The 115343-nt window shown below is 44.8% G+C and carries 101 protein-coding genes (1 of these 101 running past the window's edge); 64 read left to right on the top strand and 37 right to left on the bottom strand.

What is annotated here, in order from left to right; translation table 11 throughout:
- The 6 genes from ACHUFM_RS10710 to ACHUFM_RS10685 all read left to right on the top strand — a co-directional run.
- Positions 1 to 204 carry the 3' portion of a DsbE family thiol:disulfide interchange protein gene (locus ACHUFM_RS10710; protein WP_394182205.1) on the top strand. Its footprint begins 303 nt before the window's first position, so 204 of the gene's 507 nt are visible here — the last part of the coding sequence; its start codon lies beyond the left edge, outside the window; its stop codon occupies positions 202 to 204.
- The gene (locus ACHUFM_RS10705) at positions 204 to 605 is read left to right on the top strand and encodes a cytochrome c-type biogenesis protein (RefSeq protein WP_394182203.1); all 402 of its coding nucleotides are present in this window, start codon (positions 204 to 206) and stop codon (positions 603 to 605) included. The genes ACHUFM_RS10710 and ACHUFM_RS10705 overlap by 1 nt, the downstream gene beginning before the upstream one ends.
- Positions 602 to 1780, top strand: a complete 1179-nt coding sequence (locus tag ACHUFM_RS10700; protein WP_394182201.1) for a tetratricopeptide repeat protein — start codon at positions 602 to 604, stop codon at positions 1778 to 1780. The genes ACHUFM_RS10705 and ACHUFM_RS10700 overlap by 4 nt, the downstream gene beginning before the upstream one ends.
- Before the next feature lie 66 nt (positions 1781 to 1846).
- Entirely contained in the window at positions 1847 to 2881 is a 1035-nt protein-coding gene (gene zipA, locus ACHUFM_RS10695; protein ID WP_113874220.1) for a cell division protein ZipA, read from the top strand.
- A gap of 85 nt (positions 2882 to 2966) precedes the next feature.
- Complete coding sequence (gene ligA / locus ACHUFM_RS10690) at positions 2967 to 4988, top strand: NAD-dependent DNA ligase LigA (RefSeq protein ID WP_394182199.1); 2022 nt, start codon at positions 2967 to 2969, stop codon at positions 4986 to 4988.
- The gene (locus tag ACHUFM_RS10685; RefSeq protein ID WP_394182197.1) at positions 4989 to 5225 is read left to right on the top strand and encodes a YheU family protein; all 237 of its coding nucleotides are present in this window, start codon (positions 4989 to 4991) and stop codon (positions 5223 to 5225) included.
- A 36-nt stretch (positions 5226 to 5261) separates the two neighbouring features.
- On the opposite strand, the gene cysE is transcribed toward ACHUFM_RS10685, so the two are convergent.
- A complete protein-coding gene (gene cysE, locus ACHUFM_RS10680; RefSeq protein ID WP_063333765.1) occupies positions 5262 to 6086 on the bottom strand; it encodes a serine O-acetyltransferase in 825 nt (274 codons plus the stop codon).
- 117 nt (positions 6087 to 6203) lie between these two features.
- Between cysE and ACHUFM_RS10675 the strand changes: the two genes are divergently transcribed.
- The gene (locus ACHUFM_RS10675) at positions 6204 to 6533 is read left to right on the top strand and encodes a hypothetical protein (protein WP_063333764.1); all 330 of its coding nucleotides are present in this window, start codon (positions 6204 to 6206) and stop codon (positions 6531 to 6533) included.
- An 86-nt stretch (positions 6534 to 6619) separates the two neighbouring features.
- Here ACHUFM_RS10675 and mnmC read toward each other — a convergent pair whose 3' ends face one another.
- Entirely contained in the window at positions 6620 to 8623 is a 2004-nt protein-coding gene (gene mnmC / locus ACHUFM_RS10670; protein WP_394182195.1) for a bifunctional tRNA (5-methylaminomethyl-2-thiouridine)(34)-methyltransferase MnmC2/FAD-dependent 5-carboxymethylaminomethyl-2-thiouridine(34) oxidoreductase MnmC1, read from the bottom strand.
- On the bottom strand, positions 8613 to 9164 hold the full coding sequence (locus ACHUFM_RS10665; protein WP_394182193.1) for a peptidylprolyl isomerase: 552 nt from the start codon (positions 9162 to 9164) through the stop codon (positions 8613 to 8615). Before ACHUFM_RS10665 ends, mnmC begins: the two co-directional genes overlap by 11 nt.
- A gap of 82 nt (positions 9165 to 9246) precedes the next feature.
- Between ACHUFM_RS10665 and ACHUFM_RS10660 the strand changes: the two genes are divergently transcribed.
- Entirely contained in the window at positions 9247 to 9546 is a 300-nt protein-coding gene (locus tag ACHUFM_RS10660) for an Rdx family protein (protein ID WP_394182191.1), read from the top strand.
- 79 nt (positions 9547 to 9625) lie between these two features.
- Here the strand turns inward: ACHUFM_RS10660 and ACHUFM_RS10655 are convergent, their stop codons facing one another.
- Complete coding sequence (locus ACHUFM_RS10655; RefSeq protein ID WP_394182189.1) at positions 9626 to 9928, bottom strand: YciI family protein; 303 nt, start codon at positions 9926 to 9928, stop codon at positions 9626 to 9628.
- 2 nt (positions 9929 to 9930) lie between these two features.
- On the bottom strand, positions 9931 to 10467 hold the full coding sequence (locus ACHUFM_RS10650) for a septation protein A (protein WP_063333759.1): 537 nt from the start codon (positions 10465 to 10467) through the stop codon (positions 9931 to 9933).
- Positions 10468 to 10532: 65 nt separating this feature from the next.
- On the opposite strand from ACHUFM_RS10650, the gene ACHUFM_RS10645 reads away from it, so the two are divergent.
- From ACHUFM_RS10645 to ACHUFM_RS10620, 6 genes are all read left to right on the top strand, one after another.
- A complete protein-coding gene (locus ACHUFM_RS10645) occupies positions 10533 to 11384 on the top strand; it encodes a PHP domain-containing protein (protein WP_394182187.1) in 852 nt (283 codons plus the stop codon).
- 45 nt (positions 11385 to 11429) lie between these two features.
- Complete coding sequence (locus ACHUFM_RS10640) at positions 11430 to 12050, top strand: L-threonylcarbamoyladenylate synthase (RefSeq protein WP_394182185.1); 621 nt, start codon at positions 11430 to 11432, stop codon at positions 12048 to 12050.
- A gap of 114 nt (positions 12051 to 12164) precedes the next feature.
- Positions 12165 to 13061 carry a 23S rRNA pseudouridine(2605) synthase RluB gene (rluB, locus tag ACHUFM_RS10635; RefSeq protein ID WP_394182183.1) on the top strand — a complete coding sequence of 299 codons (897 nt, stop codon included), beginning with the start codon at positions 12165 to 12167 and terminating at the stop codon, positions 13059 to 13061.
- 42 nt (positions 13062 to 13103) lie between these two features.
- On the top strand, positions 13104 to 13544 hold the full coding sequence (locus ACHUFM_RS10630) for a DUF1499 domain-containing protein (RefSeq protein WP_394182181.1): 441 nt from the start codon (positions 13104 to 13106) through the stop codon (positions 13542 to 13544).
- A 61-nt stretch (positions 13545 to 13605) separates the two neighbouring features.
- Complete coding sequence (locus ACHUFM_RS10625; RefSeq protein ID WP_394182179.1) at positions 13606 to 14325, top strand: response regulator; 720 nt, start codon at positions 13606 to 13608, stop codon at positions 14323 to 14325.
- Between the two features lie 6 nt (positions 14326 to 14331).
- Positions 14332 to 15846 (top strand): ATP-binding protein, encoded by a 1515-nt coding sequence (locus tag ACHUFM_RS10620; protein ID WP_394182177.1) that lies wholly within the window; start codon positions 14332 to 14334, stop codon positions 15844 to 15846.
- Between the two features lie 35 nt (positions 15847 to 15881).
- On the opposite strand, the gene ACHUFM_RS10615 is transcribed toward ACHUFM_RS10620, so the two are convergent.
- Together ACHUFM_RS10615 and argF are read right to left on the bottom strand one after the other, a co-directional pair.
- A complete protein-coding gene (locus tag ACHUFM_RS10615; protein WP_463514365.1) occupies positions 15882 to 16808 on the bottom strand; it encodes a LysR family transcriptional regulator in 927 nt (308 codons plus the stop codon).
- 89 nt (positions 16809 to 16897) lie between these two features.
- Positions 16898 to 17803 carry an ornithine carbamoyltransferase gene (gene argF / locus ACHUFM_RS10610; protein ID WP_394182175.1) on the bottom strand — a complete coding sequence of 302 codons (906 nt, stop codon included), beginning with the start codon at positions 17801 to 17803 and terminating at the stop codon, positions 16898 to 16900.
- Positions 17804 to 18046: 243 nt separating this feature from the next.
- On the opposite strand from argF, the gene grxD reads away from it, so the two are divergent.
- On the top strand, positions 18047 to 18376 hold the full coding sequence (gene grxD, locus ACHUFM_RS10605) for a Grx4 family monothiol glutaredoxin (RefSeq protein ID WP_394182173.1): 330 nt from the start codon (positions 18047 to 18049) through the stop codon (positions 18374 to 18376).
- Between the two features lie 64 nt (positions 18377 to 18440).
- A complete protein-coding gene (locus tag ACHUFM_RS10600) occupies positions 18441 to 19064 on the top strand; it encodes a peroxiredoxin (protein ID WP_394182171.1) in 624 nt (207 codons plus the stop codon).
- 82 nt (positions 19065 to 19146) lie between these two features.
- On the opposite strand, the gene gloA2 is transcribed toward ACHUFM_RS10600, so the two are convergent.
- The 3 genes from gloA2 to ACHUFM_RS10585 are packed head-to-tail and all read right to left on the bottom strand — an operon-like array spanning position 19147 to position 21447.
- Positions 19147 to 19539, bottom strand: coding sequence for an SMU1112c/YaeR family gloxylase I-like metalloprotein (gene gloA2 / locus ACHUFM_RS10595; RefSeq protein ID WP_394182169.1), 393 nt, complete (start codon positions 19537 to 19539; stop codon positions 19147 to 19149).
- Between the two features lie 29 nt (positions 19540 to 19568).
- Complete coding sequence (locus ACHUFM_RS10590; protein ID WP_394182167.1) at positions 19569 to 20525, bottom strand: LysR family transcriptional regulator; 957 nt, start codon at positions 20523 to 20525, stop codon at positions 19569 to 19571.
- A 34-nt stretch (positions 20526 to 20559) separates the two neighbouring features.
- The gene (locus ACHUFM_RS10585) at positions 20560 to 21447 is read right to left on the bottom strand and encodes a LysR substrate-binding domain-containing protein (RefSeq protein ID WP_394182165.1); all 888 of its coding nucleotides are present in this window, start codon (positions 21445 to 21447) and stop codon (positions 20560 to 20562) included.
- Positions 21448 to 21770: 323 nt separating this feature from the next.
- Here ACHUFM_RS10585 and ACHUFM_RS10580 point away from each other — a divergent pair, with 323 nt between their 5' ends.
- The 14 genes from ACHUFM_RS10580 to ACHUFM_RS10515 all read left to right on the top strand — a co-directional run bounded on the left by ACHUFM_RS10580 (position 21771) and on the right by ACHUFM_RS10515 (position 52760).
- Positions 21771 to 23558 (top strand): EAL domain-containing protein, encoded by a 1788-nt coding sequence (locus tag ACHUFM_RS10580; RefSeq protein WP_394182163.1) that lies wholly within the window; start codon positions 21771 to 21773, stop codon positions 23556 to 23558.
- Positions 23559 to 23602: 44 nt separating this feature from the next.
- Positions 23603 to 26296, top strand: coding sequence for a PAS domain-containing hybrid sensor histidine kinase/response regulator (locus tag ACHUFM_RS10575; protein ID WP_394182161.1), 2694 nt, complete (start codon positions 23603 to 23605; stop codon positions 26294 to 26296).
- 118 nt (positions 26297 to 26414) lie between these two features.
- A complete protein-coding gene (locus tag ACHUFM_RS10570; protein WP_394182159.1) occupies positions 26415 to 28178 on the top strand; it encodes an ATP-binding protein in 1764 nt (587 codons plus the stop codon).
- Entirely contained in the window at positions 28175 to 29524 is a 1350-nt protein-coding gene (locus ACHUFM_RS10565) for a cobyrinate a,c-diamide synthase (RefSeq protein ID WP_394182157.1), read from the top strand. The genes ACHUFM_RS10570 and ACHUFM_RS10565 overlap by 4 nt, the downstream gene beginning before the upstream one ends.
- A 1-nt stretch (position 29525) precedes the next feature.
- Positions 29526 to 30656 (top strand): cobalt-precorrin-5B (C(1))-methyltransferase, encoded by a 1131-nt coding sequence (locus tag ACHUFM_RS10560; RefSeq protein ID WP_394182155.1) that lies wholly within the window; start codon positions 29526 to 29528, stop codon positions 30654 to 30656.
- Entirely contained in the window at positions 30653 to 31417 is a 765-nt protein-coding gene (locus ACHUFM_RS10555) for a precorrin-6A/cobalt-precorrin-6A reductase (protein ID WP_394182153.1), read from the top strand. The genes ACHUFM_RS10560 and ACHUFM_RS10555 overlap by 4 nt, the downstream gene beginning before the upstream one ends.
- 57 nt (positions 31418 to 31474) lie before the next feature.
- Entirely contained in the window at positions 31475 to 32143 is a 669-nt protein-coding gene (locus tag ACHUFM_RS10550) for a precorrin-8X methylmutase (RefSeq protein WP_394182151.1), read from the top strand.
- Positions 32143 to 33417, top strand: coding sequence for a precorrin-6y C5,15-methyltransferase (decarboxylating) subunit CbiE (gene cbiE, locus ACHUFM_RS10545; protein ID WP_394182149.1), 1275 nt, complete (start codon positions 32143 to 32145; stop codon positions 33415 to 33417). The genes ACHUFM_RS10550 and cbiE overlap by 1 nt, the downstream gene beginning before the upstream one ends.
- Positions 33418 to 33421: 4 nt before the next feature.
- Positions 33422 to 34192, top strand: coding sequence for a precorrin-2 C(20)-methyltransferase (gene cobI / locus ACHUFM_RS10540; RefSeq protein ID WP_394182147.1), 771 nt, complete (start codon positions 33422 to 33424; stop codon positions 34190 to 34192).
- Entirely contained in the window at positions 34192 to 34953 is a 762-nt protein-coding gene (locus ACHUFM_RS10535; RefSeq protein WP_394182145.1) for a cobalt-precorrin 5A hydrolase, read from the top strand. Before cobI ends, ACHUFM_RS10535 begins: the two co-directional genes overlap by 1 nt.
- A gap of 97 nt (positions 34954 to 35050) precedes the next feature.
- Positions 35051 to 36730, top strand: coding sequence for a ShlB/FhaC/HecB family hemolysin secretion/activation protein (locus ACHUFM_RS10530; protein ID WP_394182143.1), 1680 nt, complete (start codon positions 35051 to 35053; stop codon positions 36728 to 36730).
- Between the two features lie 90 nt (positions 36731 to 36820).
- Positions 36821 to 51814, top strand: a complete 14994-nt coding sequence (locus ACHUFM_RS10525; protein WP_394182141.1) for a two-partner secretion domain-containing protein — start codon at positions 36821 to 36823, stop codon at positions 51812 to 51814.
- Positions 51815 to 51852: 38 nt separating this feature from the next.
- Complete coding sequence (locus ACHUFM_RS10520) at positions 51853 to 52254, top strand: hypothetical protein (RefSeq protein WP_394182139.1); 402 nt, start codon at positions 51853 to 51855, stop codon at positions 52252 to 52254.
- Positions 52255 to 52577: 323 nt separating this feature from the next.
- On the top strand, positions 52578 to 52760 hold the full coding sequence (locus ACHUFM_RS10515) for a hypothetical protein (RefSeq protein WP_394182137.1): 183 nt from the start codon (positions 52578 to 52580) through the stop codon (positions 52758 to 52760).
- Between the two features lie 109 nt (positions 52761 to 52869).
- On the opposite strand, the gene ACHUFM_RS10510 is transcribed toward ACHUFM_RS10515, so the two are convergent.
- The 3 genes from ACHUFM_RS10510 to ACHUFM_RS10500 all read right to left on the bottom strand — a co-directional run bounded on the left by ACHUFM_RS10510 (position 52870) and on the right by ACHUFM_RS10500 (position 55911).
- Complete coding sequence (locus ACHUFM_RS10510; RefSeq protein WP_394182135.1) at positions 52870 to 53850, bottom strand: TauD/TfdA family dioxygenase; 981 nt, start codon at positions 53848 to 53850, stop codon at positions 52870 to 52872.
- A 190-nt stretch (positions 53851 to 54040) separates the two neighbouring features.
- Positions 54041 to 55165 carry a Gfo/Idh/MocA family protein gene (locus ACHUFM_RS10505; protein ID WP_394182133.1) on the bottom strand — a complete coding sequence of 375 codons (1125 nt, stop codon included), beginning with the start codon at positions 55163 to 55165 and terminating at the stop codon, positions 54041 to 54043.
- 29 nt (positions 55166 to 55194) lie between these two features.
- Complete coding sequence (locus tag ACHUFM_RS10500; protein ID WP_394182131.1) at positions 55195 to 55911, bottom strand: GntR family transcriptional regulator; 717 nt, start codon at positions 55909 to 55911, stop codon at positions 55195 to 55197.
- A 322-nt stretch (positions 55912 to 56233) separates the two neighbouring features.
- Here ACHUFM_RS10500 and ACHUFM_RS10495 point away from each other — a divergent pair, with 322 nt between their 5' ends.
- From ACHUFM_RS10495 to ACHUFM_RS10475, 5 genes are all read left to right on the top strand, one after another.
- Positions 56234 to 57136, top strand: coding sequence for an aldo/keto reductase (locus ACHUFM_RS10495; RefSeq protein WP_394182129.1), 903 nt, complete (start codon positions 56234 to 56236; stop codon positions 57134 to 57136).
- A gap of 48 nt (positions 57137 to 57184) precedes the next feature.
- Positions 57185 to 57736 carry a TRAP transporter small permease gene (locus ACHUFM_RS10490; protein WP_113874262.1) on the top strand — a complete coding sequence of 184 codons (552 nt, stop codon included), beginning with the start codon at positions 57185 to 57187 and terminating at the stop codon, positions 57734 to 57736.
- Between the two features lie 56 nt (positions 57737 to 57792).
- Positions 57793 to 59085 (top strand): TRAP transporter large permease, encoded by a 1293-nt coding sequence (locus tag ACHUFM_RS10485; RefSeq protein ID WP_394182126.1) that lies wholly within the window; start codon positions 57793 to 57795, stop codon positions 59083 to 59085.
- A gap of 39 nt (positions 59086 to 59124) precedes the next feature.
- Positions 59125 to 60195, top strand: coding sequence for a TRAP transporter substrate-binding protein (locus ACHUFM_RS10480; protein ID WP_394182125.1), 1071 nt, complete (start codon positions 59125 to 59127; stop codon positions 60193 to 60195).
- Between the two features lie 83 nt (positions 60196 to 60278).
- The gene (locus tag ACHUFM_RS10475) at positions 60279 to 61181 is read left to right on the top strand and encodes a YeiH family protein (RefSeq protein WP_394182123.1); all 903 of its coding nucleotides are present in this window, start codon (positions 60279 to 60281) and stop codon (positions 61179 to 61181) included.
- A 600-nt stretch (positions 61182 to 61781) separates the two neighbouring features.
- On the opposite strand, the gene ACHUFM_RS10470 is transcribed toward ACHUFM_RS10475, so the two are convergent.
- Positions 61782 to 62690: a GlxA family transcriptional regulator gene (locus tag ACHUFM_RS10470; protein WP_394182121.1), complete on the bottom strand. Its 909-nt coding sequence runs from the start codon at positions 62688 to 62690 to the stop codon at positions 61782 to 61784.
- A 103-nt stretch (positions 62691 to 62793) separates the two neighbouring features.
- Here ACHUFM_RS10470 and ACHUFM_RS10465 point away from each other — a divergent pair, with 103 nt between their 5' ends.
- From ACHUFM_RS10465 to ACHUFM_RS10445, 5 genes are all read left to right on the top strand, one after another.
- Positions 62794 to 63327 carry a cysteine hydrolase family protein gene (locus ACHUFM_RS10465; protein ID WP_394182119.1) on the top strand — a complete coding sequence of 178 codons (534 nt, stop codon included), beginning with the start codon at positions 62794 to 62796 and terminating at the stop codon, positions 63325 to 63327.
- Between the two features lie 218 nt (positions 63328 to 63545).
- The gene (locus tag ACHUFM_RS10460) at positions 63546 to 63836 is read left to right on the top strand and encodes a YrhK family protein (RefSeq protein WP_394182117.1); all 291 of its coding nucleotides are present in this window, start codon (positions 63546 to 63548) and stop codon (positions 63834 to 63836) included.
- Positions 63837 to 64373: 537 nt separating this feature from the next.
- A complete protein-coding gene (locus ACHUFM_RS10455; RefSeq protein ID WP_394182115.1) occupies positions 64374 to 65300 on the top strand; it encodes a sugar ABC transporter substrate-binding protein in 927 nt (308 codons plus the stop codon).
- A gap of 94 nt (positions 65301 to 65394) precedes the next feature.
- Entirely contained in the window at positions 65395 to 66501 is a 1107-nt protein-coding gene (locus ACHUFM_RS10450) for an ABC transporter permease (protein WP_394182114.1), read from the top strand.
- 1 nt (position 66502) lies between these two features.
- A complete protein-coding gene (locus ACHUFM_RS10445; protein WP_063332009.1) occupies positions 66503 to 67282 on the top strand; it encodes an ATP-binding cassette domain-containing protein in 780 nt (259 codons plus the stop codon).
- A gap of 87 nt (positions 67283 to 67369) precedes the next feature.
- Here the strand turns inward: ACHUFM_RS10445 and ACHUFM_RS10440 are convergent, their stop codons facing one another.
- The 9 genes from ACHUFM_RS10440 to ACHUFM_RS10400 all read right to left on the bottom strand — a co-directional run bounded on the left by ACHUFM_RS10440 (position 67370) and on the right by ACHUFM_RS10400 (position 75386).
- Positions 67370 to 68530, bottom strand: coding sequence for a GGDEF domain-containing protein (locus ACHUFM_RS10440; RefSeq protein ID WP_394182111.1), 1161 nt, complete (start codon positions 68528 to 68530; stop codon positions 67370 to 67372).
- The gene (locus ACHUFM_RS10435; RefSeq protein WP_394182109.1) at positions 68531 to 69025 is read right to left on the bottom strand and encodes a hypothetical protein; all 495 of its coding nucleotides are present in this window, start codon (positions 69023 to 69025) and stop codon (positions 68531 to 68533) included.
- A gap of 123 nt (positions 69026 to 69148) precedes the next feature.
- Entirely contained in the window at positions 69149 to 69874 is a 726-nt protein-coding gene (locus ACHUFM_RS10430) for a glutamine amidotransferase-related protein (RefSeq protein WP_394182107.1), read from the bottom strand.
- Positions 69875 to 69899: 25 nt separating this feature from the next.
- The gene (locus tag ACHUFM_RS10425; RefSeq protein ID WP_394182105.1) at positions 69900 to 70712 is read right to left on the bottom strand and encodes an ABC transporter permease subunit; all 813 of its coding nucleotides are present in this window, start codon (positions 70710 to 70712) and stop codon (positions 69900 to 69902) included.
- Positions 70712 to 71551, bottom strand: a complete 840-nt coding sequence (locus ACHUFM_RS10420) for an ABC transporter permease subunit (protein ID WP_394182326.1) — start codon at positions 71549 to 71551, stop codon at positions 70712 to 70714. Before ACHUFM_RS10420 ends, ACHUFM_RS10425 begins: the two co-directional genes overlap by 1 nt.
- A gap of 92 nt (positions 71552 to 71643) precedes the next feature.
- Positions 71644 to 72789, bottom strand: a complete 1146-nt coding sequence (locus ACHUFM_RS10415; protein ID WP_394182103.1) for an ABC transporter ATP-binding protein — start codon at positions 72787 to 72789, stop codon at positions 71644 to 71646.
- Positions 72790 to 72860: 71 nt separating this feature from the next.
- Positions 72861 to 73841: a polyamine ABC transporter substrate-binding protein gene (locus ACHUFM_RS10410; protein WP_394182101.1), complete on the bottom strand. Its 981-nt coding sequence runs from the start codon at positions 73839 to 73841 to the stop codon at positions 72861 to 72863.
- A complete protein-coding gene (locus tag ACHUFM_RS10405; protein ID WP_394182099.1) occupies positions 73801 to 73956 on the bottom strand; it encodes a hypothetical protein in 156 nt (51 codons plus the stop codon). Before ACHUFM_RS10405 ends, ACHUFM_RS10410 begins: the two co-directional genes overlap by 41 nt.
- Before the next feature lie 95 nt (positions 73957 to 74051).
- The gene (locus ACHUFM_RS10400; RefSeq protein ID WP_394182097.1) at positions 74052 to 75386 is read right to left on the bottom strand and encodes a glutamine synthetase family protein; all 1335 of its coding nucleotides are present in this window, start codon (positions 75384 to 75386) and stop codon (positions 74052 to 74054) included.
- Between the two features lie 295 nt (positions 75387 to 75681).
- Here ACHUFM_RS10400 and ACHUFM_RS10395 point away from each other — a divergent pair, with 295 nt between their 5' ends.
- Positions 75682 to 76527 (top strand): helix-turn-helix transcriptional regulator, encoded by an 846-nt coding sequence (locus ACHUFM_RS10395; RefSeq protein WP_394182095.1) that lies wholly within the window; start codon positions 75682 to 75684, stop codon positions 76525 to 76527.
- 35 nt (positions 76528 to 76562) lie between these two features.
- Here the strand turns inward: ACHUFM_RS10395 and ACHUFM_RS10390 are convergent, their stop codons facing one another.
- On the bottom strand, positions 76563 to 77846 hold the full coding sequence (locus ACHUFM_RS10390; protein ID WP_394182093.1) for an NAD(P)/FAD-dependent oxidoreductase: 1284 nt from the start codon (positions 77844 to 77846) through the stop codon (positions 76563 to 76565).
- A 71-nt stretch (positions 77847 to 77917) separates the two neighbouring features.
- Positions 77918 to 79405, bottom strand: coding sequence for an aldehyde dehydrogenase (locus ACHUFM_RS10385; protein ID WP_394182091.1), 1488 nt, complete (start codon positions 79403 to 79405; stop codon positions 77918 to 77920).
- Between the two features lie 225 nt (positions 79406 to 79630).
- Here ACHUFM_RS10385 and aguB point away from each other — a divergent pair, with 225 nt between their 5' ends.
- Together aguB and aguA are read left to right on the top strand one after the other, a co-directional pair.
- On the top strand, positions 79631 to 80509 hold the full coding sequence (aguB, locus tag ACHUFM_RS10380) for an N-carbamoylputrescine amidase (RefSeq protein WP_394182089.1): 879 nt from the start codon (positions 79631 to 79633) through the stop codon (positions 80507 to 80509).
- An 8-nt stretch (positions 80510 to 80517) separates the two neighbouring features.
- The gene (gene aguA / locus ACHUFM_RS10375; protein WP_394182087.1) at positions 80518 to 81594 is read left to right on the top strand and encodes an agmatine deiminase; all 1077 of its coding nucleotides are present in this window, start codon (positions 80518 to 80520) and stop codon (positions 81592 to 81594) included.
- Positions 81595 to 81696: 102 nt separating this feature from the next.
- Here the strand turns inward: aguA and ACHUFM_RS10370 are convergent, their stop codons facing one another.
- From ACHUFM_RS10370 to ACHUFM_RS10340, 7 genes are all read right to left on the bottom strand, one after another.
- Positions 81697 to 83106, bottom strand: a complete 1410-nt coding sequence (locus ACHUFM_RS10370; RefSeq protein ID WP_394182085.1) for an alanine/glycine:cation symporter family protein — start codon at positions 83104 to 83106, stop codon at positions 81697 to 81699.
- A gap of 272 nt (positions 83107 to 83378) precedes the next feature.
- Positions 83379 to 84035: an HAD family hydrolase gene (locus ACHUFM_RS10365; protein WP_394182083.1), complete on the bottom strand. Its 657-nt coding sequence runs from the start codon at positions 84033 to 84035 to the stop codon at positions 83379 to 83381.
- 36 nt (positions 84036 to 84071) lie between these two features.
- Complete coding sequence (locus ACHUFM_RS10360; protein WP_394182081.1) at positions 84072 to 84992, bottom strand: EamA family transporter; 921 nt, start codon at positions 84990 to 84992, stop codon at positions 84072 to 84074.
- 11 nt (positions 84993 to 85003) lie between these two features.
- Complete coding sequence (locus tag ACHUFM_RS10355) at positions 85004 to 86740, bottom strand: putative 2-aminoethylphosphonate ABC transporter permease subunit (RefSeq protein WP_394182079.1); 1737 nt, start codon at positions 86738 to 86740, stop codon at positions 85004 to 85006.
- The gene (locus tag ACHUFM_RS10350; protein WP_394182077.1) at positions 86737 to 87813 is read right to left on the bottom strand and encodes a putative 2-aminoethylphosphonate ABC transporter ATP-binding protein; all 1077 of its coding nucleotides are present in this window, start codon (positions 87811 to 87813) and stop codon (positions 86737 to 86739) included. The genes ACHUFM_RS10355 and ACHUFM_RS10350 overlap by 4 nt, the downstream gene beginning before the upstream one ends.
- A 173-nt stretch (positions 87814 to 87986) precedes the next feature.
- A complete protein-coding gene (locus ACHUFM_RS10345; protein WP_394182075.1) occupies positions 87987 to 89015 on the bottom strand; it encodes a putative 2-aminoethylphosphonate ABC transporter substrate-binding protein in 1029 nt (342 codons plus the stop codon).
- A 177-nt stretch (positions 89016 to 89192) separates the two neighbouring features.
- Complete coding sequence (locus tag ACHUFM_RS10340; RefSeq protein WP_394182073.1) at positions 89193 to 89900, bottom strand: UTRA domain-containing protein; 708 nt, start codon at positions 89898 to 89900, stop codon at positions 89193 to 89195.
- 103 nt (positions 89901 to 90003) lie between these two features.
- On the opposite strand from ACHUFM_RS10340, the gene ACHUFM_RS10335 reads away from it, so the two are divergent.
- Positions 90004 to 91098, top strand: a complete 1095-nt coding sequence (locus ACHUFM_RS10335) for an amidohydrolase family protein (RefSeq protein ID WP_394182071.1) — start codon at positions 90004 to 90006, stop codon at positions 91096 to 91098.
- Positions 91099 to 91103: 5 nt separating this feature from the next.
- On the opposite strand, the gene ACHUFM_RS10330 is transcribed toward ACHUFM_RS10335, so the two are convergent.
- On the bottom strand, positions 91104 to 91517 hold the full coding sequence (locus tag ACHUFM_RS10330) for a helix-turn-helix domain-containing protein (protein WP_394182069.1): 414 nt from the start codon (positions 91515 to 91517) through the stop codon (positions 91104 to 91106).
- 162 nt (positions 91518 to 91679) lie between these two features.
- Between ACHUFM_RS10330 and ACHUFM_RS10325 the strand changes: the two genes are divergently transcribed.
- The 3 genes from ACHUFM_RS10325 to ACHUFM_RS10315 all read left to right on the top strand — a co-directional run bounded on the left by ACHUFM_RS10325 (position 91680) and on the right by ACHUFM_RS10315 (position 95118).
- Positions 91680 to 92831: an EAL domain-containing protein gene (locus ACHUFM_RS10325; RefSeq protein ID WP_394182067.1), complete on the top strand. Its 1152-nt coding sequence runs from the start codon at positions 91680 to 91682 to the stop codon at positions 92829 to 92831.
- A gap of 173 nt (positions 92832 to 93004) precedes the next feature.
- A complete protein-coding gene (locus ACHUFM_RS10320; RefSeq protein WP_394182065.1) occupies positions 93005 to 94624 on the top strand; it encodes a methyl-accepting chemotaxis protein in 1620 nt (539 codons plus the stop codon).
- Positions 94625 to 94770: 146 nt separating this feature from the next.
- Positions 94771 to 95118, top strand: a complete 348-nt coding sequence (locus tag ACHUFM_RS10315; RefSeq protein ID WP_394182063.1) for a thioredoxin family protein — start codon at positions 94771 to 94773, stop codon at positions 95116 to 95118.
- 10 nt (positions 95119 to 95128) lie between these two features.
- On the opposite strand, the gene ACHUFM_RS10310 is transcribed toward ACHUFM_RS10315, so the two are convergent.
- Positions 95129 to 95395: a hypothetical protein gene (locus tag ACHUFM_RS10310; protein ID WP_394182061.1), complete on the bottom strand. Its 267-nt coding sequence runs from the start codon at positions 95393 to 95395 to the stop codon at positions 95129 to 95131.
- 99 nt (positions 95396 to 95494) lie between these two features.
- On the opposite strand from ACHUFM_RS10310, the gene ACHUFM_RS10305 reads away from it, so the two are divergent.
- Positions 95495 to 96418 carry an N-acetylmuramoyl-L-alanine amidase-like domain-containing protein gene (locus ACHUFM_RS10305; RefSeq protein WP_394182059.1) on the top strand — a complete coding sequence of 308 codons (924 nt, stop codon included), beginning with the start codon at positions 95495 to 95497 and terminating at the stop codon, positions 96416 to 96418.
- On the opposite strand, the gene ACHUFM_RS10300 is transcribed toward ACHUFM_RS10305, so the two are convergent.
- On the bottom strand, positions 96400 to 96828 hold the full coding sequence (locus tag ACHUFM_RS10300; protein ID WP_394182057.1) for a DUF2721 domain-containing protein: 429 nt from the start codon (positions 96826 to 96828) through the stop codon (positions 96400 to 96402). The genes ACHUFM_RS10305 and ACHUFM_RS10300 overlap by 19 nt on opposite strands.
- Positions 96829 to 96931: 103 nt before the next feature.
- Here ACHUFM_RS10300 and ACHUFM_RS10295 point away from each other — a divergent pair, with 103 nt between their 5' ends.
- The gene (locus ACHUFM_RS10295; RefSeq protein ID WP_394182055.1) at positions 96932 to 97516 is read left to right on the top strand and encodes a glutathione S-transferase N-terminal domain-containing protein; all 585 of its coding nucleotides are present in this window, start codon (positions 96932 to 96934) and stop codon (positions 97514 to 97516) included.
- Positions 97517 to 97554: 38 nt separating this feature from the next.
- Entirely contained in the window at positions 97555 to 97953 is a 399-nt protein-coding gene (locus tag ACHUFM_RS10290; protein WP_394182053.1) for an MmcQ/YjbR family DNA-binding protein, read from the top strand.
- A 79-nt stretch (positions 97954 to 98032) separates the two neighbouring features.
- Here the strand turns inward: ACHUFM_RS10290 and ACHUFM_RS10285 are convergent, their stop codons facing one another.
- Positions 98033 to 99670 (bottom strand): methyl-accepting chemotaxis protein, encoded by a 1638-nt coding sequence (locus tag ACHUFM_RS10285; RefSeq protein WP_394182051.1) that lies wholly within the window; start codon positions 99668 to 99670, stop codon positions 98033 to 98035.
- A 317-nt stretch (positions 99671 to 99987) separates the two neighbouring features.
- On the opposite strand from ACHUFM_RS10285, the gene ACHUFM_RS10280 reads away from it, so the two are divergent.
- The 10 genes from ACHUFM_RS10280 to ACHUFM_RS10235 all read left to right on the top strand — a co-directional run bounded on the left by ACHUFM_RS10280 (position 99988) and on the right by ACHUFM_RS10235 (position 111549).
- Entirely contained in the window at positions 99988 to 101871 is a 1884-nt protein-coding gene (locus ACHUFM_RS10280; RefSeq protein ID WP_394182049.1) for a PhoX family protein, read from the top strand.
- Between the two features lie 291 nt (positions 101872 to 102162).
- Positions 102163 to 104577: a putative bifunctional diguanylate cyclase/phosphodiesterase gene (locus ACHUFM_RS10275; protein WP_394182047.1), complete on the top strand. Its 2415-nt coding sequence runs from the start codon at positions 102163 to 102165 to the stop codon at positions 104575 to 104577.
- Between the two features lie 62 nt (positions 104578 to 104639).
- Entirely contained in the window at positions 104640 to 106193 is a 1554-nt protein-coding gene (locus ACHUFM_RS10270; protein WP_394182045.1) for an FMN-binding glutamate synthase family protein, read from the top strand.
- A 91-nt stretch (positions 106194 to 106284) separates the two neighbouring features.
- Entirely contained in the window at positions 106285 to 106695 is a 411-nt protein-coding gene (locus ACHUFM_RS10265) for a VOC family protein (protein WP_394182043.1), read from the top strand.
- Complete coding sequence (locus ACHUFM_RS10260) at positions 106692 to 107627, top strand: 2-hydroxyacid dehydrogenase (RefSeq protein WP_394182041.1); 936 nt, start codon at positions 106692 to 106694, stop codon at positions 107625 to 107627. Before ACHUFM_RS10265 ends, ACHUFM_RS10260 begins: the two co-directional genes overlap by 4 nt.
- Positions 107628 to 107728: 101 nt before the next feature.
- Positions 107729 to 108079, top strand: a complete 351-nt coding sequence (locus tag ACHUFM_RS10255) for a 5-carboxymethyl-2-hydroxymuconate Delta-isomerase (protein WP_394182039.1) — start codon at positions 107729 to 107731, stop codon at positions 108077 to 108079.
- A 93-nt stretch (positions 108080 to 108172) separates the two neighbouring features.
- Complete coding sequence (locus ACHUFM_RS10250; RefSeq protein ID WP_394182037.1) at positions 108173 to 109063, top strand: phospholipase A; 891 nt, start codon at positions 108173 to 108175, stop codon at positions 109061 to 109063.
- Positions 109064 to 109169: 106 nt separating this feature from the next.
- Positions 109170 to 109736 (top strand): hypothetical protein, encoded by a 567-nt coding sequence (locus ACHUFM_RS10245; RefSeq protein WP_394182035.1) that lies wholly within the window; start codon positions 109170 to 109172, stop codon positions 109734 to 109736.
- Positions 109737 to 109936: 200 nt separating this feature from the next.
- Positions 109937 to 110452 (top strand): phosphatase PAP2 family protein, encoded by a 516-nt coding sequence (locus ACHUFM_RS10240; RefSeq protein ID WP_394182033.1) that lies wholly within the window; start codon positions 109937 to 109939, stop codon positions 110450 to 110452.
- Positions 110449 to 111549, top strand: a complete 1101-nt coding sequence (locus ACHUFM_RS10235) for an MJ1255/VC2487 family glycosyltransferase (protein ID WP_394182031.1) — start codon at positions 110449 to 110451, stop codon at positions 111547 to 111549. The genes ACHUFM_RS10240 and ACHUFM_RS10235 overlap by 4 nt, the downstream gene beginning before the upstream one ends.
- Positions 111550 to 111570: 21 nt before the next feature.
- Here the strand turns inward: ACHUFM_RS10235 and ACHUFM_RS10230 are convergent, their stop codons facing one another.
- Positions 111571 to 112485 carry a dienelactone hydrolase family protein gene (locus ACHUFM_RS10230; protein ID WP_394182029.1) on the bottom strand — a complete coding sequence of 305 codons (915 nt, stop codon included), beginning with the start codon at positions 112483 to 112485 and terminating at the stop codon, positions 111571 to 111573.
- 349 nt (positions 112486 to 112834) lie between these two features.
- Here ACHUFM_RS10230 and folM point away from each other — a divergent pair, with 349 nt between their 5' ends.
- The 4 genes from folM to ACHUFM_RS10210 all read left to right on the top strand — a co-directional run.
- Positions 112835 to 113557: a dihydromonapterin reductase gene (folM, locus tag ACHUFM_RS10225; protein WP_394182027.1), complete on the top strand. Its 723-nt coding sequence runs from the start codon at positions 112835 to 112837 to the stop codon at positions 113555 to 113557.
- 68 nt (positions 113558 to 113625) lie between these two features.
- Positions 113626 to 114309, top strand: coding sequence for a GTP cyclohydrolase I FolE (gene folE, locus ACHUFM_RS10220; RefSeq protein ID WP_113874307.1), 684 nt, complete (start codon positions 113626 to 113628; stop codon positions 114307 to 114309).
- Between the two features lie 430 nt (positions 114310 to 114739).
- Entirely contained in the window at positions 114740 to 114895 is a 156-nt protein-coding gene (locus tag ACHUFM_RS10215) for a hypothetical protein (RefSeq protein ID WP_394182025.1), read from the top strand.
- Positions 114892 to 115343, top strand: a 452-nt coding sequence (locus ACHUFM_RS10210; protein ID WP_394182325.1) for an IS3 family transposase, incomplete at its 3' end; no start/stop codon positions are given. The genes ACHUFM_RS10215 and ACHUFM_RS10210, both read left to right, overlap by 4 nt.

Here is a 115343-nt window from a genome sequence, read left to right as displayed (position 1 = left end):
CAAGCAGCGGCGATGCAATGGTTACGGGACAAAGGCAATCCCTATACTTTGGTGTTGATGGACGAGTTAGGTCAGTTTGGTTTGGATATGGGGGTGACGGGCGCACCAGAAACCTTTGTGATCAATGCAGAAGGGAAAATTGCTTATCGATTACAGGGTGTTTTGAATGCGCAAAGTTGGCAAGTAATCAAGGCGTATTTGTGATGATTAAACAACTCCTGATCTGTTTAGCTTTATTTGGTTTCGTGAATGCTGCGTTTGCGGAAGAGCTAATGACCTTTCGTTCTGAATTGAATCAAGTGCGTTATCAAAGCTTGATTAAAGAGCTACGTTGTCCAAAGTGTCAAAATCAAAACCTTGCTGACTCTAATTCGGGTATTTCTGTGGATTTAAGACATCAAGTGCACAGCATGATTGAAACAGGTAAAACCGATCAAGAAATAGTGGATTACATGGTCGCACGTTATGGCACCTTTGTACTTTACCGACCACAAAATACGCCAGCCACTTTTTTGCTCTGGTATGGTCCCTTTATTCTGCTATCAGGTGGCGTTGTGTTATTTGTGGTCGTACTGACGAAAAACCGTCGTAGGAGCAGCAAATGATGCTTGCGAGCCTCCTTATTATCACCTTATTAATAAGCTGCTTTGGCTACTTTTTTTGGTATTCGGGGCGACAACAAAGATCAGAAAAGTATGCTGATGAGGCGTTTTTCGACATTCGTCGAAATGAAATTGCAGATGAGGCGGAATTAGGTCAGCTTTCCGTGGAAGAGTCACAGCAACTAGCAGCTGACTTAATGGTTGAGCAAAGGGTGAGTCAAACAAAGACACCTTTTGGTTCAGTTGTGCAGAGCCGATTTGCAGAGTGGTGTGTGTTATTGTTTTTCATCTTAACGGTTGTCGGCAGCATCAGTCTTTATCAAGGCTTAGGTTATGCAAAAGACGTTCAATTCCATCAGGCCATGATGTCAGAGACATTGACGCCATCACAAGTTTCGGCATTCTTGCAATATCGCAGCCGTCGTTATGATCGTGCTGAAGATTGGTATTATGAAGCGGTTGATGAAGTAAAAGCTGGTCAGTATTCCAAGGCGGTGTTGGCATTTGAAAAAGCGTTAGACAGATTGCCTGAAGACAGCCAAGATAGGTTAAATTTGTTGGTTGAATACGCTCAGGCAATTTTTTACGCGAACAAAAACCAAAGCTCAGAAGCATTAGAAAAAGCCTTACAACGTATTTTTGCTATTGCGCCGAATCAACCGAATGCGTTGGGTTTGAAAGGCGTAACTGAGTTTGATCAAGCGAATTACCTAGGCGCGGTTTTAGCTTGGCAAGAGGCCATTCGTTATAACCCTAACTCTGCGGAGCGAATGGCTTTATTGACGGCCATTGGTAAAGCCAGACAGCTTGGTAAAATTAGTTATCAAACGTTAGCGCCAATCATTACCGATCAGATTGCGGTGCAATTAACATGGCAAGCTAGAGACAGACAATGGCAGCCAAATGATGTGCTATTAGTGTATGCTCAAGTGCCTGGACAAAAAATGCCTGTGGCCATACAAAGAGTGTTGCCAAAGGACTTGGCAAGTCCAATCCTGTTAACAAACCTAGATGCTTTAATGCCGACGGCAAATTTAGCAGAGGTGGAACAGGTTGATCTTGTTGTAAAATTGGCCAACTTACAGGATGCGGATTTGACCAAAGGTCAAATTATCGGCACAAAACGGGGCGTGGTTACAAATCGTAAAGAGATTTTTACGATCAAGCTGGCCTTATAATTGAATACTGATGCGCTTCGTCTGATAATATATCCAACTTTCACTTAATGTAATTCGGAATGAGTAATGGAATTTAGCTTGCGTGAGTGGCTAATCTTAATTGGTGTCGTCATTATTGTCGTCATCCTAATAGATGGTTTTCGTCGTTACAAAAAAGGCCAAGAGGCAAATTCAACCGGTCAAAACTCATCTCGCTCTTCGGACGAGATCGTTTTGCGTCATCGATCTTCTGTGCAGTTTGATGAGAGCGAACTCGATGAACCTGAACCCCCTCACAAAGATCCTATTTCGAGTGCCTTCGAAACAGCCCGTAAAACCTCCAAAGCGCCTTTGACGGATGTGCCTCATAAAGTGGATTCTGGCCCTGAGTTACAACGTACAGAAGAGCTGCATTTAGACGAATTAGCCTCCCTTGTACCGGAACGAGATTTTGGTGACTCGGCTATTTCCGAACAAAATTATTCGGATGATGGTTTTTATGAACAAGATGAATTAGATCTTGGTTATGCTGACGTCGCTGATACCGATGAACAAAGAACGATTTTTCATACGGAAGACTATGAACGCAGTTATTCTGAAGTAGATATTGATCAAGTAACACCGCAAGGTTCATTGGATGACATGGATGAAGATGAAAGCGAAGATGATGATGCCAACATGGCAGAAATCGAAGAAGTCATCGTGATTAATATTTTCGCCCCTGAAGAGCAAAATTTTGCTGGTATGGAATTACTGCAACTGATTTTAAACTGCGGCATGCGTTACGGTGAAATGGACATATTCCATCGCCATGAGGATGGTTTTGATCGTGGGCGCGTACAATTTAGTATGGCCAACGCCATTGAACCAGGTACCTTTGACTTAGACACCATGGGGGAAAGTGATTGCCCAGGTGTGAGTTTCTTTATGGGCTTACCAGGGCCGAAAAACAGCATGAAGGCATTTGATTTTATGTTGGAAACAGCGCAAACCCTAGTTCGTAATTTAGGTGGGGAGTTGAGAGATGAAAGGCGCTCCCCAATGAGTGATCAAACCATCGCTCACTGCCGACAGCGAATTCGAGACTTTGAGCGCCGTCGACTAATGCGTAACAAGCAATAAACTGAATTCAGACGACAAGGCCCTAACGGGCCTTGATTGTTTTAGACGATATATTTTGAGTGGATTTATGAGTCAAGAGAACACAATGAATCGTGAACAAATGCTGGCTCTAATTGAGCAGTTGAACGATTACAGCTATGCCTATCATGTTAAAGATGCGCCCATGGTGCCAGACGCTGAGTACGATCGCCAATATCGCTTATTGCAAGCTGTGGAAGCAGAACACCCAGATTGGATTCAAACGGATTCGCCCACTCAACGTGTTGGTGAAAAGCCTGATAATGGTTTCGCCAATGTGGCGCATACTGTGCCTATGTTGTCCCTTGATAATGCGTTTGACGATGAGTCACTACAAGACTTTGATCAGCGTGTGACTAAGCTACTCGGTGCTGAACAAGAAATAGTGTATTGCTGCGAGCCTAAATTAGATGGTTTGGCCATTAGTCTACGTTATGAAAATGGTCGCTTAGTGCGGGGCGTTACTCGAGGGGACGGTTTATCCGGTGAGGACATTACCTCCAACATTAAAACCTTATATTCTGTGCCGCTAAAATTAAGAACAGAGACTCCGCCTGCCGTGTTGGAAGTACGTGGTGAAATTTATATGCCAAAAGACGGCTTTGATAAGCTGAACCAGCAAGCGGCGGAACTGGGTGAGAAAACCTTTGTTAATCCACGTAATGCGGCAGCGGGTAGCTTACGACAGTTGGATCCGAAAGTGACAGCATCACGTCCTTTGGTGATGTGTGCATACTCCATTGGTTATGTAGAAGGTTGGCAACAGCCAGGTAGTCATTATGATGGCCTGCTGCAACTGAGTGAGTGGGGCTTTCGTACTAATGATCTGATGGCGCGAGTCAAAGGTGCTCAAGGGTGTATTGAATATTATGACATGCTGAGCGAAAAGCGAGCGGGTTTGTCCTATGACATTGATGGCATAGTCTACAAAGTCGATGACATTAGCTTGCAGAATCAGTTGGGGTTTATTGCGCGTGCACCGCGTTGGGCCATTGCACGTAAATTCCCTGCACAAGAAGAAATGACTCAAGTGCTGGGCATTGATTTTCAAGTCGGCCGAACTGGTGCGATTACTCCAGTAGCCCGTTTAGAGCCAGTTTTTGTTGGTGGTGTAACGGTGTCGAATGCGACCTTGCATAATAAAGATGAAATTGCGCGCTTAGGAGTGCAAGTAAAAGACTATGTGGTGATTCGTCGCGCAGGTGACGTGATTCCGCAAGTGGTGCAAGTTCTGCAAGAGAAACGTCCTGACGATTCGTCTTCTGTGGTATTTCCCTCCGCTTGCCCTGTCTGTGGGTCAGACGTGGAGCAAGTAGAAGGCGAAGCCGTGGTGCGCTGTACCGGTGGGCTGGTATGCGGTGCTCAATTGAAAGAATCTTTAAAGCATTTTGTGTCTCGTAAAGCCATGGACATTGATGGCTTAGGGGATAAGTTGATTGAACAGTTAGTTGATCAAAAACTGGTTAAAACGCCGGTGGATATTTTTCGTTTAACGGATCAGAAAACCGCACTGCTGGCCATGGAACGCATGGGACAGAAATCAGTCGACAATTTATTGACCTCCATTGAAGCGGCTAAACAGACCCAGTTTAATCGCTTTATTTATGCGTTAGGTATTCGTGAAGTGGGCGAGGCGACCGCTCGTGCGCTGACCAACTACTTTACCGAACTAGAGGCTTTGATGAGCGCGGATCAAGAAGCCTTGGTGGAAGTCGAAGACGTTGGTCCGATTGTGGCGCAACATGTTCGAATGTTTTTTGATCAAGAGGTGAATCGCTTAACCATTCAGGGGTTGTTGGAGGCAGGCGTGGTTTGGCAGACCAAACACGCCGAAGATCAAGGCGAGTTGCCTTTAGCGGGTAAAACTTATGTGGTAACGGGATCTTTGAGCCAGTTTAGTCGTGATCAAGTGAAGGATAAATTGCAGGGGCTGGGGGCGAAAGTCAGTGGTTCTGTGTCAGCAAAAACCGATTGCTTAGTCGCTGGCGAAAAAGCCGGCTCAAAATTAACCAAAGCACTATCTTTGGATGTGCCGATCATTGATGAAGCTGGCGTTATTGCTTTGTTTGAAGAACATGGAGTCATCTAAATGGACACACTCATTCCTTATGATTCACTGACCACAGAAACGCTGGAAAACATTCTGGATGATATCGTTTCGAGAGAGGGTACCGATTACGGAAATTATGAGTTATCGGCGCTTCAGAAGCGTGAGCAAGCATTACGCGTATTGCAGACGGGTGAGGCCGTATTGTTATTTGATACGGAAAGCGAAACCATCACCATGGTGTCTAAGTCAGCATTGGACAATAACGACCTCATGTGAGGTCGTTATTGTCTTTAAGGGGAGTTTTGTCAAACTTTAAGAGGTTGTTTTGTCGCAATCTCGCAAGCAATGGTTGATGTTATGATCCATCACCAAGGCAGGTTCTTCCTCAGTGTTTCGACCAACCACTTTTGCTGGAACGCCAGCGACAGTGGTGTGGTGTTCAACGGGTTCTAGTACCACGCTACCAGCGCCCACTTTCGCCCCTTCACCTACTTCAATGTTGCCAAGAATTTTCGCGCCCGCACCGATCAGCACGCCTGAGCGTATTTTAGGGTGACGGTCGCCATGCTCTTTGCCGGTACCACCAAGGGTAACCGATTGCAGGATGGACACGTTGTCCTCAATGACACAGGTTTCACCGACCACTAAGCCTGTGGCGTGATCAAGCATGACACCGCAGCCTATGGTGGCCGCAGGGTGAATGTCGACACTGAATGCCATCGACATTTGACCTTGTAGATATAATGCCAAGCTTCTTCTATTATTTTTCCATAGCCAGTTTGCCACTCGATAGGTCTGCAGTGCGTGGAAGCCTTTGAAAAATAGCAGTGGCGTAGTGAAGCCGTCGCAAGCAGCATCCCGTTCATTAATCGCTAAAATGTCTTGCTCGATGCAGCGGACAATGCCAGAGTGAGTATCGGCCATGGCTTCTTCGAAAACCTCGCGTAACACCATAGCGGGGATAGAAATACTGTCTAACTTGCTGGCGAGCAAAAAACTTAACGCAGAACACAAAGAGTCATGACGTAATATGGTGGTGTTAAAATAACTGGCCAGGATGGGTTCATCTTGGGCTAGCTTTTTAGCTTCAGCCTGTAAAGATTGCCATAAATTGTCAGATGTCACAGCATGACTCATTGATACGCTCAAGGGGTATTCACCTATGTTAATTCAAGTTTAGAATGTAGGTTATAAGGTTAGGGTTAAACATTACAAGGGGCAAGTGTTAGATTGCTCAACAAAGTTGGAGATAATATGACTAAAAAAAATGTTGCTGATGCATTGCACATATTTTATGAACTAAATGCCTGTTTTTCAGATGCCTATTGGGAAACCAACGATATTGATCAAAAAGATCGTTTTTTTGCCATGAAATCCATTTTACAAGATGAATTAGACGAACTGCATAAGCTGAGTTTACAGGATCATGAATATCCTTATGAGCCAATGAACCCGAGTTTGCAACAACTCAGTAAAACGCTGCAAACTTTGTCGCCGAATCTCAATGAAATTGTCATGCGTCCACAGACCGCGACGCGTTTTGCCGATTTGATTCCTAGTGCTTGCGAGCTGTTTGAATCCTAAAGCCAATTGGCCGTCTTTAAAAAGCCTCATCCTTTACTTCCTCCAAGGCTAGCCTTGAGTAAGAAGCAAAGAGAGGCTTTTTAATGTCATTGACTGCGTTTCATTTCACGAATTAAAAAGCGACTAGGGTGCAATATGTGGCTGACCTTTTGTTCTAAAGGTGAAGGTGTCCCCAAAATTAAACTTGCCAAGTAGTGACCACTTAGAGGTGTAGAGACCAAACCTCGGGAGCCGTGGCCGATGTTTAAATACAGTTGACTGGTTTCTTCGGCAATGTTATTGCATTGCCACTTCGCATTTCGACTCAGTTGAGCATAATGTTCCCGATACGCCTGCGGCGATTGAATCGGACCAATGATTGGTGTGTAGTCTGGCACCGCACAACGAAACGAGACCCGTCCTTCGCAGTCTTCTGGGTTAAAGGTTTCGCTGGGTAAGTTCAATAAGCTTTCTAATATTTTTATATTTCGTCGATGCCCTTCAAGACGCACCGTCTGGTCTTGATCATTCAAATCGTATGTTGAGCCAAAATGAACTTGATCGTTCAGTGGTGGCGAAACATAGCCAAATTCACACAACACTTTATCTAGCTTCAGTGGGTTGTCACTGTTGATGGCCTGAAAACAGCTTTGTTGTGCTTTGGACAGTGCGATGTTGGCCACTTGGCCTCGAATGGCGTAAGTCGGTGTGGCTGGAATGGCGGCAATTTTGTCCGTGTCATTCGCAGTGCAAACCACCACATGAGAGAAGACGTCATGATCTTGTCCATTCTTCGCGATCCAGCGCTCACCTAGGTCGAGTTTGGCTTGATCTGTTACGCCAACCAATTCTTCTAAACGGGTATTTAGTTGTACTGTAATATTTGGGTGATCAAGCAGCGTTTGACACAAAGGGTTTGGTGCTACCCAGCCAGATAAGGGCAGATAAAGGCTATCGTCTCTATCTTTAGAGGCTTGTAACACGGATTCTGGGTAACGTTTTCCATTCAGTAATTTTTCAAAGCGCTGCTTTTCTTGATCGTTTTTTGGGATCTGTATTAAACCGCAAGCACCCCAAAAAGCGCTCTTTTGATCGAGCTGTTGGTAGTGCCGTGTAGCGTGTAAAAAAGCACTGAGATAAAAGCGATTCACCGGCGTATCCTGCGAAGCTAATTTGGGATAAAGCATACCTTGAGGGTTACCTGAAGCCCGATTGGCAACTAAGTGATCTTGTTCCCATACGGTTACCTTTACACCTTGTTTTGCTAAGGCATAGGCTGTATTTGCTCCCGCTAAACCTGAACCAACCACTAAGACCTTGGTGATGTGATTTGGTTTGCTGGACCTGACATTAAACCAAGCTTGGCCTTGTGACATGCGTTCTGGCAGTGAGGCGGAATGAGTGAGTCGGCCAATGGCCATTTCTCTTTTATGACCAAAGCCTTTTACTTTATGCACTTCAAATCCCACTTTTTGTAAACCGCGACGAACAAGGCCGGCGGCGGTAAAGGTGGCAAACGTGGTGCCTTGATGACTCAGTCGGTGAATGTGGTGAAAGAGTTTATCACTCCACATTTCCGGGTTTTTACTCGGTGCGAAGCCATCTAGAAACCAGGCGTCCACATTGGCATCAAGGGCGGTGAAACCGTCTTCGGCTTCACCAAACCATAAGGAAAGTTGGATTCGGCCTTGGGCGAGCTGAATACGGTGCAAACCATGGCAAAGTTCAGGATACGCAGCGATGAGCTCATCACTATAGGCCTGTAGTGACGGCCACATTTTGAGTGCGGAGCGCAAGGCATCTTTGCTCATGGGAAACTTTTCAACCGAGATGAAATGCAATTGCCTATCGATCGGCGCGTTTTCGATAAAGCTTTGCCATGCGCATAGAAAATTTAACCCTGTGCCAAAGCCTGTTTCCGCAATCACAAAATGGCCTTGTTGCATGGCAGACCAACGGTCGGGCAAATGATTATGCTTTAAGAATACGTATCGAGTTTCTTCTAAACCGGATTCTCGATCGAAGTAGACATCATCAAATTCACTGGAAATGGGCGCACCGTCGGCGCTCCAATCCAGCTTTGGGGAATCAAGGCGATAACTATTCAACACGTCTGATGCTCTCGATCATAACTGGTGTGCTAGGGACATTTTCATAAGGACCTACTTTACGGGTGTGGCTGGCGGCAATCTCATCAACTACCTCCATACCCGCTAGTACAGAGCCAAAAACGGTGTAGCCTGCGCCACCACGTGCACCATGATTCAGAAAATGGTTGTCCACTTGATTAATAAAGAATTGTGAGGTGGCACTGTTTGGATCTTGTGTTCTGGCCATAGCCAAGGTACCACGATTATTAGCAAGGCCATTGTCGCCTTCATAGGCAACGGCTTTGTGGGTGGATTTGCGCCCCATGTCTTGGGTAAAACCACCACCTTGAATCATAAAGCCGCGCATAACACGATGGAAGATAGTGTCGTTGTAAAAGCCTTCATCTACATAACGCAAAAAGTTGGCCACCGTTTTTGGTGCGGCTTGTTCATTTAAATCTACTCGAATTGTGCCCTGTGACGTTACAATATCTACTTGTGTCGCTTGAGTTTGGGCGCTGAAAGCCAGTAAGGCGAGGGCAGTCAAAATAAGGTGACGCATGAAACGGTTTCCTTTTAGGTTTGGCCTCTAAACATGAGGCGTTTTTCTATGTGGCCATTTATTTACTTGTTGGAGAAAGCAAATGCGAACGGCAGTGGTTGAAATTGAATATTGTACTTTATGTCGCTGGATGTTACGCGCGGCTTGGTTAGCACAAGAGCTGCTGACAACCTTTGATGATGATATCAAAAGTGTGACCTTGTTGCCGAGTCAAGGTGGTATTTTTAAAGTCAGAGTCAACGGGGAAGAAATTTGGTGCCGTAAAGCGGAAGAAGGGTTTCCTGAAGCCAAGGTGCTCAAGCAAAGATTGCGTGATGTGATTGATCCTGAGCGCGATCTTGGTCACTCAGATGTGAAAGACAAAAAGCCTCGAAACTTTTAATATTAGACATAAAAAAAGCGAAGATGAGTCTCTTCGCTTTTACTCAGTATACTGAGATAGTTAACACATCTTCGTGTGATTAGTTCGGGAAAACCTGTTTAAAAGGCTTTACTTCTACCGATTGATAGACACCTGCTGCCACATAAGGGTCCGCTTCGGCCCAAGTTTTTGCCGCTTCTAGGTCGGTAAACTCAGCAATAATGATGCTGCCTGTAAAGCCAGCTTCCCCTGGAGTATCTGACTCTATCGCAGGATTCGGGCCGGCCAATACCAAGCGACCTTCTTTTTGTAAAGCTTCTAAACGCTCAAGATGAGCAGGACGTACCGATTGACGTGCACTTAGACTGTTTGCTGCGTCTTGCCCAACAATAGAATACAGCATAGTTATTCCTTATTCTGTAAGTGTGAAGACAAGTAAATGCCTTGCAGAATGATAAAGACTACCGTCATTCCCAAAAGACCGAAAAGTTTAAAGTCTACCCAGATGTCTTCACTGAAATTGAAGGCCACATAGAGGTTGGTCACACCGGATACAATGAAGAATCCAACCCAAGCGAGGTTTAATGTGCGCCACACTTTAAAAGGTAACTCTAACTTGTCTCCCATCATGCGTTGAATGATGTTTTTGTTGCCAATGAATTGGCTGCCAAAAAACACAATGGCAAACAGTCCATTCACTATGGTGGGTTTCCACTTAATAAAATCGCCATCACCCATCAGTACGGTGGCGCCTCCAAGCAATACAACAAGCGCGAGGGACACAAGGTGCATTTTTTCCACCGTTTTGTGCTTCAGCCAGGTGTAGCCAACTTGCAGAAGAGTTGCTGGAATTAAGACCGCGGTCGCTAAAATGATGTCGCCTGTCATTTTGTAGACAACAAAAAAGATAACAATGGGAAGAAAATCGAATAGTAATTTCATATAAAAACCAATTTATGTATGCTGGCTTATAATAACCATCATTCCTTTTAAAGAACAGTCCGTCTATGCCAGAAGCTGCGAGTTACCGAAAAGTCGATTTACATACCCATTCCACACGTTCCGATGGCAAGCTTTCACCGACGCAATTAATTGACTTGGCGGCTGAGCAAAAAGTGAGCTTGTTTGCGTTAACAGACCACGACACATTGGATGGTTTAAGTGAAGCTCGACAACGAGCGGCCGAACATAATCTAAACTTTATCAATGGTGTGGAATTATCGACCCAGTGGAATGGCATTCCTTTACACATGGTCGCGTTGAATTTCAGTGATGATAACTCGGCGTTGCAGGCGATAGTGAAACAAAATCAAACCATACGCCTAGATAGAGCAAGACGCATTGCCGATTTGTTGGTAAAGCAAGGCTTGCCTGACTTATTTGATGAAGCCATCGCGCTTGCAGGAGAAAGCCAATTAGGGCGGCCTCATTTTGCTCAGCTTTTGGTTGAGAAAGGGCTAGTGAAAGACACCAATAAAGCGTTTGATCGTTATCTAGGTAATAAACGTTTGGGCAAGCTAAGAGATGTTTGGCCAGAGCTGGAGGATGTCTTGGGTGCGTTATCGGAACAGGGGATGGAGCTGATCTTGGCGCATCCGAAACGTTACCCATTAACGGTGACCAAATTACGTCGCTTATTAGGGGATTTTAGTAAGTGGGGTGGGACTGGTATCGAAGTGGCTTCCGGTAATGAACGTCCAGACCATGTTCGTCTATTGGAGTCCTTATCCACAACCTTTGGTTTAAAAGCCTCTGCTGGGAGCGATTATCATGGCCCTTTTGGGCCTTGGATGCAGGTCGGTAAATTTACTCAAATTCATGAGAGTCAGGTGGATTTGGTTTGGCAACATTGGCATTGAGCATGATCAGGGCAGAACAACCTCTTATGTGAGGTGGAGAGAAGTATGAGTCAATTTTTTCAAATACATCCAGAGAATCCACAAATTCGCTTGATAAAACAAGCGGCAGAAGTGATTCGTCAAGGTGGTGTGATTGCGTATCCAACGGATTGTGGCTATTCCTTGGGTTGTCATCTGGGAGATAAATCGGCGTTAGATAGAGTACGTGCCATTCGTCGCTTAGACGACAAACACAACTTCACCCTAGTGTGTCGAGATTTATCTGAAATTTCGACCTACGCTCGTTTTGATAATCGTTTATATCGATTGTTAAAAAGTAATACACCAGGTCCTTACACTTTCATCTTTTCAGCAACCTCCGAAGTGCCAAGGCGTTTATTGCACCCAAAACGCAAGACCATTGGTATTCGTGTACCAAATAATCGCATTGTCTCTGCTTTGTTGGAGGAACTGGGTGAGCCGATCATGAGTTCGTCTTTGATCTTGCCGGGTGAAACCGATCCAATGACGGATCCGTATGACATTCGCGATACCTTAGAACATGCTCTAGATTTAGTAATTGATGGCGGGTTTTGTGGCTTTCAACCAACTACTGTAGTGGCAATGGAGGCCGATAGCATCGAGGTCGTTCGAATTGGGGCTGGTGATCCAGCACCATTTACGTAAATTGTTGTATTTTCAGCTGTTAGCCCCTGTTTGTCTGGCTTATAATACAGGGTATTAAAGATTGAAATTTGTTGATATAGGTTGCTGAGAAGCATTCCCCAAAAGAGGTTCGTAATGGACGAAAAGTTACAGAAAGTATTAGCACGTGCAGGACAAGGTTCTCGACGTGAAATGGAAAACCGTATCCGCGAAGGTCGCGTCATGGTCAATGGCGAAGTGGCAACTTTGGGTGATCGTGTCAGCATCACGGATTCTATTACCATTGATGGTTATGCCATCGTGGCGACGGAAGCGGGTGCCAATCGCCGCGTCATCATTTACAACAAACCTGAAGGTGAAGTCTGTACTCGTAAAGATCCAGAAGGTCGTACAACGGTATTTGAAAAGCTGCCTAAATTACGTGGTGAACGCTGGATTGCGGTTGGTCGCTTAGACATCAATACCTCTGGCCTACTGTTGTTTACAACCGATGGCGAGTTGGCCAATCGTCTGATGCACCCTTCCACAGAAATCGACCGAGAGTACTTGGTACGAGTGATGGGAGAAGTAACGGACGAAAATTTAGACAATCTAAAAAAAGGTGTGAACCTTGAAGATGGTCCGGCAAAATTCACCGACATCGTCGATGGTGGTGGTGAAGGTATTAATCATTGGTTTTATGTTTGTTTGATGGAAGGTCGTAACCGAGAAGTTCGTCGCCTTTGGGAGTCCCAAGGCGTGAAAGTAAACCGTTTGAAGCGCGTTCGTTTTGGACCGGTTTTCTTACCATCAAAAGCCAAGGTTGGTCGTTGGGTTGAGATGGAAAACGATGAGGTGAATGCATTATGCGATCTGGTCGATTTACAGTCTACGGTAACCCAACCTAAGACTCAGCAGCAAAAACTGGACATGAAGCGTAACAAGAATAAGACGACAGCAGGTGGTGCTCGTCGTGCTAAAGGCTTTGATTGGCAATCAAGTGAAAAACCAGAATTTAAGCCGAAGAAGCCTGGTAAAAGATCATTTCGATAAATATGGTTCAAGGTTGGAGATAGAATAAGCATGGTTCGCTGGATGATTGTGTTGATTGTAGTATTGCTCGCAGGCTTTTTTGTTTACGTCAAAATGAACAATCAGATGCCAGAAGGATTAGGCGTTACAAATGGGCAGTTGAAGCTTTGTTTTAGCTCGCCAAATTGTATTTCTACTCAAGCGGATCAGTCCGATGAGGTTCACTTCGCTGAGCCACTGGTGTATTCCGGCAATCGTCAAGATGTGCAGCTACGAATTGAAGCTTATATGCTGCGACAAGGTGCTAAATTAGTTGATCATTCGCTAGGTTATGCGCACTTTGAGGTAGAAAGTGACATTGTTGGCTATATTGATGATATTGAGTTTTATTTACCGAAAAGTGACAGTGTTGTGCATATTCGCTCGGCATCACGTGTTGGTTATTCTGATTTTGGAATTAATCGTGACAGAGTTAGACAAATTCAAAATCTTCTAGTAGATTGAAGTTAAGCTTGTTTATTTATAAGTAATTAAAACTAAAGCAGAAATTGGACGAGGACTGCCCATGAGTGTGAATGAAGACCAAACAATTTTGATTGTTGAGGATGATGAGCGCTTGGCCTCGCTCACCCAAGAGTATTTACAAAAAAACGGTTTTAGTGTGAGCGTTGAACCTGATGGACGCAAGGCCATCAGCCGAATTGTAAATGAACAACCTTCTCTGGTTATTTTGGATTTAATGTTACCAGGAGCAGACGGTTTTACGGTATGTCGTAGCGTTCGCAATGACTACAAGGGCCCAATTTTGATGCTGACTGCCCGCAGTGACGATGTCGATCAGATTCTTGGTCTAGAGATTGGCGCAGATGATTACGTATCCAAGCCAGCGAAGCCGCGAGTCTTGCTAGCTAGAGTTCAATCATTGCTTCGTCGAAGCACACAAGATGTTGATTTGACACTTGATGCAACGAAGGAAGAGCAGAATCTAGTTTTTGGTCCATTGAAAATTGATAACTCTCGCCGAGAAGCTTGGTTGTCGAACGAAGAGGTGGAGCTCACTAGTGCAGAATTTGATCTGCTTTGGCTATTGGCGAGCAGTGCTGGCCGAATTCTTAGTCGTGAAGAAATCTTTGGTGAACTACGTGGGATTGAATACGATGGTCAAGACCGTTCTGTTGATGTTCGTATTTCTCGTATTCGCTCAAAAATTGGTGATGACCCGATTCATCCCCGCCGAATAAAGACCATTCGTAGTAAAGGTTATTTATTCGTAAAAGAAGTATAAGACCTTATGCGTGAAGAAATGTGGCGACTCTATCGGCACCTCATTATAGGCGGTGTTTTGGTCGTAGCAGCTTGTTATGCTGTCATGGAATTCACGCAAATTCGTTACGAGACAACACGCACCGAGCAGCTACTTTCTGTTGATGCAGAGCTCAGTGCGGCATTGTTTCTGTCTGGTGCAAGTCGAGAGTTGCCCAGTTCCCGATTTAACTGGACTGTGCGACCTTCTGAACGCTTTAGTGTTGATGAAATCTCTTCTTTACTCAAAAACAAAAGCTGGCTGAAATTGCCTGATGGCAGTTACCAGGTCGCACTTGGTCCTATTGAAACGCCTCTTCTCATTGGTCGTACGAAAGTAGGGCCATTTATCTTCAGAATTGAGCCTTTGTTGGACCAGTTTATTTTTGCGGATCAGTTCTCTTATCAAGATAAAAAAGCCTTATTCGAAAGTATGTCCAGTGTTTCTATGGTGCCTTTTACGCAGCCAGTGACGGCTGAGCTCACAGGCATTGCAAGGGTTCATGGTATTTACAGTGAATACGGTTTTATCTGGAAGGATGCTGAAGCCCTTGAACCTGTATATTTATCGGCAGCAGATAGGGATTATATTTCTTTAACCTTTACGGTTGTCGCGGTTTCTAGCATTGGTGTGGCCATTATGCTGGTGCTAATTTGGCGTGAATTGTTGACCCTTGATTTCAAACGAAAAACTTTTGAAAGTATTACTCGGCAGATTGCACGTGGTCGCAGTGGTTTACCCAAAGGCATTCCAGATAGCAGTGGTACGCTAAAAGAGTTGGCTTATTCCTTTGACTCTATGTCTTCTCATATTCAACGTTTGTTAAAAGTTCAGCGTGAAATGATTAATGCGATTTCCCATGAATTAAGGACGCCAATTGCTCGCCTTCGCTTTGGTTTAGAAGTAATGAAAGATGAAGTGGATGAAGAGGTTGCAACCACGGTTGAAGCCTTGGAAGGGGATGTAGAAGAACTGAATACATTGGTTGATGAGGTGTTAACCTATGGCAAGTTGGAAGACGGCTCACTGGCACTGAATTTCAATGAAATTTCCATGACGGACCTTATAGAAGGCATTTTGCAGCATAACAATCCATTGTTGAAACACTTGGAAGTGGAAGTCCGGATGGATGAAAATGACCTTGTGGTGGCGGATGAGCATCATTTAAATCGAGCGCTGCAAAACCTAATATTGAATGCAGCTAAATACGCTGCTGCTAAGATTACTATTACTTTTTCTCAAGATTCTGAGCGTTGGCAGGTGGACATTGAAGATGATGGTCCAGGAATTGCTTTCGAAGACAGAGATAAAGTCTTTATTCCATTTCAGCGATTGGACAACAGCCGGACTCGAGCTTCTGGTGGATATGGCCTAGGTTTGGCTATTGTCCAGCGTATTGCGTTTTGGCATGGTGGTGCGGTATTGATTGATGCCAGTGAGTCCGGTGGTGCAAAATTCAGTTTGATTTGGTCACGAAGCCAACATCAGACGACCTTGTCTTAATGCTGATGACGGACCTTCTCTTACTGTTTCGATGTTTACAACTCTGGCGCTAAAATGCCTTTCAAATTCTTAAAACATGTTTTAGAAGCGGTATTAATTAAATCTTCCATGTAGGCGTTTTCTCTTTGATCTTTACGGATCGCCAAATAGAGTTTGCACCAGACGCCTTCTTCGCCCAGTGATTTAGTGATCACGTATTGACGGTTGGTGTATTCAGTTAACGCCCAGTTTGGTAAACAACACACACCTCGTCCGCTGGCGACTAATTGCATCATCATTAGAGTCAATTCACTGTGACGAATTTTTGCCGGCGCAATCCCTGCAGGGTTCAGGAAATGTTTGAAAATGTCTAATCTCTCCGATTCAACGGGATAGCTAATGAGTGTTTCTTTGATAAAGTCTTCCGGTACAAGAAAGTCTTTCTTAGCAAGGGGGTGATGACGAGACAGGGCGACCTGAGATTCGTATTGAAACAATGGAATGTATTCGATATTTGGTAGGTCTTGTGGATCAGAGGTGACAACCAAATCCAAATCCCCACGTGCGAGCGCTGGCAGCGGCATAAAACCAAATGCTGTGGACAAATCAAGTTCCACATCAGGCCAATGTTCGCGAAAGTGATCTATGGTTGGCATCAGCCATTCATAGCAACTGTGACATTCAATCGCGATGTGCAAACGGCCACTTTCACCTTCGGCAAAGCGCTGAATGTCGCGTTGAGCAGAACGGAAAGATATCAATACATCGTCGGCGAGCTGAAGCAAACGCAGACCTGCGCTGGTAAAGCGAACCGGTTTGGTTTTACGGATAAAGAGTGGGCATCCAAGCTTTTCTTCTAGGTCTTTTAATTGATGTGAGAGAGCAGATTGAGTTAAATGAACTCGCTCTGCGGCTTCTACTAAGCTGCCTGTTTCTCTCAGTGCGGTAAGTGTTTTTAAATGCCTAACTTCAATGATGCTCATGGTGGTTCACTATAGATGAGTTTTATTCAATACTTGAAATGTAAAAAAGCTCGTTCGCAACAAACGTACAAACGAGCTTGTCTATTGTCTTAGTGACGGATTAAAAATTCAAGTAATGCTTTTTGGGCATGCAGTCGGTTTTCAGCTTCGTCCCAAACAACTGAGTCTGGGTGATCCAAGACTTCAGCAGACACTTCTTCACCTCTGTGAGCGGGTAAACAATGCATGAAAAGAGCGTCTGAGTTTGCTTTTGACATCAATTCAGCGTTGACCTGAAAACCATCGAAATCTTTTAAGCGTTGTTCTTGCTCATCTTCTTGTCCCATAGAGGCAAACACATCGGTAACGATCAAGTCAGCATCGGTGGCGGCTTGGTGTGCGTCATGAAGAATAGTGACACGATCTTGATGCTCTGCCACCAATTCTGCACTAGGCTCGTAACCTTTAGGGCAAGCGACAACCAGTTGAAAGTCCAATAAAGCGGCAGCATTAATGTAGGAGTTACACATATTATTACCATCGCCGACCCACACGACTTTTTTACCCTCAATCGAGCCTCGATGTTCTTGGTAGGTTTGCATATCGGCCAGTAGTTGGCACGGATGGTAATCATCTGTTAATGCGTTGATCACAGGGACAGAGGAAAATTTTGCAAAGGTTTCCACTGTCTTATGATCGAAAGTACGAATCATGACAGCATCGACCATGCTAGAGATAACACGTGCGCTGTCTTCTACTGGTTCACCACGACCCAATTGGGTATCTCTTGGTGACAAGAATAGGGCATGCCCCCCAAATTGTGCCATACCGGCTTCAAAAGAGACGCGAGTTCGAGTCGATGACTTTTCAAAGATCATCGCCAATACTCGGTTTTTTAAGGGTTGGAATAAAGTGCCTTCACGATGAATTTTCTTAAGCTCAGAAGCCCGTAATAATAATTGTTTTAACTCATCGGAGGATAGATCCTTCAGAGTAAGAAAATGCCTTGGCGACACGTGATGACTCCTTAATTGTCTTTTGAAAAGGGAATCGACCAATTTAATACACTAGACTATGTGAGTAAAGGGGCTTTGATGGGATAATGTGTAACGAAAGCCGGATTATGGGGTTGTAAATTGTCTATTAGACCTCATAAACTGATGCAACTTCAAAGAGCAATCGACAACGACTTTTATCGGCCGCTTCACTTAGTCAAATTTAAGTCCCGATTGGTATAGTAAAAAAGCGAGGTTTTTAGCGTGAGTAACACAATCGAAACAATTAAAGAGCAGATTAACAATAATGATATTTTGTTGTACATGAAGGGGAATCCTCGTGCACCACAGTGTGGTTTTTCCTCTCAAGCGGTTCAAGCCCTGATGTCTTGTGGCGAGCGTTTCGCTTTCGTGAACATTCTAGACAACCCAGACATTCGCGCTGAGTTACCAAAATTCGCAAATTGGCCAACGTTCCCTCAATTATGGGTGAAAGGCGAGTTGGTTGGTGGTTGTGATATTATTGTTGAGATGGCCGGTAATGGCGAGTTACAAGAATTAATCAAAAATGCGGTTGGTGAGTCTGAAGAATAAATATCAATATTCTGAAAATACCAAATAACGATTTAAACTAAGCAAATCAAAGGAGACGCTTAACATGTCTATTTTAGTCGGAAAAAAAGCACCAGATTTTACTGTTCCAGCCGTACTTGCGGATGGCCAGATCGTAGACTCTTTCAACTTAGCTGAAACCATCAAGGGTAAATACGCGATCGTATTTTTCTACCCATTAGATTTCACGTTTGTTTGTCCGTCTGAAATCATTGCTATGTCTCATCGTATGGAAAAATTCCGTGAAATGGGTGTAGAGGTGATTGGTGTGTCTATCGATTCACATTTCACGCACAATGCTTGGCGTAACACACCGGTTGATCAGGGTGGTATTGGTGCTGTTGAGTACACGCTTGCTGCGGATATGGATCACGAAATTGCCAAAGCATACGGTATCGAATCTGAAGGTGGCGACTCTTACTATCCTGCAGGTGTTGCGATGCGTGCGTCTTTTGTTATTGACCAAAAAGGCATTGTACGTTCACAAGTTGTAAACGATGAGCCGATTGGTCGTAACATGGATGAGCTTGTTCGTGTTGTTGATGCGCTTCAATTCTTTGAAGAAAATGGTCAAGTTTGCCCAGCGGGTTGGAATAAAGGCGATAAAGGCATGGAAACATCGCCAGAAGGTGTGGCTTCTTACCTAGCTGAGAGTGCTAACTCTCTATAAGATTTTGCTTCCTATAAAGCAACTAATCTAATAAAAGCGCACATCGTTCAGATGTGCGCTTTTTTATTGTCTAACACTGGGCTTAGATGGCTTCATAGAGTTCAAGCGGTAGCTCGTCTGGGTCGGCAAAAAACGTGAAGCGTTTTCCAGTTAGTTCATCGACTCGAATGGCTTTTGTTGTGATGCCTTGTTGGTATAAGTAATCAATGCTGTCGTCTAGGTTATCTACGGCAAAGGCTAAATGACGTAAACCTTGAGCTTCTGGCCTTGAAGGACGAGCGGGCGGATTGGGAAAAGAGAAGAGTTCGATTTGTGAACTGTCATTAATGGCCAGATCCAGCTTGTAAGACTGGCGACTTTCTCGATAGGTTTCACGAAGGATCTTAAGGCCTAATATTTTGTGATAAAAGTGCTTAGAAACAGCATAATCTGAACAGATGATGGCAACGTGATGAATGTTAGATAATTTAAGCATAGGACACCGTTTACATAATACTTTGCCGTTTATTTGTTACAGGCTTGAGCGTTAAATTCGTTGGCTACGTCAATCACCTGCCGTCTAAACCATATGTGACTCGCATCATGATGTAATAATGGGCTCCAGATCATCTTCAGCTCAATTTTGGGAATGTCGAAGGGGGGTTCTAAAATCACTAAATCTGGATTTTTTTTGTTTACCATGGCGACTTTCTTCGGCAAGGTGGCAATTAAGTCTTGCTCTAGGGCGAGATGCATCGCTGTGTGATAACTACGAGTAAAGACACGAATGCTTCGTTTGCGTTCAATGGCTTGCAGAGCTTCGTCAACCCAGCCCAGTTTCTGTACATCGGTTGGGTCCATCCCCACACCAATACCAAAGCCGGTTTTACTCACCCAGATGTGTTGAGCTTTTAAGTAAGCTTCTAAATCGAATTGGTCTTTAATTGGGTTGTCCGCACTCATCATGCAAACGAAAGTGTCGAGCCAGACGCTTTTTTGGTGGAAAGATTGCGGTAATTCTTCAAAGCGATTGATGGCCATATCGATTTTGCCTGCTTCCACGTCGTGAAAGGTGACGTCGCTTGGTGTCATGATATCGAGCGTAATGCCCGGTGCGTATTCACGTAGACGATTAAGTAGGCGGGGGATCACGGTGGAAGCGGCATAGTCACTTGCCATGATGCGAAAGACGCGAGTACTGGTGCTTTCGTTGAAGTCGGCTTCAGGCTGTAACGCTTCTTCTAGATCAAGTAGAACTTTTCGGACAATCGGTTGCAGTCTTAAGGCTTTTTCAGTTGGTTTCATGCCTTCGCTTGTACGCACTAACAAAGGATCGTTTAATAAATCACGCAAACGCTTTAAGCCATTACTCATGGCGGGTTGTGTAATATTAAGTTTGTTGGCAGACCTAGTTACGTTGCATTCTCGTAATAATACATCGAGGTAAATAAGCAGGTTCAGGTCGATCTTATTAATATTCATAGGAGTTTAATTATTTAATCCGTTGTCATAACTACTAAACATTTGTTAACGCTGGGATGGCACGACAAAGATCAATAAAGCGTTGTGCATTTTGCGTTAGCGCGGTATTCCTTGGAGTAACGATTAATAAATTGCGATTTAATTTTAATGGCGTTTGATACAGTCTGATTAACCCTGCGTTTAATTCTTGAGAGATCGCCATACGAGACAAACAGCCTAAGCCCATCTGATGTATCACCGCTTGCTTAACCGCTTCCATATGTGCCAAAGATAACACCACATTCAAATGTGGAATTTCCGCGCCAGTGGCTTGCTCTAGAATATTCCGGGTGCCGGATCCGGATTCTCGCATTACCCAGTTTGCGGCTTTTAAATCGTCCCATGATAAATTTTCTGACCTGTTTTCTTTGGTAGAGCCAAACACCACGAGCTCGTCTTGTAACCAGACTTGAGTCATTAACTCAGCGTGCTGACAATAACCCTCAATGAAACCGACTTCGGCTTTTCCGGTTAAGAGTTGTTGGATGACGCTTTGTGTATTGCCAATATCGAGATTGAAGCGAATATTAGGGTGTTGCTGTTTAAAGTTAGACATTTGTTTCGGTAATAAATAATTACCGACACTGACACTGGCCGCTAAATGAAGAGAACCGCTTAATTCATCTTCATTCCCCATACTTTCAATTTGTTCTATCTGACTCAATACTGACCTAGCTTGTGGTAACAGGTGTCTCGCCTGAGGGGTGATTTGTAAGCGTTTACCATGACGACGAAATAAGGGACGGCCAAGTAATGCTTCTAGTTCTCTCAAAGCTTGGCTCGCAGCAGGTTGACTAATTGACACCATATCCGCCGCAGCGGTTACTGAGCCAGTGTGGACAACGGCTTCAAAAATTTGTAGCTGTCTCAGTGTGATTCTCATTCGTAAAGGGGCACCTTATGTTTGTTACATTCAGAAAAACGAAAGAAGTGAAAACAATGTGTCGCATCAGCTTCCTTAGCTTTTATTCCATTACATTCTGATGATGTCTAATCATAAACTGAAATCATACTTTGTGCGTACGGATGTTTTATGTAAATGGTGAATTAATTTGCATTTTTTTTGCATAGGTAGGCGATTCAAATTCTATGCGACTCAACTTTCATGTTTCGATTAGTAACTTCTATAGATATTAAATATTGAACGGGAGTAATATCTATATATTCAAATTGACGGTTTTTTAGGCAAAGTAGGTGGCGTCTTTAATGGATGATTCTATTCCGACGGTTTTGATTGTGGATGATGTACCGGAAAATTTACGTATCTTAAAAGACGTAATTTCTTCATTGGATTGTCAGTTGCTGGTGGCTAACTCAGGAGAGCGAGCGCTCGAATTACTGGAGAGGACTCAGCCTTGTCTGGTGCTGTTGGATGTCATGATGGGCGGTATCGATGGTTTTGAAACCTGTCGACGAATCCGAGCTCTACCCAATGGTAAAGATCTTCCTGTCATTTTTGTAACGGCCTTAGCGGACGAAATTAGTCGAGGGTTTGATGCTGGTGGCCATGATTACATTAGCAAGCCCTTTCGAGTGGAAGAAGTACGAGCGCGCGTTTCTCACCAGTTAGAAAAGTTTCAACTCCTCAACGAGCTTAAAGCATTAACCATTAGTCTCGAGGACAAAGTTCGTGAACGTACTGCGGACTTGAACTTAGTGAATCGGAATTTGCGTAAAGAAGTCAATGAGCGTCGTTATATGCAGGACCGCTTAAAGTACTTGGCTCAACATGACTTTGTTACTCAGCTCTATAATCGCGATGCTCTGGATGAGCGAGTGTCGCTATTGATTTCTGCTGTACAATCTAACCAAGCCATCCAAGTGCCGTATTTTATTCTGATTGATGTGAATGAGTTTCGTTTGATTAACGACTCCTGTGGTTGTATTGCCGGTGATGAATTGCTACATCAAATGGCGGCCTTGATCACAGGATTAATTGATCCTAAAAACGATTTTGGAGCCCGTTTGAGTGGCGATAAATTTGTCATTGTGTTGCGTGATGGTGGTGTGTCAGCGGTAGAGTCGTTTTTCCGTGCTTTTAATCAATTGTTGGAAGACTTTGTGTTTATTTGGGACGATCGTCAGTTCCGCATGAGTGTGACTCAGGTTGCTATGCCGATAACTGAAGACATGGTGTCTTTTGAGCAGGTAGTGATGTTGGCAGATGAAGTCTGTTACTCCAGTAAAAAAGCGGGTATTCATTCTCGAATCATTCGCAACGCTCAAGATTTGGCATACGAAGAGCACCGAGGTAATTTAAATTGGGGACTGCGTATTATTGACGGCCTTGAGAAAAATTTATTTGAAGTGCATTTCCAGCAAGTGTGTTCGTTAGTTCAGCAAACGCCTAAGAAAAAAATCGAGATTTTGGTGCGTTTAAGAGACGAAACGAGCGGTAACTTAATTTACCCGAATGATTTTATTCGTGCTGCTGAGCGCTTTGGCATTATCTCTAAGATTGATCGATGGGTTATTCAACATACTATGGCGGAGTTATCTGAACGCACTGAACTGTGGAATGACGTGGATCAAGTCGCGCTTAATGTGTCTGCTTTGTCTGTGCGTCAGGCGGATTTCTCAGATTTTATACTTGAGCAACTAGAAGCACATCAATTAGACGGACGTAAGTTTTGTTTTGAAGTAACGGAAACGGAGGCCTTGAATAACTTCACTGATACTCGTCGCTTTATGTCCAAATTGCACGAGCAAGGCTGTAGCATTGCCTTAGATGATTTTGGTACAGGCTTTTCTTCCTTCGCCTATTTGATGGATCTGCCCTTTGATCTGATCAAAATTGACGGTATGTTCATTAAAGATATGCACATCAATGAAATTCATTTTGGTATGGTTGACTCCATCGTCAAGCTGGCCAAAATGATGAAAAAACCTGTGGTGGCGGAATTTGTTGAAAATCAAGCTATTGTCGATCAACTGACCTCGTTGGGTGTGGAGTGGGGACAGGGTTACCACTTTCATAAACCTGAGAAACTATGACTCGTTGATCTGTCTAAACGTGCCATCTAGGGAGAGAAGAGTTCATGGGATTCGCTGAGTTGTTTTATCTGTTGGCAGCGGCCTTCTTGGCTACCTTGCTAGTGTTTGCCGTTTTTCAACTTATTACTTTACTGCGTTTTAAACATTTACAACGTCGTTATTCGCGAGCTGTTCTTGCGACTAAAGGTGGCGTATGGGAGTGGTTTCCTGCGACCAATCGTTTGTATATGTCTTCCGAGTTCTTCTTGCAATTGGGCTTTGCTGAGAGTCAAACCCCTAAACGGGTGTCTGAGTGGCTAGCTCTTCTATCTGAGGAGGGTAAGAGGGCTTTCACTGATTGGCAAAAACGCATGCTCCAGAATGGTCCAGATAGTCATAAAGTATTTACCCTCAGATTACAGTTGCTGAACCCAATACAGCAGCGATACTGGATTGAAATTCGTGGCCGTGTAGCACGTCGTGATGCTCGTTATGGCGTCAAAAGTATTGCGGGCATTATGGAAGATATTGGTTATTGGGTGGACACAGAGAATGAGCTGATTGCGGCACGTGAGCAAGCACAACAGCGCGAGCTTACTTTATCCACTCTATTGAATAACATGCCGGATGTGGTGTGGTACAAGGACGAAGCTGGTCGCTATTTGAATTGCAATCAGGCTTTTTTTGACTTTCATCGTATGCCAGCGGAGGACGTTCAGGGTAAAACTGATATTCAATTGAACCTTGACGATATTGGTGAAATATACCATCAGCGAGATCAATCGGCCTTAGTGTCAGGGCAGATCGTTCAAGATCAATCTTGGGGGTACTCGGAATCTTTGCGAGAAGACAGACTGTTTGAAATTCACCGTGTGCCGGTGATAGAGCCTTCAATTAACTTTCGCGGTACATTGAGTATTGCTCGAGACATTACAGAGCGTCATGATCTGATCAATCAGCTTAAACTGTTTAAAAGCTTTGCTGACAACTCAGCGCAAGGTTTTGCCATGGGCAGTCTAGAAGGGCAAGTAAGCTATTTTAATAAATACATTCGTGCTCTGCTGGGGGTGGCCGAAGACGTTACCGACAAACAGCTGACCCAATTTCATTACCTGGATTTTTATCCACAATCCATTCACGAATATATTGAGACAACAGTGATTCCTTATGTGAGAGAGCATGGGGTGTGGCAAGGTGAATTACGAGCGAAAAGTTTAGATGGTCGTGTTTTCCCGACTTATGAAATCTATTTCATTCTGAAAGATGAACAGGGCAAATCGATTTTTGTCGGTAACATCATGAGTGATATTACGGAGCAAAAACAAGTCTCACAACAGCTTGAACAAGCAAAAGAAGCTGCGGAACAGGCAAACCAAGCGAAGAGCCATTTTTTAGCGAATATGAGCCATGAGATTCGAACTCCATTAAATGCCATCATCGGATACGCACAATTAATCAGTGAAGAAAATGCTCTTACTGGTGTGTCGCGAAATCGTTTTGTGGCGATTGCCTCCGCGGGCGAACGTTTATTAAACCTCATTAATGATATTTTGGACATTGCTCGAATTGAATCAGGTCGTTTGGTATTACAAGAGCAAAAGATGGACTTGTGTAAAGAGGTCAAGCAAGTTGGTAAGTTATTGCAAGGCCAAGCCGAATCGAAGGGACTGACGTTTCAAGTGATCTGTGATTTACAGGAACGGCAAATGGTGTGGTCTGATCCGATTAAATTTCACCAAATACTGACTAACTTAGTGGGTAATGCAGTGAAATTTACCCAACAAGGCTATGTCCGTGTCTCTGTCGCTATTCAGCATGAACGCATTCATATTTTGATAGAAGATTCTGGCCCTGGTATTGAGCCAGAGTTAATGGAGCACCTGTTTACGCCTTTTGTACAAGGTAAGGCGGGTGAGTTATCCGGTGGTACTGGCCTTGGTTTGACGTTATCTACCACCTTGATAAAGCTAATGGATGGCAAGCTTAGTGTCAAAAGTAACGTTGGAACGGGGACGAAAATAGTCGTTGATTTACCATTGTTATTGGTGGATGACGTCCTTGATGATGAGTTGCCAACGGATGAATTTTTAATGGGAATGAGGCTCAATGAGCCGATTAGGGTATTGGTCGCCGAGGACGATGATTGGTCACGTGACATTTTAGTGTCTTTACTTGAAAAAGCCGGTTGCCAGATCATGGAGGCAAAAGATGGTGAAGAAGCCATTCAGGCTTTTCGATTGCAGCGACCAGATATTGTTATGACAGACATTCGCATGCCAGAAAAGTCGGGAGTGGAGTTGTTGTCTTTAATACAGCAAGAAGTGGGAGCAGAAGCCATCCCTGTGATTGCTGTCACGGCATCGACATTAGAACATGAACAGCGCGCTTTGTTGGAGCAAGGCTTTTGGGAAGTGGTGGCCAAACCTTATCAAATAGAAGACATTTATCGTGCCTTAACCCGTCATTTGAAAGTGCAGTTCGTTTCACAATTTGATAGCCATGATAGGGATTCAAATAAAACCGATACTCATGCCGTGTTGGCCGATCAATCATTCGAGTTAAAGGCGTTGCAAGAGACGGATTGGCAGCCATTATTAGTCGCCGCGCAAAATGGGGATGTAGACGCTGCCGAGACTGCATTTGTGGCATTACAAGGCCAGTTAATCGACGAAGATTATCGCCGTCTTCAGCAAGCGATTAATGCCTTCGATTTTGGTTTAGTGGAGCAACTGGTTAAGCGTTACCAAAGCGACCAGTAAAATGCCTTTAGATGTAGAATTTTCACCCTCGACTGAGTGCTTTGCGTTTGACAGGAATTGACCCTGCGGATAAGGTCAACCAAGGTAACGATCTTGCATTAACCCACCGGACTGTTGAATGAGACCAAATAGTACACCTGACTTTCCTTTTACTGCGATTGCTGGACAAGAGCGACTCAAATTGGCCTTGCTGTTAAATGCGATTAATCCCTTGATTGGTGGCGTTTTAATCAGTGGTCCACGAGGCTCGGCTAAATCGACGTTAGCACGTGGTTTAGCGGGGGTTATGCCTGCCTTTATTAATGAGGGCGATGTACCTTTTGCCACTTTGCCTTTAGGCGCAAGCGAAGACAGATTGTTGGGTGCATTAAACTTAGAGCAAGTGTTACAAGACAAGCAAGTGGCCTTTCAACCAGGTTTGTTAAGCCAAGCCCATGGTGGCGTTTTGTATGTGGATGAAGTGAATTTGCTCGCTGATCATTTAGTGGATCAGTTATTGGATGTGTCGGCCAGTGGTGTCAATCGAGTAGAGCGTGACGGTTTAAGTCACCAGCATGACGCCAAGTTTTTGTTGATTGGCACCATGAATCCCGACGAAGGGGAATTGCGTCCCCAGCTAAAAGACAGATTTGGTTTCATGGTCAATCTTGGTAATCAGTACAATATTGAAGAACGTGTGCAAATTGTGCGTTTGCGTGAGGAATTTGATCAAGATCCGAGCGCATTTTGTGAAGCCTTTAAATACAAACAACGCAACCTAAAGCAGAGTATTTTGCTGGCGCGAGAAAAACTACAGCAAGTTCGTTGTGCGGATGAAATACGCTTCAACATTGCTGAACTTTGTCAGCAGGCCAATATCGATGGGGTTCGAGGTGACATTGTTTGGGTTCGAGCGGCCATGACTCATGCGGCTTGGCGTAATAGACTAAGTGTCACCACCGAAGATGTACAAGCGGTGGCGGAGTTAGTCTTAGCTCATCGTCGTCAGGATGTCAGTGCGCCGATACCTCCGCCTTCACGACGCCCTGAAGCCAGTAAACCACCGCAGACTAATCCCTCATATGGTCAGTCTTCTTCTCAGCAGAACGAAGGGGCAGAACAAGACGAGACATCAGAGCAAACACAAGGCGAATGGGGCAGCATGCCACCACAGGACTTGACGGCGGATAAAGCCATTCACGTACCCTTGCCTTCAACAAAATCATCCCTTCGCAATACAAGTCAGAGCTTGCGCGAGGTAACGCCGGGAAAGTCTAAAGGGTCACATCGTGGCGGCTATCGTCATGATGCGCAGCAAACCTCGCAAAGCGTGGACTGGTTTCGTAGTGTATCTCGTCAGCCTCAACAGTGGCCGCCTGAGAATTTGAGTTTCAAAGCGGCGAAGACTGGGCAGGTTGTACTCCATTTGGTTTTATTGGATACCTCTGCGTCCACCTTGCAAGAGAATACCTTAGCCAAGGCCAAAGCAGTGATTTTAGACATTGTACAGCAGGCCTACTTAGCCCGTGAGGATTTGGCAATCTTGGGTTTTGGGCAAGATGGCGTTAGTGAATTGATGACTAGAGGCCGCGCGCCAAAAGACATTGCCAAATGGTTGGATGAAGTGTCCGCGGGTGGTGGTACGCCATTTCGAGATGCCTTATTACAAGCGCAGAGCTATTTGCGACAACAGCATAAACAGCATTCGGAGTTATACAGTCAAACCTACTTGTTAACCGATGGTCGAACTCAAGCCAATGTCGAGGATTTGGTATTATTAGGGGAGTTGGCGTTGATTGATACCGAAGTGTCTGCGATTAAACGCGGTCGAGGCAGTGATATTGCCCAAGCCTTGAATGCTCAGTATGTTTCTTTAAATTCCTTGTTTGAGACCGAATTATGACAACACCAGTGGCCCATTGCCCGGCTTTATTTTTGACGGCACCGGCGTCAAACCAAGGCAAAACCACCATTACTGCCGCCTTAGCGCGTTATTTTACTCTGCAAGGTAAGTGTGTGCGTGTGTTCAAAACCGGACCAGATTATTTGGATCCGCAAATCTTGGCGCAAGCATCACAACAGCCGGTTGAGCAGCTTGATATCTGGATGGCGGGTGAAGATTATTGCCAAGACAAACTGTATCAAGCCGCTTTAGAAGCGGATTTGATTTTGGTTGAAGGCGCGATGGGCATGTTTGATGGAGAGCCTTCTAGCGCGGATTTGGCTGCGCGTTTTGGCTTGCCCATGGCCATCGTAATGGATGTGAAAGGCATGGCGCAAACCGCCGCAGCATTAGCAACAGGCTTGGCGAATTTCCGACAAGATGTAAGCGTGGCAGGTTTGATCGCCAATCGTTGTGGTAGTGAACGACACGCACAATTAATTCGTGATGCGCTGCCCAGCGATTTGCCTCTATTAGCCAGCTTGAAACGCGATGAAGAAGTGACTTTGCCAGAGCGGCATTTAGGCTTGGTGCAAGCCCATGAAGTTTCGCATGAGCTGGAAGAAAAATTTCAAGCCGCCGTGACATGGCTTGAGTCTTCAGAAGATAATGCCTTGCTGTCTTTACCCAAAGCCGTGGCGTTTTCACCCAGTGGAAATAGCTTATCGACTCATTCGGTAACTCAATCTTTACAAGGCAAAACCATCGCCATTGCCAAAGACGAAGCCTTCAGTTTTATTTACGATGCCAACTTGGTGACGCTAACCTCGTTAGGCGCTAATTATGTGTTCTTTTCGCCTTTGCATGATCAAGACTTACCCGCTGCCGATGCTCTTTGGTTACCAGGCGGATACCCAGAATTGCATGCGCAAGCGTTAGCAAAGAATCAAAGTATGCTGGCGGCGATTCAAGCCTTTTTCCAATTGGGCAAAGGCATTTTGGCGGAATGTGGCGGTATGCTGTATAGCTTAGAAAGTCTGACGGATTTAGAAGAGAACACTTATCCTATGTTGGGGCTTTTAAGCGGCCAAGGTGCCATGCGCGGCAAGCGAGGTTGCCAAGGCATGCAAACCGCTGTGTTGCCACAAGGGGAGGTGCGAGCTCATGCGCACCACAGATCTCGTAGCGCCAATACACCAACGCCTGTGGCTCACGGTCGTCGTCAACGACACCCAGCCCCTGGTGAGGCGATTTACCAAACGCGCGGACTCACGGCGAGCTATTTGCATTTGTTCTTTCCATCCAATCCAGAAGCCATCGCGCACGTTTTCCTTGGCACTTCGGCAAGCATGGACGAGGCTTGCTAAAGTGTGGCCTGAAAGCGGTGAAGACAATGCACCACTGCGCACTGGCCTGACAACAGGCAGTTGTGCCACCGCTTGTTGCGTGGCGGCGGCGCAATACCTATTTGCTCAGCGCCAAGATGAAACGGTCAGCATCTTATTGCCTAAGGGCAAGCCTGTTGATCTGATGATTGAATCTTATCAAGCCATAGCCAATGGCGTTCGCACCAGCACCATCAAAGACGCAGGGGATGACCCTGATGTGACCCATGGCGCAAAAATTTTTGTCGAGCTCAGTTTGTGCGCGGATCCCGGTGTGCATTTTTTCGCGGCAGAGGGCGTTGGCACAGTCACGCGAACCGGTTTGGTATTGGCGGTCGGGGAAGCAGCGATTAATCCGGTACCGCGCCAAATGATGACAGAGCATTTATTAGGCTTTGCTGAGACATACCAGTATCAAGGCGGCTTCAAGGTTGCCGTTGGCATTGAGAATGGTGCCGCCATTGCGCAGAAAACCATGAATCCACGTTTGGGCATTCAGGGAGGTTTGTCCATTTTGGGCACCACAGGCATAGTGCGGCCTTTTTCCTGTGCGGCTTACATTGCGTCTATTCATCAGGGCATCGATGTGGCGCGCGCCAATGGCATTATGCACATAGCGGCCACGACAGGGAATGCCAGCGAAACCGCCATCAAAGAGCATTATGGCTTAGACGATATGGCTTTGTTGGAAATGGGGGATTTTGTTGGCGCCGTGCTAAAACACATTCGCAAAGTAGAAAACTCGCCACAGCCACAATTAACCAAGCTGAGTTTGTGTGGCGGTTTTGGCAAAATTAGTAAGCTGGCGCAACAGCACATGGACCTCAATAGTCGAGTCTCCAGTATTGATTTACCTGCTTTGGCGGCCTTGGCGGCAAGCTTAGGGGCAAGTGATGCCTTACAGGAACGCATGAAAGCTGCGAATACTAGTGTTGAAGCCTTGAGTTTTACTCAGCAAGAAAACCTTCCTTTAGCCGATGCCGTGTGTGCTCAAGCGGTGGACTTTGCACGTCGATATATTCCCCAGCATATTGCATTGGAAGTGTGGGCCATTGATCGAAAAGGTCAGTTTGTGGGTTTTGCTAAGGACGATGCTAAGGATAAGCCTGAATGAAGCGCATTCTGTTATTAGGCGGCACTGCCGACGCACGTCGTTTAGCTGATGCTTTGCATCAATCCGGTATTCAGGTGATTTACAGTTTGGCGGGATTGGTGCGTATTCCTCAAGTGGATTGTGAGTTGCTAGTTGGCGGATTCACTCAGTTTGGAGGCTTGGTGAATTACCTTCAAGACAAAGCACAGCAAGGACTAGCCATTGATGCCATTGTCGATGTGACACACCCTTACGCGCAAACCATGAGCAGCAAAGCCGTCTTGGCGGCGCAGCAAGTTGGCATACCCTGTTGGCGCTTTCATCGTCCGGCGTGGCAACAGGAAACGGGGGATAATTGGCATTTCTATCAAAGCGAAGAGGATTTATTGTCTGCATTAGCTAACTACCAGCGTCCATTGTTAAGTGCCGGACAAATGACACAAGAATGGCTGCAGACCTTAGTGGCTCAACCCCAAATGGACAATATAATCTGGCGTACCGCTGTGCCTGCCAAGTTTTCCTTACCGGACAAAGTGGTGTGGTTAAAAGCCATTGGCCCTTTTGCTTATGAGGACGAACTAGCGTTATTAACAGAGCATAAGATTGATGTGATCGTCAGTAAAAACAGCGGCGGTAAAGCAACCTATGCTAAGCTTGTTGCCGCGTGGAACCTGAATTTGCCTGTGTATTTACAGGCGCGGCCGGAGTTACCGCCCGCAGACAAAGAGTTTGATGACCTAGCAGTCTGCTTACAGGCTTGCCAACAAGCTTGGGCAAATTGATGGCCTTTTGCTTTGCCATTCGTCATAACAATAGATTGGAATAAAGACCCTTATAGTATGCAAAAAACACCACCTTCTTCAGATTACCATTTTCACTACCAGCCAGATCCCAAAGCGATTGAGCAAGACAGCTTTCGTCAGATTCGCGCATTAACGGACTTGTCAGCTTGGAATCTGGATCAACAGCAAGTGGTGATGCGTATTGTGCACAGTTTGGGCTTGCCAGAAGTGGCTGAGCTGGTGCGTTTTAGTGAACACGCCACGCAAGCTGGGCGAGATGCTTTAGCGAAACATGCCGCCATTCTTTGTGATGTGGAAATGGTTAAGCAAGGGGTGACCAAACGCATGATAGAGCAAGAGCCTTTGTGTTTCTTAAATCACCCAAAAACGGCTGAGTTGGCAAAGCAAGACGGCGAGACACGTTCTATGGCGGCTCTGTCCCTTTGGCAAGATCATCTTGCTGGCAGTGTGGTCTTGATTGGTAATGCGCCGACGGCTTTGTTTCGCCTTTTAGAGATGGTTTCTCAAGGCGCACCAAAACCGGCTTTAATCATCGGCATGCCGGTTGGTTTTGTCGGCGCGGCGGAATCCAAAGACGCGTTGTGGCAAGCGCATCGAGATTTGGGAGTCGAATGCATTACTTTACTGGGGCGAATGGGCGGCAGTGCGGTGACCTCGGCCAGTTGTAATGCCTTATTGCGTTGTAATTTAGGTGAGTATTACTGATGCAAATTCATGTCATAGGTTTAGGCGTTAATGAACAGGCGACTTTGGATGCTAAAGCTCAGTCTGTTTTTGCCTCCTTGGGCGAGCAAGATGTGATACTAGGATCTCCAAGGCAACAAGAAACCGTCGCGGAATATGTGACGTCAGGGCAAAGGAAAGTTTTGCCAAAGCTGTCACAGTTGTCTGCTGAGTTTGATCAATGGCAATCGCAAGGCACCAATACGGTCGTTGTATTGGCATCCGGTGATCCGCTGTTTTATGGCATTGGTACTTGGATGGTGAAACACTTCGGTACAGGTAAGGTGATTTTTTATCCCAATGTGTCCAGTGTGCAGGTTGCCTGCCACCGTTTGGAGATATCTCTGCAGCAGGCGCAGGTGGTGAGTGTGCATGGGCGACCATTGCCGTCATTGCGTCGTCATTTGCAGGCCAATAAAACCCTGATTTTGTTGACTGATGGACAGAGCCATCCAGCCGCCATTGCGCAAGAATGCGTACAGGCAGGCTTGGACAAAAGCAGAATCACTGTCTGTGAAGCCTTGGGTTATCCGCACGAAAAAATCACCTCTTTTGCTGCGGATGAACTCAGTCAATCTCCACAAAATTTCGACCCGCTGAATGTGGTGGTGTTGGAAACCTCTGCTCAAACGAGCCTTTATCCAGCTTCGGTTGGCATTGCCGATGCTTTGTTCGTGACCGACAAAGAAGAAGGCAAAGGCATGATCACCAAGCGAGAAGTGCGTTTGATGATTTTGTCTTATCTGCAATTGGCGGTGAAAGATGTGGTTTGGGACATTGGCGCAGGTTGCGGTGGGGTCAGTGTCGAGTTGGCCTATTGGCATCCTGATGCTGATATTTATGCAGTGGAGCATCATGATGTTCGTTGGGCTTGCTTGCAAGCCAATCAGCAAAAATTTGGTGTCATGCAAAACCTGCATCTCGTCCAAGGTCGAGCGCCTGACATCTTGAAGGATTTACCCACGCCCAATAAGGTGTTTATTGGCGGTAGTGATGGGGAGTTAGACGCACTCTTGAATCAAGCTTGGTCATTGTTACCTGAGAATGGCGTGCTGGTGGTGAGTGCGGTGACGGAAGACACCAAATGGCAAGTCAGTGCCTTCGCAAAACAAAGAGAGCAGGCCCAAGACGCACATCAAACCAGCATAGAAATGGCTGTGTCTAAAGCGCAGTCTTTGGCGGGACAAACTCTCTATCGACCAAACTTACCGGTGACTTTATGGCAGTTCATCAAAGTAGATAAGGCTATGAGATAGTTAAATGACAATGAAAGAGAAGGGTGTGACGGATATCGCTAATCAGCAAAGAAAGCAAACTATAGGTCGATTTATTGGTGTCGGTGTTGGGCCAGGGGATCCAGAGCTGATTACTCTGAAAGCCTTACGTTTGATTCAAAACGCCCAGGTAGTGAGTTTTCTGGCGAATGATCAAGGCACATCTCAGGCAAAAAGTATTGCTCGGGAAGCGTTTTCAGCGGTGCAGCATACGCAGCAAGAAATTGCCATCAATATGCCCATGTCCACCGACAGAGAGTTAGCCAATCAAGCTTATGATGATGGTGCTAAGCGCATCACTCAAGCTTTAGAGAAAGGTTTGGATGTGGCGTTCTTGTGCGAGGGTGACCCGCTGTTTTTTGGATCGTTCGCGTATCTATTAGAGCGTATTGCCAGCGAGTTTGAATGTCAGGTGATACCGGGCGTTTCTTCCATTAATGCGGCGGCATCGGCTTTGCGTCATCCGTTAACCGTATTGAAGGAATCCTTTGCTGTGGTCAGTGGTCGTCATTCCGCCAAACAGATTGATACGGCACTGGCGGAGCATGATACTGTGGTGATCATGAAAGCTGGTCGTGCGCGACCCAAAATCCTTACCGCATTGCGCAAAACCCAGCGCCTAGAAGAAGCAAAGTATTTGGAATACATAGGTCGTGATAACGAGAGAATTGTCGAAGACGTGAGTCAGTTGGAAGACAAAGCTGGGCCGTATTTTTCCTTATTCGTTGTTACTAAAACGGAGCGAGGTACCCGCTGATGCGCATTATCGCTTTGACATCGGCTGGTAAAGTATTGGCTGAACGGGTTTTGCAGCACTATCCAGAAGGGCAATTGGACTACAAGCCCAAGCCCTTTGCTGAACAAGTACAAGCCGCTTTCATGGCACAAGAGCCAATGCTTTTCATCTGCGCTACTGGCATTGTGATACGTACTTTAGCACCGGTTTTACAGGATAAATACCAAGATCCACCGGTATTGGTAATGGATGAATTAGGGCAATTTGTGATCCCTCTTTTGTCGGGACACGAAGGTGGCGCGAACGAATGGGCTGCGCAAATCGCACAAAAAATCCAAGCACAACTCGCCATGACCACAGCCAAAGACTACCTTAACCCTGTTTACACTTTGGGTATGGGCTGCGAACGGAACTGCCCTTTGTCTTATTTGGAAGACATCATGTTGGAAACCTTGCAACAAAAAGGACTCACACCCCATGATATTATTTCCCTGAATAGCATAGACATCAAAGCTGATGAAACCCAACTGATCGCCTTGGCACAAAAATACCAGTGGCCTTTCCATACTTATTCTGCGAACGCACTGATGGCAATGGAACCCTTGCTCAGTACCCGCTCAGAATACATTTTCAAAACCGTTGGTGTATACGGCGTGGCCGAATCCGCCGCACTCCTTGCCGCTCAACATGCCTCCAATTCCTCTCCTGAGCTTGTTGTGAACAAGCGAAAAAACACCAAAGCCACTTGTGCACTGGCGCGTGGGTTTGGTGATTCTAAATAATAGAAAATGAATTTAAACAAATTTGGTAATGGGAATTGTTCTCTTTAATAATTTGTGTAAAATAACGTAAATTAAAGTAATTGATATGGATTTTTAGGTGCAAAAACGGATTTTTGTTACTTGGTTATGCGCATTGTATTTGTCATGCCTTTCTAGTTTTTCCCATTCTGCACAAGAAGAATCCATACGTAATCAGACTGATTGGCGCCTTAGAGACAAAGCCACGGAAGAAGCTTTAAACAAAAGCCTTGAAGATTCTGAGCAGCCCATACAATTGCCGCAAGTTGAAAGCACACTTCAACCTATTAAAGAAGAGGTGTGCTTTGTCATTGATCACATTGAGGTTGATGGGTTGTTATCCGATTGGGCTTTGGCGCAAGGAGATCGGTATTTAGGTGAATGTATTGGTTTTCAAACATTACAGGCTTATGTGAATCTGATTAATCAAAAGTTGTTAGCGGATGGTTTTGTTACATCAAGGGCGGTATTGCCAGAGCAGAATATTGCCTCACACACCGTCAGAGTGAAGATTCAAAAAGGTGTTGTTGAGCGAATTGTGTTTCCAGAGAAGTATCGCTTCTTTTGGCGAAACGCTTTGCCCATAGAAGAAGGCAAGGTACTCAATTTACGAGACATGGAGCAAGCGGTTGAGCAGCTGAGTCGTCTTCAGTCACAGGAGGTGGAGTTTAAAATTCAGCCAGGCTCTTACCCTAACGCCAGCATTTTGGTTGCTGAGTTACAGCAAACAAAACCTTGGTCAATCAATACCTCAGTAGACGATAGTGGCAGTGTATCCACAGGTGAATATCCATTGTCGATTAATGCCTCCGTTGATAATTTTATTGGTGCCCAAGATGTGTTTAATGTTTCTTTGTCTGCTGCAAGAGGCAAAGCGATAGGTGAGTCAAACAGTGAATCTTTTTCTTGGACTTTGCCTTGGGGCTATGGATTGTGGGGATATTCAACCAGTCGTTCAGATTATCGTCAAATTACCGAAGGGGATGTGAGAAGCTTTGAGCTAAGTGGTCACAGCCGAGACGATAAGCTGACTTTTGATTATGTGGCGCTGCGCAATAATAAAGTAAAACTAACGCTAAACAGCGAGCTAAAGACAAGAAGCAGACGCAGTTATATTGAGGATGCTGAGATAGAGGCTCAGAGGCGCAATTTATCAGAATTAACGTTAGGTTTGGATTATCGACGTTTTATTGGTCGTAACATCTTTGATATTTCCATCGATGTGCACCAAGGGCTTGCTGGAATAATGGGTGCCGATGAAGTGGACCCTGATAGCGAGGAAGATTCGGCACAGCCAGATTACCGTTTTTATTCGTTATCTGTTTCTTTAAGTAGTCCTTTGAGCTTGTTTGGGCAATCAATGAATTATACAGGGCGCTTATTTGCTCAGTATGCTGATACACCGATTTATTCGTTAGATTGGTTTTCGAATGGTGGCCGTTATACGGTTCGAGGCTTTGATAGTGATGAATCATTAAGTGCTGAGCACGGTTGGCGGTTGAGGAACGATTTAACGCTGCCTATGGAGATATTAGGTTCACCATATTCTCCGTACTTAGGCTTGGATGTTGGACAAGCTTTTGGAGAAGGTGCAGAAGAAGAGACCAGCCGAACCTTGATGGGACTAACTTTCGGTATGAAGGGAAAGATATTGGGAGTGAATTATGATCTTTCGATCTCTGAACCTTTTATTGAATTTGGGCCATATGCCAAGGCTCATGATTATAAAGTGAGTGCAATGTTATCTGCGCAATTCTAGTTGTGCAGACGTAGTTAAGATTGCTTTATTAACAAAATATTAAAGCTTTTTATAGAAATAATAAAAAGCGATAGCTTAGGGAAGAGTTACATGTTGACCTTACTGCGAGTCATCAAATGTTATGTGTCTAGTCGTGTGCAATGGCGTAAAAAGTCATTGAATAATGTGTTGCGCTTACAAGTAAAGCCAATTAAACGATCACAGTCCACCTCCCACTTTTCCCTTTTAGCCCCTTGTCGTCGCCATCAAAAATACATAGCGCAGATTATGTTGTCGGCCTATTTGTCCGCGCCGGGGGTGTTGTTGGCTCAGGGGGCGACGGCGGCGATAAACAGCGCCCATGCGCCTGCGTTTGATACTTCGGCCAGTGGCATTCCAATTGTCAATATTAATGCCCCTTCTGCGAAAGGCGTGTCGCGCAATGAATACGATCAGCTTAATGTCGAAAAGAAAGGTCTGATCTTCAATAACGCCACGGACATTACCAATACCCAATTGGCGGGTTACATTGATGGCAACGCTCGCTTGGGGGGCAAGAGTGCCAGCATCATTTTGAACGAAGTCACGGGCAACAGTCGCAGTGCGTTAAACGGCTATATGGAAATCGCGGGACAATCCGCAGAGATGATCATCGCCAACCAAAACGGCATCACTTGTAATGGCTGTGGTTTTATCAATACCACCCGTGGCACCTTGACCACAGGGCAAGCTTTATTTGATGGCGCGGGCGGCTTGTCTGGGTTTGATGTGTCACAGGGTGACATTGCCATTACTGGGGAAGGTTTAAACGACAGCGCAACCCGTGAATTAGACATCTTGGCGCGCAGCGTTAAACTCAACGCCAAACTCTGGGCCGATCAAGCTACCATCATCACCGGCGACAATCGCATTAACTACCAAGACAAGTCGGTGACGGCGCGATCCAATGACGAGCGGGAAGCATTCGCGTTGGATGTGGCAGCCATTGGTGGCATGTACGCCAATCGCATACGCTTGATTGGCACGGAGCGCGGATTGGGGGTCAACCTCGGCGGGGAAGTCAAAGCCGTTGAAGACATGACTTTGGACACCCAAGGCAATATTGTTCATCGTGCCACCTTAAGCTCTGACGAAATAAAAATTCAAGCCAATGCCTTGGAGAACAGTGGTGAAGTACTGGCCAACCGCATTAACATCAAGACGACAAAAGACATTGTTTCTAGCGGCGCAGACGCCGCCATTCAAGCCACTGAATCCATTCGATTAGAAGCGCAAGCCTTAAAGAATCAAGAAGACGCCAAACTGCTCAGTCAAAATGGCGATGTGACGCTCATCACAGACAGCCTGACCAACCAAGGTACTATTGCTGGTCACACCCTCACCGTTACCACAGACATGCTCAACAACACAGGGGAAAACACCCAGATCTTTGCCGCGGAGCAGTTGACGCTGACCACCACGGAGGATCTACGCAATGATGATCAGGCGTCCATTGCGTCAGACAAGGCGCTCACCATCACAGCGCAAGGACAATTAGACAACCTCACCGGGGCCATTGAGTCCGTAGATTCTCTGAACATCGAAGCCCAACGATTCACGAACACAGGTACAGTTCTAATACAAACCGATCCTTTGTCGATCACGGCCCAACATCTAGATAACCAAGGCATGCTGGCGGGCAAAGGCATTACCATTAACGCCACGGAACTGAGTAACAGCACGGCTAACGGAAAAATCTATTCAACAGACCAACTTGATCTCAACATCGCGGGCGATGTCACTAATACAGATGGCGCTTTGGTTCACGCTGACAGCAGCATGACCTTGGATGCGGAAGGCAACCTCACCAATACGGACTCCACCATCGAAGCCTTGAATCAGGTTGACATTAAGAGTCTGAATCTGACCAGCTCAGGAACGATCCTTGCGCTCAATGAAGCGCTGAACATTGAGACGCACCAAGTTACTAATCAAGGCACGCTGGCGGGCAAAGGCATCACCATCGATGCGACAGGACTGAGCAACAGCACGGCAAGCGGAAAAATCTATTCAACCGACAAGCTTGATCTCAACATTACAGGTGACGTGACGAATGCAGACGGTGCTTTGGTTCACGCCGACAGCAGCATGACCTTAGACGCTGATGGCAACCTCACGAATACTGACAGTACTATCGAAGCCTTGAATCAAGTCGGCATCACCGCGGAAAATGTCACTAGTTCAGGGACGATTTTGGCGCAAGATGGAAGTTTAACAATAGACACCAACCAAGTTACCAATCAAGGTGCTTTGGCAGGTAAAGGCATCACGATTAATGCCACTGAACTAAACAACAGTACGGTTAGCGGTAAAGTCTACTCAACAGATAAACTCGATCTCAATATCACTGGCTATGTGACGAATAAAGACGGTGCGTTACTGCACGCGAACACAGCGCTAACAGTGGATTCAGGTGATGATACCTCCTCGGGTAAATTGACCAATACAGATGCCACGATTGAAGCTTTAAATACTATCGACATCAAAGCAGAGAATGTAACGAGTTCAGGCACCATCTTAGCGCAAAACGGTGCTTTAACCATCCAAACCAACAAGGTGGATAATCAAGGAACTTTGGCGGGTAAAGGTATTACGATTGATGCCACCGAACTGAGTAATAGCACGACAAACGGCCAAATTTATTCAACAGAGCAACTTGACCTCAATATCACTGGTGATGTCACTAATGAATATGGCGCCCTGGTACATGCGGATTTCGATCTAATCTTAGATGCTGATGGCAATCTCACCAACAAAGATTCCACGATTGAAGCTTTAAATACCATCAACATCAATTCAGAGAATGTCTCGAGCTCCGGTACAGTTTTGGCACAAGATGGCGCTTTAACCATTCAGACGAACCAAGTGGATAACCAAGGCACGTTGGCGGGCAAAGGCATTACCATTAACGCCACGGAACTGTCCAACAGTACAGCAAACGGGAAGATTTACTCAACAGACAAACTCGATCTCAACATTACAGGCGATGTCTCGAATAGAGACGGCGCGTTACTGCACGCGAGCACAGCTTTAACTGTGGATTCAGGTGATGATACCTCCTCGGGTAAATTGACCAATACAAATGCCGCGATTGAAGCTTTGAATACTATCGACATCAATGCAGAGAATGTCGCGAGTTCAGGCGCCGTCTTAGCAGAAGGCGGTGCTTTAACCATTCAAACGAACCAACTGGATAACCAAGGAGTTTTGGCGGGTAAAGGCATCACGATTAATGCCACCGAACTAAACAATAGTTCGGTTAACGGTAAAGTCTATTCAACAGATAAGCTTGATTTAAACATCGCTGGAAACGTCAAAAATACAGATGGTGCTTTGGTTCATGCAGATTCCGATCTGACTTTAGATGCTGAGGGCAACCTCACCAACACAAATTCCACGATTGAAGCTTTAAATCAGGTCGACATTAAGAGTCAGAACCTCACCAGCTCAGGGACGATTCTGGCGCAAGACGGCACGTTAATCATTCAAACTAACAAGGTGTACAATCAAGGAAACTTGGCGGGTAAAGGCATCACGATTGATGCCACCGAACTGAACAACAGTTCAGCTAATGCCAAGATTTATTCCACCGATGCGATAGCACTGAATGTGCAAGGTAACATCACTAATGAATATGGTGTTTTGGTTCATGCGGATTCCGATTTGATCTTAGATGCTGAGGGAAATCTCACTAACACAGAATCCATTATTGAAGCTTTAAATCAGGTCGATATTAAAAGTCAGAACCTCACTAGCTCGGGAACGATTCTGGCACAAGACGGCGCTTTAACCATTCAAACCAACAAGGTGGATAATCAAGGAACTTTGGCGGGTAAAGGCATCACGATTGATGCCACCGAACTGAGTAATAGCACGGCGAGTGGTAAAATCTACTCAACAGACAGACTCGATCTCAATATCACCGGTGATGTCACTAATGAAGATGGCGCTTTGGTTCATGCGGATTCAGATCTTACCTTGGATGCTGAGGGCAATCTCACGAACACAGATTCCACGATTGAAGCTTTGAATACTATCGACATCAATGCAGAGAATGTCGCGAGTTCAGGCGGCGTCTTAGCACAAGAAGGTGCCTTAACCATTCAAACCAACAAGGTGGATAACCAAGGAACCTTGGCAGGTAAAGGCATCACGATTGATGCCACCGAACTGAACAACAGCACAACAAGTGGGAAAATCTATTCAAAGGATGCAATCGCGTTGAATGTACAAGGCAACATCACTAATGACGATGGCGCTCTGATACATGCGGATTCCGATCTGACCTTGGATGCTGATGGTAATTTAACTAATACAAGCAGTACCATCGAAGCCTTGAATACTATCGATATTAATACAGCGAATGTCACTAGCTCCGGTACAATATTGGCCCAAGATGGCACCTTAACCATTCAAACCAACAAGGTGGATAACCAAGGTTCCTTGGCTGGTAAAGGCATCACGATTGATGCCACCGAACTGAACAACAGTTCAGCAAACGCCAAGATTTATTCAACGGATGCAATGGCGCTGAATGTACAAGGCAACATCACTAATGAAGATGGTGCTTTAGTGCATGCCGATTCAACTTTAACGTTAGATGCCGAGGGTAACCTCACGAATACTGACAGTACCATCGAAGCGTTCAATGAAATCGACATCACAGCAGAAACTGTCACCAGTTCCGGTACCGTCTTAGCACAAGACGGCACCTTAACCATTCAAACCAACAAGGTGGATAACCAAGGTTCCTTGGCAGGTAAAGGCATCACGATTAAAGCCACCGAACTAAATAACAGTACGGTTAACGGTAAAGTCTATTCAACAGATAAGCTTGATTTAAACATCGCTGGAAACGTCACAAATACAGATAGCGCTTTGGTTCATGCGGATTCTGATCTGACCTTGGATGCTGATGGTAATTTAACTAATACAAGCAGTACCATCGAAGCCTTGAATACTATCGACATTAATACAGCGAATGTCACTAGCTCCGGTACAATATTGGCCCAAGACGGTACCTTAACCATTCAAACCAACAAGGTGGATAACCAAGGAACCTTGGCGGGTAAAGGCATCACGATTGATGCCACCGAACTGAACAACAGCACAACAAGTGGGAAAATCTATTCAAAGGATGCAATCGCGTTGAATGTACAAGGCAACATCACTAATGACGATGGTGCTCTAGTGCATGCGGATACTGATCTGACCTTAGATGCTGAGGGTAGCCTCACCAACACAAATTCCACGATTGAAGCTTTAAATCAGGTCGACATCAAAAGTCAGAACCTCACCAGCTCAGGGACGATTCTGGCACAAGATGGAAGTTTAACAATAGACACTAATCAAGTTACCAACCAAGGAACGTTGGCAGGTAAAGGCATCTCAATTAATGCCACCGAACTAAACAACAGTACGGTTAACGGTAAAGTCTATTCAACAGATAAGCTTGATTTAAACATCGCTGGAAACGTCACAAATACAGATGGCGCTTTGGTTCATGCGGATACAGCTCTGACCTTGGACACTGAGGGTAATCTCACTAACACAGAGTCCACGATTGAAGCTTTAAATACTATCGACATCAATGCAGAGAATGTCACGAGTTCAGGCACCGTCTTAGCACAAGACGGTGCCTTAACCATTCAAACCAACAAGGTGGATAACCAAGGAGTTTTGGCGGGTAAAGGCATCACGATTAATGCCACCGAACTAAACAATAGTTCGGTTAACGGTAAAGTCTATTCAACAGATAAGCTTGATTTAAACATCGCTGGAAACGTCAAAAATACAGATGGTGCTTTGGTTCATGCAGATTCCGATCTGACTTTAGATGCTGAGGCTAAACTCACCAACACAGATTCCACGATTGAAGCTTTAAATCAGGTTGACATCAAAAGTCAGAACCTCACCAACTCGGGAACGATTCTGGCACAAGATGGAAGTTTAACAATAGACACCAACCAAGTTACCAACCAAGGTGCTTTGGCGGGTAAAGGCATCACGATTAATGCCACCGAACTAAACAACAGTTCGGTTAACGGTAAAGTCTACTCAACAGACAAACTCGATCTCAACATTACTGGCGATGTCACGAATAAAGACGGTGCTCTAGTACATGCGGATTCGGATCTTAACTTGGATGCCGAGGGCAACCTCATCAACAAAGATTCAACGATTGAAGCTTTAAATCAAATTGACATTAAGAGTCAGAACCTCACCAGCTCGGGGATGATTCTGGCACAAGATGGAAGTTTAACAATAGATACTAACCAAGTTACCAACCAAGGTACTTTGGCGGGTAAAGGCATCACGATTGATGCCACCGAACTAAACAACAGTACGGTTAACGGTAAAGTCTATTCAACAGATAAGCTTGATTTAAACATCGCTGGAAACGTCAAAAATACAGATGGTGCTTTGGTTCATGCAGATTCCGATCTGACTTTAGATGCTGAGGGCAACCTCACCAACACAAATTCCACGATTGAAGCTTTAAATCAGGTCGACATTAAGAGTCAGAACCTCACCAGCTCAGGGACGATTCTGGCGCAAGACGGCACTTTAACCATTCAAACCAACAAGGTGGATAACCAAGGGACCTTGGCAGGTAAAGGTATTACGATTGATGCCACCGAACTGAGCAACAGTACGGTTAACGGTACTGTCTACTCAACAGACAAACTCGATCTCAACATTACTGGCGATGTCTCGAATAAAGACGGTGCGTTACTGCACGCGAACACAGCGCTAACAGTGGATTCAGGTGATGATACCTCCTCGGGTAAATTGACCAACACAGATTCCACAATTGAAGCTTTAAATACTATCGACATCAATGCAGAGAATGTCACGAGTTCAGGTACCGTCTTAGCACAGGACGGCACCTTAACCATTCAAACCAACAAAGTGGATAACCAAGGTTCCTTGGCAGGTAAAGGCATCACGATTGATGCCACTGAACTAAACAACAGTACAACAAGCGGGAAAATTTATTCAACCGATGCCGTTGCTTTAAACATTGAAGGGGCAATCACCAACCAAAATGGCGCTCTGGTACATGCGGATTCCGATCTAACCTTAGATACTGAGGGTAACCTCACCAACACAGATTCCACGATTGAAGCTTTGAATACTATCGACATTAATGCAGAGAATGTCACGAGTTCAGGCACCGTCTTAGCACAAGACGGCACCTTAACCATTCAAACCAACCAAATTACCAACCAAGGTGCTTTGGCGGGTAAAGGCATTACGATTGATACCACCGGACTAAATAACAGCACTACAAACGGCAAAATCTATTCAACAGACAAACTGGATCTCAACATCAAAGGCGACGTGACGAATACAGACGGCGCTTTGGTTCACGCTGGCGTCGACGTGAACTTGGATGCTAAAGGTAATTTAACAAACAGCGGTACAATTGAAGCCGTTGAATCTGCCACGGTTAAAAGTCAAAACCTTACTAACTCTGGCACGATTTTAGCGCAAAATAACGCTTTATCTATCGACACAATTAAGGTTGATAACCAAGGTGTTCTTGCCGGTAATGGTATTATTATCAATACAGCTTCACTAGATAACAAGACAATGAATGCAAAGGTATTTTCAACCGCTGGCTTGGTGTTGAGCGCAGAAGAAACAGTAGAAAACAGAGAGGGAGCGCTGCTTCATGCCTCCAACGCATTAGAAATTACCTCTGTAGGTAATCTGAGTAATGAGCAATCTACTATCGAATCGGCAGGTAGTATTAACATAAACAGCCAAAATTTTGAAAACTCTGCAAATAGTAACGTATTAGCTCAAAATGGTGAGTTAAGAGTACAAACCAAGACTCTTAATAATCAAGGTTCTTTATCTGGTCATGGGCTGGAAGCTACCGCTTCGTTAATTCTTAATAACACCTCAACCAGCAAAATACTTTCAACAAATGATCTTTTGTTAACATCCCAAGACAGCTTTGCCAACGAAAATGGCGCACACGTTAAAGCCAATAACACACTGACTATTAACACTGATGGTGACATAGTGAATACTGATTCGGTATTAGAATCGGTAAATACTATTAATTTAAACAGCCGAAATTTAACGAATACTGTAATAGGTACGATTTCAGCCCAAAACGGTACGTTATCTATTACCAACACAGAAACCCTAAATAATAAAGGTGGTATCGCTGGGAAGCGAGTTTTTATAAATGCTGCAGATGTAAAAAATTTAGATAGCGATGCACTTGTTTTAGGTCAAGATTATTTAGATATTCGTTCTACAGGCAATATCATCAATCAAAATGGTGCGGTTTTATATAGTTTAGGAGATGGTGTAATTAAAGTATCGGATACCTTGACTAACAGCTCTGCAGTAATAGAAATAAATAGAAATTTATCTATTGAAGCGAATAAAATAATCAATAAAAAGAGAGAGTTTTCTTTTACTAAAAATATCACTTCGAAAAAATATAGTATTTTTAAAAATTTAGATGATGATTTATATGGTAGCTATTTTTCAGACAAAAAAATTATTGAAACTATAGAGTCTCCCTATATTGAATTAGATAGCCCTCAAGCCTACATTTTTTCAGGGAATGATATGATTCTTGAGGGAGCTGTTGATAATTATTACTCCATAGTGAGTGCTGTTGGTGATTTATTTTTTACTGCTGATAAAATAAATAATGTCAGCTACTATGGAAAAGAAATAAAAAAAACTGATGTGAATGAGGTGGTAATTTGTCTTCCTTCTGCTGGTCAGTCATGCGGCTGGAATTATGTTCCTCGTGTTATTAGCGAAACAAATAAGAGTAATACGACTGAAAAAGTTTTATTTGAAGTTCCTGCGATTTTCACCGCCGGCGGTAATATTACCGGAAAGGCTGGATCTGTATCTAACATAGGTAATGTTGATTATGTAGTGACAAGCAAGGTTGATACTAATGTATTAAAAGAAATTGAAGGATCTGCCAATACTAGCGTATCCGGTCAAGCGGTTGTGAATACGGCTACTGGTACTGTAAAAGTAAAAGCTTCTGATGGTGTGCAAGTTGCGGTAACTGAAACTTCTGCCAACACCAGCGTATCTGGTCAAACGGTTGCCAATACCGCTTTGGGCATTGCAAATGTAAAAGCTTCCGATAACGTACAAGTGGCGGTAACAGAAGCCTCCACCAGCACCAGCATATCCGGTCAAACGGTGGCTAATACCGCTTCGGGCATTGCGAATGTAAAAGCTTCCGATAACGTACAAGTGGCGGTAACAGAAACCTCCACCAGCACCAGTGTATCCAGTCAAACGGTGGCCAATACCGCTTCGGGCACCGTAAATGTAAAAGCTTCCGATAACGTACAAGTGGCGGTAACAGAAACCTCCACCAGCACTAGCGTATCCAGTCAAACGGTGGTCAATACCGCTTCGGGCACCGTAAATGTAAAAGCCTCTGGTGTTGACGGCGTACAAGTAGCCGAAAAAGGCAGCGCGACGACTGTTGTCAAAAGTGACACGGAACTAAGCGCAGATTCTAGTACGTCGCCAACCATAAAAGCCGATGCCTCAGCAACAGGTGTCAATGCCATTGATCTAGCCGCAGTCGCTGCTCGCCGTGACGCCATTTTTAATGACCTTAATGTGGACTCTTTTGTACAGAGTGCGTTTTATACCCTTTCCGAAAATCCTGATTCTGATTACCTAATACAAACCAACCCTTTGTTCACAAATTACAAAAATTTTGTCTCATCTGACTACATGCTCAACAAAATGGTCGGTGATGATCAAGGCCGAACCGGGAAAACGGCCTCGCGTCTGGGCGATGGTTTTTTAGAACAAAATCTGGTGCGTGAGCAAATCTTATCCTACACCGGTTTCCAAACTTTGCCCGATCAAGTGGACATAGAATCCGCCTACGCGACCTTGATGGACAATGCCTTAGAGGAATACACAGACTTACAATTAAGCGTGGGCATTGAGCTCACTGATAAACAAGTGGCGCAACTTAAACAACCGATCGTATGGATGGTCTCTGAGACGGTGCAGACGGATTCAGGCCCTCAAGAAGCTTTGGTGCCGAAGGTATACTTTTCCAATACTTCTGATATGACCTTAAGACCAGATGGAGCCTTGATTGCTGCAACTAATATAGACATCCAAGTGGACGGTGATCTTGTTAATTCAGGCGCTATTGTCGCGCGCTCTGATCTATCTCTCAGCGGTGAGAATATTAGTAATAGCGGTAACATGACGGCAGGAAATAACGCCACTCTAAATGCCTCCAGCGATATTGGTAACTCGGGGAGTATACAGGCCAACGGCGTTCTCAATTTGGTGGCGGGTGGCAATATTACCAGTGAAACCCAAAATCAAACCATTAGCACCCAGTCTGGGATCTTTTCCAACACGCAAACCTTGGTGGGGGAAGCGGCGTCATTACAAGGCGGGACTATCAACTTAGTGGCAGGCAATGATATTAGCCTAATTGGCAGTGAGGTGAGTGCTGATGAGGAAATTTTAGCTCAAGCGGGTAATAATATTACCCTTGCTAGCTTGGAGGTAACAAACAGCAGTGATATTGGAGGCTACTACCAATCCAAAAATTCAACAACTCATCATCTAACCAATGCATTATCGGCCGACAAGATTCAATTGAGCGCGGGCAATAATCTTATTAGCCAAGCCTCTTCAATCAGCGCGTCAAATCAGCTAAGTATTAATGCAGCGAATGATGTCACTCTGAGCAGTGTTGAAAACACCACCGAATCCAGTGCTCGTAGAAGAAACGCTTCTTCCGTCACGCATCAGGTGAACAGCCTAGAAGCCAGCAATATTCAACTCGGCGCGGGCAATACCTTTACCAGTGAAGGCGCTCAGTTAACAGCAGACGACGATCTGACCTTATCTGCCAACAACATTGACCTCTTGGCGGTGAAAGACACCAAAGATTCTTATAGCTTTGTGGGTGGTGGTGGCAACTCCACCGAAAAACGCAGCCATAACGAAAGCATCACAGGTACGGACTTGAGCGCGGGCGGCGCCTTAACTCTGGTGAGTCAAAATGACATCTTTTCTAAGGGCTCTAGTTTAAGCAGTGGCGAAGGCATGAGCTTGGCAGCGGGGGGCGATGTGGTCTTGTCCACTGAGACGGCTCACAATTCTTCTTATAAGCAAGTGAAAAAGAAAAAGTCGGGCATGTTCGGCTCCAAACGTTCCACCACTACCACCACCTCTGAAAGCTTGACCAATCAAGGCACGAACCTGACATCGGGCGGTGACCTTAATATTGTAACGGGTGTTGATATTCTCTTGGCAGGCAGTAAAGCCACTGCTGATGGCAACATTAGCTTGCAAGCGGGTGGAGACATTCAACTGCTCAGCGCCGTGGACCAAAGCTCTCAACGCTACCAGAAACAGAAAAAAGGCACTTTTAAGGTCAAAGCCAAAGACCAAGGCTTTATCAACCAAACCGCCGTCACCAGTGACCTTATTGGTGGTGGCAACATCAGCCTAGACAGCGGCAGCAACATCACCCTAGAAGGCGCTACCTTGGCGGCCAATGACACCTTATCCATTGGTACTGACGTGGTCACACAAAACGCCAATGGCCAATACGTCAACGACAAAGGCGAATTAGCGGGTAACGTCATCGTCACCACTCAGGCATTAGAAAGCAGCGAATGGAGTGAATCTTCCTCAAGTTTCCGCGGTGTCTTTAAGGATCTTGTGAAAGGTATTGCTGTTATTGCTTCAACGGCCACTGCTGGTCTTATTCATGGTGAAATCAAGGTGGGTGAGTCGGATGCCACCCGCACCGATACTCTAACGCAACAAACCACTACGTTGGCCGCCAGTGATCTTAACCTCACCGCACAGCAAGACCTAGCCCTGATTGGCGCACAAGTGGCGGTGAGCGACACCGCCAACTTAACGGCGCAAAATGTCACTATCGATGCGGCGCAAGAGCGCACCGTGACCAGTACTTCCCACACCGACCAGACCATTTCGGGAGAGGGCGCCAGCTTCTCTTCTGAAAAAGGGGAATTAACACTAGCAAGTCTTACGGAAACCGACCACACCGAGCGTACCACCAACACCGCCAACACTTGGGCCGGGTCGAGCCTGCAAGCGGGCAACTTGAACATCAATGCCAACCAAAACGTCGCCATTATCGCCAGTGATGTGGCGGTGCAAAACGACGCGAGCATTGAGGGTGAAAATGTCCTGATCGGTGGACGTGAAGACACCTATGACACCACCAATGACACCATCACCAAGACCAAGACCCTCACGGTAGGGGTGAAAAACGCCTATGCGGATACCTATCTTGCGGTACGTGCCTTGGATCAAGCCAAAGACGCGGTGAAAGACGCCGAAAAAGCGTACGAAGAAGCCAAGCAAAAAGTGGCGGACGGTAAGCTGCAACAAAGTGATCTAGACGGTTATGAAATCGCGCTAAACTCGGCTAAAAACACAGAAAAATACGCTGCCATTACGGTGGCGAATGCCGCCGCTGGGGCGGCCATGAATAGTGGGACAGCTGGCTTTACGGCGAGTGCTGGTGTGACGCTACAAACCACTACGACCTCGACGACAAACCGTCAAAGCGCTTGGAATGGCTCTAGTATACAGGTGGGTAACAATGCCAGCTTACAAGGAGAGGACACCTTAACCGTAAAAGGCTCCAATGTGGCAGTGGGTGGCACCTTGTTAGCGGAAGCGGATCAGATAAATGTGCTGGCGGGTGAGAACACCACGCAGCAAAGCACCAAGAGCAACACACAAAGTGCCAGTGTCAGTGCCAGTGTTGGCAAAGTCGATTTTTCCGATTTGGCGTCTTCCGCAGGGGTGAACAACAACACCAGCAGCAGCGAGTCACAATCCACCCAGTACACCCACAGTCAGCTCACAGCAGGAGCCTTAGTTAGTCGCAGTGATCAGCTCAACATTAAAGGCGGCACCTTACATGGGGAGCAAGTGTCCATCGACACTGGAGATCTCAACATTGCGAGTGTGCAAGACAGTTCCAGCAGCAACAGCCGCAGTGACAGTGTTGGCATGAACATTGGTTCAAGTGTCAGCTCTGAGGGCAGCAATCTTGGTCTGAGTTACCAACAATCGACAACCGACTCAGATTACCAAAGTGTGACCCAACAAAGCGGCATTACCTCAGGGGATCAAGGCTATCAAATCCAAGTGGCGAACCACACCAGCCTGACTGGCGCCATCATCACCTCAACCCAAACGGCTGAAGACAAGGGCCTAAACAGCCTAACCACCGCGAGTTTAACGGCCAGTAACCTAGAGAATCACGCCAATTTTAGTGGTTCCAGTGTGGGCGTGGATGCCTCCTATAACACAGCAGAAAATGGCGGTTTTTCCAGATCACAGGGTTATGGGGAAATCGCAGACAACCGCACTCGTACGACCCAAAGTGGTATCAATACCGCGAACCTGACCATCACAGATGCAGAACAGCAGGCCCAAACGGGACAATCGGTTGAACAAGTCCTTGCGGACGTCAGCACGGCGACCACCACGGACACAGTGGCGCATGACAGTGGCACCTTACAAGACCACTTTGATCAGGCCGAAGTGCTTGAGCAAGTCAACACCATGCGTACGGTCACACAAGAAACCAACCAAACCGTGCAGCAGATACGTTTGAGTCTGAATAAAAAAGCCGACGAGTTAAAAAAACAGCTTAAAGCAGAGACGATATCGCAAGAACAATACGACAGTGAAGTCAAAAAACTGACCGCTTATGGCCTAATTGCCAGTTCCATCGGTGCTGGCTTGACTGTCCCGACAGACAGCGTCTCAGGTCAATTGGCTGCGGCCGCGTCGCCTACTGTTGCTTATGGCATAGGTCAATACTTTAAAGGTCAAGCGGCAGCGAATGCAGACGGTGAACTCAGCGGTGGACAAGAAGCCGCTCACGTCTTAGCACACGGTATCCTCGCTGCCGCCGTGGCCGCCGAAGGGGGCAATGACGCTACCACCGCCGGTCTCGCTGCGGCAGGCTCCGAAGCCGCGGCCCCAATGCTTGCCAACTGGTTGTATGGAAGCAGCGATCCAGATGACCTAGACGCGCAGCAAAAACAAACCCTCACCAACATTCTTGGTGCCGCTTCCATGGTCGCCGCCAGCACCGGGTCTGGCGATGCGAGTGACGTAGTCGCAGCAGGGCAACTGGCTGATAACGCGGTGGAGAATAATTATTTGAAAAGTTATGAAGTGCGTATAGTTGAAGATTGTTTAATAGGTTCAGGTTGTACTAGTTCTGAAGAGAAAGAGGACATGGTTAATAGAGCTGAAGCTTTGAGCAAAGCAAGAGATGATGAGCTTAATCAAATATGTCAGGATAATCCGCTGAGTGAGGAGTGCCGAGGTGCGGTAAATGATGCAACCAAATATGTAGCTATGTCCGAAGTTTGGGATATTTTGAAAGATGATGTTACTAGGTCTTCAGTGAATACTTTTGATTATGTGTATAACAGTGATGGATCAAACAAGCGATTTGTAGAATATTTTAATACAATTGATAATAGAGCGGATTTTTTTGGGGCTAGCAATTTGTATGAACAAAATCTTGGCTTGGGAGCGAAATGGTATGGCGGTGCAGAGTTTGTAAGCCGCGCACCGTTGACAGGGTTAGGTGCTGATGGTCATGGTTCGTGGTTTACTTTCGGTGCAGGCGGCATATTAACAGGAACAGAAGTTTATGATTGGCGTGCGGAAGCAGGCGATGCACTGATGAACGCTGGTTTTGATAACTTTAAAAATTTGTATAACCAGACAGTAAGTGATCCAGCTGATTGGGATATTAATCAGCTAAAAAGTGAACAGCAGGCATTGCAGCCAGTACATGAAAAATATTTGGGAGATAAATCTGTATTTTTGAAAATGAGTAGTGCATTTACAGATACATCTATTCCTATTTTGGGGGCTGGTAATAACATTTTCACGGAAGAAAAACAAGGTGTTTCAGGAGGGATTCAGGTTATTAACTATGAGTCACGTGTTAATTATGGCTGCAAGCTAATGGAATATTCAGAATCTCAGGGTTGTAGTCCATGAGGCCCATAATTTATCCTTCGTGGCGAGTGTTTTTCCTTTTGATTCTTTCTCCTTTGGTTGGCGGTGCAGGTATTGTTGTTTTTGTGAGTATGCATAACAACCTTTTGAAAACTGGTACTTTAATAGAGATGCAAACTTTCTTTGTACTTCTTTATATGGTTTCAATTATGGCAGAAATTATTTATTTTATTCCTATGCTAGTTCTTTCCATATTGTGTGTTAATTTAAGATTAGTGGGTAATGTCAAGACCTATCTTTGGACAGCATTTTTCGGTGGAATTATTGCTCATTACTGGTGGATGATTCTATTATCTGGTGATTCATTAATAATTGAAGGTGGCAAATCATTTTTGTCACAGACTTATTTTTTTATCGTAGGTTTTTTATCTACTCTGTTAATGTCATGGTTAGCATTTCCTAAAATTAAAGGAAATGGGTGAAAACTAAAATAAAAAATAGACACACACTTTAAACAGATAATACAGGACAGGCATAACTTAGTTGTTAACGTTTGCGAAGATAATACAGGACAGGCATAACTTAGTTGACCGGCTAAAAAGTATACTGTAATTTTATCCAGTTTATTTCACGTCGGAAAAGGGGGGGCCAAATGCCTAGAGCCCGATATCAACAAATCAGTTTAGACAGCACCCCTTACTGTCACTGCATTTCTCGATGCGTTAGTCGAGCCTTTCTTTGAGGTGAAGATTCCGTTAGCGGTAAGAGCTTTGAACATCGTCGAGGGTGGATTGAGGCGCGTTTATTGTTGCTTGCTGAAGTCCTTGCGATCGATGTGTGCGCTTATGCCATTATGAGCAACCATATTCATGTCGTGCTTCATATTGATGAACAAGAAGCTATGGAGTGGACAACGAAAGAGGTATTAGAGCATTGGCATAAGTTGCATAAAGGCACTTTGTTCACCGGTAATCCCCCCGAAAATTAATATCAGCTCAAATTCAAATTTTCGGAGGGGATTATCCCTTGATAGACCTTTATCTTTGATAAGACCGACGTTCAGATAACTTATTTGCGCTTTACTGAGACAGAATCGCTTATTTAAAAGAGATAGAGGCCAAGATGCGGCGTTCGCCTTCAAACGGTTGGCGAGCATGCAATACCGTATGGTTATTGATCCATAGTACGTCGCCTGACTGCCATTTAAAGTTCACACATAATTCGTCCATGGCTTTAACTAGCTGTGCAAGCGCGTCTGCGTCCATTGGCTCACCATCTGCTGTGGTGACGGCTTTTTCTCCTTGATTGCGGGAATCGTTCCAGCCGGTGAATACCGCCACAATGGAGTTAAAGAAGGTTTTTTGCTGGGTTTCGTCATCAAAGCGAATGCCTGGCAACACGCGTGTTTCTGTGCGCACATCACCGTTTTCTAGCCATTGCCAATCCATACCGGCTTCACGCATTTTTTCTTCCGCTTCCTCGCGAGTGGTTACGTGGAAGGTGTCTTTCCAGGAGCGGCCGATGGCAGACGTATTGTCAGTGATTTCTGGCATCACGCGAACATAGCGCACGCCTTGTTCCTCGACTTTTTTGGCAAAGTCTGGCGCGATCTCAAAAAACTTTTTGCAGATTTCGCCAGAGTGCAGAATAGACGTCGCACCGCCTTTTGCTGCTGAGGTTTCACAGTAAAAGAAAATGTAGCCTGGAGGCGTTGGTACTTGCGCCATTTCGTGGTGAAAAGGAATTGTCTCTGATGCAGGCGACTCGTTGGCAGTCACTATGCGCGATGCGGTAACCTGAGCACGGGGCGCAGCGCCACCTACGTAAGGCATGTTCTGGTAGTTTGTTTGATCGAGCATCTTCTCGAATTCGTTGGAGTTTTCGACTGGAAATCCACGGAATAGTACCGCGCCGTGTTTAATTAATAAGTCATGCAGCTCAGCTTTGTTGTCTTCAACCCAGTTGAAAAACGTCGTTTTATTGCTTTGAACGTCTGCATTGTGAGGCGTTACTAGCAATGGAAAATCCAACCCATTTACTTGTTTTTGTTCTTCTAGTTTGGAAATTACCACACTCATATCTACTCCCGATTTAGGTTATGGTGTTGTCATAGATTCCTATATTGATGTGTATCAATAGTGAATGAATTTAATTCACTCTAATCATATGAGCTTTAAAAGTAAATCAATAGTAAATGAATTTTCTTTATGAAACGCCTTAATAACTCATTACTTATTGATTTACTTGATTTTGTTTTGTGAAATTAATTTACGCGAAAGCGTAACCGGAATCTGTGATGGTGACTGCTTGACCGGTTTGTGCCGAGTGCTGAGCGGCTAAACCTATCACGACAGCTTTCAAACCATCTTCTATCGTGACGTCTACTGGCGCCTTTTCTGTGATGGCTTTGAAGAAGCCTAGGTGTTGGTAGAAAGTAGAGCCATTATGATCGCCTGCATCGAGTAACGTCGGATCTACTGGGATATCTGATTCGATTGGGCCTTTTGGATCACGTGGGCTAAGAACCACTTTCGGAATTGGGGCTGCGCCTAGGGAGTCTGTTGGCCAGAAGCGTCCTGGGCCAGGCACGAAACATTCCAGTTTGGCTTGCGGGCCAATGGCGCAGATTTCTTCTTGATAACGGGAGCCTTCTGCAAACATGTTGAGATCCAAGCAAGCGCGTTGGCCATTTTCAAAGTCCACTAGGACAAAAGCATTGTCGATGATGTCTGGTACTTCTCCGTTATAACGCTCTTCCATATGGTTGCAATCTTGCCCAGTGGAGGCGTAAACGCGTTTTACTTCCCCTTGCATTAATAGGCGCATCAGGTCAAAAAAGTGACAGCATTTTTCGACTAAAGTGCCACCGGTTTGGCGATTAAAACGGTTCCAATCATTCACCTTTTCTAGAAATGGGAAACGGTGCTCACGAATGTTAAGCATTTTTAGGGCGCCAATATCACCCGCTAAAAGCTGTTTACGAAACTGAGCGACCGGAGGCATGTAGCGGTACTCCATTGCAACCCATACAGGAGCAGAGTGCTTGGCTGCGGCATCGCGAATTTTAGCCACTTGGCTAATATCACTGACTACGGGTTTTTCTACCAAGATAGGCAGAGTGGTACGCTCAAATAGCTCAAGTAATTGATCGGCGTGTTGGTAATTGGGGGTGGCAATGACAAGGGCTTCGAGACTGAGGTCAGCGTTAAGCATGTCATCCAGATTGTTGAAAAACTCCGCATCAGGTACGAGCTCTGCGCAGCGTTTTTGCATGTCTTGATTGGGTTCGGTGATCGCGACCACCTGAGCGCCATCGATCAAGGCTAAGTTTCTGAGGTGTTCTTGCCCCATCATGCCACAGCCTAGGATGCCATATCGAACCGACTTGCCCATTTTTTCTAACCTCTTGTTTTTATTAAATGTTAGTGCCACCGAGCAACGTAACGACATTTGGTCGGGTTGTACCACGTAAACGAAAACTCTTCGATAACGCCTTCGTTTGACCAACTTCTACGATGCACCTTTGGCATGGTTGTTTCTGGAGCCAGCTCCAGATTATCCGTCACCCACTTAGGTGCGGGGGCACAATCCACTTCGTCTTCCACTCGGCTGATCCAAAAGGAAAAGTGATCCCGATAGTGAAGATAAAGTGATTCGTGCAAATCTTTGGGTTTGAGACTTGGTGCATGAGCATGTTTAAACCAAATCTGTTCCATAGCGACCAGTTCACGATTGAGATAACGAGCGCGTTTGATACACCAAAGCTTGCCATCTGCTTCGACATTTAACTGGCGTTTTACAAACTCATCCTCATCAACTGTGATAGACAAAATATCAGCCGTTGGCACACCACCACCTGCTAAGGTTTCTAGGTGGAAAAACTGATAAATAGCACGACCGCCAGGCGCGCGTTTAACATAGTTGCCTGAGCCTTGGCGACGCTCTAAAAAACCATCTTCTTCAAGCTTCTTTAATGCCTTACGAAGGGTGCCTATGGCCACGCCTAATTTGGCAGCAAGCTCGGCTTCGATAGGCAGTCGGTCGCCCGGTAACCAATGTCCCGCTGCAATCTCGCGATTCAATAATTCGCTAATTTGGATATAGAGCGGTAACTGTTTAGTGTTATTTTTCTTTTCCACTTTTTCACCTAATCCTGCGCAATGTGTATCCTTATCTTACAAGTCAAACGAGCAAATGTAAGTAGCTAAAATGCTCTAACTGACTGACTTCGCAGAGTATGCGCTCACCAAGCCAAGCAAGGTTCGGAAAGAGGGAAGAAATATTTGAGAAAATTCATTCACTATTGATTTACATCACAAGAATACACTGTTAGTGTAAATATACAACCTCTCGTAATGGCAGCGGCTTTGACTGGCTGAAAAACGAGGAGCACAAAATAAAAACAAAAATTCTGAGCGTCCTATGGCAGCCAGTAGCGCTCAAAATTCGGAGAGAAAAACAATGCGAATGGTTCAAATTGGCAAATCTGACCTTGAGTTTAGCCGTTTAGTGTACGGTGTTTGGCGTTTAGCAGACGCTAGTGATGTGTCCCTCGCCCATGTCAGACAGAAGATTGACCTATGCCTTTCGCAAGGCATTACTACCTTCGACCACGCAGATATCTATGGCGATTACGAATGTGAAAAACTATTCGGTCAAGCCTTAGCCCAAGACCCTAGCTTGCGTTCTAAAATGCAGCTTATTTCAAAATGTGACATTGCCCTGATGTCAGAAAAATTCCCTGATCGCCGAGTGAAGTTCTACGACACCAGTGCTGAATACGTGACAGCCAGTGTTGAACAGAGCCTTAACAATCTTCACACCGACTATCTAGACTTATTATTGATTCACCGTCCTGATCCTCTGATGAATGCCGCCGAAACTGGCGCGGCGTTAGATGCTTTAATTGATAGCGGTAAAGTTCGCGCGGTGGGCGTGTCTAACTTTGACGTTTGGGATTGGCGTTTACTGCAAGCCAATATGCGTCATCCGCTGGTGGTTAACCAAGTGGAATTAAGCCTACTGCAGCGAGATGCTTTTACCAATGGTAGCTTGAGTGCCATGCAGTTAGATCAACTTACGCCTATGGCATGGTCGCCTTTAGGGGGCGGTGCCTTGTTTGCTGATACGCCAGAAACTCGCCGTTTGGCACCTTTGTTTGAACGTTTGGCAAAAGAGCAGGGGGCATCTTCTGATCATGTGGCTCTAGCTTGGTTATTAGCGCATCCAGCTAACATCTTGCCTGTAGTAGGAACCAATAATCCTGAGCGTATCAAAGATCTTTCAAATATCTTAGATATTCAAATTGACCGCGAAACTTGGTTTGAACTTTGGACCGCGGCAGCCGGACATGAAGTCCCTTAAACGATAATAGACGATAATAATAACAATAGGTTTTTGAGGGAGTAACACATGGCCATTCTTAGAATGCTGGTGTCCTGCTTTACCGCCATCAATATGCTGCTCAACCGCATCGGGCGAAACATCGCTTGGGTGTTGGTGACATTGATGATCAGTGTGATTTTGCTGCAAGTCTTCTGTCGTTATGTGCTGGGCAATGCCCTGCCGTGGCCAGAAGAAGCGGCGCGTGCTTTGATGATTTGGATGATGGCCGTGGTGGCTGGGGAAGCTTACCGACGTGGTTCATTCGTTGCTATTGATATGTTCTTAAGCGCGTTACCTGAACGAGCGTCAAGTGTACTGAAATTGATCTTGTTGCTGGTCGCAGGGGCCGTGCTGGTGAAATTAACTTTTTTGGGTATCGATTTCTTTGATCGAGGTTTCCGTTCTCGAGCGGCGTCGATTCATATTTCTCGGGCGTGGATTTACCTCGCAATGCCAGTGTGTTTTTTCACCATGTTGTTGGCAAACATCGAGTTATGTCTGCGGGAAATTGGCTGCTTGCTCGGCCATAAGCATTTTGCCCTGCCCACGGAAGTTCGTGCGGATGCCCCCGCCGAATAGTCAGGTCGCAGTTTGACGGCGCTTATTTAGAACAATAATAACAAGAGACGCACATTATGTTAGCTCTGTTTTTACCTTTATTTTTAATCTTGCTGTTGATCGGTATGCCGGTGTTTTTCGCCATGTTGGCAGCACCCGGTGCCATGCTTTATGTGACGGGCATGGAGCGAGACATTTCTTTGCTATTCAGAAATATTTATAACGGCATTGATTCCTTTCCTTTGATGGCCATTCCATTCTTCATGTTGGCCGGTGAGCTAATGAACCGTGGTGGCATCACCATGAATTTAGTGCAGTTCTCACAAGCGTTTATCGGTCATGTGCGTGGTGGTTTGGCTCATGTAAATGTGCTTTCCAGTATGTTGTTTGCAGGCCTATCAGGTTCAGCTGTGGCGGATACCTCCGCTATTGGCTCCATGATGATTCCTGCCATGGAGAAGAATGGCTACAGCCGTAAGTTCGCTGCTGCGATTACCGCGGCGTCTTCTGTCATTGGCCCCATCATTCCGCCATCTGGCATTATGATTATTTACGCTTATACCATGGAAGTGTCTGTAGCCGCTTTGTTTGCGGCGGGTATCGTGCCGGGCATCATGGTTGGTGGCGGTTTGATGATCATGATCGCGCTGATGGCGAAGAAATATGATTTCCCTGTGGCTGGCCCTAAATCCACTTGGCAGCAGCGCGGCACAGCGACGCGTAATGCTATTTTTCCGCTGTTTGCCCCTGTGATCATCTTGGGAGGCATCATAGGGGGGATTTTTACGCCAACCGAAGCCTCTGCCATTGCAACCGCTTATGCCTTGATCATCAGTGTTTGGGTGATGAAAACCGTTAAATTGAGAGATCTGCCAGACATTTTCATCAAGGGCGCACAAGCTTCGGCGGTGGTGCTCTTGTTGGTTGGCTCCGCCATTGCGTTTAAGACAGTGGTGAGTTTGTCCCACAGTGCTGAAATCTTGGCTGACTGGGTACTGACCATCAGTGAGAATCCATTGATGCTGCTGTTCTTGATTAACTTACTGTTATTTTTGGTGGGTATGTTCTTAGATGCAGGCCCAGCTATTATTATCTTAGGGCCAATCTTAGGACCCATTTTTATCAACTTAGGCATCGACCCAGTACATTTCGCCATCATCATGAGTGTTAACTTGACCGTAGGGCTGGCGACACCGCCCATGGGATTAGTCTTGTTCGTGGCGTCCAGTGTGTCTGGCGAGCGCATCGAAACCATTTCCAAGGCGATCTTGCCCTTCTTAGCTGTGGAGGTCTTAGTGATCTTCTTGGTGACCTTTTTCCCATCTCTATCCATGACCTTACCGCGCATGCTCGGGCTGGTGGCTGGATAGGTGCAAACGCAAAGCAAAACCATTAAAGAGGACTGTTACATGTTCACGAAAACAAAAATAAATAGTGTAATTGCCGCGACGTTAATCAGTGCTGGAGTCATGTTAAGTGGCTTGGCACAAGCAGCGGATTTTAATCTGCGCGCCGTAGCAAACTCCAACGAGAACGATGAAGACTATGATGGCTTAGTGGTCTTTAAGGACTTTGTAGAATCCCATTCAAACGGCAAAATCGCCGTGGATATTTTCATGGGAACCCAGCTTTGTGGCAATGGTGTTGAGTGTCTTGAAGCGGTTGAGTACGGTTCAGTGGACATTTATATTTCCACCTCAGGCGGTGCTTCAGCCATGTATCCATATGTCCAAGTGCTGGATTTGCCTTATGTATTGCGTGATGACCGTGTTGCCGAAGAAGTCTTCACTGGGGATTTCACTCGTCAGCTACGTGAGCAAATCTTAGCAGACTCAGGAGACACGGTTCGCTTGATGACCATAGGTAACACAGGTGGTTGGCGTAACTTTGCTAACACTCAGCGAACGGTAAAAACACCTGAAGACCTAGATGGTCTGAAAATTCGTACCGTAGTGTCTGATCTTCCACAGGAGTTGGTGCGTTCGTTAGGCGCGAGTCCAACGCCGATTCCATGGGGGGACTTGTTTACGTCGTTGCAAACCGGCGTGGTAGAAGGCTCTAAAAACGGCATCACTGACATCATGGGTATGAAGTTTACCGATGCAGGCTTAAAACACGTGACTCTAGACGGCCACGCTTATATGTCAGCTTTGTGGTACATGAACAATGAGGTCTTTATGGATATGCCTGAAGATTTACGTCGCGTAGTGGTCGATGGCTTCTCTGCTTTGCAGCAAGCTACTTTTGCTTCGCCAAAACGTAAGTCTATTGCCGCATACCAAGCCTTCAATGAAGCTGGCGGTGAACTTTACGTGCCTTCTCCAGCAGAGAAACAGCAGTTCGCTAAAGCCGCTGAACCGGTTTACGCTTGGTTCCAAGAAAACATCCAAGACGGTGAAAAGTGGTACAAGCGACTTAACGACGCCGCGAAAGCCGCTGAACAAAAAATCCAAGCGGAATACGACGCGGATTTGAAATAAGCCCAAGGGTGATTCTTATCAAAGGGACGGAACTCTCCGTCCCTTTCCTCTCTTACTGCTGAATGAACGGATATGGGTACGTTATGTTTAACCCAGTGAAAACGCTTGCGCCTAATGTTCCTGGAATCATGCTTGCCATGGTCATGGGGCTGTCTGCTGCCTTCCTAAGTGAGCACTATGGTGCTCCGGTTATGCTGATGGCTTTGCTACTGGGAATGAGTTTTAACTTCATGTCTGATTCGGAAAAAACCGGTCAAGGGCTAGAGTTCAGCGCAACATCATTACTACGCATTGGGGTAGCCTTACTTGGGGCTCGTATCACTATTTGTTCATTAACGGACTTCGGCTGGCCGACCCTCCTACTGACGGCGGCTTTGATTTTAAGCGTGATTATGACTGGTGTGTTGGCAGGTCTACTGCTGAAACTACCGGAAAATATGGGCTTGTTAGCGGGTTGTGCTGTTGCCATTTGCGGTGCTTCTGCTACCGCGGCAGTGGCTGCTGTGTTACCGAAAAATCAAAACACCAACCGCTCTGTGGTGTTTACCATCGTCGGGATTACCGCGATGAGTACCGCGGCCATGATAGAGTATCCCATGTTTGCCAACTGGCTGGGATTAGACGAACGCCAAACCGGCTTCTTCCTTGGTGCCACTATCCATGATGTGGCTCAAGTAGTGGGGGCTGGCTACGGGGTATCTGACTATGCTGGGGACAATGCTACCGTGGTGAAATTGTTTCGTGTGGCCATGTTAGCTCCTATCGTATTTGTTTTAGCGCTTATGTTGGCTCGTAAAAACAAAGGGCAGGGGGCTGCAATGAGGTTCCCTATTCCACCATTTTTACTTGTTTTTATTGCTCTGGTTGTCATGAATACGATGAACTGGCTTCCTGCGCTGATGGTGAATGTTTTGGCGGATTTATCTCGCTGGAGTTTGGAGTTTGGTGTTTGCTATTGCCGCCATTGGCATGCGTACACAGCTTAATAAGCTCAAAGAAGTGGGTATGGCCCCTCTCGTTCTATTGGTAAGTGAGACCATTTTTATGGCCTTTTGTGGTGCGCTTTTAGCCTATTATTTTGTTTAAGTAGGGAGCGCAACAAGGGCACTTTAATGCCTAATCTTTTAAGGCGCTTCTGTATAGTGGAGTCGTCAATCTAGCGTTTGCCGGTAAAGAGTGATTTAGCGCTTTTATAAAAGATTTAAATACGCTTTTCTCTAGAAGACGTTTTACCTTAAGTTAAACTGCGTAATGACTTGAACTTTAGATGGGGGGAGGAAGGCTTTTGGTTTTTGTCTATGCAACTTATCAGTCTGGCATGTCAAGCAGTTAACTTTGCCTGAGATTCAAGCGGTGATTCAAGCAACAGCAGAAGGCTATGCTTTCCCAACTAATTTGGATCAAGATCCTCCTTTAAATGGCTTGTCCTCTGAGACTTTTCAAAACTGATGTTGTACGCGATAACGGCAGATTGGTCAGTAGAAAAGTTTGATAAGAGTGTACGGCTCAAAGCTCAACAGCGCATGGGATGAGTATTATTCTAGTCGAGGTTAGCTAGGGGGGGGGATCCATCGAGATGTGCCGTATCAAAATCTTTTCCGGTATTCGGTGGGTGTTAACCCCATAATTTTCACAAACACTTTACGACAGGCACTGCTGTCTAGGTAGCCGACTTGATAAGCAATGGATTCAAAGGGTTGGCGGGTACTTTCAAGTAGATTGCAAGCCATTTGGATACGGAATCGTTGTAGATATTGGTTTGGAGTGAGTCGAGTTGCTTTGACAAAACGGCGCAGCAAGGTGCGTTCTGTTAAGTTGGTATGTTGTGCTAGGGCTTTTATCGATGCGTCTTCTGAGTAATGGAGAGCAAGCCATTGTTGTGCTTGGATCACCACTTGATCACCATGACTAAAAGAGGGCGAGAATTGTTGATAGAAGCTTTGTTCTCGAGACATGGTGTCGATGACAAGTGTTTTGCCTATTTGTCTGCGAACAAAGGGCGATGAGTATTTGGTAATCAGTTCCAGCCCTAAATCCAACCATGACATGACGCCGCCAGCGCTAATGATGTCGCCATGATCAATTAAGATCTGCTGGACATCTATCGGTTGATTAGGGAATTGTTGGCGGAAAGTGTCTTCAAATGACCAGTGTGTAGTGACGGTGCGATGACCTAGTAAACCGGTTGCGGCCAAGGTGAATGCGCCAACGCAGACTGAGGCCAGAATGCTACCTTGTTGGTGTTGATGAACTAACCAATGGATTAAGTGTTCATCCGTCGGCTCGCTTTGGTCTGCCATACAAGGTGGTAAGATAATGATGTCATAGGCTTTTTCATCTGTCTTTTGGTCTGTGACTAGACTGGGTGAAAACCTTGTATTGAGTTGATGGGCTTCACAAATTCGGTTTGCGAGTAGGAATAATTCTTCTAATCCATACACTGCTGATTTTAGTGCTACTGAGTGTTGGCAAATGCCGATTTGGATGTGTCTCATATTGGGGTTGTCTTTTTTTGCCTCGAAAGTGTCATTTTTGACTCTAAGTGAAAACAGACTATTTTGCCATACTCTTGTCTCTTTTAGACACGACTGGAGACGTATGATGGCGAACACTGCATTATTGGTTATTGATCTACAAAATGATTATTTCCCAGGTGGGAATTACCCTCTATGGCATGCAAATGAGACTCTGAAAAAGGTTCAAAAAGCGATTTCGAACGCGCAACAACAGAAGATGCCAGTCATCTTTATTCAGCATGTGGCCAATGCGGAAAACGGCACAGCGCCTTTTTTTAATAAAGGAACAAAAGGGGTGCAACTTCATTCAGCCTTGAAGGATATCGCGGCTTCATCGCACTTAGTCGTGAAACAATTTGCTGATAGTTTTGAGCAAACGGACTTAGCGTTGGTCTTAGAAGAGTTGACGGTCGATTCCTTATTGATTTGTGGCATGATGACGCAAAATTGTGTCACTCATACTGCCATTTCCAAATCGGCTGAATCCTATGAAGTGGCCGTGATTTCAGAATGTTGCACGACGGTTGATGAGATGATCCATAAGATTGCATTGAACGGTCTGTCTCCCCGAGTGCCTTTATTATCCATTGAAGAAGCGTTTAAACCTAATCAATAGAGTTATCTGATGGATTCAATTGACCAAAAGGTACAGGCCAATGTTTTGGTCGGTTGGATCGGCTTTTTCTGAGAATCTGTTTTGATCTTGATACAATGTTTGTTCATACCACCAGTGTGAAAAGCGCTGGTGGGGTGAACCTAGATTGATGAAGAGGGTTTTGCAGGGATAGCGACCCACCGCAAATTTAAACGATGACACAAGGTATTTAGCAGACTATGTCTAACACGAATTCAATCAATCCACTTGATATTTCATTGGGTCATAAGCACCTTATTGTGCAGCGTCGTTACGAAGCAGTAGGCGCATTGAATGATTTATTGATCGGTATTTGGTTTCTCATTGGCAGCTTTTTCTTTTTAAGCGATGCTTTGGTGGAAGATGGGACTTGGTTGTTTATTTTGGGCAGTGCTCAACTCTTGATTAAGCCGGCCATTAAGCTAACAAGTTTGCTTCACTTAGGTCGAATTCATCCGCAATTACATTCAACTTCACCTTTCAAAAAGTAAAATAATCAAGCATCGAGCGCTCATTGTGCTCGATTGATCTTCCTTCTTTTTTGCTGTCTGGACAAGTTGACCATGTGTGTCTGTAATACGCCTATTTCAGTCTAATAAAACACTTGTTTCAACTATCGAAAATGACACTTTTTTGTGCAAAACTTTGCCAAAATAGCGGTTTAGACAGGGGGGGCTGCCTCTCGTTTCATTTCATATTTCATTATTTTTATCATGGTAATCGGCTGTCTTGAAAAGTTTTTTATTTGACCGTTTGGTCTTTTTTTATTCTTTAAGATATTGATTTAATTAAAAAACATTTAATTTTTTGGTGTGTTAAGCAAAATGCTGAAGTTGTTAATTGGTCAGCTAAATATCTGAAATTTGGATCAATTATTCTATTTTTTTATTTTTTTGCAATTTTTGTTCTATTTTCTATGGCATTTTTTTCTTAGTTGGCTAAACTAGTTATTAACTTTTGGTGTGACTACCAAGGTTAACGGTGAATTCCATTTGCCGTCCAACTTCTATCCTAAGAGGAGCTAGAGAATGAAAAAAATAATAAAAGGTCTATTGGCTACTTCAGCTGGGTTATGTTCCAGTATCGCTTTATCAGCCAGCATTATTGTGGTTTCACATGGACAAGCGAACGATCCGTTCTGGTCTGTGGTGAAAAACGGTGTTGAAATGGCCGCAAAGCACACTGGTGCAGACGTTGATTACCGTGCCCCAGAGACCTTTGATATGGTCGCTATGGCGCAGTTAATTGATGCAGCAGTGAACCAAGAACCAGACGGTTTGGTGGTGTCTATCCCTGATGCTGACGCGTTAGGACCCTCTATTCGTCGTGCAGTAAACGCGGGTATTCCTGTCATTTCCATTAATGCAGGTTCAGATGTTTCCAAATCTCTTGGTGCTTTACTACACATCGGTCAAGAAGAGTACGATGCAGGTAAAGCCGCGGGCGAAAAGCTTAAAGCAATGGGCGGTAAAAAAGGCATTTGTGTTAACCAAGAAGTGGGTAACGTCTCTCTAGACCAACGCTGTGCTGGTTTCACAGAAGGTTTTGGTGGTAATGTGGCCATTCTTCCAACGACTAATGATCCTTCCGAAATCGAGTCTAAAGTTCGTGCTGCATTGGATTCTAATCCAGACGTAGACACTATCATGGCATTGGGTGCTTCCACTGCTGGCGAGCCTACGGTTGCTGCTGTTAAGTCTCTTGGTCTATCTGGTGATGTGAGAGTGGCTTCTTTTGATCTTTCAGCAGACTTCTTAAAAGCCATTGTGGATGGTGATGCAACCTTTGCGATTGACCAGCAACAATTCTTGCAAGGTTATATGGCGGTTGATTTCTTAGCACTTAACGCGGACTACGGCTTAATGCCAGGTGGTAACGTGCCTTCTGGTCCAAACTTGATTACAGCGGATAAAGCCGCACAAGTAATCGACCTATCAGCGAAAGGTATTCGTTAATACTTCTACAAAGATCAGGAAGGCCTGATGGCCTTCCTATTTCACACCCTAATGTATTCCGTTTCAGTTTTACTGAATGCGTTCCGGAGGATTTATGTCACTAGAGAATGACTCGACAGTTGATGAACGATTGAAGGAAGAAAGCCGCGTAGCTCGTCTAATGAAACGACCTGAGCTTGGTGCCGTGGCGGGAGCCTTACTTGTTGCAATCTTTTTTATGTTTACTGCTGATGGCTCTATGTTCACCTTATCTGGGATCATGAACATTCTATCGCCAGCAGCTCAATTAGGTATCTTGGCTATTGCTGCCGCCTTACTGATGATAGGTGGTGAGTTCGACCTTTCTATCGGTTCTATGGTGGCATTTGCAGGTTTGGTTTTCGGTTTTTGTGTGGTCAATTTTGACTTACCGTTGATTTTAGCCATTCCAATTACTTTAGTTTTCTGCGCTGGTGTCGGCGCGGTGAATGGACAAATCGTTCTTCGAACTGGCTTGCCATCTTTTATCGTGACATTGGCCTTTCTATTTATTCTACGTGGTTTGTCGTTGGTCGGCTTAAAAGCAGCGACAGGCGGCTCGACTCAACTTCGTGGTGTGCGTGATGCGGTGGCGGGTGACCCATTAGCGCCTTTCTTTAGTGGCGATGCCTTTCAAGGTTTCTTCCAATGGGCGGCTTCAATGGGTTGGATCGACACGTTCCGCAGTGGTTTGCCAAAAGTACCAGGTATACCTGTAGAGATTATTTGGTTCCTTGTATTAGCTGGTGTGGCAACGTACGTTCTGCTTAAAACCCCTGCTGGTAACTGGATCTTTGCGGCAGGTGGTGACAAAACGGCTGCCTCTAACTCTGGTGTGCCAGTTCGCAAAGTAAAAATTGCTTTGTTTATGTTAACGGCTTCTTGTGCAGCATTGCTGGCTATTACTCAAGTACTGGATGCAGGTAGTACGGATGCTCGTCGTGGCTTTATGAAAGAGTTTGAAGCCATTATTGCCGCGGTAATTGGTGGCTGCTTATTAACAGGTGGTTACGGTTCGGCAATTGGTGCCTTCTTTGGCTCTATTATCTTCGGTATGGTGGTGATTGGTTTGACTTATACCAATATCGACCAAGATTGGTTCCAAGTATTCCTAGGGTCAATGTTGTTGTTGGCGGTTATTTTCAATAACGCTATTCGTAAACGTGTGACAGGGGAGCGCTAATATGTCTGAATCAATTCTTCATATGGATAACATTGAAAAGCACTTTGGTAATGTCATTGCGTTAAATGGTGTTAGTTTTGATGTTAAACCAGGCGAATGCCATTGTTTATTAGGCGATAACGGTGCCGGTAAATCGACCTTTATTAAAACCATGTCAGGTGTTTACCGCCCTAGCCAAGGGCAAATCTACATGGGTGGCAAACCAGTACAATTCGGTAGCCCTCGTGATGCGATGGCAGCGGGTATTGCCTGTGTGTATCAAGATCTAGCGATGATTCCGCTTATGTCGGTCGCACGTAACTTCTTCATGGGACGCGAGCCAACGAAAGGCAAGTTTCTTTGGAAGCGATTTGATACCGAGCATGCTGACGAAATCACCATGACAGAAATGAAAAAAATGGGCATTAATCTGCGCAGTGCAGATCAAGCCGTTGGAACCTTATCTGGTGGTGAGCGTCAAACCGTTGCCATCGCCCGTGCCGTATATTTTGGTGCTAAGGTATTGATCCTCGATGAACCGACTTCTGCACTAGGGGTGCGTCAAACCTCAAATGTGTTGGCGACCATAGACAAAGTGCGTGATCAAGGCGTAGGTGTGGTCTTTATTAGTCACAACGTAAGACATGCCTTGGCTGTGGGGGATCGCTTTACGGTGCTGAATCGAGGCCAGACTTTAGGAACCGCCGCGCGCGGTGAAATCACCTCAGATGAGTTGCAAGATTTGATGGCGGGTGGCCAAGAGCTGGCGCAATTAGAAGGGTCTTTAGGCGGTACAATTTAATATTCTTGTGTTTTTAGAGAAAAAAAGGGCATCTGTTGATGCCCTTTTTGGTGTTTCGGTTTAATCAACTCATTCGTCAAGACGAGTTTAGGGTTCTCTTTGATGGCAGTAAACCTGATTGCGGCCACGCTTTTTAGCCTCATACAAGGCTTGGTCTGCCATTGAATAAATACTGTCAGAGTTTAATTCTTCGAGTGATTCGGCGGAAGCAATGCCAATGGATATAGTGAGGTTGTCGGCGACTTTACTCATCGAGTGTTTGATATTAAGTGCTTCGATAGAGGTGCGAATCTGCTCGGCGATCTCTTGAGTTTTGGTGTGCTTTTGCTCATGGCAAAGACAAGCAAATTCTTCACCACCCACGCGGTAGAATTCAATGTTTGTGTTTGTTTTTTTTAGGGATTTTAGATGTTCAGAAATACGCTGTAGTGCATGGTCTCCAGCAATGTGACCTAGGTGGTCGTTAAACAGTTTGAAGTAGTCAATGTCGAAAATTATCAGTGAAAGAGGGCTCTGTTGCGCTTTGTATTCACTAATATCATGAGCCAGATGAAGGTTGAATTGGCGACGATTGTATAAGCCTGTTAAAGGATCTTCGATAGAGAGTTTATTGAGATCATTTTTTTGTTTGAAAATCAGCATAAGGGCGTAGGAGAGCACCGCTAATAACATAATGAAAACGAGAATTAACGTGTTGATTGCCATGCTTATTTTAGACAGTTTTTTAACGTATCTATCGGTGTGTTCACGGATAAAAGCACTACCATGGCTGTACATAGCAGCACTGAAAACTTTTACTTGTCGTAATTCGAAAAATATCTTTTTGATATGTTCAGAAGAACTAAGATTGCCTGTTATGAGTAATTGAATCAGTGTGTCCAAGTGGTTTTCGAAGGTGTTTAATTCTTTTTGTAGATCCGCTTTATCAAGATCTGACTTGAGTGTTCCCCAAACGACACGAATATTCTCAATACGAGATTTTAGTTGTTCGGCTCGGTTAATTAAATTTTGCTTATCATTTTGAATTTGATATTGCCTAATAAAATTAATTTCTTGATTAATCAAAGCCACTTGTAGATTTGTTTGTTGAAGTTGGTAGCGGATTTCATGAGGCGTAATACCAATGTGTCTGTGTATGTCTTTAATGTCCTGTTGGAAGCGCCATAAACCAATGGTTAAAAACACCAAGGCTATTAGGATCATCGGTATCATAACCACCTTGATGGGATTGGATTTTAGTAATTGCACTTATTTGACCTTTACTATTTGGCGAAGGCTCCAGACCCAAAGATCACCTTCATTCATACCCAGTTTTAGTGTTTCTTCTCGACTTGGCCAAACTAACCAAAATGGACCTTTATCATTAATTTTCAGCGGCTTACCATTTAACGAAATTGCCAGCATGGCGTGATTTAAGCCTGGAGCATCATGCTTCATAATCACGGCGTAGTCGTCATCGGCTTCAAGGTAGACTTGTTCAAAATCGGTCAAACCGGCGTCCTGTAAAATATCCTGCAATTTTGGTCCGATGAAATCCCCAGAAGCTCGCCAGATGGTTGAGAATTCAGCATGGTAAAGGGGGAACTTCAATAAATCTTTGTATTGATATCGTTTGCCCTGAACTTCCAGAATATATTCCTCAGGGAAATCTGGTAAGGGTAATGTAGAGGCGTAAGGAGAAAGCTCTGCACTGAGTGCAATACTACTGAAAACGCACAATAGAGAATAGACAATGGTTTTCATCGCGGTAAATTCTATCCATAAAAAACTATCCTATCTCAGATTAAGTCAATATTGAACCTGAGTCAGTGAAAAAGCTGATAGTATGATCACTAGTGAGCTTTTTCACTGCTTTTAAGCGAGATCTTATGCCGCGGATGAGCCTGTTTTAAGAAAATCCGTTATCCACTGCATTAGAGGCTGGTTTTGAATCTTGTCCTCAGCAATGCTTTGGTGAGCTTTAGCAACCACATCAGGTGTTAGCGTGACACCGTCATAGAGTTTAACCAGTTCTGTTTCATAGGCTTTGGAAAATTCAGGGTGTGCTTGGAATGTCAGTATGCGATCTTTATAAATGAGACCGGCATGTTGACAGAACGCCGAACTGAGAAAGGTATGCATTTTACTCGGCTTTTCAATGACCTGATCTTGGTGAAAGGCACAAATAGCAATGTCTTGTGTGGCGTTTAATCGAGGAATAGCAAAGGATTCGGACAATTGATAATGATGGACACCAACTCCCCAACCGCCGGAATATTTTTCTACTTTACCGCCCAGTGCTCGCGCAATCACCTGATGGCCGAAGCAAATACCGACCAATACCTGACCTTGCTGATCAATATCGCGGATAAAATCGCATAATTTGAGTATCCATTCATCGTCTGCATAAGCATCGGCTTTTGAACCTGTGACCAGCCAAGCGTCACATACTTGATGATGTTCAGGAAACGCATTTAAGCGGACATCAAAAATCTCAAATTCCAGTTCAGGGTTAATGCTACCAATTTGATCGGCAAACATTTGTGCGTATGAAGGGTATTCCGCTTGTAAACTGTCTGGGGTGATACCCGCAGCTAGAATGCCTATTTTCATGTTTTTATACATCCTCAAACATATCTTAAGACGGTGGGTGCAATCGATTCTGTCGACGCATAATAACGATTGCCGCCACCACGGCAAGGCTAACGATTAAAATCATTAAGCTGGCTAAGGCATTAATCTCAGGTGTGACACCCAGTCTCACTTTAGAGAAAATGACCATAGGCAAGGTGCTGTTACCAGGCCCTGAAACAAAGCTGGCGATGACAAGGTCGTCTAATGATAAGGTGAAAGACAACAACCAGCCAGACAAAATCGCAGGCGCAATTAACGGTAAGGTAATCAGAAAAAACAAGCTCGTTGGTTTGGCGCCTAAATCCATGGCCGCTTCTTCTAGGCTTCTGTCCAAAGAGGTTAAGCGTGATTGCACTACCACAGCAACATACGCCATACAAAAGGTGGTGTGGGCGATCACTATGGTGGTTGTGCCACGTCCAGAAGGCCAACCCAAAAGACTTTCCATGGCAACAAAGAGCAGAAGCAAAGACAGTCCGGTAATCACTTCAGGCATAACCAAAGGAGCGGTAATCCAACCCGCAAAGAGGGTTTTACCCCGAAAACGACGGAAACGACTGAGAACAAACCCCGCTAGCGTTCCCAACACGGATGCAAGCGTGGCACTGATCAGGGCGATTTTTAAGCTCACCCAAGCGGCTTTCATTATTTGTTCATTTTGAAATAACGCCACATACCATTGCAGCGACCAACCACCCCAAACGGTGACCAGTTTAGAGGCATTAAAGCTGTAAATGACGAGCGCAATAATGGGTGCGTAAAGAAACAAAAAGCCCAGTCCTGCAGTGACCTTTAAGCTCGTGGATTGCTTTTTCATCAGAGTGCCTCCTTGTTGCCGTTTCGCATAAACATGATTGGGCCAACGAGGACAATTAACATGAAAATAGCGACCGCTGAGGCGAGTGGCCAGTCTCGATTTAAGAAAAATTCGTCCCACAACACGCGACCTATCATCAAGGTTTCCGAGCTGCCTAATAGGGCGGGAATGACGTATTCACCAACCGATGGAATAAACACCAGCAAACAACCTGCAATGATGCCAGGTTTCGCCAAAGGCAAGGTAATCAGACAGAAGGCTTGATAAGGTTTGGCACCTAAGTCTTGTGCTGCTTCAATGAGATTCATATCCATTTTTTCTAAACAGGTATAAAGCGGCAGAATCATAAAAGGCAAATAGGTATAAACAATACCAAGATAGACAGCGAAGTCAGTTTGTAAGATTTGCAATGGCTGATCAATGACGCCTAGCATCATGAGCACATCATTGACTGGACCGTTTTTCTTTAACAAAGCCATCCATGCATAAACACGCAGTAAAAAAGAAGTCCAAAAAGGCAAAATGACCAATGCCAGTAATAGGGTTCGCATGGTTGGGCCACTGCGAGCGATCAGGTAAGCAATGGGAAAACCGACCAGTAAAGCAAACAAGGTTGAGATGGCCGCAATTTTAATCGAGCTTAAATAGGCGTCCAGATAAAACCGTGATTCGAACAGGAACAGATAATTGCCTAAGGTGATCTTTAAGGTCGCATACGCGTTATCCGGATCCCATTCGATGAGAGGGGAATAAGGTGGAACCGCTATGATGGCTTCCGCCAGAGAGATCTTAAACACCACCAAAAAGGGCACGAAAAAGAAAGCCGCTAACCACAACATGGGCAGCAAAATGACCAGCCAACGCCCCAGTGAAAGTGACTGACTTTTATGGCGAATCCTTAATAATAAAGCATTGATGTGGGGATTTTTAATCATGAGGTGAGTACCACGCTGCTGTCAGCATCCCAGTCAAGATAGACGAAATCATCCCAAGTCAGTCGATCACTGGTGTCTCTGATGATATTGGGTTGCGTGATGCGCACTTCCTTGCCCGATTCTAAACGCACCTTATAGACCGATTGACTGCCCATGTAGGCAATGTCAGTAATGGTTCCAGACGCGGAATTTACCTTGCTATCGATTGGCGTTCGATGAAGACGAATTTTTTCCGGACGAATGGCGATGCTGACACTTTGGTTTGGGGCGCAACTGATGCCATGATTCACTTGCAGCAGTGTTTGTGTCTCGTCACATTGAATGGTGACACTGTCGCGTTCGTCTTCGACGACTAGGCCCTCAAACAAATTCACATTGCCGATAAACTGGGCTACAAAGCGATTGCTTGGGTACTCGTAAACCTCTTGTGGCTCTGCTGTTTGGATGATATCGCCTTGGTTCATGACACCAATGCGAGTGGCAAGCGTCATGGCTTCTTCTTGATCATGGGTGACCACCACAAAGGTGATGCCCAATTCTTCTTGAATACGGATCAGCTCAAATTGGGTTTCTTCCCGCAGTTTTTTGTCTAAAGCGCCCAGTGGCTCGTCTAGTAATAGCAGTTTGGGTTCTTTCACTAAGGCTCTCGCTAGTGCCACACGTTGTCGTTGACCACCTGATAACATATGAGGTTTGCGTTTTGCTAAATGCCCCAGTTGCACCATATCCAGCATTTCACGAACACGGCGATGAATTTCATTTTTGCCTAAGCGTTCACGTTGTAAACCAAATGCCACATTCGCTTCGACGCTTAAGTGGGGAAATAGTGCATAGGACTGAAACATCATGTTGACAGGTCGTTGCCATGGCGGAATGGAGGACATGTCGACACCATCGATTAAAATGCGTCCCGTCGACGGCTGTTCAAACCCTGCCAACATTCTGAGTAGGGTACTTTTGCCGGAACCTGAGCCGCCTAATAAACAGAATAATTCGTTTTGATAAACGTCCAGGGACACTTGGTTAACGGCGGTAAAATCACCGAATTGCTTACTGACGTTGTCTATCTGTAAAAATGGGGTGCTGTCGGCTTGTCGCCAGCTGGGTAGTGACGTGCTCTGGTTAGTAGAAATTACGGACATAACTCACCTAATAGCAAAATAAAAACACATTGGGCAAAGCAAGAACTTTGCCCAAAAGAACCTTGTTCGACTTAACGTCCGGTTTTGATATTGGTCCAAGCTCGAGTCAAGGAGCGATCAAAGCGCGCCGTATGAGCCACCTGAACATAGAGTTTTGTTTTTACTTCGTCGGTTGGGTAAATGCCTTTGTTGTTCACTACTTCTGCATCCAATAAGGGGGTTGCAGCAGTATTGGGTACAGCATAGTAAACATAGTTGGAAATGTCGGCTGCCACTTGAGGCGTTAAGATAAAATCGATGAATTTCAACGCCGCTTCTGGGTGTGGTGCATCAGCAGGTATGGCCATTAAGTCAAACCATACTAAGGTGCCTTCTTCTGGGATAGAGAACGCAATATCTACACCTTGGCCAGCTTCTTCTGCTCGACCCTGAGATTGCAAAATATCGCCGTTATAACCGATGGCCACACAAATATCGCCATTAGCAAGATCGGAAATATACTTGCTAGAATGGAAGTACTTGATGTTGTTTCGGGTGGCAGACAGCAACTTAGTAGACGCGTCAAGTTCGCCTTTGTCTTCGGAGTTTGGATCAACGCCGCGATAATTATTAACAACAGACATCATCTCTGCGGGTGAATCCAATACCGCAATACCACAATCAGCCAGCTTACTAGCAAGTGCTGGATTGAATAAGACATCCCAAGAATTAATTTCATCAGTTCCTAGACGCTCAGCAATCATTTTGGTGTTGTAACCTATGCCAATGGTGCCCCAAGCGTAAGGCACGTTGTGCACATTGCCTTTGTCGTGTTTTTCGATTTGTTTCGCTAGGGTTGCATCGATATTGCCTGCGTTAGTCAGTTTGCTTTTGTTGATGCTTTGATAAACGCCTGCTTTGACCTGACGCTCAAAGAAGGAATTGGAGGGCATAACGACATCATATCCCGATCCGCCCGCCATCAATTTGGCCTCTAGTACTTCGTTACTGTCGTACACATCGTAGTTCACCTTAATGCCAGTTTGCTTGGTAAAGGCTTCCTTCCAGCGCACCTGGGGCCATGTAGTCAGACCAGTTGTATATATTGACCACTTGCTCGGCATGGCTAACTGTGCTGAATAGGCCTACGGATCCCACTAGCATTAGGTTAAGGGCGGTTTTTTTCATGATAAAGTCTCCTGTGATGTCAACTAAGTTGACGCGTTCCGGTTGTGATATAGTTCATAACAAAGTGAGTCTCTAGCGGACTTTATTTGTTCGGTTTATAAGTAGGCCTCATATTCCACATTGGAAATGCGGCCGTATATTTTGTTTTGTTCTTGCTCTTTCGCGGCGCTGAAAACGCGCACAAATTCTTCTCCTAAGTAGGCCTGCATAAAGCTACTGTCGCGAAAGGCTTCGGTGGCCAGTTCCCAACGATTGGGCAAATGCTCAAAGCGTTCTGACATGGCGTAAGCATCGCCTTCAATGGGCGCTGGAGGCGACATTTTCTTTTCAATACCATGAAGAGCGGCGCCCAACACAGCGGCTAAAACCAGATAAGGGTTAGCGTCGGCACCCGCAACACGATGCTCAATGCGTCGTGCTAAATGCTCGCTTTCTGGTATACGCACAGCAACAGTACGGTTCTCATAACCCCAGCTCGCAAAAGTAGGGGCATGAGCGCCATTTTGAAAACGTCGATAGGAGTTCAAATGGGGGGCAAACACCAGCATGGAATCGGCCATATGATTGAGTAAGCCCGCAACGGCTTGTTTAAGCAGAGGTGAGCCTTCGTCTGTTTGGTTGTTAAAGGCGTTATTGCCTTGTTGATCAAGCAGACTGAAATGTACATGGAAACCATTGCCACTTTTGTCCGCATAGGGCTTGGCCATAAAAGACGCGCCAAAATCGTGTTGGCGGGCTACGCCTTTTATCAATCGCTTGAACATAATGGCGTGATCCGCTGCTTGAACGGCATCGTCAGTGTGTTTCATGTTGATTTCAAATTGGCCAGGGCCTAGTTCGGAAATAATGGTATCAGCAGGAATTCCTTGGGTTTTGCAGGCTTCACGAACTTCGGCAAAGAAACTCTCTAGGCCATCCATTTCTTCAATGGAATAGCAATCGGTCTTGCTCAAACGCACGCCATTGCCTTCGGTTATAACAGGAGGAGATGGGCAGCGTTTGGCTTCTGATTCACCGTCTAATAAATAAAATTCCAGCTCAGTTGCAACCACAGGGGTGTAACCTAATGCTTTAAAGCGCTCTACGATGCGTGTTAGTACTTGTCTTGGGTCCGGATAGAAAGCCGAACCATCAGGGTTGTACATCATGGCGAGAACTTGATCACGCTCCGATTCTGCCCATGGCACAGGAATAGGTTTATCGTGAACTGGTAAGCAGATGCCATCACTATCACCTGTTTCAAACACCAGACCATTGTCCAGCACATCGTCTCCCCAATGATCAAAGCCAATAACCGATTGAGGCAGTTTAACGCCTTGAGTCATGACGCTTTTTAAGCCACTGGCTGGAATGCGCTTACCACGTAAATTACCATTTAGATCGGTAATAAACAGATCAAATTCATGGTTCCCTTCATACATATCCGACATACAAAATTCTCTTGTGAAATGAGTCTAACCGAGAGAGTCTTTTACTCGCCGAATGTTAGCTTTTATTTTGCCCCGTAAACGGGGTAAATTCTCTCTGTGTTATTCACATTACCTTGAGCAAATAGCATGAGTAACTATCCCCGAGTGGGTATATGCAGGACGATGCTGTCTTGCCCAATATAAAAAGCATAAGTAGTTAAAAATGGTGCGGTAATTGCTTCGCAAATGCAGAGAATAAGTGCACCATAATGAAACGCTGAGATACCACCAAAACAGACCATGAGGTCATTTGATTATGTTAAAAAACGCGTTGCACGGACAATTGGAATTACCAGATTTGATAAAGGATTTATCGAACTTAACCTGCCATTTGCGCGTGCCGAGTTTTATGAGTGCTCTGGAAACCTTTTTACGCAAACTTTGCTATTTTGATACCATAGTCATTGTTACTTATAAGAAAAGTTTGAAGCCTATCTTGTTGCACCCAAGTGACCCTGCGCAACAAACGCCGACCTTAGATTTGTACTTGAATCAGGCGTATTTGCTAGACCCCTTATTTAACGCCATTAGCCAACATATCTCGCCAGGCGTGTATCGATTGGTGGAAATGTCACCGGATTCATTTGAGGAAACCGAATATTATCAAACCTGTTATCGAGACTTTGATTTGGTGGATGAAATTAATTTGCTTGTGGACTTAGACAAAACCACAACCTGTGCGGTGTCTTTGGGGCGAAAACGTGCGGTTGGGTCTATTCGCCGAACGGAGCTCAATAATTTAAAGCTGGTTTTCCCCATAATAGAGGCGTTAATCAGTCAATTTTGGCTTGCTCAAGCCAACGAATACACGACACGTGCCCCCAGTTCCGGCCCATTAAAGCAAGCCTTAAAGACCTTCGGACAAGGTGTGTTAACCGACCGAGAACAAGAGGTTTTAGGGCTATTGCTAAAAGGTCACTCTTCCAAGTCCATTGCCGAGCAATTAGGCATCAGTGCTGGCACCGTTAAGGTGCACAGGAAAAACATACATGCCCGTCTAGACACTTCGACACAATCGGAAATTTTCACTTTATTTCTGAATCATCTGGACGCGTTGGATCGAGGAAAGAGAGAAACACACGAACAAAGTCCGACAGAGTGAGGCTTTGTTCGTTGAGTTTGTCGGTATCGTTGGACTTAGATACCGAGTTTATCGCGTAGATTGTAATAGGCTGCACCTACCGCTGTGTAAGGCACTCTTAACATGCGACCACCGGGGAAAGGGTATTGAGGCATACTGGCAAACACATCAAAGCGGTCGGTATCTCCTTCAATTGCATCGCTTAAAATTTCTCCCATCAAGTGTGAGTTGGTGACACCATGACCAGAATAGCCTTGCGCATAATACAAGTTGTCACCGATTTTACCGACTTGCGGCATGCGCATCATGGTCAACAAGAAGTTACCTGTCCAAGCGTAATCAATGTTGACACCTTTCAAGTAAGGGAAGGTTTTCAGCATTTTGGGCACTATGATGGCCTCGATCTTACCGGGATCACGTGCGCCATAGGTTGTGCCACCGCCGTAAATTAATCGCCCGTCGCCTGAAAGGCGAAAATAGTCTAATAAGTAGTTGCAGTCTTCGACACAACGATCACTAGGCAACAGCTTTTCTTGTACTTCCTTGGGTAAAGGTTCAGTTGCTATCACTTGCGTACCGCATGGCATGGCCTTTTTTTCAATCTCAGGTAATAAGCCGAAAACATAAGCGTTGCCTGCGACAACGATTTGGTCAGCAATCACTTGGCCTTGTGCCGTAATCACTTTGCCTGGTTGTCCTTGTTGTAGTTCGATCACTTGGGAGTCTTCATAAATAATCCCGCCAAGTTGTTCGAAAGCTTGTGCTTGGCCTAATACCAAATTCAATGGCTGAATATGGCCACCTTTGTAGTCTAGTAAGCCACCCACATAGCGTTCTGTGCCAATGTGCTGTTGAATGCTGTCGGCATCTAACAGTTCAAGCTCTTGATGACCATTGGCTTCCCAAAGGGCTTTTTTGGCTTTTAATTCATTGAATTGTTTTTGATTGCAGGCTGCAAAAATGTTGCCTTGCTTCAAATCACAATCAATTTCATATTTTGCAATGCGCTGACGTATTAGCTCGGAGCCTGCAAACGCCATTTTTGCCATTTTTTTGCCAATCTCTTGGCCGTAATGTTGGGTGATGTAGTCAAGGTCGCGGTTAAAGCTGTTAACAATTTGACCACCATTGCGACCAGAGGCACCAAATCCTATGCGACTGCCTTCCAAGACGATAACGCGTTTGCCTTTTTCCGCTAGACTCAACGCCGTGGATATACCGGTAAAACCGGCGCCAACAACGCAGACATCACAGCGTTGTTCACCGTTTAATTGTGGACGTAATGCTTTGTCATTTGCTGACGCAGCATAATAAGAATTGGCGTGAACTGGAGATGACATGGTAACGCTCCTTAAAGTAAGCCTTCTGGCTTGCTTAAATAAATCTAAGAAAGAAAGTGATGACTTGATGATTACAGACGAATCCAAGTGTTTTTAAGTTCGGTGTATTTTTCTAAGGCATGCCAAGATTTATCTCGACCATTACCGGATGCTTTTACACCACCAAATGGCACGGTACTGTCTCCATCTCCCCAAGTGTTGATCCACACCATGCCCGCTTCTAATTGACGACTGACTCGATGAGCACGAGACAAATCTTGTGTCCAAACGGAGGCGCCTAAGCCGTATTTTGAATCGTTGGCTAAGGCAATGGCTTGGGCTTCGCTGTCAAATGTCATGACCGCCAGCACTGGGCCGAATATCTCTTCCTGTACAAAACTCATATCATGATTGGCGTTTGAGAAGATGGTAGGGTGAGCGTAAAAGCCTTGGCCTTTTTGATACTCAGGAACGCCACCCATTTCCAATGTGGCGCCTTGCTGCAAAGCGGATTCAATAAAGCCCGTTACAGTATCCAATTGCGCCTTATCAACCAAAGGGCCCATGGTGGTGTTTGGGTCAAGAGGATCACCAGGGATATAGTGTTTTGCCGCCGCTAATAGGGCTTCCATAAAGTCTTGTTTGATACTTTCCTCTACGTACAAACGTGAGCAAGCAATGCAGACTTCTCCTTGGTTGGAAAAAATAGCGGCTGCAGCCCCTTTTGCGGCGGCGGCGATGTCTTTGCAGTCGGCAAACACCAAACAAGGTGATTTGCCACCGGCCTCAAGCCAAACACGTTTCATATTGGATTGCCCAGCATATTGCATTAATAAACCCGCAACGCGACTGGAGCCGGTGAAGGCCAGAGTGCCTATTTCATGATGCAAAGCCAATGCCTTGCCAGTCGTATGGCCAAAGCCAGGTAAAACATTGAGTACGCCATTGGGTACACCTGCTTGTGTGGCTAATTCCGCAATGCGAAGAGCGCTTAATGGGGATTTCTCTGATGGTTTTAAAATGACGCTGTTTCCTGCCGCCAAGGCTGGGGCAATTTTCCACATGACCATCATGAGTGGGTAGTTCCAAGGCGTAATGATGGCCACTACCCCAACCGGTTCGCGGCTAATTAAGGCAAGATTGTCGGCGTTCGTTGGCGCAATTTCACCGTATAGTTTATCGATACACTCTGCTGACCAACGTAAGCAATCGATTGAATCTGGGACATCAATAGAGACCATTTCGGCAATGGATTTGCCCATATCTAAAGTGTCAATCAAGGCCAATTCATCGGCATGTTCTGTTAGCAAGTCGGCCCATTTTTGTAATATTTGCTTGCGCTTGTTTGGCGCCATTTGAGACCAGCTGCCCGATGAAAAAGCCGCCTTGGCAGCTTGTACAGCAAGGTCTACGTCGGCTTGATCGCAGCTAGCAACCTGCGTCAGCACAGCTTCGTCAGCAGGATTAATGCAAGCAAAGGTTTCTCCCTGCTGAGCAGAGCAGAATTGGCCGTTAATATAGGCTTGGCTGGGCAAGGTAATGGCGGCTTTGAGTGCTTGCCATTCTTGATAGCTTTTCATGTTGGCTTCCTTTATTTCGACATAGGCAAACCTTGCCTGTTGATGATGACGTAACGCTAACCGAGTGAGTCGATAGCTGACCATATCCCCAAGGTGGTATATCGTTTTTTTCAGCAGCCACTAAGATGATTAGCCATGTTTGATAATTGGTTCAGTGCGCAGACCCTTAAACATTTGTGCTGACCTTGATGGCCTCTATAAGGCGTAAGATGGGAGAGGAAAACTATGTCGATGGTAACGGTGGCGGCAACGCAAATGGCGTGTAGCTGGGATCAAGATGCCAATTTAGCTCGTGCTGAAAGTTTGATTCGTCAAGCCGCAGAACAGGGAGCGCAAATTATCCTGATTCAAGAACTGTTTGAAACGCCTTATTTTTGCATTGAAATTCATGAGGGTTATCACGATTTAGCAACTTCTCTTGAGGAAAATGTGGCGTTTAAACGCTTTCAAGATTTGGCTAAAGAGTTGAATGTGGTGTTGCCTTTTAGCTGGTTTGAAAAAGCCGGTCAGGCACGTTTTAATTCCTTAGCCATGATAGATGCGGGTGGGGAGTGTCTTGGTGTGTATCGTAAAACCCATATCCCAGACAGTGATGGTTATTTGGAAAAATATTATTTCAGTCCGGGTGATACTGGCTTTAAAGTTTGGCATACCAGGTTTGGACGCATCGGTGTTGGCATTTGTTGGGATCAATGGTTCCCTGAAACGGCGCGTGCCATGGCGTTGATGGGGGCGGATCTATTGTTCTTTCCAACGGCAATCGGCTCAGAGCCAAGCCAACCAGAATTGGACACACAGCCTCACTGGACCAATGTCATGCGTGGTCATGCTGCCGCCAATCAAACTCCGGTTATTGCGTCTAACCGTATTGGTGTTGAACAGGCTCAGCACAGAGATCTATCGCTGACATTCTTTGGTTCATCTTTTATTTGTGATGAAACAGGAGAGTTAGTGGCGCAAGCGAATCGTGGCGGAGAATGTGTACTACTGCATACATTTGATTTGCACAAAATTCGCCAGCAACGTGAAGCGTGGGGCTTATTTCGAGATCGTCGTCCCGAGCATTATGCCGTGTTAAATACCTTAGACGGCCAATGTAAGTAGGTAGGGCAATGTTAACGACACCACTACAAGATGGCTTTTGGATGCCTGGAGAGCATGCTCCTCAACAAGCTGTCTGGCTAGCTTGGCCAACCAGAGTCGATAATTGGCGACAACAGGCAAAGCCTGCTCAGCGAGCGTTTTTGCATTTCATTCATCAACTACAAAAGGTGGTACAAGTTAACCTTGCGGTGCTGCCTGAGCTGGTTGAGTCAGTGAGAGAGTGTGTGCCAAAAGACGTTGAAGTGCATGCTATTGCTTATAATGATGCTTGGATGCGTGATATTGGTCCGACCATAGTGGTCAATCAAACAGGCGAAAAGCGTGCTGTTAATTGGCAATTTAATGCTTGGGGTGGTGAACGGGATGGTCTGTATGAGGATTGGCAAGCGGATCAATCAGTGGCTTCGAAAGTGGCTAAGCGTGAGCAGGTTCAGCAATACGATGCACCTTTTATCCTTGAGGGTGGGGCAATTCATTGTGATGGCGAAGGGACACTTTACACCACGGAAGAGTGCTTATTGCATCCTAGCCGAAATCCGCACCTGTCAAAGGCGCAAGTGGAAGCAAATCTTCGAGAATATTTGGGCGTTGAGAAAGTCATCTGGTTGCCGAAAGGGTTATACAATGATGAAACCAATGGTCACATAGATAATATTCTGCATGTTGTTCGACCTGGAGAAGTCATGTTGACAGTCTGTGAAGATCCGAGTGATCCCCAGTATGACATCAGCATGATGGCGTTAGATATTTTGAAGGATGAAAAGGATGCGCAAGGTCGTAACATTAAAGTCTACGCCTTACCTATGCCTGGCCCTTTGTATATATCTGAAACGGAAGCGACCGGTTTGGTGTCGTCTGATCGCATGGCACGAGAAGCTGGAGAAAGGCTTGCGGCTTCTTATGCAAACTTTTTAATCTGTAATGACAGTATCTTTTACCCTTTATTGGATGAACAAGAAGACAAGGCCGCAGCGCGAGTTTTTGCTCAAGCCTTTCCCAACCATAAATTAATTGGCATTCCTGCTCGTGATATTTTATTGGGAGGCGGTAACTTGCACTGCATCAGCCAACAAATTCCTCGTTAACCTTCTGTTCGTATTTCGTTGCTAAGTTTCCATAAAAAAACCATGCGAGTGAGTCACTCGCATGGTTTTTGTTATTGTGGATCTTGGGAGAATAATTTGCCGTTATTTTGGCTCAGTCTTTTCATCCCAAACAGACAAATCAATGTCTTTCTGTAGTTCAGGGTAGTCGTCCGAATTAAACACGGGGGTGTGCGTTTTGTTCTGTTGCACATAGTCTTTGGTTAACTTAACGACCAAGCCAGACAACAGCATGATAGCAATTAGGTTAATGGTCGCCATTAAGCCCATCGCAGCGTCGGCCGCATTGAATACCATGGCAACACTTTCGTAAGCGCCCCAAGGGATCATCACCAACGCCAGCACTCGCAAAATAAAGATGCCGGGCTTATTCGCCCATTTTAGGTAAGTAAGTGCGTTTTCAGCGTAGCTGTAATTACCAATGATAGAAGTGAAAGCGAAGAAGAAGATCGCAATCGCGACAAAATAGTGACCGAAACCCCCAATATGGTGAGACATGGCCGATTGTGTCAAAGCAATACCGGATTCGCCATTGCCCATCACGCCTGACAAGATGATCATTAAGGCGGTGGCTGTACAAATCAACAGCGTGTCAATGAAAACACCCAATGACTGCACCATGCCCTGTGATGCGGGGTGATGAGGATTTGGTGTCGCCACGGCGGCAATATTTGGCGCCGACCCCATGCCTGCTTCGTTGGAGAAAAGGCCGCGCTTGATACCGTTCAACATGGCACCAGCAACACCACCTGCAGCCTGCTCAAAGCCAAAAGCACTTTTGAAAATCAAGGCAAAGGCATCAGGGACTTGTTCAATATTGACGGCAATGATGTAGAAGGCAAGCAATAGGTAGACAATGGCCATGAAAGGCACAACGATCTCAGCAAAGCGAGCGATTTTGCGAATACCACCAAAAATGACGATGGCGGCTAACGCCATGATTACTAAGCCAGTGGTCATTTTTGGGACGCCGAATGCGCCTTCAACAGCACCGGCAATCGAGTTAGCTTGCACCGCGTTGAATACTAAGCCGAAGGCAAGAATTAAGGACAAGGAAAAAATCGCACCAGCCCAAGGCGCTTTAAGTCCTTTGCTGATGTAGAAAGCCGGACCGCCGCGAAGCTGGCCGTTTTGATCTCGCACTTTGTAGACTTGAGCAAGCGTACTTTCTGCGTATGCCGTGGCCATACCAATTAATGCAACCACCCACATCCAGAAAATTGCTCCAGCACCACCCAGTGCCAGTGCTACCGCAACACCGGCCATATTACCTGTGCCGACACGAGAGGCCAAACTGGTGCAAAGTGCTTGAAAGGGAGTGATGCCACCTCGATCATGTTGGGGGGCTTTGAAAACGGTTCGAACAAACTCTGGGAATTGGCGTATCTGTATGAAACCAAGACGGATGGTGAAGAAAACGCCAACGGCTAATAAGCCATAGATCAAAATATAGCCCCAAAAGAGGGTATTTAACGAATCAATAATAGTCGCCATGTGGCACTCCCAAATTTATGTTTTTCATTATTAGAGTGGGGGAAAGACTTCAGTAAAGTCTAATAAATCGTGATTCTTTTAGAGTCACTGTTTTGTAAAAGGCAGCAAGACTAGCGTCTTAAAAAAAATAGGCAAGCTAAAAAGGATAAACAATGTTCAAATTTGGTGCATTTTTCTTGCAAAATTTATTTTGTGTTTGATTTTGGTGCGATGTTTTGACTTTGAAAAAGAAAAAGACGCTTAAAAAACAGTGAGATAAGCGCCCTTAAATATTACCTTAAGTTAAGAATCTTCCAATGGCGTTGTAGAGCAATGTTTGTGAGTATTGGGTCCGGATCAACGGCAATGGGGTGACTGACTTTTTCCAATAAAGGAAGATCATTATGGGAATCACTATAGAAATAGCTGTCTGACATGGATTCTCCATGTTGCTCTGCCCAAGCCAAGGCTCGTGTGACTTTTCCTTCACGGAAGGTTGGTGTACCGATGAGCTCACCGGTTATTTTTCCCTTTTGAACGTCGAGGTCGACTCCTAAGGCATGTTTCACCCCTAGATAGCGAGCAATGGGAGCAACCAAATGAATACCAGTGGCTGAAATTATGATGACTTGATCTCCTGCATCATGGTGTTTCTGTAATAACATTCGAGCTTTTGGTAATGCCATCGTGATGATGACATCCTTAATGAAAGCTTGGATTAGTGTTGTGACTTGATCGGGTGTTAGGGAACACAGAGGGGATAAGGTATAGCGCATATAAGTCGCTAGATCCAAGGTACCTGCGTCATACTCTTCCATATAAGCGAGATTTTTCGCAAGAAAATCGTCAGGAGTGGGAAGGTCGTCGTGAGCGGCAATGTATTCAGAAAAGGCTTGCGCGGTATCGCCCGCGACTAACGTGTTATCAAGATCAAAAAATGCGAGTGCCATTCTGGCTCCTTGTAATGTTAAAAGATGCGCTCGGATTTAGCCCAGCGCCACAGCGATTAAACCGACAAATGTCATAAGAACTCCGAGAATTTTTGGGCCCTTTAAAGATTCACCAAAACCAATAACAGCAAATAGAACGCCCAGTGGAATGCTCAATTGTCGAAATGCTACGACGTAACTAACATTATCGACAAACGCCATACTGAGAATGACCAAAGAATAGGTTCCAAGCATCAGGCCACCTGTAAACAAGGCTGCCTGCCATTGATTACGAATCAGTTCAGCACATTCACGACGTTGCTTTTGAGTAATAATCACAAACCAGATCATCCAAATGACAGCAAAGGCACTTTGCAAAGTCACGTAGAGCAAGGCGACGTCACTTGGGCTGGCGATTGGATTTCCTGAGGCATCGGTTAAAGCCCTCATTAATTGCGTTGCTTTGTTGTCAACTAAGGAATAACCCGCCGTTGCAAAGGCCGCAACGAGAGCAAAAAAAGTTGTCCGATTTCGGTAATTAGTCAATTTGAATTCATTAAAGCTGGGTAATGGAATGAACAGACAGCCAAGTACGATCAAGACCATGCCAATAACGGCTTGCAGTGAAACAGCTTGTTGTTGCCCAAGGACAAAAGTGGAAATGCCCACAATGATTAAAGGCGAGGAGCGAGCAATTGGATAGGCAATGGACATATCCCCCGCTTTATAGGCTTCGGCCAATCCCCATAGGTAGATGGATTGGCAAAGCCCTGTCAGTAACAGCAGTATCAATATTTCTTGGTTGAATGCGAGAATGAGTGCCCCATGAAGTATCACAAAAGGGGAAAAAATCACCGCCCCTGCGACCATGGTCAAGAAAAAGAAAGCTAATGTCGGGCTGGTCTTTTTACCAAAAAAGTTCCAGCCCGCATGCATAAAGGTGGATATGAGAACTAATACTATAGCGGTCAGACTCATTTATGCGTTTCCTATTTCTGGCGCCAGGACTGAGTGTGTTTAAGTAACACATTACCTAACAACCAGTGAACTAAGCGTGCCACCATGCAGGTCAACATGATCATTACCGCCATCGCAGCAGCCGGCGCAATATCACCAGCATCATCCATATTTAATACCGCCACAGAGGCTAAGCTGGTGTGGTAAGAATAAAGGAAGACCACTGCTGACACTGTGGTCATGGCGTTGACAAATAAATAGCTGGCAATGTCTAACACCGCAGGCATACACACCGGCAAGGTGACGCGCCAGAAGGTTTTAATTTGCGGTACTTTTAATGAAGCCGATACGGATTCAAACTCAGCATCAATCTGTTTTAGGGCCGTTGTTGCGGTCAGGTGGCACACGGTATAAAAGTGGCTAATAGTACAAACCACCAAGATGGTCATGGTGCCATAGATACCATTAAGTGGATTGTTGGGGGCGTTGAAGAAGAAAATATAAGCCAAACCTAGCACCAGCCCAGGCACGGCTAACGGCAAGATAGCAAATAGGTGAAAGCACCATTTTAGTAATTGGAAACCTTTAAGTTTTGCAACCAAATAGGACTGGAAGAAGATAAAACCTGTACCAATCAGAGCGGTAAAGGTGGCCATTTGAATGGAGTTCCAATAGGAGTCCCAGCCGCCGCCATCCATTAGGTCAAAGTTATAGTTGTTAAAGGATAGGCTTAGATTGTAGGGCCAAAAGGTGACCAGTGACGCATAAACTGCCATCAGTATGATGCCGACAATCACCACAGAAACCAGCACCATAAGAGTGAAAAACGTGCGGTCTAACCAAAGGCGTTTTGGTGCAGTCCAGGGAACGGCTTTCGATGTCAATAAAGCAGACTGTCGACGTTGTAACCAACGATCTGTCATAAAGGTCAGAATGGCAGGCAAGAGTAAGATAACGCTAACCGTCGCGCCCATTTCAAAGTTCTGCTGGCCAATAACCTGTTTGTATATGTCTGTCGCCAAGACATTAAATTGGCCGCCAATGACTTTCGGAACACCGAAATCGGTAATAACCAATGTGAAGACGACAAAGGCAACACTGATAATGCCATATTTTGCGGCTGGCAATGTCACGGTAAAAAAAGTGCGTATTGGGGACGCGCCCAGTACTTCTGCGGATTCATAAAGACGAGCATCGGTATTGGCTAAGGCGGTTAGCATGATCATTAAGGCATGCGGAAAAGTCCAAAAACAGGAACCAATGACAATCCCAATGGGACCATAGATGCTTTCGCCCATGAGTAATTCTTTAATGATGCCTTGGTTACCAAAGAGGTAAACCAAACTGATGGCTGGCAGGAGTGATGGCGCTAATATAGGCAACACAAGAATAGTGCGAAACAGACCTTTAAACGGAATACGTGTGCGACTGATGCCATAAGCGGTCAAAAAGGACAGCGTAGTGACAATGAAGGTCGACAAGAAAGCGATCAGCAATGAGTTATTGATCGCGTTATACAAACTGGGCGTGGCGAAAAAATGGCTGAAATTCGCTAAACCAACGAAGTCGCCGGCTTTATTTTCAATACTTTTGGATAACAGAGTGTAGATTGGCAATACAACGCACACGAAGAGTGCTAAGGTTCCAATCATAAGCACACCACCGAGTGACCATTCATCCAAACTACGCTGGCTTAACCATTTTGCTCCCTTATTCTGAAACGTTTTGATTTGCGTCTGGTCCGCTGTCGTGAGACTGGATTGGCTCATGCTTGACCTCCGAAAATATGCAGACGATCCGCTGGTAGTTGGCAGCGTACGGATTGACCTTGAGCCAGGTTTAAGCCAGACATTTCGTTCATTGAAATGTCGGCAATAATAGGTGTCTCATGATCATCGATTTGCAATAAAGAGCGCACTCGAGAACCAAGGAACTCTAGATGAAGCACTTGAGCATTGAGGCTGTTTTTATCATCCTCATGACCATTAAAACGAATGTCTTCAGGGCGAATCGCCAGTTTCACATTTTCTCCGAATGTGCTTTCGCTACTTGGTTCGCACTGCAATATCAGAGTGCCTGATTTCATTAAACCATCGCCACTGTTTTTGGCTTCAATGAAGTTCATTTCGCCCACGAATTCTGCCACAAATGGGGTATTGGGGCGCGTGTAGACGTCTTGTGGCGTACCAATTTGCTCAATAACGCCTTGATTCATGACGACGATTTTATCGGCCATGGTTAAGGCTTCTTCTTGGTCATGCGTTACCATGATAGTCGTGACACCGAGCTTTTCTTGTAGTTGCTTGATCTCTTGGCGAAGGTGCGCTCTTACACGAGCGTCCAGCGCAGAGAGTGGCTCGTCCAATAACAGCAGCCCTGGAGACGTGGCCAAAGCTCGTGCTAAGGCGACCCTTTGTTGTTGACCTCCAGATAATTGAGCTGGGTACTTGGTTTCACTGCCAGACAGTCCAACGGTGGCTAACAGTTCGCTCACACGAGCCTGTTTATCACGTTGACTAAACTGCTTTGATACCAAGCCGTAAGCAATGTTGTCAGCAACAGATAAATTTGGGAATAGGGCGTATGACTGAAACACAATGCCAAAATCCCTATGTTTGATTGGGGTTTGTGTGATGTTTTGGCCCGCTTGAAAAAGCTCGCCGGACCTCGGTGTGTCCAACCCAGCAATAATGCGTAATAGACTAGTCTTGCCGCAACCTGATGGGCCTAGAAAGCAGACAAATTCGCCTTCTTGAATGTTAAGGGAAACGTCTTTTAAGGCTTGATGTGAGCCAAACATCTGATGAATGTTTTGTAGTTCTAAGTAGGCATGGTTGGACATAGAATCCTCTCCTTGAATAAGAGTCTGTTTTGTCATCATCTCTTAAACTCACAAAGCAAAGTAGAGTAGAGTAAGCGGATATGACAAAACAGGCTAAAAATCGGCTAATGCAGAATACGTCTGTTGAATGAAAAAACACGGGGAATCGGCATGCCTATTCCCCATGTAAGATACTATTTAGGGTCACTTTTGCTATCGTAGCGTTTTTGCCATTCAGCAAGAATTTGGCTGCGATTATTGGCAGACCATTCGAAGTCGTTGTTGATCATTAGTGCTTCTGCGTTGGCCGGGAAGTACTCTACAGGTTTGGCTATGCCTGGCATGGCGACAACCGCATAACCTTCGTTGTACATTTCATTGGCTTTTTGTGATGCTGTCCAGTCAACCAAAGTCTTCGCTGCGGCTAGCTTGTCAGTCCCTTTGATAATGGCGGTCGCTTCCATGTCCCAGCCTAACCCTTCAGTTGGAAAGACAATGTCGAGTGGGGCGCCCATTTTTTTCGATTTAGCAGCTCGAAAGGCGAATGAAATACCAATTGGAATCTCCCCGGCGGCGGCTAACTTACAAGGCTTAGAACCTGAGTGTGTGTAGCGATTAATGTTCTGATGTAAGCCGTCCATGTAAGCCCAGCCTTCTTTTTCGCCAAAAATCTGCAACCAGCTACTGACGTCTAGAAAACCTGTACCGGATGAATTTGGGTTTGGCATGATGATGTGGCCTTGATATACCGGCTTGGTTAAGTCGGCCCAAGAGGTTGGCTTTGGTAAGCCCAGTTTCTTTGCTTCTACCGTGTTGTAGCAGACGGCTGCCATCCAAGCGTCCATGCCAGTCCAAACCGGGTTGTTGCTCATGTCTTTGAATTTTGGTGACAGTTTTTCAGAGCCTGCTGGTTGATAGGTTTGCAGCATGTCTTCGCTTTTAAGCAACATTAAGCTGGTGGCGGCTAAACCCCAAACAACATCAGCTTGAGGGTTGTTTTTTTCTGCCAGTAATTTGGCCGTTACTATGCCAGTTGAATCTCGTACCCAGTTGATTTTGATGTCAGGATGCTCTTCGTTAAAGCGAGCGGCATATTTCTTAAGGTCTTCTGCTTCAATCGCAGTGTAGACAGTAAGTTCTGTTTTTGCGGCGTGAGCGGCCATTGAAACCGTAGTGATGCCTGCTAAAACAGCCAGACGTTTAAGTAGGGTCTTATGTGTCATTTCTCTTCTCCATGCATCAGGTTGGTAAACTGGTATATACCAGATTGTGTAATGCAAAATAGCAGCCAAATATGTCATTGATGTGACAATTCTTTTAATAGGGCGCACGAAAAATGGTGTTATTGACTGCTTTTTAAGGGAATAGAAAAGAAATTTGGTGGCGTTTCGGAAGAAGGGTTAGTCTCGAATGGCAATATTAATGGTGACGGCATCATGACGCCAAAACTCATAGTCGACCTCAAGAACTTGCTTGTGGCTGGTGTAGTTGATGCGCTCAATCTGCAACCCTGGTTGACCAGCGGCAATGCCTAGATCGTTGGCCGCATGGGCTGGAAGGGAAGTCGATTTGAAAGAAAGATCCATGTCCCGATATTCTTGCTGATATTTTCGTTTAAGAATTTGGCTCAATGATTCAGTTAAATCTTCCTCTTCTATACCAGGTAATAAATTTTGATTGATGTACATTTTCTCGATCAGTACAGGGCGCTGGTCAATATAACGACGACGATGCAAATAGAGGACTGGGTTGCCAACAGGCATGTTCATTAACTGTGCAATGTGCTCATTAGCGGGTTCAATTTGTTGCGCCAATTTCTCTGTGCTTGGTGAAAAGCCTTGTTCTGTCACATACAGATTAAAGCTTAAGTGACTGGCGGGGTGGTAGATCACGGCGGCTGGTGAAACAAACCAGCCGCGTCTATTTTGTCGATAGATAAGGCCTTCGGCTTCGAGGTTTTTAAGAGCTTGTCGAATGGTGACTCGTGTTAGCTTAAACTGCTCGCCAATTTCTCTTTCAGATGGCAACTTACTTCCTGAAACCAATTGTTGACTTGCGATTAGGCCACTGAAGTATTGTTGTAAATGATGATAGTGTGGCGTGGACATGGTAAGGTCTTTCCTATTAATAGACGAGCAAAAACACCTTAAAAATAACGTGTTAGATGAGTAAGCGTCAAAGTTTTTGTTTTAATAAAGAGGATCCATTCTAATGTTTTGTCATCCTTTGATGGTCATGATGGTGTTTTGTTCCTTGTTGGTGGGGTGTGCATATGACTCGATAAGCGAACCACGTCCATTAGCGTCTTTTAAGGCGGGGGCGGCGTGTTATGACCGAACGAATGAACCTTATACGGCTGTTGTCGATAGCCATCTTCATTATCGACCATTTGATGGGCGTGCGATACCGTTTCAACAGGTAAATGACTTTCTGCGCCAAACCAGCGTTCGCTTCGCCAATGTGTACGGTATTGGGCAGATGTTACCAGCCAACTCCAGCTGTTCCAATTATTTAAAATGCCCAGGCATCCCTGTTTCTCCGACGACTCGTAATGATTTTGTTAATGCGGCAAATATGTTGGAGCACGCCCCAGATGATTTGCATTTAACCTTATCGATGACCTTTACAGACTTAGCCAATCCGCAATCCACCTTGGCCATTATGGCGCTCTATGAAAAAGAGTACCCAGACATGTTTCGCTGGATGGGAGAGGTTAATCTAGTCAAGCAAGCTCAGTTTCATAATCGCCATAAGCCAGCAACGCCTCAAGATATTCGTCAGTGGGTTGATTTTATGAGTGAGTTGGAAAAGCGAGACTACCCAATCACTATTCATTCTGACTTAGGAAATAACCGTTTCCCAACGTTATATGTTCCACTAATGGAGCAGGTGCTGTCTTTATATCCGAATAATAAAATTATTTGGGCGCACATGGGGATGTCGTATGAATTGACCAACATGAAAGCGGAACAACATATCGCTATCTTGTCTGCGATGTTAGACAAGCATCCTAACCTGATGTTGGATACTTCATGGCGCATTTTGGATGACTATTATTTTAGCCAGTGGGGTAATCAAGAAAAATACGTTTCTTTCTTTAACCGTTACTCTGAGCGCATCTTGCCAGGTTCGGACTTTGTCGCTTTTCGCAATAATCGTTTTGACGTATATCAAGAGGAGCTCAAAGTGACGGGGCGAATTCATCAGTTTTTGAGTGATGAGGCATTTCGTAATATTGCATTAGGGCAAAATTACTTTGACTTATTGAAGTTGGAATATGTCGCGCCAGAAGTGTGCTCTTCTTAATTGCTTTAGATTGGTTTTTCTTGCCATTTATGCAGAGTTTTAAGTTGTTCTAATAATAAAGATTTATTCTTTGGGGAGAGCTCGCTATAAAGTTTTAATATAAGTTGGGCATCTTTGCTAATGATGGAACTGCCAACTCTTTTATTTTTTTTGAACGATGGATCCTCTTTTTCATCGTATTTAACTTGTTCTAAGAAATCTAAAATATTGCCATCAGGCTGTTCACTAGCAGCATAAATAACAGAGGGCGTAGTATTTAGAGCTTTAGCCAATTTCCATAAAACCTTTTGCGAGGGTTGTCTTAGGCCTTTCTCAATGCGAGACACATTGCTGGTGGCCATATCTGCTTCCAGTGCAATTTGTTCTTGTGTCATCTTACGTTGTAAGCGTAAAACTTTGATAACCTGTCCTATCTTCATGACGAGATTATCCTTTTTGACTTGCTAGTACGACAAAACCTATGAGGCAATTTGCTTGACACAATTTGCCTTATAGGCAATATTTGTATGTCATTTTGTCTATATGACAAATAATGATATCTAAATATCATTATCTTAAACATGCAAAGCAAGGACTTGCTCGTGGAATTAGATGCGTGTAACACAAAGCGTGAATGGCGTGAATCTGAACTATTTGATGCCAGTTTACTTGTTCTAGATGCTGAAAATACGCTCGTTTCATGTAATGCTCGTGCTCAGAAACTTTTTCTAACTAATTGTTCTAACAAGACTATCATATTTCCTAAGGATTGCTTTTGGTCACGGGAAAAACAAGGTACTTTTTTTTTAGAAGAGTTTAGAAAGTATTCAGGTACAGCAATTTCCTTATTGTATCGGCCTGAAAAGGCGTCCCCTTTTTTTGTGACAGTTGCGGTAGACCCATTTTTTCTTGAAGGTAAAGAGTACCTTAGTTTGATGTTTCGTCGGCAGGCTGTTGAAAGCGCAAACAATGAACTTTCGACAGATTTTATGGTCAGCGCATTTTGCCAAGATTTGTTTGCTAAAAAATTGTCTGTGGTTTATCAGCCTCAAATTAATGTAACTGATAACTCCCTTTATGGTGTTGAAGCATTAGCAAGGTGGTCTTCTGATGAGTTTGGTGATGTGTCGCCTGATGTGTTTGTTGAGATTGCAGAAAGCTATTCTATTATCTCAGAATTAGATTTTTTAATTTTTAATAAAGCCTGTCTTCAATTTGTTTATTGGCGAGATAATGGACTGTCCATTCCACACATATCGGTTAATTTTTCTGCTATGAGTTTTTGTGATTCTGATATCTCGAATCGTATCAAAAACATGCTAATAAAATTAGACATTCCATTCGATCAGTTGATTATCGAGATAACCGAGCGAACTCCATTTCTTTCTATTGATAATGTTTCAGGCAGAATCGCTGAGCTGTATTTTATGGGAATAAACGTGTCGTTAGATGATTTCGGAACCGAACATTCTAATCTTAAAAGATTATTAAAATTCCCAATATCCCATTTAAAACTGGATCGTTTTTTTGTACATGAATTTCCAAATAAAATGGCCGTTTATTTAAGTCGTATTATTTTTAATATATCGCAAGATCTTGATGCCCTATCAATTGCTGAAGGTGTGGAAACGCAAAGTCAGCTGTCTTTACTAATAGAAGCTGGCTATCAAGTTGTACAAGGCTTTCTCTATTCTCCACCTTTATCCTCTGCTGAGTTTGAGCAGTGGATAAAGATGAGGATCTCCAATTCTTAAGTTTAGGAAGTCACATAAAAGGTTTACTTGAAACAACCTCATTGTGCTTGTCCTGAGTCGGTTTGAGTGCTGGCTCGACGTTTCACTCTCGACGTTTAGTCCCTTCTTGGCGCTATACGTCGGGTTAATATGTCACTTAAGAAGTAACGTTACTATAAATTAAGGGTACGAATATGTTACGAAAGATGAATATTAGGACGCGTCTATTCACCGCTTTCTCCGTGATTTTACTGTTGTTAATCATACTTGGGGGAGGAGGGATGAATGCAATGAAAGACATTCGCTCTAATTCTGAGAAGATTGAGCGCAATATACTTCCAGCTATTTCAAGTCTTGGAGAGATGAATAGTAATTTAATGAGAGTGCGAATTTTTACATTACGTTTGTTAAATGAAAAGAATGAACAACGCCAAAAAACGACCTTAGCAACTTTGGTGTCATTAAAACAGGAAGTAGAAGAATATCAGCGTGCTTATGAATCTCACATTGAAGAGGCAAGTGAGCGTCGGTTATTTGAAGAATTCTTGCAGCATAAAAAAATGTATCTTGATTTACAGGGGCAAGTAACAGATTCGGTGACGCAGCAAGATGACTCTAGAGTGATGGAATTGGTTCCCAAAATGAATGTGGCAGCTGATCAGATGGTGAAAGCACTGCGTGCTATTGTTGAGGAAAATCAACGCATCGCGGATCAGACGAGTGAGGCCTCATCACAGGAATACAATAATAGTTTGGTGGCGACAAGTGTAATCATTGTAGGCACCGCAGTATTTGCGATTTTTATTGCGATTTATCTAGCTAAGAGCATTAATCAACCTCTTCAAGCCGCTATGCATTCTGCTGAACGAATTGCTCAGGGAGATTTAACGCAAACATTAAAAGTTGATGGTAAAGATGAAGTAACTCGTTTGGCCACGGCTTTAGACACGATGCAAAATAACCTTAGAGAAGCCATCATTCATATTGGTGAATCTTCGAGCCAGTTGGCTTCGGCAGCAGAAGAACTTAATTCTGTTACTGAAAGCTCAACAAATGGATTGCAGCAGCAAAGTGATGAAATTCAACAGGCTGCTACCGCTATTACCCAAATGAGCTCAGCGATTGATGAAGTCGCGAAAACGGCTCAAGCCACTTCTCAAGATTCACATGAATCTTCTCGCTTGGCGTCAGAAGGCAAGGGTAAAGTAGATGAGACGACCTCAGTTATTACGGATATGAACCAAGAAATGCAAACCAGTACCAATGTGATTAACCAGTTGGCGAGTCAGGTGTCTTCGATTGGACAGATTCTGGATGTGATACGTGCTGTATCGGAGCAGACTAATTTACTGGCTTTGAATGCGGCAATTGAAGCGGCCCGTGCTGGTGAGGCAGGGCGAGGGTTTGCTGTCGTGGCGGATGAGGTACGTAGTCTTGCTCATAGAACACAAGAATCCACTGAAGAAATCGAAACCATGGTGAAAGACGTTCAGACCTCGGCCAATATGGCCGTCTCTTCAATGGAAAGCACCAGTCAAAAAACCAGCATGGCTAAGCAGGTGGTGGCCGAAGCGGCCCTAGCCTTAGAGCAAATTACTCGCCGTATTGCCGCGATTAGTGACAGTAATCATGTGATTGCTAGTGCTGCAGAAGAACAATCGAATACAGCGAAAGAAGTAGATGGGAATATCACGAATATTAGTGATTTAGCAGCACAAACCGTTGTTGGTGCGAATCAAACGAGCGCCAGTGCGGCAGAGTTGACGCGCTTAGCCGTTGAGCTTAATGATCTCGTGGTGAAATTTAAAGTTTAGATCGTCTCATTTTCTGAATTAAGGTGAGCCTGAAGTGCTCTCATTAAAGTCAGATAATGTGTTAGGAAGCCGCCTTTTTGGGCGGTTTTCTTTTTGAGCTTGCAAAGCCTAGAATGCGGTAAAGTAAATTAAATAAGGTGTCCAATATGTTAGCAATGACGCTTGGCTATAATGAAAATTACTCAGAGAAAGCGCCTGAAAAAGAGGCATTAGATCATCTGGCGGGGTATGTATTGGTTGAATTTGGCGCACCCTGGTGCGTTCATTGTCAGGCGGCTGTGTCTGTTATTGAATGCTTTATGAAAGCTTATCCGACTATGCCTCATGTGAAGGTGTTTGATGGCAAAGGAAAGAGATTGGGACGCCAGTTTGGTGTGAAGCTGTGGCCGAGCTTAATTCTACTAAAAGATGGTCAAGAAATTGGGCGCTGGGTTAGGGTGACAAAGATTGAAAACTTAGATCAAGCCAAAGCTATGCTTGATCACTGTGGTTAAATTCTAATGCTTAAACCATGATGTCAATTAAGCTACCTATGGCTTTGTTTGAACCATCAATGACCTGCGCATTCGATTGAGCATTTCGAGTGGCTTGCCTCGCTTCCATTAAGCTTTCCTCAATAGAACCATGCTGTACATCGAGCTCCTTGGGTTGTACTCGGTCAAAAGTTTGAGTCGCCATTTGTGCGACTTCTTGATTGGCTTGTTCAAGGTTTCTTTGACTTTGTTGTAAGCCTTGTTGGCCATATAAAAAAGGTGGATTTTGTATCTTCATGGGCAAACCTCTCTTTGTACATGGTATTTTAACAACATGATGTTAGGCTGTTAGTGAGGTTTTTGTTCATTTTTGTGATGTATTGCAAACGAGGTGGTGATGAAAAAATATTGGCTAGGCTGCTGTCTCTTAGTGGGTAGTTTATATAATCATGCCAACGGGAGTGATTTCGAGTACATCTATGATCCAGCAATAGAGCGTGTGTTCTATCAGTCAATGACTACTCAAGTAAATTCGATGGATGTGGCAACGCGTGTCGAACGACTAAGTCATCTGTTTATGGGAGCACCTTATGTTGGTGGCAATGCTGGAGAAGGGCAGAGTGGGCAATTCGATAAAGACCCAATGATACGCTTTGATGTGTTTGACTGCACAACTTATGTTGAGACGGTGCTGGCTGGAATACAGTCCGTTTCAGCAGGAAGCTTTAAAGACAATTTAATCAACATTCGTTATCAGCATGGTCAGGTCAATTTTATGCAACGTAACCACTTTCCTAGTTTGGATTGGTTGCCGAATAATCGAAAGATATTACAAGACATCACGGATCGAGTTGCTCCAAAACATTTTCAGAAAGCAAGCACGCAAATTGATCGAGCGGCTTGGTATCGTCATTTAAGTGCTAAAAGCATCGCTTGTAAGCAGGGCTGTGAACCGCTTCTGGAAAAATTGCACGCGACTGGTCAGCATTTGCAAGTGGTCCAAGCTGACATTCCCTATGTACCGTTAACCGCCGTGTTTTTGGGACCAGATAAACAAGTGAATCAAGCTTTACTTGATCGTATTCCGTCGGGCAGTGTGATTAATATGGTACGTCCTGATTGGGCACTTAAGAATTGGATCGGTACTAATTTAAATGTGTCACATCAAGGATTCGTACTAAGACAAGATGGTCGTCTAATTCTTCGTCATGCCAGTGTGACGCATCAAAAAGTAGTGGATGAGGATTTTATCGACTACTTTGCTCAGTATGATGCGTCCTCATCGTTGAAAGGTTTTAATCTTCAGTCGATTCGCTTGTAGGGCTTTTTTACCGATTTTTTGCGCGTTAGGTCTGCGTTAAAGTGTTTTAAATGAAGTTCTAAAGCGTCACAAGAAATGGTAATTTCACGCACGGATAGGTACAAAGAATACATGAGGCAAACTAGGCTAGCAGCGAAAATATAACTGCCTACTTGTTGGTATTCCATATAAATGGCGAGCATGGACATGACGCAGAGAAAAAAGCTGATCACGCCTGCTTCTTGCATTCGTCGAATGAGATAAATGCGTTTTCTTAAATTAACGATTTGTTCTGTGGTGTTATCGTCTTCTTGTTTTGGATCAAAGGTCCGAATGATAGAGGCTAGGGTCACGAAGCGGTTGGTATAAGCCAGCAATAAAAGGGACACGGCGGGAAACAACATAGCGGGAGTCGTTAGGGTGATGATCATGGTCTTCCTTTTGAGGATGTCATTCATTGAAAGTATTAACCGACTCTATTTTAACAGTTTTTCAGGAATAGTGTGATGGAAACCATTGCGCTTGGAGGCAGTGATGAAACTAGTGGTTGGAACCTTATCCACCTGGTCTTTACGGGCTTGGATTTGCAGTCAATTAGCCGGTGCTGAGGTTGAATTGCAGGGGATTGATCTGCAATCCGAAAGTGACAAAGCTGAGTTAAGACAATTGTCGCCAACAGGCTTGGTGCCCGCTCTGCTAATTGGTGACATAGTCGTGCATGACTCTTTGGCTATCGCGGAATATTTTAACGACTTCTCAGATGGGGCTTTGTATCCATTATCAGCGCTTGAGAAGGCGGTGGCGAGAAGTTTATGTGCCGAGCTTCATGCGGGCTTTGTAACCTTGCGTCAACAATGTCCATTTTCACTACAGCCTGTGACACCGTTAACTGAGATATCCAGTGATTTACGTCACGAACTAAACAGAGTCGATGAAATTTTTTGTCAGGTAAAAGGGCCTTTTATGTTCGATAGTCCTGGTGCTGTGGATGCTTTTTACGGCATTTTAGCCTATCGTATTGCCGATTATGATCTGCCCCTGTCAGATAAGGCTAAACACTATCAACAAGCGTTATTAGCTTGGCCATTGTTGCAGCAAGCGATTGCGCTACGTTATTGATGGTTTCTTTGTGTCCCACATTTTGAGGCGAGGTTGGTTTGCAACTAGATCGTGTAAAATCCTATTTATTGTCCAAGCCTGAAGCGGTGGAAGTGTATCCTTTTGATAACCGTACTGCTGTGTTCAAAGTACAGGGAAAAATGTTTGCTCTACTGACTCGCTACCAAGCAAAAGGTTTGCTGAATCTGAAATGTCAGCCGGATCATGCTATTGAGCTGAGGGATGTGTTTGACGAGGTGATACCTGCCTATCATATGAATAAGCGACATTGGAATTCTGTAATGTATGAAGGAAGTTTGCCAGATGGGGAAATTGAGCGTTTGATTGATCACTCCTATGCTCTGGTTGTGAAAGGCATGAAAAAATCTTTAAGAGAAGGGTTGGTGTTGCGACATGGCGAAATGGCCGTCTATGGGAGCGATATCCAAGAGTGCTAAGTGCTCTAAAGAGAGCGTGTTAGATATAAAAAACGCCAACAAGAAGGACATCTTGTTGGCGTGATCGATTTCCTAGAGGCTAAAGTTTGAAGGCCGACATGACCTTCTGTGTTTGTTCTGACGTTTGAGCCAGAGATTCACTCGTTTGGTTGTTCTGCTGGACTTGCAAACTCGCCTGCGCTGATAATTCAACGACTTTTTCATTTAACTCGTTGAGTCTTTGTACAACATCGCTTTGTAGCGTGACACTTTGAAGTACCGAGTTACTGGCGCGATTAATGCCTTCCGCTGAGCTGGCAATGTCCTCGAGATATTGCGCTGTCATACTCATCTCTTGAGTGGTTTTTTGTGATTGCTGATGACTTTCCGTAATTTTGCTTTCCGCTTCTTTTGCACCACTCTGTAGCTTGTTAATCATGGCTTGAATTTCATCTGTGGAGGCTTGAGTTCGGCTGGCTAAGCCGCGAACTTCGTCTGCCACCACAGCGAATCCGCGCCCTTGCTCACCAGCTCGAGCGGCCTCAATCGCCGCATTCAATGCCAGCAGGTTAGTTTGCTCGGCGATTTCACTGATGACATCCAACACAGTACCAATGGTTTGAGATTGTTCTGCCAGTTGAATGACCGTGTTTAACCCTGATTCTAATTCGCTTGATAGTTTATCTAGTGAATCAACCGTTTGTTGTATTGAATCTTGTCCTGTGCGAGTTTTCTCGACGGTTATTTTAGCGGAATCTAATGTCGTTTGCGTGCTTTCAATGACTTCGTTTTTGAAGCTATCGACTTCCGCAATGGCTTGTGTCATTTCAGTGAATTTGCCTTCTCTTTCTTGGCTAATTTCTCTGGTTTTGGCTGAAGCAATTTTCAGCTCTTTGCTTTTAGATTCCACTTCTTGGTTAAGCAACACGGCTTTATTCAAAGTATCGCTAAGTCTTTTTACAAACGTATTGTAGGAGATGGCGATCTTGGTTAATTGGTCGTTTCCAGATTCAGGGAGACGAGCGGTTAAATCACCAGAACCGTGGGAAATGTCTTCCAGAGCTGTTTTAATTTGACGAATTGGCGTGAGGATAGACCTTAGAATGATGACGGAAATAAACAGAGCAAATAGAATAATAACTGCGCTGATGCTGCCCAATTTTATGATTTCTTGTTTGAACTGTTGATCAACATCGTCTAAATAAATACCAGAGCCAATAATCCAACCCCATGGTGCAAACCCTTGCACGTACGAAATTTTTTCAACGGGTTGTTCACTACCAGGTTTCGGCCATAGGTAATCAACAAAACCTGCTTGTTGAGCTTTAACCACCTTAACGAATTCTGAAAACAGTTTTTTTCCGTTAGGATCTTCAAGATTTGCTAAGTTTTTTCCGTCCAAACTCGGTTTAACAGAATGCATGATCATGACTGCGTCATAATCATTGATCCAAAAGTATTCAGCACCGGCATAGCGAATGCCTTTAATGGTGTCCATTGCGTATTTCTGAGCCTGATCTCGGCTCAGTTCGCCTGATTGCTCGAGTGATTGAAAGTGGGTTAAAACACCTGTAGCTGTTTCAACAACGTGTTTCGTTTGCGCGTATTTTTCATTAAGGAGTGAGGTTTTATTCTCACTGAGCGAAAGCGAAATCACTAAAATTAAGCCAATGGAGAAAAAAGTCACCAGACTGATTAACCTGTGCTTAATAGGGATTTTTCTTAAGGTGTTTATCATAGCGGTATCCTCTCGGGAATCTGCGTTATTTTTATTATTATTGTCTATAAGTAGTTTTGCTTCCTGCTTACTAGTTTAATCCTTTTTTTTTAAACAATTCAATAATGCCATTTAACTGTCATTTCTGTGTAACTTTTTGTCTATAGATTAATTGTCAACTTCTCTTAAGCAGGGGAGGTTAGAAACGACAATCTTGGGAAGGCTGCGTTTCTAATATCTCAAACAGCAGGTTAGAGCACCATCTATAAGAAGTGAAAAAAGATGGCGGTTCTGACTTATTTTCGTCAGTAAGAAATCACTATTGATAGGGCAGTATTATGACAATTGAATGCAAACAAGATTTGAGCTTTGATGAACTAGATGAGTTAGTGCGTCCAGCACCGGAGGTGGTGGAATTTGAGAAAGTAGCGAACAAGATGGTATCGCGTCGTGGCTTTCTAAGTGGTGGTGCAGCGGTGGGTGCCAGCGCATTCGTGATGGGGTCAACCTTTGGTGCTGCTCAGGCTATGGCGGCTCATCATCAACCTTCTCGTTTAGCGTTTGATATGGTGAAAGCCACGACTGCTGACACTATTACCCTGCCAAAAGGTTACACTTGGCAAGTGGTAGCTTCTTGGGGGGATCCATTGTGGTCAAAAGGCGTGCCTTTAGATACGAATACTGGCGGTACAGGTGCTTCTCAAGAAATGGCTTTTGGTGATAACAACGATGGTTTAGCCTTCTTTAATCACAATGGCGTGTTTGTATTGGCTGTTAACAACGAATACGTTAATCCAAAAACCTTAAATGCCAACCGCGAAGGCGGTGAAACTATGACGGCAGATGATGTGCGCAAGAACAAAGCTGCACACGGTGTGTCCATTATGGAAGTGGCTAAATACGATGGTAAGTGGAGCATCATTAAAGACTCTAAATTCAACCGTCGCATCACTGCAGATACTGAAATGGAAATCACTGGTCCAGCACGTGGTCACGATTTGATGAAAACCTCAGCAGATCCTCGTGGTGTATTAGCAAAAGGCACCTGGAACAACTGTGGTCAAGGTCAAACACCTTGGGGAACCTATCTGACTTGTGAAGAGAACTTCAACAGTTATTTCGCAGCTTCTGATGACAGCTATCAGCTTCCTGATGAACTTAAGCGTTATGGTGTGAGCACTTCTGAAGGTCGCTACAAGTGGGAAATGGCAGACGATCGTTTTGATCTTGCCAAAGAACCAAATGAGCCAAATCGCTTTGGTTATGTGGTTGAAATTGATCCAATGAATCCAAACTCTCGTCCTAAAAAACGTACCGCTCTGGGTCGTTTCAAACACGAAAATGCCGAAGTCGCGATCGCGGCAAACGGCCATGTTGTTGTTTACCTAGGCGATGATGAGCGTGGTGAATTCCTTTACCGCTTTGTTTCCAAAGGCAAATACCAAGTAGGTGCTGACAACTCAGACTTGCTTGCAGAAGGTACTTTGTACGTTGCTAAATTCCATGACAATAATCGTGGTGAGTGGTTAGCACTAACGCCTGCGACAACAGGTATGACAGAGGCAGAAATTGCCATTCACACTCGTCAGGCAGCATCCAAAGTGGGCGCGACGACGATGGACCGTCCAGAGTGGGTTGCGGCGAATCCAAACAAAGTAGAAGCCTACTGCTGTCTAACCAATAACAAGAACCGTGGCGTGAAACCAAATGCGGGTGGTGATGCGACACCAGCAGAAGGTCCGAACCCACGAGTTAAGAACAACTTTGGTCAGATCGTGCGTTGGGAACCAAGCAACGAAGATCACACAGCAAATGATTTCAAATGGGATTTGTTTGTGATGGCGGGTAACCCAGCAGTCTTTGACGATGCTTATGCGGGTTCTGCGAACGTGAACAAAGACAACATGTTCAACTCGCCGGACGGTTTGAAATTTGACCGTAACGGTTTGTTGTGGATTCAAACCGATGGCAACTACTCGAACGAAGGGGAGTTTGCTGGTCAGGGTAATAACCAAATGTTGGTTGGTGATACAGAGACGGGTGAAATCAAACGTTTCATGGTCGGCCCAACTAAGTGTGAAGTGACTGGTGCGGCTTGGAGCTCTGATTACTCAACTATGTTTGTTAGCATTCAGCACCCAGGTGGTACTTGGCCAACAGGTGGCACACCGCTTTCTAGTGTGATTGCCATCACACGTGAAGATGGTCGTGCTATCGTGTAACCAGTTCGATAAAAGCGAATGCAGGCCAGCATGCGAAAGTATGTTGGCCTTTTTTCATTGTAAAGGCAGATTTGATTTTCTTTTGTTCTGAAGGCTTTAGTTGTGACGCATATCATGATATTCATATCTAGCGATGCATGAATATATAATATTTCATTATAATTTGTCGCAAATTCAAGAAAGGTAAGAGCAGCCTAACAGACATTCAGCTTTGTTCGTACCTTCCTTAACTCAGACCCGCAGTTTCCTAGTGATAAAGCATAAACGGATGATAGCCCAAAGAAGGTATGAATGAGTCTGGTCTTTTCTAAATCGTTGTTTGTAAAGCAAGCGGTCTTAACCCTGTTATTAGCGATTAGCTTGAGCTTGATAAGCAATAGCATTCAATTGCTGGATGGCATCACGCAGCAAAAAAAGATGATTGAAAACGACTTCAATCAATTACTTGGCGTGGTTGAGCAACCCTTGGCAAGCGCCGTGTTTCGTTTGGATTACCCTGTCGCTAAGCAACAGGTCGAGAGCCTGCTGAACTCACCATCTATTGCGAAAGTTGAGGTCAGTGATGAAAATGGCAAGTTGTTTGTTGCTGCCAGTGCACCGCAACGAGTTTTTTCTTCATCACAAGCTTTGGCTGATTGGTTGTTTGGTGATTTTACCTTCTTTCAACGACCTCTGATTTTATTGCAGCCTAGCTTTAATTCAGGTTTGCTCACTGTGGTACCGGAAACGCGTTATTTAATGGACAATTTGCTGTCTACCCATATCCCTCTTTTGTTGTTTAACTTAGTAAAAGATATTCTGCTTGCTTGTCTTGTATCACTGATTTTTTATTTTCTAGTGACGTATCCGTTGGTTCGTCTAACGCGCTCTCTTTCTAAGTTAGGGCGAGTACGAAAACTGCCGCTATTTGGGGCTTTTTATCGTCATCATCAAGCGGATGAACTAGGTCAGTTACACGCAACCTTCAGTCATTTATGGGATAATTTGAATACGGCGTTGAGTGATTTGGAACGCAGTAACAGTCACACAAAGGCCATGATAGAACACGCCGCGGATGGTATTATCTTGTTAGATGATCAACAACAAATCCGCATTGCTAACACGACTGCCAAAAGCATGCTTAAATTGGACAAAAAGGATTTGCCTGATACGTCCTTGGAAGCATTTTATGAAGAATCTGATTGGCCTTATTTTGTCGATTTGGTAAGTGCTCTGCCGCTGAATCATCCCACCACCATAGAAAGTCAATATCATGTTGATGGGCAAACATTGCCTGTCGAAGTGCGCTTGGTTAAGTATCAAGTGCAATCCAATGTGGAAACCCTCATGTTGATGCGTGATGTCAGTGAGCGCAAACAAGCTCAGGATCATATTCATCATTTGGCCTACTATGATCCCGTTACGGACCTACCCAATCGACAATACCTAACGGACAGATTGAATGAAAGGCTGCGGGTCAGTAATCTGGATAGTCACTATTCAGCTGTGGTTTTTATGGACATTGATCGCTTTAAAGTCATTAACGATTCCTTAGGGCACAATGTTGGCGATCAACTTTTGCGTTGTGTATCAAAACAATTGGCTGGGTTAGTGTCTTCTGAGGTTGTTTTTGCTCGTATGGGGGGGGATGAGTTTGCCTTTCTTTTGCAGGCGCTGGGGAAAGATTTGGCGGCAGCCGAGGCGCAAGTGGACGATTTGATTTGCCGTGTCATGTTGGCTTGCCAGCAAGTCAAAACAGCGGGTCATCATGAAGTTCATATTACGGCGAGTTTGGGGGCCAGTGTTTTTCAATCAAGTGAGCAGTGTGCCGAGGTGATCTTAAAGCAAGCGGATACCGCTTTATATCGAGCGAAAGAGTCAGGCCGAAATACGTATGCAATGTATCGTCCTGAAATGCAGGCGGCTTCTGATGCTCGTCTTGAAATGGAGAAAGCCCTGCATCATGCGACCGAAAACAAATTATTTGAACTCTATTATCAGCCACAAAATAATGCTGAAGGAGAGTTAATTGGAGCCGAAGCACTATTAAGATGGCGGGATGCAGATAAAGGCTTTATTTCGCCAGCCGAATTTATTCCTTTAGCAGAAGAGATTGGTCTTATTGTCGACATTGGCACTTGGGTACTGGATGAAGCCCTGTCACAAGTGGCAACTTGGTTAGAGCAGGGTAAATGGCAGACATCATGGCGCATGTCGATTAACGTCAGCCCAATACAGTTTCAGCAAGCGAGCTTTTTGCCAACGTTAAAAGCTCAGTTGGAAAAACATCATGTACCCGCTTCGTGTGTGGATTTAGAAATTACAGAAAATACCTTGTTGAATGATTGGGCCACCAGTTTGACCAAAATGCAGGCGATAAAAGAGTTGGGTGTGTATTTGTCCATAGATGATTTTGGCACTGGATATTCGTCGTTGAAGTATCTTAAATCCTTACCGATCGACAGGTTGAAAATTGATCAATCTTTTGTGCGAGATTTGCTCACAGATCACAGTGATGAAGCCATAGTACATGCGGTGATCGCCATGGCAAAAGCGTTGAAAATAAATGTCTTAGCGGAAGGTGTAGAGACCTTGCCGCATTTTGATCGACTCAAAGAATGCGAGTGTTTCTTTTATCAAGGTTACTATTTTGGTCGTCCTGCTCCTGCAGACCAATTTATTGCTTCTTTTGTTCATGATTCGTCCGACATTGCCCCCAGTTTTTGATTTATGATCATGTAAAGACATTAAGTCAGTCGTTTAAACGTTTTACTGGGTAAGGGTGAAATATGGAATTTTTATGGTCGGTCACGAGTGTGACCATTCATTGGGCGGCATTGTTTTTTGTGGTTCTGTGTTTTGCTTTATTGGTGGCATTAGTCGTTATGTACTGGGTGGACACACATCAAACGGCCCATACTATTCGTCGTAATTACCCTATTGTTGGCCGTTTTCGGTATTTGTTTGAGCATCTTGGTGAATTTTTTCGTCAATACTTTTTTGCTTTAGATCGAGAAGAACGTCCTTTTGATCGTGCTGAGCGTTCTTGGGCGTATCGTGCGGCTAAGAAAGTAGACGCTACCATCGCCTTTGGTTCCACTCGCTCTCTTGATACGCCGGGCGATATTTATTTCCTCAATTGTGCTTTTCCAACCTTGGAAGAAGACGCCGTACAGCCCAAAGAAATCAGTATTGGTGAACATACTACAAAACACCCTTATCGAACTCGTTCTGTGATCAATATCTCAGGTATGAGTTTTGGTGCCTTGTCGAAGCCTGCCGTTCAGGCCTTATCTCAAGGCGCTCGTAAGGCGGGGATTTGGATGAATACGGGGGAAGGCGGTTTGTCACCTTATCATCTTGAAGGTGGTTGTGATTTAGTATTCCAAATCGGTACGGCCAAATACGGTGTTCGTGATGCTCATGGACACCTGAGTGATGACAGATTAAAAGCCATTGCTGATCACAACAATGTACGTATGTTTGAAATCAAGATGAGTCAAGGGGCAAAACCGGGTAAAGGAGGGATGTTACCTGGTGCAAAAGTGACGGAAGAAATTGCTCATACTCGCGGCATTCCTGTTGGTGCAGATTCGATTAGTCCCAACGGACATACAGACATCAAATCCATCGATGATTTGCTGAATATGATTCATCATGTCCGCAAGGTCACGGGTAAGCCTGTGGGCTTTAAAATGGTGGTCGGTGATGTCACATTTTTTGATAAAATGTGTGATTTGATACACAAAAAAGGCCTCGATTATTGTCCGGATTTTATTACGATTGATAGCTCTGATGGTGGCACTGGAGCAGCACCACAATCCTTAATGGATTATGTGGGAATGCAGTTAAGAGAAAGTTTGCCTTTGGTAGTAAACGCCATTACGTCGCATGGTTTACGACCTTACATCAAGGTGATTGCATCGGGTAAATTGATTGTTCCTGGCAAAGCCGCATGGGCATTAAGTGCTGGGGCAGATTTTGTCGTATCTGCCCGTGGTTTCCTGTTTTCACTTGGTTGTATTCAAGCACTTCAATGCAATAAAAATACCTGCCCAACTGGCATTACTACGCACAATCCCGAGTTGCAAAAAGGTTTGGTGGCGACGGAAAAGTCTGAGCGTGTAGCAAATTATGCCCAAGAGTTATTGCACGGCATTGGTTTAATTGCCCATTCTTGTGGGGTAAAAGAACCTAGAGAGCTGAACCGTTCGCACGTAAGAATCATTGAAAATCAAAGTCGTTCCCAGTTGTTTTCAGAGGTAAATCCGTTGCCTGAAGTGAAAACGGAATATCTGAATTTTGTTGCACAAGAAGACCGTGAAGGCACGCCTTTACAGTAGACATTTCTAGACTTGATATTCGCTATCCCTGTTTATTTTTCTAGCTGTACGGTATGTTAGCCGTATTTAATGTCGAGAGGAGGTTACGGAATTGGCACTGTTTCATTACGCATATCATGTTACGTCCTTAGCAGAGACAAGAGATTTTTATACTCGTGTGTTGGGCTGTAAAGAAGGGCGTCATACAGAGACTTGGGTGGATTTTGATTTTTATGGTCATCAACTTTCCTTGCATTTGGGCACTCCTTCTCCCACTAATAATACTGGCAAGGTAGGTGACCATCTGGTGCCCATGCCTCACTTTGGCTTGATTTTAGCTTACGAAGATTGGCGAAATATAGCTGACCGTTTGGAGGGCGCAGGGGTGACATTTGACTTAGCACCGAGTGTTCGTTTTGCCGGCGAAGCGGGTGAGCAGTGGACCTTGTTCTTTAAAGACCCAAGCGGTAACGCCATTGAACTTAAAGGGTTTAAAGACCTGACACAGGTGTATGCGTCATGATTCCTTTGGTGTCGACCTTGACGGTAGCGGAACAGCAGGCTTGGTTAGCCAGTTTGTCAAAACACATGCCAGAGCGTTCTTTTGGGCTGTTTTCTGAATTAAGCCAAACGCAAAAATCCACATGTGAATTTGCTATTGTGGCTAACCCTGATCCGAATGAGCTTACGGACTTACCACATTTAAAGTGGGTGCAAAGTTTATGGGCAGGAGTTGAACGTATGGTTGCGGCGTTTCCTGAGGCTGGCTTTAAAATTGTCCGATTAGTTGACCCTCATTTGGCTGAAACTATGTCTGAGGCTGTATTGGCGTGGACATTGTTTTTGCATCGAGACATGCCATATTATGCTCGCCAGCAAGCGCAAGCGACTTGGCAACCTAGATTGATGGTGCGTGCGGTTGAACGACGTGTTGGCATTCTTGGGTTAGGTGAGTTAGGCAAAGCCAGTGCGTTACGCTTGGTCGAAAACGGTTTTAGTGTATCGGGCTGGAGTCGCCAAGCAAAACAGATCTCCGGCGTAACCTGTTTGCACGGTGAGCAAGGTATGCAGCAATTGCTGGAATCTTCTGACATTTTAGTTTGTTTATTACCCTTAACCGCGGCCACACAATCCTTATTAAATGAACAGACCTTATCCTTATTACCTGCTGGTGCCAGCTTAATTAATTTTGCTCGTGGCGCGATAGTCGATGATTCAGCATTAAAGTTAAAACTTGATCAAGGTCATCTATCGCACGCCGTGTTAGATGTGTTTCAGCAAGAGCCTTTAGCCAGTGATAATGATTATTGGGGAAGGCATAATGTGACCGTGTTGCCACATATTTCAGCACCAACTCATATGACGAGTGCTTGTCAGGTGGTGGCAAAAAATATCAATTATTATCACGAGACAGGTCAAATACCGACAGCGGTCGACATGACTCGTGGTTATTAAGGAAAGTACGAATAAGTCCGCTGTTTTCTGCCTTATTCGTAGTTTTTTTAACGTACGTCTTCATTTTGTTTGCAACCAATAAATCTAAAAAGGAGAAACGCATGCCTCATTGTATTGTCGAATTTAGTCAGAATTTAGCTCAAGAATTACCTCCAATGGATTTATTAGAAGCCGTTCGAGATGCCACCATAGGGTCTAACTTGTTTACTCAGGAAGACATCAAGTTACGGGCCATGCCATACAAAAGCTTTCTGACAGCGGGGCAAGAAGACGCGTTTATTCATGTGACGTTACGGATGTTATCTGGGCGAACAGAAGCGCAAAAACAACATGTTTCGCAATTAGTGTTGGATGCCTTAATACAGTTTTCATTAAAAGATGTTAGCTTTACCGTCGAGGTATGTGACATGGACCGAGAGACGTACAGCAAGAAGGTTGTATTGTCTTCTTGATGAATGAGTATTAAATAGGTTTAAAAAATGAAGCGGTTATTGTGTTGTCTGGCATTATTGCCAAGTATGTTGATGGCTCAGGAGACGGAGTCAATGTCAGTCGAGACCGAGCATGAAAGTGAGTCTTATTTTCAAGCCGAGGAGCCTGAAGTCCCCGAATCTATTAGCCAGCGAGCAAAAGAGGCAAATGGATTGTTTCAACAACGGGAAATTCGTGAGAGTGCCACGGTGAATAATCCGTTTGTGATTACACCTCATCGACCAAATTACTTCTTACCTATTGCCTATACCTCAAATCCAAATGATCGAGCTTTTTTAGGGGACAAAAGCGATTCTGAAAGCCTACAGAGTGTGGAGTTTAAGTTTCAATTAAGCGTGAAATTTCCTGTGGCTTATGGTGTCGTCGGGCGTAATAGTAGTCTTTGGTTCGCTTATACTCAGCAAGCCTATTGGCAAGCTTATAACAGCCATATTTCGGCACCATTTCGAGATACCAATCATGAGCCGGAAGCCTTCATCGTGGTCAAGCCAAAAGAAGCTTGGTTTGGCATTAAGCCCAGTTACATAACCTACGGGCTGAATCATCAATCCAATGGTCAATCAGGCGATTTGTCCCGCTCTTGGAACCGTTTCTATGTGGATTTTTTGTTTGAAACCGAAAATACGGCATTTTCCATTAAACCTTGGTATCGTTTTCCAGAAAGTTCCGATGTAGACGATAACCCTGATATTGAAGATTATTATGGCTATGGTGAATTTAGCATGATCCATGTGATTGACGATTACAGCATCGATGTGATGATTCGCAATAATTTAGACATGTCGGACAATCGTGGTGCCATTCAAGTGGGCTTCAACTTTCCATTATGGGGTAAAACACGTGGTTACATCCAGTATTTCAACGGCTATGGACAATCATTGCTGGACTACAATCATCAAACCCAGTCGCTGGGGATTGGTGTCATGTTAAGTAACTGGCTTTGAGTTTTCCTTATTGTGCGACGATTGACGCTTTATCGTCATGTAATTGTCATGCTTTTGTCATTTTGTGCTTATAAGGTAGGTGTTAATTCAACCTAGGAGTACAACAATGAAATTAATTCCAATCGCAACCGGTTTAATGGCAATCACTCTTCTAACGGCTTGTGGCGGTGAAATGGCGAAAAAAGGTTCTGCTGATACAATGGCAGAAGCATCCGCTATGAATAATAATGATTTGTATGAAGTGCATCACGAAGGTCGTATTTACATTTTTGACGACCGCGATGTGTATGAAGATTTCTTATCTGTTGGTGAGACGTCTTTCCGTAAAGTTCGCATTGGCGCTGGCCCTAAAGGTGAAACCATTGTGTTCGGTCTAACGAACGAAGACAAAAAGAAAATGTCTGGTATCGCTTCGGTTGATATGTATGACGGTTCACTAGTCGCTTCTGAGGACTTCTACGGTGAAATGCGTGCTGAAGGCCGCATTTATGTGTTCGGTTCTTTAGAAGAGATGAACACAGCACGTGTCGTCGGTGAAGTACCATTACGTTACACTGAGATCGGTGCAGGTCCTAAAGGCGAAACCGTTGTATACGCTCTAAACAGCAGCAACAAGAAAGTTCGTCCAGATGCAATGATTGCTAAGTTCCACAAAATAAATGACATGAAGTAATCCCAATACTTTAAAGTCAAGTTATTAAAATACCCCGCTATTTAGCGGGGTATTTTTTTGCTTAATCATTGTGCGCCTTTCTCACTTAAAGCCTCTCATCTGTACCACTGGGCTTGTCATCAAGTTGTCATCGAAACGCCACCTTACTGACATTTTACTGTTCTATTTTAAAGGTAAGATGAAATGAGAGGTGAACACCTATGAACATACTTCAGAATATTCATGCATTTGATGTACAGACTTTCTCTTGGTGTATGGCTCGAAAACATAGGGCAAAGTTGACTAGCATGGGACGAGCTGTTTCCTTTACGGCGGATGGACCATTGTATGCTGCACTGGCAATGATTTTGTGGTTTACCGATTACCACACTCTAGTCATGATCATGGTGCTTGGTTTTATCCTTGAGCGAATTGTATATCTGATTTTAAAGCGTGGTTTTAAACGCAATCGTCCAGCGGATGCCTTGGATAATTTTAATAGTTTCATTATTCCTTCTGATCAATTTTCTTTTCCATCAGGCCATACTTCCGGGGCCTTTTTCATGGCTTACTGCTTAAGTGAGTGGTTCCCCGGTTTGAATATGATGTTGTATTTTTGGGCCATGAATGTGGGCTTGTCGAGAATCTTTTTAGGGGTACATTTCCCAACGGATACTGTGATTGGTGCTTTATTAGGAAGTGCCTGTGCCGCCACGATGATTGGAGTGCTAGCATGAAAATTTTGTATGGTGTTCAAGGCACAGGTAACGGTCACATTACTCGCGCTCGGGCCATGGCTGCAGAAATGAATTCCGCTGGTATTCATGTGGATTTCGTGTTTTCTGGACGCCCAGAAGAAGAGTATTTTGACATGGAAGTGTTTGGTAACTATCGAACCTTTCAAGGGTTAAGCTTTGTTGCTCGTAATGGCAAACTGGATTTATATGCAACCTTTCGTAAAGCGAATTTTTATAAACTATATCGTGATATTCAAACGATAGACACTCGCGGTTATGATCTGGTAATTACGGATTATGAACCGATTGTCGCGTGGGCCGCTAAACGTCAGAATGTGCCTTGTGTTGGCTTTGGTCATCAGTATGCGTTTAAATATGATATTCCACGCTATAAGAAAAACTGCATAGCGCAATGGATCATGTCTAATTTTGCGCCTGCTGCAACCCAGCTTGGTGCCCATTGGCATCACTTTGGTCATGATATTTTACCGCCTTTGATCCATAACCATGATGCCCCTAATAATCCTCAACCGAATCAAGTTTTAGTGTACCTACCGTTTGAGAACAGTGAAGCGGTATTAGATTGGTTAGAAGCCGTTCCAGATTATCATTTTAGACTGCATTGCAAAGACATTGAGCCGGGTGTGTATGGTAATGTTGAGGTGTTTCCCTTCAGCCGAGACCAATTCCAGAAGAACCTCAGTGAATGTGAGTCGGTGTTGTGTAACGCAGGGTTTGAGCTGAATTCGGAGGCGCTCCATTTAGGACGTCGTATTTTAGCCAAGCCAATGCAGGGGCAAATTGAACAGCATTCCAATGCCATTGCATTAGAATATTTGGACATTGCTAAAACCTGTCAGGAATTGAACCCTGAGGCTATTCGAGATTGGCTTGAAACCAGTCGAGTGGTTCAGATCAGTTACCCCAATGTCGCGAAGGCGGTAGTCAGTTGGTTGCAGATAAATGATGATTCCAGTTTATCGGATTTATGTGATCAATTATGGCAACAGGTACCTAATCTTAAAAACATCAATTTTAACGATAACTCGCCGACAAAACCGGTAAAGTCTCGTCCAATGAAACGTGCGACAATATAAACTGCCGCACGTATTTCTTCATCAGCTGGTCAAAGTCGCCTTAAAGAAGTCGAGGGTTCTTTGCCAGGCTAATTCGGCATTTTTCTCTTGATAGCGCGCCGTTGAGTCATTATGAAAACCATGATTGGCCTTTTCATAAGTGAAGGCGGTGTAGGTTACTTGATTGCTCTTTAATGCATTTTCATAAGCGGGCCAAGTGGCATTAACGCGTTTGTCGAGTTCAGCAAAATGAAGCTGAAGTGGCGCTTTGATTTGATCAATATTGCCTTTAGCTGGCGTACCGTAATAAGGCGCTCCGGCATCGATAACATCAGGCAGATTGGCGGCCAAGGAATTGGTTAGATAGCCACCAAAACAGAAGCCAACCATGCCCACTTTTCCGTTACTCAGCTCGTGACTTTTTAGTAAGCGTGCGGCCGCCATGAAATCCTCTTCAATTTTCGCTCCATCAAGGGTTTTCTGCATGGCACGACCTTCATCATCATTACCAGGGTATCCTCCAAGAGGAAATAAGGCATCTGGTGCAAAGGCAATGAATCCTGCTTTTGCCAATCGTCTCGCCACATCTTTAATGTAAGGGTTCAATCCTCGGTTTTCATGGGCAACCAATACTGCAGGTGCTTTGTCACTCGCATTGACACCTTTTGGTAACACTAAATAGCCTCGACCAGTGCCATGACCACTAGGGCTTTCAAACTCCAAATAAGATGCCGTAAGGTCGGGGTCGTTAAAGGATACTTGTTCCGCTAAGGCGTAGTTTGGGGTGAGCGATTTGGCGATGACTGACAAAGATAAGCCAGTGACGCCAAGTGTCCCTAGTCTTGATAAGAAGGTGCGTCGGTCGATGTCGCCATGAGCGTATTCGTCATACCAGTCGAACGCTTCTTGGGGAATAGATGAGACTTGCGGGGTGGTTTTTTCAGCTGCTTGATTCATTACAATTCCTTCTCTTCAGTCGAGTGAATGTTAAAGAAGAGGCTAATAAGCCTAATGACGCCAATGGGCTTGTTCATCACTTCTTTAGGTAACGGTTTGTTCAGTCATTAAAACGCCTATCTTTGAGTAGTAATGAACAGGATAGTTCAATTTTTATTCAAGTGGTGTTTGGGAATTTGCCAAAAATGATCTGAATTTGGTTTACACTCGTATGTAAGGTCTCGATGTTTAAGTACGCACCCTAACGTTAGGCAGAGTCTAAAATGTGAGCCGCTGTTTCATATTCGGGCTTGTTACGTACTTAAAAGCTTGTCATTCTTGCAGAAACATTAAAAAGGATAGGATGTAAATGATGCGAAAATCGCCCATCATTATTACAGGAGGTGGCCAGCGACTTGGGTTAGCCTGTGCTCAAGCGTTACACCAGCAAGGTTATCAGGTGATTATTACGTACCGCCGACACCGCGAAGAAATTAATGCTATAGAGGCGTCTGGGATTCAGTGTTTGCAGGCTGACTTTTCCACATCAGACGGTGTTGAGGCCTTTATTGAGAAAGTGATGAATGATTACGATGCTCTTGGAGGCATCATTCATAATGCCTCTGAATGGGAAGCGGAGAAAAACTGCTCAGATACAACGTTATTGATGGAAAAAATGTGGCAAGTTCACGTATTTGCACCTTATCGTATAAATCTGGCCTTCGAAGGATTATTATGTGCAGGTTTTAAAGACGATGGGGTCGCCGACATCATTCATATGACGGATTATGTCGCCGAAAAGGGCAGTGATAAACACATCGCTTATGCCGCCAGTAAAGCCGGTTTGGCAAACTTAACTTGCTCTTTTGCTAAACGTTATTCACCACAGATTAAGGTGAATGCCATTGCCCCATCATTATTGATGTTTAATGACAGTGACGACGATGACTACCGACAGAAAGCGTTAAATAAGTCACTGTTACAAAAGGAGCCGGGAGAGCAGGAAGGCGTACTCGCAGTTAAGTATGTATTAGAAAGCGGCTACTTGACAGGTCGGACCTTGTCTCTGGATGGAGGCAGACATTTGGTGTAACCAAATGGGGACTTCTTTTAGCACAGCCTCCAGTCGAAAGGCAGGAGACAGCAACGTAGGACAAAGATATGAAAGCTAACATAGCGGAAAATTCGACAGTAAATCATGCTTTTCTTTCAGATGAGGCTAAGCAAGTTCGTGACGCTTTAATCAAAAGTGGGTTAGAAACCCCGATGATTGATAATGGTCTGACTACGGAAGAAAAATACCAACGTATCAAAACAGCCTTTGAAGATGTGGTCAGTACACTGGGTCTGGATTTAACCGACGACAGTTTGGCCGAGACGCCTCATCGTATTGCTAAAATGTACGTTAAAGAGATTTTTTCGGGTTTAGATTACACACAATTCCCCAAAATTACTGTGATCGAAAACAAGATGAAAGTCGATGAAATGGTGAAAGTCAGTGACATCAGCTTTACCAGTACTTGCGAGCACCATTTTGTCACCATTGATGGTATGGCAAAAGTCGCTTATTTGCCTAAAAATAAGATCATTGGTTTGTCGAAGATCAATCGCATTGTGCGTTTCTTCGCTCAGCGGCCACAAGTGCAAGAGCGCTTAACCCAGCAAATTTTGGTGACCCTGCAAGCGTTATTGGAAACCGATAACGTAGCTGTGAGCATCAGCGCAGTGCATTACTGTGTGAAAGCCCGTGGTGTGATGGATGCTAGCTCTTCAACTCAAACCACAGCATTAGGTGGTTTGTTTAAGCGCAGTGACAAGACTCGTGGTGAATTCCTTGCTCAGTAAATCGTGGTCATGAGTGAAACGAAAAAGAGCGTCTAAATGAACTGACCCCCAATAGTTGGACATTCCAATTACTGGGGGTCTTTTTATGTCCAAATATCACAGAGAATTTAAACTGTCTTTAGCCAAGCTATCTCAACACCAAAGCTCAAGAGCCATTGCCCGCCAATTCGATGTAACGTCGAGGCAAGTTTGTTACTGGTCTCAAGTGTATAGAGTTCATGGTGAAAACAGTTTTCAGCATAGCCAGATGCCATATCCGCAATCCTTTAAGCTCAAAGTGCTTAAAGCGATGCATGAAAATGAGTGGTCCTTAACTTATACAAGTGCCTACTTCGATTTATCGTCTCCAGGCATACTATTCCAGTGGCAAAAGCACTATGCTTGCGAAGGTATAGCTCGACTTAAACCACAGAGAAAAGGTAGGCCTCGCATGACAACTCAATCTTCTGAATCTAAACCAGCGGAACAGATGACGGAAAAAGAACTAAGAGAAGAACTTGAGTACCTGCGTGCAGAAAATGCTGTGCTAAAAAAGTTGAAAGCCTTGGCTCAGGCCAAACAGGAACAAGCAAAGAAAAAGCGCTGATCGTTACTGAGCTCAAGGCTAAATATCCGTTACAGTTGCTCCTCAAAGCCACTGGACTGGCTCGAAGTGTCTATTACTATCATCGAGCTTCTGCGCAGATGGCTGATTCGGAAAGGGATCTGAAAGAGAAGATTTACGATATCTTCCATGCCCACAAAGGGCGTTATGGATATCGTAGAGTGACCTACGCCTTAAGAAATAGTGGCATCCAAGTGAACCACAAGCGTGTTCAGCGTCTTATGGTTGCACAAGGGCTAAAATCCACAGTACGACCTAAGCGATATAAATCTTACCGAGGTCGAGTTGGAAAAACTGCGCCCAATTTACTCAACAGAGTATTTTATGCTGATAAGCCTAATCAAAAGTGGGTGACAGACGTAACGGAGTTTAAAGTTGCCGATCAGAAGGTTTATCTATCACCAATGATCGACTTGTTTAATCAGGAAGT

It is taken from the genome of Marinomonas posidonica, assembly GCF_043643765.1.
Lineage (GTDB): Bacteria > Pseudomonadota > Gammaproteobacteria > Pseudomonadales > Marinomonadaceae > Marinomonas > Marinomonas posidonica_A.
Note: the sequence above shows the minus strand (reverse complement) of the source record. Positions and strands in the feature narration are given on the sequence as shown.

Excerpts from the sequence above, each read along its gene's own strand:
- ACHUFM_RS10280 (WP_394182049.1), top strand. The coding sequence starts at position 99,988 with ATGACAATTGAATGCAAACAAGATTTGAGCTTTGATGAACTAGATGAG.
- ACHUFM_RS10330 (WP_394182069.1), bottom strand. The coding sequence starts at position 91,517 with ATGAAGATAGGACAGGTTATCAAAGTTTTACGCTTACAACGTAAGATG.
- ACHUFM_RS10435 (WP_394182109.1), bottom strand. The coding sequence starts at position 69,025 with ATGAAAACCATTGTCTATTCTCTATTGTGCGTTTTCAGTAGTATTGCA.
- ACHUFM_RS10340 (WP_394182073.1), bottom strand. The coding sequence starts at position 89,900 with ATGTCCACGCCACACTATCATCATTTACAACAATACTTCAGTGGCCTA.
- ACHUFM_RS10505 (WP_394182133.1), bottom strand. The coding sequence starts at position 55,165 with ATGGGCAAGTCGGTTCGATATGGCATCCTAGGCTGTGGCATGATGGGG.
- ACHUFM_RS10300 (WP_394182057.1), bottom strand. The coding sequence starts at position 96,828 with ATGATCATCACCCTAACGACTCCCGCTATGTTGTTTCCCGCCGTGTCC.
- ACHUFM_RS10310 (WP_394182061.1), bottom strand. The coding sequence starts at position 95,395 with ATGAAGATACAAAATCCACCTTTTTTATATGGCCAACAAGGCTTACAA.
- rluB (WP_394182183.1), top strand. The coding sequence starts at position 12,165 with ATGGACGAAAAGTTACAGAAAGTATTAGCACGTGCAGGACAAGGTTCT.
- ACHUFM_RS10415 (WP_394182103.1), bottom strand. The coding sequence starts at position 72,789 with ATGTCCGTAATTTCTACTAACCAGAGCACGTCACTACCCAGCTGGCGA.
- ACHUFM_RS10660 (WP_394182191.1), top strand. The coding sequence starts at position 9,247 with ATGCGAACGGCAGTGGTTGAAATTGAATATTGTACTTTATGTCGCTGG.
- ACHUFM_RS10645 (WP_394182187.1), top strand. The coding sequence starts at position 10,533 with ATGCCAGAAGCTGCGAGTTACCGAAAAGTCGATTTACATACCCATTCC.
- ACHUFM_RS10360 (WP_394182081.1), bottom strand. The coding sequence starts at position 84,992 with ATGAGTCTGACCGCTATAGTATTAGTTCTCATATCCACCTTTATGCAT.
- ACHUFM_RS10365 (WP_394182083.1), bottom strand. The coding sequence starts at position 84,035 with ATGGCACTCGCATTTTTTGATCTTGATAACACGTTAGTCGCGGGCGAT.
- ACHUFM_RS10350 (WP_394182077.1), bottom strand. The coding sequence starts at position 87,813 with ATGTCCAACCATGCCTACTTAGAACTACAAAACATTCATCAGATGTTT.
- ACHUFM_RS10600 (WP_394182171.1), top strand. The coding sequence starts at position 18,441 with ATGTCTATTTTAGTCGGAAAAAAAGCACCAGATTTTACTGTTCCAGCC.
- folE (WP_113874307.1), top strand. The coding sequence starts at position 113,626 with ATGAAAGCTAACATAGCGGAAAATTCGACAGTAAATCATGCTTTTCTT.
- ACHUFM_RS10320 (WP_394182065.1), top strand. The coding sequence starts at position 93,005 with ATGTTACGAAAGATGAATATTAGGACGCGTCTATTCACCGCTTTCTCC.
- ACHUFM_RS10215 (WP_394182025.1), top strand. The coding sequence starts at position 114,740 with ATGACAACTCAATCTTCTGAATCTAAACCAGCGGAACAGATGACGGAA.
- ACHUFM_RS10430 (WP_394182107.1), bottom strand. The coding sequence starts at position 69,874 with ATGAAAATAGGCATTCTAGCTGCGGGTATCACCCCAGACAGTTTACAA.
- ACHUFM_RS10345 (WP_394182075.1), bottom strand. The coding sequence starts at position 89,015 with ATGACACATAAGACCCTACTTAAACGTCTGGCTGTTTTAGCAGGCATC.
- ACHUFM_RS10555 (WP_394182153.1), top strand. The coding sequence starts at position 30,653 with ATGAAGCGCATTCTGTTATTAGGCGGCACTGCCGACGCACGTCGTTTA.
- ACHUFM_RS10400 (WP_394182097.1), bottom strand. The coding sequence starts at position 75,386 with ATGTCGGATATGTATGAAGGGAACCATGAATTTGATCTGTTTATTACC.
- ACHUFM_RS10240 (WP_394182033.1), top strand. The coding sequence starts at position 109,937 with ATGAACATACTTCAGAATATTCATGCATTTGATGTACAGACTTTCTCT.
- ACHUFM_RS10550 (WP_394182151.1), top strand. The coding sequence starts at position 31,475 with ATGCAAAAAACACCACCTTCTTCAGATTACCATTTTCACTACCAGCCA.
- ACHUFM_RS10395 (WP_394182095.1), top strand. The coding sequence starts at position 75,682 with ATGTTAAAAAACGCGTTGCACGGACAATTGGAATTACCAGATTTGATA.
- ACHUFM_RS10480 (WP_394182125.1), top strand. The coding sequence starts at position 59,125 with ATGTTCACGAAAACAAAAATAAATAGTGTAATTGCCGCGACGTTAATC.
- ligA (WP_394182199.1), top strand. The coding sequence starts at position 2,967 with ATGAATCGTGAACAAATGCTGGCTCTAATTGAGCAGTTGAACGATTAC.
- ACHUFM_RS10420 (WP_394182326.1), bottom strand. The coding sequence starts at position 71,551 with ATGTTGTGGTTAGCGGCTTTCTTTTTCGTGCCCTTTTTGGTGGTGTTT.
- ACHUFM_RS10650 (WP_063333759.1), bottom strand. The coding sequence starts at position 10,467 with ATGAAATTACTATTCGATTTTCTTCCCATTGTTATCTTTTTTGTTGTC.
- ACHUFM_RS10270 (WP_394182045.1), top strand. The coding sequence starts at position 104,640 with ATGGAATTTTTATGGTCGGTCACGAGTGTGACCATTCATTGGGCGGCA.
- aguA (WP_394182087.1), top strand. The coding sequence starts at position 80,518 with ATGTTAACGACACCACTACAAGATGGCTTTTGGATGCCTGGAGAGCAT.
- ACHUFM_RS10315 (WP_394182063.1), top strand. The coding sequence starts at position 94,771 with ATGTTAGCAATGACGCTTGGCTATAATGAAAATTACTCAGAGAAAGCG.
- ACHUFM_RS10385 (WP_394182091.1), bottom strand. The coding sequence starts at position 79,405 with ATGAAAAGCTATCAAGAATGGCAAGCACTCAAAGCCGCCATTACCTTG.
- cysE (WP_063333765.1), bottom strand. The coding sequence starts at position 6,086 with ATGAGTCATGCTGTGACATCTGACAATTTATGGCAATCTTTACAGGCT.
- ACHUFM_RS10295 (WP_394182055.1), top strand. The coding sequence starts at position 96,932 with ATGAAACTAGTGGTTGGAACCTTATCCACCTGGTCTTTACGGGCTTGG.
- ACHUFM_RS10370 (WP_394182085.1), bottom strand. The coding sequence starts at position 83,106 with ATGGCGACTATTATTGATTCGTTAAATACCCTCTTTTGGGGCTATATT.
- ACHUFM_RS10625 (WP_394182179.1), top strand. The coding sequence starts at position 13,606 with ATGAGTGTGAATGAAGACCAAACAATTTTGATTGTTGAGGATGATGAG.
- ACHUFM_RS10460 (WP_394182117.1), top strand. The coding sequence starts at position 63,546 with ATGTCTAACACGAATTCAATCAATCCACTTGATATTTCATTGGGTCAT.
- ACHUFM_RS10470 (WP_394182121.1), bottom strand. The coding sequence starts at position 62,690 with ATGAGACACATCCAAATCGGCATTTGCCAACACTCAGTAGCACTAAAA.
- ACHUFM_RS10405 (WP_394182099.1), bottom strand. The coding sequence starts at position 73,956 with ATGAAAAAAACCGCCCTTAACCTAATGCTAGTGGGATCCGTAGGCCTA.
- cobI (WP_394182147.1), top strand. The coding sequence starts at position 33,422 with ATGACAATGAAAGAGAAGGGTGTGACGGATATCGCTAATCAGCAAAGA.
- ACHUFM_RS10495 (WP_394182129.1), top strand. The coding sequence starts at position 56,234 with ATGCGAATGGTTCAAATTGGCAAATCTGACCTTGAGTTTAGCCGTTTA.
- ACHUFM_RS10590 (WP_394182167.1), bottom strand. The coding sequence starts at position 20,525 with ATGAATATTAATAAGATCGACCTGAACCTGCTTATTTACCTCGATGTA.
- ACHUFM_RS10475 (WP_394182123.1), top strand. The coding sequence starts at position 60,279 with ATGTTTAACCCAGTGAAAACGCTTGCGCCTAATGTTCCTGGAATCATG.
- ACHUFM_RS10570 (WP_394182159.1), top strand. The coding sequence starts at position 26,415 with ATGAGACCAAATAGTACACCTGACTTTCCTTTTACTGCGATTGCTGGA.
- ACHUFM_RS10245 (WP_394182035.1), top strand. The coding sequence starts at position 109,170 with ATGAAATTAATTCCAATCGCAACCGGTTTAATGGCAATCACTCTTCTA.
- aguB (WP_394182089.1), top strand. The coding sequence starts at position 79,631 with ATGTCGATGGTAACGGTGGCGGCAACGCAAATGGCGTGTAGCTGGGAT.
- ACHUFM_RS10425 (WP_394182105.1), bottom strand. The coding sequence starts at position 70,712 with ATGAAAAAGCAATCCACGAGCTTAAAGGTCACTGCAGGACTGGGCTTT.
- ACHUFM_RS10510 (WP_394182135.1), bottom strand. The coding sequence starts at position 53,850 with ATGAGTGTGGTAATTTCCAAACTAGAAGAACAAAAACAAGTAAATGGG.
- ACHUFM_RS10630 (WP_394182181.1), top strand. The coding sequence starts at position 13,104 with ATGATTGTGTTGATTGTAGTATTGCTCGCAGGCTTTTTTGTTTACGTC.
- ACHUFM_RS10685 (WP_394182197.1), top strand. The coding sequence starts at position 4,989 with ATGGACACACTCATTCCTTATGATTCACTGACCACAGAAACGCTGGAA.
- cbiE (WP_394182149.1), top strand. The coding sequence starts at position 32,143 with ATGCAAATTCATGTCATAGGTTTAGGCGTTAATGAACAGGCGACTTTG.
- ACHUFM_RS10655 (WP_394182189.1), bottom strand. The coding sequence starts at position 9,928 with ATGCTGTATTCTATTGTTGGGCAAGACGCAGCAAACAGTCTAAGTGCA.
- ACHUFM_RS10250 (WP_394182037.1), top strand. The coding sequence starts at position 108,173 with ATGTCAGTCGAGACCGAGCATGAAAGTGAGTCTTATTTTCAAGCCGAG.
- ACHUFM_RS10445 (WP_063332009.1), top strand. The coding sequence starts at position 66,503 with ATGTCTGAATCAATTCTTCATATGGATAACATTGAAAAGCACTTTGGT.
- ACHUFM_RS10675 (WP_063333764.1), top strand. The coding sequence starts at position 6,204 with ATGACTAAAAAAAATGTTGCTGATGCATTGCACATATTTTATGAACTA.
- gloA2 (WP_394182169.1), bottom strand. The coding sequence starts at position 19,539 with ATGCTTAAATTATCTAACATTCATCACGTTGCCATCATCTGTTCAGAT.
- ACHUFM_RS10275 (WP_394182047.1), top strand. The coding sequence starts at position 102,163 with ATGAGTCTGGTCTTTTCTAAATCGTTGTTTGTAAAGCAAGCGGTCTTA.
- ACHUFM_RS10705 (WP_394182203.1), top strand. The coding sequence starts at position 204 with ATGATTAAACAACTCCTGATCTGTTTAGCTTTATTTGGTTTCGTGAAT.
- ACHUFM_RS10235 (WP_394182031.1), top strand. The coding sequence starts at position 110,449 with ATGAAAATTTTGTATGGTGTTCAAGGCACAGGTAACGGTCACATTACT.
- ACHUFM_RS10565 (WP_394182157.1), top strand. The coding sequence starts at position 28,175 with ATGACAACACCAGTGGCCCATTGCCCGGCTTTATTTTTGACGGCACCG.
- ACHUFM_RS10305 (WP_394182059.1), top strand. The coding sequence starts at position 95,495 with ATGAAAAAATATTGGCTAGGCTGCTGTCTCTTAGTGGGTAGTTTATAT.
- ACHUFM_RS10490 (WP_113874262.1), top strand. The coding sequence starts at position 57,185 with ATGGCCATTCTTAGAATGCTGGTGTCCTGCTTTACCGCCATCAATATG.
- ACHUFM_RS10285 (WP_394182051.1), bottom strand. The coding sequence starts at position 99,670 with ATGATAAACACCTTAAGAAAAATCCCTATTAAGCACAGGTTAATCAGT.
- folM (WP_394182027.1), top strand. The coding sequence starts at position 112,835 with ATGATGCGAAAATCGCCCATCATTATTACAGGAGGTGGCCAGCGACTT.
- ACHUFM_RS10230 (WP_394182029.1), bottom strand. The coding sequence starts at position 112,485 with ATGAATCAAGCAGCTGAAAAAACCACCCCGCAAGTCTCATCTATTCCC.
- ACHUFM_RS10450 (WP_394182114.1), top strand. The coding sequence starts at position 65,395 with ATGTCACTAGAGAATGACTCGACAGTTGATGAACGATTGAAGGAAGAA.
- ACHUFM_RS10260 (WP_394182041.1), top strand. The coding sequence starts at position 106,692 with ATGATTCCTTTGGTGTCGACCTTGACGGTAGCGGAACAGCAGGCTTGG.
- ACHUFM_RS10335 (WP_394182071.1), top strand. The coding sequence starts at position 90,004 with ATGTTTTGTCATCCTTTGATGGTCATGATGGTGTTTTGTTCCTTGTTG.
- ACHUFM_RS10640 (WP_394182185.1), top strand. The coding sequence starts at position 11,430 with ATGAGTCAATTTTTTCAAATACATCCAGAGAATCCACAAATTCGCTTG.
- ACHUFM_RS10390 (WP_394182093.1), bottom strand. The coding sequence starts at position 77,846 with ATGTCATCTCCAGTTCACGCCAATTCTTATTATGCTGCGTCAGCAAAT.
- ACHUFM_RS10575 (WP_394182161.1), top strand. The coding sequence starts at position 23,603 with ATGGGATTCGCTGAGTTGTTTTATCTGTTGGCAGCGGCCTTCTTGGCT.
- ACHUFM_RS10580 (WP_394182163.1), top strand. The coding sequence starts at position 21,771 with ATGGATGATTCTATTCCGACGGTTTTGATTGTGGATGATGTACCGGAA.
- ACHUFM_RS10465 (WP_394182119.1), top strand. The coding sequence starts at position 62,794 with ATGATGGCGAACACTGCATTATTGGTTATTGATCTACAAAATGATTAT.
- ACHUFM_RS10455 (WP_394182115.1), top strand. The coding sequence starts at position 64,374 with ATGAAAAAAATAATAAAAGGTCTATTGGCTACTTCAGCTGGGTTATGT.
- ACHUFM_RS10615 (WP_463514365.1), bottom strand. The coding sequence starts at position 16,808 with ATGAGCATCATTGAAGTTAGGCATTTAAAAACACTTACCGCACTGAGA.
- ACHUFM_RS10535 (WP_394182145.1), top strand. The coding sequence starts at position 34,192 with ATGCGCATTATCGCTTTGACATCGGCTGGTAAAGTATTGGCTGAACGG.
- ACHUFM_RS10620 (WP_394182177.1), top strand. The coding sequence starts at position 14,332 with ATGCGTGAAGAAATGTGGCGACTCTATCGGCACCTCATTATAGGCGGT.
- ACHUFM_RS10700 (WP_394182201.1), top strand. The coding sequence starts at position 602 with ATGATGCTTGCGAGCCTCCTTATTATCACCTTATTAATAAGCTGCTTT.
- ACHUFM_RS10525 (WP_394182141.1), top strand. The coding sequence starts at position 36,821 with ATGTTGACCTTACTGCGAGTCATCAAATGTTATGTGTCTAGTCGTGTG.
- ACHUFM_RS10355 (WP_394182079.1), bottom strand. The coding sequence starts at position 86,740 with ATGAGCCAATCCAGTCTCACGACAGCGGACCAGACGCAAATCAAAACG.
- ACHUFM_RS10485 (WP_394182126.1), top strand. The coding sequence starts at position 57,793 with ATGTTAGCTCTGTTTTTACCTTTATTTTTAATCTTGCTGTTGATCGGT.
- ACHUFM_RS10255 (WP_394182039.1), top strand. The coding sequence starts at position 107,729 with ATGCCTCATTGTATTGTCGAATTTAGTCAGAATTTAGCTCAAGAATTA.
- zipA (WP_113874220.1), top strand. The coding sequence starts at position 1,847 with ATGGAATTTAGCTTGCGTGAGTGGCTAATCTTAATTGGTGTCGTCATT.
- ACHUFM_RS10585 (WP_394182165.1), bottom strand. The coding sequence starts at position 21,447 with ATGAGAATCACACTGAGACAGCTACAAATTTTTGAAGCCGTTGTCCAC.
- ACHUFM_RS10665 (WP_394182193.1), bottom strand. The coding sequence starts at position 9,164 with ATGCGTCACCTTATTTTGACTGCCCTCGCCTTACTGGCTTTCAGCGCC.